The 115,343-nt window shown below is 50.4% G+C and carries 100 protein-coding genes (2 of these 100 cut by a window edge); 66 read left to right on the forward strand and 34 right to left on the reverse strand.

Annotated features, from left to right (window positions below):
- The 4 genes from IE181_RS06360 to IE181_RS06375 all read left to right on the forward strand — a co-directional run.
- Positions 1 to 698 carry the 3' end of an efflux RND transporter permease subunit gene (locus IE181_RS06360; protein WP_191250974.1) on the forward strand. The gene continues 2,446 nt to the left of window position 1, outside the view, so 698 of the gene's 3,144 nt are visible here — the last part of the coding sequence; the start codon falls outside the window, past its left edge; it ends in the stop codon at positions 696 to 698.
- Positions 699 to 749: 51 nt separating this feature from the next.
- Complete coding sequence (locus IE181_RS06365; RefSeq protein ID WP_191250977.1) at positions 750 to 1,820, forward strand: efflux RND transporter periplasmic adaptor subunit; 1,071 nt, start codon at positions 750 to 752, stop codon at positions 1,818 to 1,820.
- Positions 1,821 to 1,999: 179 nt separating this feature from the next.
- Positions 2,000 to 2,563 carry a hypothetical protein gene (locus tag IE181_RS06370; protein WP_191250979.1) on the forward strand — a complete coding sequence of 188 codons (564 nt, stop codon included), beginning with the start codon at positions 2,000 to 2,002 and terminating at the stop codon, positions 2,561 to 2,563.
- 157 nt (positions 2,564 to 2,720) lie between these two features.
- A complete protein-coding gene (locus IE181_RS06375) occupies positions 2,721 to 4,145 on the forward strand; it encodes a pyridoxal phosphate-dependent decarboxylase family protein (RefSeq protein ID WP_229819183.1) in 1,425 nt (474 codons plus the stop codon).
- Positions 4,146 to 4,228: 83 nt separating this feature from the next.
- Here IE181_RS06375 and IE181_RS06380 read toward each other — a convergent pair whose 3' ends face one another.
- A complete protein-coding gene (locus IE181_RS06380; protein ID WP_191250981.1) occupies positions 4,229 to 5,188 on the reverse strand; it encodes a M23 family metallopeptidase in 960 nt (319 codons plus the stop codon).
- A gap of 117 nt (positions 5,189 to 5,305) precedes the next feature.
- Between IE181_RS06380 and IE181_RS06385 the strand changes: the two genes are divergently transcribed.
- From IE181_RS06385 to ccoS, 9 genes are all read left to right on the forward strand, one after another.
- A complete protein-coding gene (locus tag IE181_RS06385) occupies positions 5,306 to 6,589 on the forward strand; it encodes a hypothetical protein (RefSeq protein ID WP_191250983.1) in 1,284 nt (427 codons plus the stop codon).
- A gap of 383 nt (positions 6,590 to 6,972) precedes the next feature.
- The gene (gene ccoN / locus IE181_RS06390; RefSeq protein ID WP_229819186.1) at positions 6,973 to 8,619 is read left to right on the forward strand and encodes a cytochrome-c oxidase, cbb3-type subunit I; all 1,647 of its coding nucleotides are present in this window, start codon (positions 6,973 to 6,975) and stop codon (positions 8,617 to 8,619) included.
- Positions 8,620 to 8,630: 11 nt separating this feature from the next.
- Positions 8,631 to 9,359: a cytochrome-c oxidase, cbb3-type subunit II gene (gene ccoO, locus IE181_RS06395; RefSeq protein WP_191250985.1), complete on the forward strand. Its 729-nt coding sequence runs from the start codon at positions 8,631 to 8,633 to the stop codon at positions 9,357 to 9,359.
- Between the two features lie 11 nt (positions 9,360 to 9,370).
- Positions 9,371 to 9,550, forward strand: a complete 180-nt coding sequence (locus IE181_RS06400; RefSeq protein WP_191250987.1) for a cbb3-type cytochrome c oxidase subunit 3 — start codon at positions 9,371 to 9,373, stop codon at positions 9,548 to 9,550.
- On the forward strand, positions 9,543 to 10,496 hold the full coding sequence (gene ccoP, locus IE181_RS06405) for a cytochrome-c oxidase, cbb3-type subunit III (RefSeq protein ID WP_191250989.1): 954 nt from the start codon (positions 9,543 to 9,545) through the stop codon (positions 10,494 to 10,496). The genes IE181_RS06400 and ccoP overlap by 8 nt, the downstream gene beginning before the upstream one ends.
- A gap of 45 nt (positions 10,497 to 10,541) precedes the next feature.
- On the forward strand, positions 10,542 to 12,083 hold the full coding sequence (gene ccoG / locus IE181_RS06410) for a cytochrome c oxidase accessory protein CcoG (protein ID WP_191250991.1): 1,542 nt from the start codon (positions 10,542 to 10,544) through the stop codon (positions 12,081 to 12,083).
- A gap of 13 nt (positions 12,084 to 12,096) precedes the next feature.
- Entirely contained in the window at positions 12,097 to 12,594 is a 498-nt protein-coding gene (locus IE181_RS06415; RefSeq protein WP_191250993.1) for a FixH family protein, read from the forward strand.
- Positions 12,591 to 14,771 (forward strand): heavy metal translocating P-type ATPase, encoded by a 2,181-nt coding sequence (locus IE181_RS06420; protein WP_191250995.1) that lies wholly within the window; start codon positions 12,591 to 12,593, stop codon positions 14,769 to 14,771. The genes IE181_RS06415 and IE181_RS06420 overlap by 4 nt, the downstream gene beginning before the upstream one ends.
- Entirely contained in the window at positions 14,768 to 14,926 is a 159-nt protein-coding gene (ccoS, locus tag IE181_RS06425) for a cbb3-type cytochrome oxidase assembly protein CcoS (RefSeq protein ID WP_191250998.1), read from the forward strand. The genes IE181_RS06420 and ccoS overlap by 4 nt, the downstream gene beginning before the upstream one ends.
- A gap of 111 nt (positions 14,927 to 15,037) precedes the next feature.
- Here the strand turns inward: ccoS and IE181_RS06430 are convergent, their stop codons facing one another.
- From IE181_RS06430 to IE181_RS06455, 6 genes are all read right to left on the reverse strand, one after another.
- On the reverse strand, positions 15,038 to 16,609 hold the full coding sequence (locus IE181_RS06430) for an AMP-binding protein (RefSeq protein WP_229819188.1): 1,572 nt from the start codon (positions 16,607 to 16,609) through the stop codon (positions 15,038 to 15,040).
- A 169-nt stretch (positions 16,610 to 16,778) separates the two neighbouring features.
- Positions 16,779 to 18,134 carry a metal-dependent hydrolase family protein gene (locus IE181_RS06435; protein WP_191251001.1) on the reverse strand — a complete coding sequence of 452 codons (1,356 nt, stop codon included), beginning with the start codon at positions 18,132 to 18,134 and terminating at the stop codon, positions 16,779 to 16,781.
- Between the two features lie 91 nt (positions 18,135 to 18,225).
- On the reverse strand, positions 18,226 to 19,860 hold the full coding sequence (locus IE181_RS06440) for a M20/M25/M40 family metallo-hydrolase (protein ID WP_191251003.1): 1,635 nt from the start codon (positions 19,858 to 19,860) through the stop codon (positions 18,226 to 18,228).
- Between the two features lie 285 nt (positions 19,861 to 20,145).
- Complete coding sequence (gene amaB / locus IE181_RS06445; RefSeq protein WP_191251005.1) at positions 20,146 to 21,657, reverse strand: L-piperidine-6-carboxylate dehydrogenase; 1,512 nt, start codon at positions 21,655 to 21,657, stop codon at positions 20,146 to 20,148.
- A 105-nt stretch (positions 21,658 to 21,762) separates the two neighbouring features.
- Positions 21,763 to 23,433, reverse strand: coding sequence for a thiamine pyrophosphate-binding protein (locus tag IE181_RS06450; protein WP_191251007.1), 1,671 nt, complete (start codon positions 23,431 to 23,433; stop codon positions 21,763 to 21,765).
- 30 nt (positions 23,434 to 23,463) lie between these two features.
- Positions 23,464 to 24,579 carry a saccharopine dehydrogenase family protein gene (locus tag IE181_RS06455; RefSeq protein WP_191251009.1) on the reverse strand — a complete coding sequence of 372 codons (1,116 nt, stop codon included), beginning with the start codon at positions 24,577 to 24,579 and terminating at the stop codon, positions 23,464 to 23,466.
- Between the two features lie 102 nt (positions 24,580 to 24,681).
- Between IE181_RS06455 and IE181_RS06460 the strand changes: the two genes are divergently transcribed.
- Positions 24,682 to 25,164 (forward strand): Lrp/AsnC family transcriptional regulator, encoded by a 483-nt coding sequence (locus tag IE181_RS06460; protein WP_229819189.1) that lies wholly within the window; start codon positions 24,682 to 24,684, stop codon positions 25,162 to 25,164.
- 41 nt (positions 25,165 to 25,205) lie between these two features.
- Here the strand turns inward: IE181_RS06460 and IE181_RS06465 are convergent, their stop codons facing one another.
- Both IE181_RS06465 and IE181_RS06470 read right to left on the reverse strand, forming a co-directional pair.
- Entirely contained in the window at positions 25,206 to 26,030 is an 825-nt protein-coding gene (locus IE181_RS06465; RefSeq protein ID WP_191251011.1) for a flagellin, read from the reverse strand.
- Between the two features lie 154 nt (positions 26,031 to 26,184).
- On the reverse strand, positions 26,185 to 26,994 hold the full coding sequence (locus tag IE181_RS06470; protein ID WP_191251013.1) for a tyrosine-protein phosphatase: 810 nt from the start codon (positions 26,992 to 26,994) through the stop codon (positions 26,185 to 26,187).
- Between the two features lie 213 nt (positions 26,995 to 27,207).
- On the opposite strand from IE181_RS06470, the gene zapE reads away from it, so the two are divergent.
- From zapE to IE181_RS06485, 3 genes are all read left to right on the forward strand, one after another.
- Positions 27,208 to 28,413 (forward strand): cell division protein ZapE, encoded by a 1,206-nt coding sequence (gene zapE, locus IE181_RS06475; protein WP_191251015.1) that lies wholly within the window; start codon positions 27,208 to 27,210, stop codon positions 28,411 to 28,413.
- Positions 28,414 to 28,497: 84 nt separating this feature from the next.
- The gene (locus tag IE181_RS06480) at positions 28,498 to 29,598 is read left to right on the forward strand and encodes a phosphatase PAP2 family protein (protein ID WP_191251016.1); all 1,101 of its coding nucleotides are present in this window, start codon (positions 28,498 to 28,500) and stop codon (positions 29,596 to 29,598) included.
- A gap of 319 nt (positions 29,599 to 29,917) precedes the next feature.
- The gene (locus IE181_RS06485) at positions 29,918 to 30,760 is read left to right on the forward strand and encodes a phosphatase PAP2 family protein (protein WP_191251017.1); all 843 of its coding nucleotides are present in this window, start codon (positions 29,918 to 29,920) and stop codon (positions 30,758 to 30,760) included.
- On the opposite strand, the gene IE181_RS06490 is transcribed toward IE181_RS06485, so the two are convergent.
- Positions 30,738 to 31,466: a 2OG-Fe(II) oxygenase gene (locus IE181_RS06490; RefSeq protein ID WP_191251018.1), complete on the reverse strand. Its 729-nt coding sequence runs from the start codon at positions 31,464 to 31,466 to the stop codon at positions 30,738 to 30,740. The two genes, IE181_RS06485 and IE181_RS06490, sit on opposite strands and share 23 nt — an antisense overlap.
- Before the next feature lie 419 nt (positions 31,467 to 31,885).
- On the opposite strand from IE181_RS06490, the gene mdh reads away from it, so the two are divergent.
- The 6 genes from mdh (at position 31,886) to lpdA (ending at position 40,600) form a co-directional block, all read left to right on the forward strand.
- Positions 31,886 to 32,848, forward strand: a complete 963-nt coding sequence (gene mdh / locus IE181_RS06495; RefSeq protein WP_191251019.1) for a malate dehydrogenase — start codon at positions 31,886 to 31,888, stop codon at positions 32,846 to 32,848.
- Between the two features lie 56 nt (positions 32,849 to 32,904).
- Entirely contained in the window at positions 32,905 to 34,074 is a 1,170-nt protein-coding gene (sucC, locus tag IE181_RS06500; protein WP_191251020.1) for an ADP-forming succinate--CoA ligase subunit beta, read from the forward strand.
- The gene (sucD, locus tag IE181_RS06505) at positions 34,074 to 34,949 is read left to right on the forward strand and encodes a succinate--CoA ligase subunit alpha (protein ID WP_191251021.1); all 876 of its coding nucleotides are present in this window, start codon (positions 34,074 to 34,076) and stop codon (positions 34,947 to 34,949) included. Before sucC ends, sucD begins: the two co-directional genes overlap by 1 nt.
- A 61-nt stretch (positions 34,950 to 35,010) precedes the next feature.
- A complete protein-coding gene (locus tag IE181_RS06510) occupies positions 35,011 to 37,926 on the forward strand; it encodes a 2-oxoglutarate dehydrogenase E1 component (RefSeq protein ID WP_229819191.1) in 2,916 nt (971 codons plus the stop codon).
- A gap of 11 nt (positions 37,927 to 37,937) precedes the next feature.
- Entirely contained in the window at positions 37,938 to 39,185 is a 1,248-nt protein-coding gene (gene odhB / locus IE181_RS06515; RefSeq protein WP_191251025.1) for a 2-oxoglutarate dehydrogenase complex dihydrolipoyllysine-residue succinyltransferase, read from the forward strand.
- Positions 39,186 to 39,196: 11 nt separating this feature from the next.
- Positions 39,197 to 40,600: a dihydrolipoyl dehydrogenase gene (gene lpdA, locus IE181_RS06520; protein WP_191251027.1), complete on the forward strand. Its 1,404-nt coding sequence runs from the start codon at positions 39,197 to 39,199 to the stop codon at positions 40,598 to 40,600.
- A 151-nt stretch (positions 40,601 to 40,751) separates the two neighbouring features.
- Here the strand turns inward: lpdA and IE181_RS06525 are convergent, their stop codons facing one another.
- The 5 genes from IE181_RS06525 to IE181_RS06545 all read right to left on the reverse strand — a co-directional run bounded on the left by IE181_RS06525 (position 40,752) and on the right by IE181_RS06545 (position 43,858).
- A complete protein-coding gene (locus tag IE181_RS06525; protein ID WP_191251028.1) occupies positions 40,752 to 41,258 on the reverse strand; it encodes a methylated-DNA--[protein]-cysteine S-methyltransferase in 507 nt (168 codons plus the stop codon).
- On the reverse strand, positions 41,245 to 41,805 hold the full coding sequence (locus IE181_RS06530; protein WP_191251029.1) for a bifunctional transcriptional activator/DNA repair enzyme AdaA: 561 nt from the start codon (positions 41,803 to 41,805) through the stop codon (positions 41,245 to 41,247). The genes IE181_RS06525 and IE181_RS06530 overlap by 14 nt, the downstream gene beginning before the upstream one ends.
- A 64-nt stretch (positions 41,806 to 41,869) precedes the next feature.
- Positions 41,870 to 42,172 carry a hypothetical protein gene (locus IE181_RS06535; protein ID WP_191251030.1) on the reverse strand — a complete coding sequence of 101 codons (303 nt, stop codon included), beginning with the start codon at positions 42,170 to 42,172 and terminating at the stop codon, positions 41,870 to 41,872.
- A gap of 4 nt (positions 42,173 to 42,176) precedes the next feature.
- A complete protein-coding gene (locus IE181_RS06540; RefSeq protein WP_191251031.1) occupies positions 42,177 to 43,184 on the reverse strand; it encodes a tyrosine recombinase XerC in 1,008 nt (335 codons plus the stop codon).
- Positions 43,184 to 43,858 (reverse strand): COQ9 family protein, encoded by a 675-nt coding sequence (locus tag IE181_RS06545; protein WP_191251032.1) that lies wholly within the window; start codon positions 43,856 to 43,858, stop codon positions 43,184 to 43,186. Before IE181_RS06545 ends, IE181_RS06540 begins: the two co-directional genes overlap by 1 nt.
- Positions 43,859 to 44,201: 343 nt before the next feature.
- Here IE181_RS06545 and rpsU point away from each other — a divergent pair, with 343 nt between their 5' ends.
- A complete protein-coding gene (gene rpsU, locus IE181_RS06550; RefSeq protein ID WP_191251033.1) occupies positions 44,202 to 44,420 on the forward strand; it encodes a 30S ribosomal protein S21 in 219 nt (72 codons plus the stop codon).
- A 151-nt stretch (positions 44,421 to 44,571) separates the two neighbouring features.
- Here rpsU and IE181_RS06555 read toward each other — a convergent pair whose 3' ends face one another.
- The 5 genes from IE181_RS06555 to IE181_RS06575 form a co-directional block, all read right to left on the reverse strand.
- Entirely contained in the window at positions 44,572 to 45,432 is an 861-nt protein-coding gene (locus tag IE181_RS06555) for a DUF2189 domain-containing protein (protein ID WP_191251035.1), read from the reverse strand.
- A 125-nt stretch (positions 45,433 to 45,557) separates the two neighbouring features.
- Positions 45,558 to 46,808: a signal recognition particle-docking protein FtsY gene (ftsY, locus tag IE181_RS06560; protein WP_191251037.1), complete on the reverse strand. Its 1,251-nt coding sequence runs from the start codon at positions 46,806 to 46,808 to the stop codon at positions 45,558 to 45,560.
- A 27-nt stretch (positions 46,809 to 46,835) separates the two neighbouring features.
- A complete protein-coding gene (gene mtaB / locus IE181_RS06565; protein WP_229819192.1) occupies positions 46,836 to 48,131 on the reverse strand; it encodes a tRNA (N(6)-L-threonylcarbamoyladenosine(37)-C(2))-methylthiotransferase MtaB in 1,296 nt (431 codons plus the stop codon).
- Positions 48,128 to 48,955, reverse strand: a complete 828-nt coding sequence (gene dapF / locus IE181_RS06570) for a diaminopimelate epimerase (protein ID WP_191251041.1) — start codon at positions 48,953 to 48,955, stop codon at positions 48,128 to 48,130. Before dapF ends, mtaB begins: the two co-directional genes overlap by 4 nt.
- A gap of 142 nt (positions 48,956 to 49,097) precedes the next feature.
- Positions 49,098 to 50,579 carry an SLC13 family permease gene (locus IE181_RS06575; protein WP_191251043.1) on the reverse strand — a complete coding sequence of 494 codons (1,482 nt, stop codon included), beginning with the start codon at positions 50,577 to 50,579 and terminating at the stop codon, positions 49,098 to 49,100.
- A 238-nt stretch (positions 50,580 to 50,817) separates the two neighbouring features.
- On the opposite strand from IE181_RS06575, the gene IE181_RS06580 reads away from it, so the two are divergent.
- The 10 genes from IE181_RS06580 to IE181_RS06625 all read left to right on the forward strand — a co-directional run bounded on the left by IE181_RS06580 (position 50,818) and on the right by IE181_RS06625 (position 61,039).
- A complete protein-coding gene (locus tag IE181_RS06580; RefSeq protein ID WP_191251045.1) occupies positions 50,818 to 52,587 on the forward strand; it encodes a response regulator in 1,770 nt (589 codons plus the stop codon).
- A 254-nt stretch (positions 52,588 to 52,841) separates the two neighbouring features.
- Entirely contained in the window at positions 52,842 to 54,275 is a 1,434-nt protein-coding gene (gene ffh / locus IE181_RS06585; protein WP_191251047.1) for a signal recognition particle protein, read from the forward strand.
- Positions 54,276 to 54,328: 53 nt separating this feature from the next.
- Positions 54,329 to 54,751, forward strand: a complete 423-nt coding sequence (gene rpsP / locus IE181_RS14745; protein WP_191251050.1) for a 30S ribosomal protein S16 — start codon at positions 54,329 to 54,331, stop codon at positions 54,749 to 54,751.
- Between the two features lie 39 nt (positions 54,752 to 54,790).
- Positions 54,791 to 55,393 carry a ribosome maturation factor RimM gene (gene rimM, locus IE181_RS06595; RefSeq protein WP_191251052.1) on the forward strand — a complete coding sequence of 201 codons (603 nt, stop codon included), beginning with the start codon at positions 54,791 to 54,793 and terminating at the stop codon, positions 55,391 to 55,393.
- Between the two features lie 3 nt (positions 55,394 to 55,396).
- Positions 55,397 to 56,119 carry a tRNA (guanosine(37)-N1)-methyltransferase TrmD gene (gene trmD, locus IE181_RS06600; protein WP_191251054.1) on the forward strand — a complete coding sequence of 241 codons (723 nt, stop codon included), beginning with the start codon at positions 55,397 to 55,399 and terminating at the stop codon, positions 56,117 to 56,119.
- A gap of 4 nt (positions 56,120 to 56,123) precedes the next feature.
- Positions 56,124 to 56,498, forward strand: a complete 375-nt coding sequence (gene rplS, locus IE181_RS06605) for a 50S ribosomal protein L19 (protein WP_191251056.1) — start codon at positions 56,124 to 56,126, stop codon at positions 56,496 to 56,498.
- A gap of 321 nt (positions 56,499 to 56,819) precedes the next feature.
- Positions 56,820 to 58,220 carry a 3-isopropylmalate dehydratase large subunit gene (gene leuC / locus IE181_RS06610; protein ID WP_191251058.1) on the forward strand — a complete coding sequence of 467 codons (1,401 nt, stop codon included), beginning with the start codon at positions 56,820 to 56,822 and terminating at the stop codon, positions 58,218 to 58,220.
- A gap of 17 nt (positions 58,221 to 58,237) precedes the next feature.
- Positions 58,238 to 58,855 carry a 3-isopropylmalate dehydratase small subunit gene (leuD, locus tag IE181_RS06615; protein WP_191251060.1) on the forward strand — a complete coding sequence of 206 codons (618 nt, stop codon included), beginning with the start codon at positions 58,238 to 58,240 and terminating at the stop codon, positions 58,853 to 58,855.
- A gap of 19 nt (positions 58,856 to 58,874) precedes the next feature.
- Entirely contained in the window at positions 58,875 to 59,960 is a 1,086-nt protein-coding gene (leuB, locus tag IE181_RS06620; RefSeq protein ID WP_191251062.1) for a 3-isopropylmalate dehydrogenase, read from the forward strand.
- A 65-nt stretch (positions 59,961 to 60,025) separates the two neighbouring features.
- Entirely contained in the window at positions 60,026 to 61,039 is a 1,014-nt protein-coding gene (locus tag IE181_RS06625; protein WP_191251072.1) for an aspartate-semialdehyde dehydrogenase, read from the forward strand.
- Positions 61,040 to 61,078: 39 nt separating this feature from the next.
- Here IE181_RS06625 and IE181_RS06630 read toward each other — a convergent pair whose 3' ends face one another.
- From IE181_RS06630 to IE181_RS06640, 3 genes are all read right to left on the reverse strand, one after another.
- Positions 61,079 to 62,308 (reverse strand): sensor histidine kinase, encoded by a 1,230-nt coding sequence (locus IE181_RS06630; protein WP_191251074.1) that lies wholly within the window; start codon positions 62,306 to 62,308, stop codon positions 61,079 to 61,081.
- Between the two features lie 269 nt (positions 62,309 to 62,577).
- Positions 62,578 to 64,548 (reverse strand): S9 family peptidase, encoded by a 1,971-nt coding sequence (locus tag IE181_RS06635; protein WP_191251076.1) that lies wholly within the window; start codon positions 64,546 to 64,548, stop codon positions 62,578 to 62,580.
- 16 nt (positions 64,549 to 64,564) lie between these two features.
- Complete coding sequence (locus IE181_RS06640; protein ID WP_191251079.1) at positions 64,565 to 66,577, reverse strand: alpha/beta hydrolase family protein; 2,013 nt, start codon at positions 66,575 to 66,577, stop codon at positions 64,565 to 64,567.
- A 302-nt stretch (positions 66,578 to 66,879) separates the two neighbouring features.
- Between IE181_RS06640 and sdhC the strand changes: the two genes are divergently transcribed.
- From sdhC to IE181_RS06665, 5 genes are all read left to right on the forward strand, one after another.
- The gene (gene sdhC / locus IE181_RS06645) at positions 66,880 to 67,275 is read left to right on the forward strand and encodes a succinate dehydrogenase, cytochrome b556 subunit (RefSeq protein WP_191251081.1); all 396 of its coding nucleotides are present in this window, start codon (positions 66,880 to 66,882) and stop codon (positions 67,273 to 67,275) included.
- A 3-nt stretch (positions 67,276 to 67,278) separates the two neighbouring features.
- Complete coding sequence (gene sdhD, locus IE181_RS06650; protein ID WP_191251083.1) at positions 67,279 to 67,662, forward strand: succinate dehydrogenase, hydrophobic membrane anchor protein; 384 nt, start codon at positions 67,279 to 67,281, stop codon at positions 67,660 to 67,662.
- Between the two features lie 3 nt (positions 67,663 to 67,665).
- The gene (gene sdhA / locus IE181_RS06655; RefSeq protein ID WP_191251085.1) at positions 67,666 to 69,453 is read left to right on the forward strand and encodes a succinate dehydrogenase flavoprotein subunit; all 1,788 of its coding nucleotides are present in this window, start codon (positions 67,666 to 67,668) and stop codon (positions 69,451 to 69,453) included.
- A 14-nt stretch (positions 69,454 to 69,467) separates the two neighbouring features.
- On the forward strand, positions 69,468 to 70,244 hold the full coding sequence (locus IE181_RS06660; protein ID WP_191251087.1) for a succinate dehydrogenase iron-sulfur subunit: 777 nt from the start codon (positions 69,468 to 69,470) through the stop codon (positions 70,242 to 70,244).
- Between the two features lie 291 nt (positions 70,245 to 70,535).
- Positions 70,536 to 71,294 carry a substrate-binding periplasmic protein gene (locus IE181_RS06665; protein WP_191251089.1) on the forward strand — a complete coding sequence of 253 codons (759 nt, stop codon included), beginning with the start codon at positions 70,536 to 70,538 and terminating at the stop codon, positions 71,292 to 71,294.
- Here IE181_RS06665 and IE181_RS06670 read toward each other — a convergent pair.
- Positions 71,291 to 72,643 carry a sensor histidine kinase gene (locus IE181_RS06670; RefSeq protein ID WP_191251091.1) on the reverse strand — a complete coding sequence of 451 codons (1,353 nt, stop codon included), beginning with the start codon at positions 72,641 to 72,643 and terminating at the stop codon, positions 71,291 to 71,293. The two genes, IE181_RS06665 and IE181_RS06670, sit on opposite strands and share 4 nt — an antisense overlap.
- On the reverse strand, positions 72,633 to 74,054 hold the full coding sequence (locus IE181_RS06675; RefSeq protein ID WP_191251094.1) for a sigma-54-dependent transcriptional regulator: 1,422 nt from the start codon (positions 74,052 to 74,054) through the stop codon (positions 72,633 to 72,635). Before IE181_RS06675 ends, IE181_RS06670 begins: the two co-directional genes overlap by 11 nt.
- Before the next feature lie 262 nt (positions 74,055 to 74,316).
- Between IE181_RS06675 and IE181_RS06680 the strand changes: the two genes are divergently transcribed.
- From IE181_RS06680 to IE181_RS06715, 8 genes are all read left to right on the forward strand, one after another.
- Complete coding sequence (locus IE181_RS06680; protein WP_191251096.1) at positions 74,317 to 75,714, forward strand: efflux RND transporter periplasmic adaptor subunit; 1,398 nt, start codon at positions 74,317 to 74,319, stop codon at positions 75,712 to 75,714.
- Positions 75,715 to 75,805: 91 nt separating this feature from the next.
- Positions 75,806 to 76,489 carry an ABC transporter ATP-binding protein gene (locus IE181_RS06685; RefSeq protein WP_191251098.1) on the forward strand — a complete coding sequence of 228 codons (684 nt, stop codon included), beginning with the start codon at positions 75,806 to 75,808 and terminating at the stop codon, positions 76,487 to 76,489.
- 86 nt (positions 76,490 to 76,575) lie between these two features.
- On the forward strand, positions 76,576 to 79,062 hold the full coding sequence (locus IE181_RS06690) for an ABC transporter permease (RefSeq protein ID WP_191251100.1): 2,487 nt from the start codon (positions 76,576 to 76,578) through the stop codon (positions 79,060 to 79,062).
- Positions 79,063 to 79,158: 96 nt separating this feature from the next.
- Complete coding sequence (locus IE181_RS06695) at positions 79,159 to 81,603, forward strand: ABC transporter permease (protein WP_191251102.1); 2,445 nt, start codon at positions 79,159 to 79,161, stop codon at positions 81,601 to 81,603.
- 70 nt (positions 81,604 to 81,673) lie between these two features.
- A complete protein-coding gene (locus IE181_RS06700) occupies positions 81,674 to 84,106 on the forward strand; it encodes an ABC transporter permease (RefSeq protein WP_191251104.1) in 2,433 nt (810 codons plus the stop codon).
- Between the two features lie 69 nt (positions 84,107 to 84,175).
- The gene (locus IE181_RS06705) at positions 84,176 to 86,620 is read left to right on the forward strand and encodes an ABC transporter permease (RefSeq protein WP_191251106.1); all 2,445 of its coding nucleotides are present in this window, start codon (positions 84,176 to 84,178) and stop codon (positions 86,618 to 86,620) included.
- Positions 86,621 to 86,649: 29 nt separating this feature from the next.
- The gene (locus IE181_RS06710) at positions 86,650 to 89,172 is read left to right on the forward strand and encodes an ABC transporter permease (RefSeq protein ID WP_191251108.1); all 2,523 of its coding nucleotides are present in this window, start codon (positions 86,650 to 86,652) and stop codon (positions 89,170 to 89,172) included.
- Positions 89,173 to 89,390: 218 nt separating this feature from the next.
- On the forward strand, positions 89,391 to 89,891 hold the full coding sequence (locus IE181_RS06715) for an arsenate reductase ArsC (protein WP_191251110.1): 501 nt from the start codon (positions 89,391 to 89,393) through the stop codon (positions 89,889 to 89,891).
- A 125-nt stretch (positions 89,892 to 90,016) separates the two neighbouring features.
- On the opposite strand, the gene IE181_RS06720 is transcribed toward IE181_RS06715, so the two are convergent.
- Complete coding sequence (locus IE181_RS06720) at positions 90,017 to 91,141, reverse strand: M14 family metallopeptidase (protein ID WP_191251112.1); 1,125 nt, start codon at positions 91,139 to 91,141, stop codon at positions 90,017 to 90,019.
- A gap of 436 nt (positions 91,142 to 91,577) precedes the next feature.
- Here IE181_RS06720 and ykgO point away from each other — a divergent pair, with 436 nt between their 5' ends.
- From ykgO to IE181_RS06740, 4 genes are all read left to right on the forward strand, one after another.
- Complete coding sequence (ykgO, locus tag IE181_RS06725; protein WP_191251113.1) at positions 91,578 to 91,703, forward strand: type B 50S ribosomal protein L36; 126 nt, start codon at positions 91,578 to 91,580, stop codon at positions 91,701 to 91,703.
- A 130-nt stretch (positions 91,704 to 91,833) separates the two neighbouring features.
- Complete coding sequence (locus IE181_RS06730) at positions 91,834 to 92,295, forward strand: cupin domain-containing protein (RefSeq protein WP_229819194.1); 462 nt, start codon at positions 91,834 to 91,836, stop codon at positions 92,293 to 92,295.
- Between the two features lie 88 nt (positions 92,296 to 92,383).
- On the forward strand, positions 92,384 to 92,989 hold the full coding sequence (locus tag IE181_RS06735) for an HAD family hydrolase (protein WP_229819195.1): 606 nt from the start codon (positions 92,384 to 92,386) through the stop codon (positions 92,987 to 92,989).
- A gap of 148 nt (positions 92,990 to 93,137) precedes the next feature.
- A complete protein-coding gene (locus IE181_RS06740; RefSeq protein ID WP_191251115.1) occupies positions 93,138 to 94,742 on the forward strand; it encodes a mucoidy inhibitor MuiA family protein in 1,605 nt (534 codons plus the stop codon).
- On the opposite strand, the gene pyk is transcribed toward IE181_RS06740, so the two are convergent.
- The gene (gene pyk, locus IE181_RS06745; protein ID WP_191251117.1) at positions 94,739 to 96,196 is read right to left on the reverse strand and encodes a pyruvate kinase; all 1,458 of its coding nucleotides are present in this window, start codon (positions 96,194 to 96,196) and stop codon (positions 94,739 to 94,741) included. The genes IE181_RS06740 and pyk overlap by 4 nt on opposite strands.
- 215 nt (positions 96,197 to 96,411) lie before the next feature.
- Here pyk and IE181_RS06750 point away from each other — a divergent pair, with 215 nt between their 5' ends.
- From IE181_RS06750 to IE181_RS06760, 3 genes are all read left to right on the forward strand, one after another.
- Positions 96,412 to 97,179, forward strand: coding sequence for an N-formylglutamate amidohydrolase (locus IE181_RS06750; protein WP_191251119.1), 768 nt, complete (start codon positions 96,412 to 96,414; stop codon positions 97,177 to 97,179).
- A gap of 9 nt (positions 97,180 to 97,188) precedes the next feature.
- Entirely contained in the window at positions 97,189 to 97,509 is a 321-nt protein-coding gene (locus tag IE181_RS06755; protein WP_191251121.1) for a DUF1244 domain-containing protein, read from the forward strand.
- 70 nt (positions 97,510 to 97,579) lie between these two features.
- Positions 97,580 to 97,885: a DUF2312 domain-containing protein gene (locus IE181_RS06760; protein WP_191251123.1), complete on the forward strand. Its 306-nt coding sequence runs from the start codon at positions 97,580 to 97,582 to the stop codon at positions 97,883 to 97,885.
- A 67-nt stretch (positions 97,886 to 97,952) separates the two neighbouring features.
- Here IE181_RS06760 and IE181_RS06765 read toward each other — a convergent pair whose 3' ends face one another.
- The 3 genes from IE181_RS06765 to IE181_RS06775 form a co-directional block, all read right to left on the reverse strand.
- Positions 97,953 to 98,399 (reverse strand): ester cyclase, encoded by a 447-nt coding sequence (locus IE181_RS06765; RefSeq protein WP_191251125.1) that lies wholly within the window; start codon positions 98,397 to 98,399, stop codon positions 97,953 to 97,955.
- 220 nt (positions 98,400 to 98,619) lie between these two features.
- Entirely contained in the window at positions 98,620 to 98,934 is a 315-nt protein-coding gene (locus IE181_RS06770) for a cell division protein ZapA (RefSeq protein WP_191251127.1), read from the reverse strand.
- 9 nt (positions 98,935 to 98,943) lie between these two features.
- Positions 98,944 to 99,465, reverse strand: a complete 522-nt coding sequence (locus IE181_RS06775; protein ID WP_191251129.1) for a hypothetical protein — start codon at positions 99,463 to 99,465, stop codon at positions 98,944 to 98,946.
- A gap of 248 nt (positions 99,466 to 99,713) precedes the next feature.
- Between IE181_RS06775 and tkt the strand changes: the two genes are divergently transcribed.
- The 4 genes from tkt to fbaA all read left to right on the forward strand — a co-directional run bounded on the left by tkt (position 99,714) and on the right by fbaA (position 105,281).
- Entirely contained in the window at positions 99,714 to 101,717 is a 2,004-nt protein-coding gene (gene tkt, locus IE181_RS06780) for a transketolase (protein ID WP_191251131.1), read from the forward strand.
- 42 nt (positions 101,718 to 101,759) lie between these two features.
- A complete protein-coding gene (gap, locus tag IE181_RS06785) occupies positions 101,760 to 102,767 on the forward strand; it encodes a type I glyceraldehyde-3-phosphate dehydrogenase (RefSeq protein WP_191251134.1) in 1,008 nt (335 codons plus the stop codon).
- 165 nt (positions 102,768 to 102,932) lie between these two features.
- Positions 102,933 to 104,096, forward strand: coding sequence for a phosphoglycerate kinase (locus tag IE181_RS06790; RefSeq protein WP_191251136.1), 1,164 nt, complete (start codon positions 102,933 to 102,935; stop codon positions 104,094 to 104,096).
- 120 nt (positions 104,097 to 104,216) lie between these two features.
- Positions 104,217 to 105,281, forward strand: a complete 1,065-nt coding sequence (fbaA, locus tag IE181_RS06795) for a class II fructose-bisphosphate aldolase (RefSeq protein WP_191251138.1) — start codon at positions 104,217 to 104,219, stop codon at positions 105,279 to 105,281.
- 86 nt (positions 105,282 to 105,367) lie between these two features.
- On the opposite strand, the gene IE181_RS06800 is transcribed toward fbaA, so the two are convergent.
- Entirely contained in the window at positions 105,368 to 106,216 is an 849-nt protein-coding gene (locus IE181_RS06800) for a LysR family transcriptional regulator (RefSeq protein WP_191251140.1), read from the reverse strand.
- 109 nt (positions 106,217 to 106,325) lie between these two features.
- Here IE181_RS06800 and IE181_RS06805 point away from each other — a divergent pair, with 109 nt between their 5' ends.
- Positions 106,326 to 106,724, forward strand: coding sequence for a hypothetical protein (locus IE181_RS06805; protein WP_191251143.1), 399 nt, complete (start codon positions 106,326 to 106,328; stop codon positions 106,722 to 106,724).
- An 88-nt stretch (positions 106,725 to 106,812) separates the two neighbouring features.
- On the opposite strand, the gene IE181_RS06810 is transcribed toward IE181_RS06805, so the two are convergent.
- Positions 106,813 to 107,388: a peroxiredoxin family protein gene (locus IE181_RS06810; protein ID WP_191251145.1), complete on the reverse strand. Its 576-nt coding sequence runs from the start codon at positions 107,386 to 107,388 to the stop codon at positions 106,813 to 106,815.
- 166 nt (positions 107,389 to 107,554) lie between these two features.
- Between IE181_RS06810 and thiE the strand changes: the two genes are divergently transcribed.
- Positions 107,555 to 108,193: a thiamine phosphate synthase gene (gene thiE, locus IE181_RS06815; protein ID WP_191251147.1), complete on the forward strand. Its 639-nt coding sequence runs from the start codon at positions 107,555 to 107,557 to the stop codon at positions 108,191 to 108,193.
- A 129-nt stretch (positions 108,194 to 108,322) separates the two neighbouring features.
- On the opposite strand, the gene IE181_RS06820 is transcribed toward thiE, so the two are convergent.
- Positions 108,323 to 108,784, reverse strand: coding sequence for a DoxX family protein (locus IE181_RS06820; RefSeq protein WP_191251149.1), 462 nt, complete (start codon positions 108,782 to 108,784; stop codon positions 108,323 to 108,325).
- 300 nt (positions 108,785 to 109,084) lie between these two features.
- On the opposite strand from IE181_RS06820, the gene efp reads away from it, so the two are divergent.
- The 6 genes from efp (at position 109,085) to IE181_RS06850 (ending at position 114,727) form a co-directional block, all read left to right on the forward strand.
- Positions 109,085 to 109,648: an elongation factor P gene (gene efp, locus IE181_RS06825; RefSeq protein WP_191251152.1), complete on the forward strand. Its 564-nt coding sequence runs from the start codon at positions 109,085 to 109,087 to the stop codon at positions 109,646 to 109,648.
- A 33-nt stretch (positions 109,649 to 109,681) separates the two neighbouring features.
- A complete protein-coding gene (locus tag IE181_RS06830; protein WP_191251154.1) occupies positions 109,682 to 110,491 on the forward strand; it encodes an inositol monophosphatase family protein in 810 nt (269 codons plus the stop codon).
- A 214-nt stretch (positions 110,492 to 110,705) separates the two neighbouring features.
- Complete coding sequence (locus IE181_RS06835) at positions 110,706 to 111,935, forward strand: flagellar motor protein MotA (protein WP_191251156.1); 1,230 nt, start codon at positions 110,706 to 110,708, stop codon at positions 111,933 to 111,935.
- Between the two features lie 14 nt (positions 111,936 to 111,949).
- Entirely contained in the window at positions 111,950 to 113,047 is a 1,098-nt protein-coding gene (locus tag IE181_RS06840) for a peptidoglycan -binding protein (protein WP_191251158.1), read from the forward strand.
- Positions 113,048 to 113,090: 43 nt separating this feature from the next.
- Positions 113,091 to 114,128, forward strand: coding sequence for a serine hydrolase domain-containing protein (locus IE181_RS06845; protein WP_191251160.1), 1,038 nt, complete (start codon positions 113,091 to 113,093; stop codon positions 114,126 to 114,128).
- 128 nt (positions 114,129 to 114,256) lie between these two features.
- Positions 114,257 to 114,727 (forward strand): ATP synthase subunit B family protein, encoded by a 471-nt coding sequence (locus tag IE181_RS06850; RefSeq protein ID WP_191251162.1) that lies wholly within the window; start codon positions 114,257 to 114,259, stop codon positions 114,725 to 114,727.
- A gap of 75 nt (positions 114,728 to 114,802) precedes the next feature.
- On the opposite strand, the gene IE181_RS06855 is transcribed toward IE181_RS06850, so the two are convergent.
- Positions 114,803 to 115,343, reverse strand: the final stretch of a protein-coding gene (locus IE181_RS06855; protein WP_191251164.1) for an ABC transporter transmembrane domain-containing protein. The gene runs 1,244 nt beyond the window's last position; only the last 541 of its 1,785 coding nucleotides appear in the window; its start codon lies off the right edge, out of view; the stop codon is at positions 114,803 to 114,805.

Here is a 115,343-nt window from a genome sequence, read left to right on the forward strand (position 1 = left end):
TGATAGCAACGCTGAAACGCGATATCGAACCAGCGATACTGGCGCAGATGCCGCCGGATGCGCAGGTGAAATATGCCGGCAGTGCAGAGGATCTGGAGCGTGCGCTCGGGACCCTTGGTAGCAACTTTTTGCTGGCTTTTGGTTTGCTTATTCTGATTATGGCGGCGCTCTTTCGGTCCATCGTAGCATCATTGATTGTTGCGTTCTCCATCCCCCTTGCTGGTGTTGGCGGCGTGTTGGCTATTCAGGCTGTGAATCTGATCAATTTTCAGCCGCTAGACCTGCTTGGTATGATTGGATTTATCATTCTGCTTGGTTTGGTTGTGAATAATGCCATTCTGCTTGTGGCCCAGACACAAAAAGCAGAAGAGCGCGGATTAAACCGTCACGATGCTGTACATCAGGCTTTGCGCTTACGCTTGCGTCCGATCTTCATGAGCACGCTAACCAGCCTGTTTGGCATGCTGCCGCTCTTGGTTATCCCGGGTGCAGGCAGTGAAATTTACCGAGGCATGGCAGCAGCCATTGTCGGCGGTATGAGCGTTTCTACAATTTTCACCCTGATCATGATCCCAAGCTTGTTGCAGCTTACAGCGTCATTCCGCGGGTCAGGCGGGGCTAAAGCTCTTGCCACCAGTGATGACATAGAGGCTACGCAATCTGATTTGAAATCAAGCCAGGACATAGCGGCGCAGTAACCATGCGACTGTAAGTAACATATTGATATATAATAAAAAGATATTCGCCTTATGAGAAAAAATTTACTAAAAGCTTTTGGGCTTGTTGGTGCCCTTCTATCAGCAGGTACAAGTGTATTGGCCCAGATGGGGCCAGGCGGGCAGATGCCGCCGGCCAGAGTAGAGGTCGTCAAAGCTGTTGAGCGCATGATGGCGCCAACAATGGAGGTGACAGGTACTGTCATAAGCTTGAATGACAGCCGGATATCGTCAGAGGTTGAAGGCGTTCTAAGCTGGATTTCTGAGGTTGGTACGCATGTGAATAAAGGCGATGTTATCGCTGTAATCGACGATCGGTTGCTTGCAGTTAACTATCGCCGGGCTGAGGCATCCCTGAAAAGGCTGGAAGCAGATTTGCCCAGACGCGAAGCCGCTGTAAAGCGTTTCGAAGGTCTTGCGGCGAATGATGTTGCATCGCGTGCACGGCTCGAGGAAGTTGTTTCTGACCGTGACATGTTGGTGCAGGACATAGCAGATGCAAAAGCCCGTCTGGATCAGGCGCGGGGGGATTTGGAGCGTACTAAAATCCGTGCACGTTTCGAAGGTAATGTTGTCGCGCGGTTATCTTCGGTTGGCGAATATATTACCGTTGGGGAAGAAGTGATCCGTCTTGTGGACACGGGTGCCATTGAAATTTCCTTGCCAGCGCCGATTGCTGTTACGCCGTATCTAAACAGCGCAGAAGAACTCCCTGTCCAGACCAGTGAAGGGACGGTACACCGCCTTAAGGTCCGCACAGTGGTGCCGGTTGGTGACAGTGTCTCCCGTCAGGTGGAAGTCAGGCTGCAGGCAAGTCCTGACAGTTTCATGATTGGTGCACCGGTTACAGTTAGTCTCCCGACAAGCGCGCCATCAGTTCGGGTTGCCGTACCGCGTGATACATTGGTGCGGAAGGGATCGAAAATGTATGTATTCCGTGTCAACGCTGATGGTTCAGCCGACCAGCTTGTTGCGGATATTGCAGTTATGGACGGTCTGTGGGTGTCTATTGCCGACCAGAGTTTACGCGCCGGGGATACAATTATTTTGCGGGGTGGGGAACGTCTGCAGCCAGGTCAGAAGGTTGTTTTTGACGCACAATAAATAAGGCTGTGAAAGCCTGCTGTAATACTATTCCTGTAGCTGAAAGCCCGCTCATGACGGGCTTTTATACTTGGTAAGTTTGTTGCTAGTAGGTGTGAGCGGCAGGAAATTTCTTAAAGTATGCTGGTATTCTGAGACGCTCAGTTATATATTATATAAATGTACGACTGGGGACTGATATGCTGAGTTTGCTGAAAAAAGCATTCAAGCCAACTGATTTGGGGCCAAACGCGCAAAAGTTTCTGCGGTATTGGCATAAGGTTGGTGGAAATGCCGCCGGATTTGATGTTGCTTCTTTGCAGTATCAATCTATCAAGGCTTTACATCCATATATGTTTTCCATTGTGCCTGATGGTTCGGGTGGCCTTCACATGCGCGATGTTGGGGAAGCATTGCAGAAAAGGGATGAACTCAGACTGCCGGATGATTTTCTGCAGGTTTTTGTTCGTGCAGAGCAACAGCAGGTGGCTGCCAGATATGATGTATGTGAAGACTATACATGCGGTGTTGCGGGGACGATCGCCCGCCGACCTACCGGTGGAAGACCGGTTATTTTCCGCAGTTTCTTGTCCCTGCCAATTTTGAATGATGACAGAACGCTGGCATATTTTATAAATATTGATGACGACCCCAAACAGCGGTCCCTTAAATACGCAGGCATAGAGTTGCCGTATCTTTCTTCGGGTCTGACAGCTGTGCTGGAATATGAGTTTCTGGATATCGGGCACGGCGCCCCGGAATAAGCACGCTGTTTCCTGCATATGGTTTTGAATGGACGCAGGTTTCAGTATTCTGACGGTCCTTTCATTTTATGTTCAAATATAGATACCCTGCAGCTACGTGTTGATCCTGGGATAAATGTTCCGTAAACAGAAGTGTGTTTGAGTGAAAGGACTTACCGTGGATTCATCTGACTTCCGTAAAAATGCGCATGCACTTGTCGACTGGATTGCCGATTACATGGATACGGTTCGGGCCTATCCCGTACGGTCACAAGTAAACCCCGGCGATATACGGAAGCAGTTAGCCCCCTTACCCCCGCAGGACGGTGAAGATTTCGAGACAATTTTTGATGATTTCAAGTCAATCATCATGCCCGGCATCACGCACTGGCAACATCCGCGCTTTTTTGCGTATTTCCCTGCGAACGGCACCCCGCCCAGTCAACTGGCTGAAATGTTGCTGTCGGCACTAGGTGTGAATGCGATGATATGGGAGACATCCCCAGCTGCGACCGAGTTAGAGGAGCAGATGATTAACTGGCTTCTGACAGCACTGAAACTCCCGTCAGACTGGTCAGGTGTAATTCAGGATACTGCATCGACGGCAGTATTTTGCGCCGTGCTTGTAGCGCGGGAGCGTGTGACGGGCTGGCAAGTGAATGACAAGGGTTTCACAGGTGATGACCGGCTGACGGTATATACAACAGGTGAAACGCACTCCAGCCTGGAGAAAGCAGTCAAGATGGCGGGTCTTGGGCGCGCATCGCTGCGGTTCGTGCCCACTGGGGACGATCATTCCATGGATGTTCTGGCACTGTCAGAAATGATCAAAAAGGATAAGGCCGCAGGTTTCAAGCCTGCGCTGATAGTTGCCAGCGTCGGCGCGACAGGCATTGGTGCCTGCGATGCGCTCAAGGAAATCGGTATTATTGCCCGATCCCAGGATATCTATTTCCATGTGGATGCAGCATGGGCAGGCTCTGCCATGATTTGTGATGAATACCGGCCACTACTGAACGGTGCTGAACTGGCGGATAGTTTTTGTTTCAATCCCCATAAATGGCTGGGTGTTAATTTTGATTGCTCGGTTCATTTTGTGAAGGATAAAGACAGTTTGATCCGTACGCTGACGATCCTGCCGGAGTATTTGAAGACGCGGGAAGGGGACGCGGTTACGGATTACCGTGATTGGGGGCCGCAATTGGGACGCAGAAACCGGGCACTGAAATTATGGTTTGTACTGCGGTCTTACGGTCTTGATGGCTTGCGGAAAATGATCCGTGGGCATGTCCGTATGGCAGAAGACCTTGCAAAAACTATCGGTGCTGCGCCCGATTTTGAAATCGTGACCCGCCCGCGCTTGTCGCTGTTTACGTTCAGAGTCTATCGCCCCGGTGTCGCCCACGGTGCACTTGATGCAGCAACTGAAGCACTTATTACAGCTGTCAATGATGATGGATTTACCTATCTGACACGGACCGTTGTGGACGGCAGACCGGTTATCCGCTGGCAGGTAGGGCAGGTACATACCACTGAACAGGATGTGTCTGAAAGTTGGGACAGGGTTCAGACGCTTGTCAAGCCACTACTGGCGACTCTGTAAATAGGGCCTTTGACCGGTTGAGTAACGATTAAAGGATTCTTTTCCTAAAGCCATTCCCGCAAAGACAGGTGGCATATTGCTGGTTACTTAGTCGCTGACGATACCAAAATTTGGACGGTCTGCGTTTGGCGGTAACCATCCTGTTCAAGTGAGATTGTGCCGGTCCATATGCCGGGCTTAAATCCACCAGCAGGGGCGCGTTTGCCAAAAAACTGGCTGCGAAATTGCTGGGTTTTTTCCGTTGCGACCTGATGTTCAGCGAATAATTTTCCGTCAGGGTCTGTTATCCTAAATGACCAGACGTCCCCGCGGCTGGCGCCAAAAGCACGGCCAGTTAAAATAAGCGCACTGGCATCAGGGGAAATGCTCTCTGCCTGTGCGGCCCATCTGTTTTCCCTGGGCTCTGGTGCTACAGAAAACTTAGGCGGTAAGAGTGTGAACGGGGCATAGTCTGGATGATCACGCCATAAGCTCGTTTCTGAGGACCCTGAGCACGCTTGTTCATAACCGCCACCGTCGAAGGGGTCTAGTAGTGTCCCGTTTTTGCGGATTCCGATATGCAGATGCGGATATTCAGTTTGCCCGCTTAAGCCCATCAATGCGATCTGTTCCCCTGCACGGACCGTATCGCCGATATTTTTGCTCAGGCTCGCATTTTTCAGGTGGCAATATTGACTGGTGTAGCCATTTTCATGCTGAATAACATAAGCATTACCGCAGTCTTCGCCCTTTTTATAAGGGGCGCCATCATCAACACCGTCTCTCATGCGCAGGATTTTTCCCGGGGCGACCGCCAAAATAGGCACGCCCGAGGCAAGTACACCTGTATCGCTGACCATAATGTCCGTACCACGGTGTTTATCCTGACTTCTGTGCTTGCACATATAGTCTGCGACACTCTTGTCTTCGCCGCGGTCCACATATCGTGCAATCCAGCAAGTCTCCCCTAGTGTGCAATCAAGGGGCCAGTCAAATGTGATATCGGCGGCATCTGTAGGCTGTGCACAGCCTGCCATGGCAACCACCGGTATAAGTAAGAGCATTTTTTTAATCATGCGGTAACTTAACCGATCTATTCAGCCGATAAAACGGGTTTTCTTTTCTGTTGGGGTTGGGTAGTGTCATCGTCCGTGCCGCACTCTTATTTCACAGGAATTCGTATGACTGCTTTTAGATCGATTGCACTTGTCAAAAACAAGGAAGCACAGTCCTTGTCCAGCCCGCAAGATGACAGAGTAGCGCTGGTCCCGGCTGATGTCCGCACTTTGGTGGATGACGGTGTTTCGGTGTTGGTGCAGTCTGGTGCGGGTAGTGATGCCGGGTTTTCTGATGATTCTTATGTGCAGGCAGGTGCAGAGTTATGTGAGACTGCAGACGCATGCGCTGAGGCTGATCTTGTTGTGTCGCTTGATACGGCAGTAAAGCTTGCTCCGCTTGGCTCCTCTGTTCTGCTTGCACGCTCTACAGGTCAGATAGAGGCTTTGGAAAATCATGGCGGCGGTACAGTGATTGCACTTGAACGCATTGTTGAAAGCCCCAAGGTGCAGTCGGACCAAGAAATACTTGGCCGTATGGCGATGGCCGAAGCGCTGGCGCCATTTATTGCCACCAAGTCTATGAATGATCTGGAAATCCGTTTCATTGGCTGGTCTGACTTGTTCCCTTACTGTATTCGGAGAAGCTGCAACCGTGCGCCTGCGTCACTAAAGCTTCTGTCTGAAAATGCCGGCATCAGCGACATGGATGTGGTGGGCCTGAATGCGCTTTATGTGTACGACAGTCGTACATGGAGCGATCCGAAAAAGGCAGTAGCCAAGCTGAAGCGCAAGAAGGCTAACCTGTTTGATGTGGCAGTTTTTGTCGCGGAGCAGGGAGAAGAAGCTGTAGCGGATTACCGGGACGACCATGAAATGCACCAGTTTGGCAAGCGCCGCATCACCTGGGACAAGGAAGCCGGCCGAGCCGCCGCTAAGCAAGGTTTATCCCTATATGCAGAACAGGCCGGGGCGAAAAAGACAGCTAAAATTCATGCAGCTGTTTCTGGGTATGGCCCCATGGAACTGGGCGTTATTGAAGAACTTTTAGGGCAGGCAGTGGGATCGGTTGCAGTTCTTACAGACCAGCAGAAAAATTCTTCTGCTTTGAACTCTTCTCTGTCTGACGCTGATCTTGTGTTTGTGGGGGCAGATAGTGATCCTGTGGCACACGCTGTTTCAGCAGAGACAAGCATCACTATTATGCTAACGGCAGATGGTACCGCAGGCGACTCGGAAGGCGGTGGCGCAGGGACAATTCTATCCGCGGATGATTGGGCGCTATATGTTCCTGCCGACGAGATGTCGGCACTGGTATCGTGCCAGATAACCGATATTTTGCTTGGGAAAGAGCGTCTTATAGAGGGGCTTGAGCAATTGGCACCGGGTGTGGCCTGCGCAAGACTGTAGCAATAACAGGGCCTTTCAACTTATTACGACATTTTTTGTCATGATTTTTAAAACAGCTTACTGAAGACCCGCAGAACCCTGCGGGTTTTTTTGTTTTGTGGTTAATAAAGAGCTGCGACGGTGTGTCGCGCCGATAATGATAACAATGTTTTGGTTTTGATAAGTCATTGAAATTTTTAGATAAATATGGCACCCTTCGCGTGGTCCGGTAAAGGGGGCAAGTTGTGCGACAGCGCGTCGCATGGTGTGTCGAGCGGTTTTTGACATTTATCAACTCGCCAATCCCCGAAAAAGGGGAAAAGGACGCATTGTTAACGCGCCTGCATATTTGTCTCCATAGGGGGAGACAAGGAAAAGCGGGCCATAAGACTAGGGGAAAGACCATGGGGTGTGATGGATCAGCCGATATGGCGGTCAAGAAGGGCCTGAGCTTACCAGCCCTTATCACCATGATACTTTTTGCTGTAGGGACGCTCGGGGGCGTGATTGTCTCTGCGGGTGCCTGGGATGCCGTGATGGAATTTCATGCGCTTCTCTTTTCTGCCTTTTTTGTTGGCGGGATCCTTTGGATTGGCAGCAATATCATGTCCGAGCCTGAACAAGGCTATATGGATAAAATTGTTAGATACGGCGTTGTCGCTTCAACCTTCTGGGGTGTTGTGGGCTTTTTAGTCGGCTTTCTTATTGCCGCACAGCTAGCCTTCCCGGAATTAAATTTTGATACATCGTTCTTGAATTTTGGTCGGATGCGTCCACTGCACACTAGTGCGGTTATTTTTGCGTTTGGCGGTAACGTTCTGTTGTGTACCAGCTTTTATGTTGTACAGCGGACCTGTCATGCACGTCTTTGGGGCGGCAATCTGGCGTGGTTTGTATTCTGGGGCTATCAGTTCTTTATCGTTCTGGCAGCAACAGGCTACCTGCTTGGTGTTACTCAGGGTAAAGAATACGCAGAGCCAGAGTGGTATGTTGATTTGTGGCTGACCATTGTGTGGGTTGCGTATCTGCTGGTGTTCCTTGGTACGCTGATCAAGCGTAAAGAACCGCACATTTATGTGGCGAACTGGTTCTATCTTGGTTTCATCGTAACAATTGCGATGCTGCACCTTGGGAATAACATGGCGGTGCCGGTTTCAATCTATTCCAGCCAGTCAATTATTCTTTATTCTGGTGTTCAGGATGCACTGATTCAGTGGTGGTACGGTCACAATGCGGTGGGTTTCTTCCTGACTGCTGGCTTCCTTGCCATTATGTATTACTTCATCCCGAAAGCGGTGAATCGTCCGGTCTATTCTTACCGGTTGTCGATCATCCATTTCTGGGCGCTGATCTTCCTGTATATCTGGGCGGGACCACACCACCTGCACTATACTGCGCTGCCAGACTGGTCGCAGACACTGGGGATGGTCTTCTCCATCATGCTGTGGATGCCGTCCTGGGGTGGTATGATCAACGGTCTGATGACGCTTTCCGGTGCGTGGGACAAGTTGCGTACTGACCCGATCGTGCGGATGCTGGTTGTGTCAGTTGCTTTCTACGGCATGTCCACATTCGAAGGTCCGGTAATGTCTATCAAGGCGGTTAACAGCCTTAGCCACTATACTGACTGGACTGTTGGTCACGTTCACTCCGGTGCGCTTGGCTGGGTAGGTTTTGTCAGCTTCGGTGCGATCTACTGTCTTGCTAAGTGGGCATTTGGCCGTAAGCAGCTTTACTCAAACCGTCTGGTTGAATGGCACTTCTGGGTGTCCACTATCGGTATTGCTATCTATGTCGCATCCATGTGGGTTGCAGGCATCCTGCAGGGTCTGATGTGGCGTGCATATGATAGCCTGGGCTTCCTGCAATACAGCTTTGCTGAAACTGTTGAACAGATGCACATTTACTATGTCATCCGTGCTTTTGGTGGACTGCTGTTTGTTATTGGATCGTTCATCATGGCGTACAACATTTACCGCACTATCAAGGGCGATGTTCGGGAAGGCGAAGAAATGCCTGACGAAGACGTTGTTCCTGTGGCTGCTGAATAAGGAGAGGTTTCATGGCATTTTCACATAAAACCATTGAGAAAAACTCAATCCTGATGCTGGTCCTTGTTCTGGTGGTGGTATCCATCGGTGGCTTGGTCGAAATTGTGCCTTTGTTTTTCATCAAAAGCACGATCGAAAAAGTAGACGGTATGCGTCCTTATACGCCGCTGGAGCTTGCGGGGCGTGAGATTTACATCCGCGAGGGTTGCTATAACTGTCACTCCCAGATGGTTCGTCCACTACGTGCAGAAGTAGAACGCTATGGCCATTACAGCCTGGCTGCGGAAAGCATGTATGACCACCCATTCCAGTGGGGTTCCAAGCGTACTGGTCCTGACCTTGCACGTGTTGGCGGCAAATACAGTGACGAATGGCACCGGCTGCACCTCAACAAGCCAACAGATGTTGTGCCTGAGAGCGTGATGCCAGGCTATCCGTTCCTGAACGAACCGCTGGACTATAAGCATATGGATGCGTTCCTCAGAGCAAATGCAATTGTGGGTGTTCCTTACACAGACGATATGATTGCAAATGCTGTGGCTGACGTTGAGGCGCAGGCAGATCCAGAGAGCGAAGGCTATGATGCGCTTCTGGAGCGGTACGGCGACAATGTGAACATTCGTGACTTTGATGGCCAAGGCAAGCAAGTCACTGAAATGGACGCTGTTATTGCTTACCTGCAGATGCTTGGCACGCTTGTTGACTTCTCAACATATGATGCCAAAGCGAACAATCGCTAGGAGTCGGTGAAATGGATTATTCAAATACGATTTATTTTGCTGAGACCTGGGGACTGGTGATCCTTTGCACCATGTTCGCTGTCGGAGTGGCGTACGCGCTCTGGCCGTCCAACAAAGATAAGTTCGAGCACGCAGCCAGTCTGCCGCTTGAGGAGAATGAAACCTCACATGAAGGAGGTCGTCATGAGTAAAATCGAACGTGACGAACACACCGGTACTGAGACCACTGGCCATGAATGGGACGGCATTAAGGAACTGAATACGCCGCTTCCTAAATGGTGGCTCTACACCTTCTACGCCTGTATTCTGTGGTCTATTGGATACATGGTTGTTTATCCTGCCATTCCGTTTGCCGGAGAGAATGGATATTCAGAAGGTACATTCGGGTATAGTCAGCGTGATGTGGTGGCAGAAGAGGTTGCTCAGGCTAAAGCAGCCCAAAGCCAGTATCTGGACCAGATTGCTGCCAAGGATTTCGAGGAAATCCGTGGGGATCAGGATCTGATGGCCTTCGCGGCTCAGGGTGGTAAAGCTGCATTTGGTGATAACTGTGCACCATGTCACGGCACTGGCGCGCAGGGTTTCACTGGCTTTCCAAACCTGAATGATGATGACTGGATTTGGGGCGGTACGCTTTCTGATATCTATCAGACTATCAAGCACGGTATCCGCTGGGATGAGGATGATGAAACTCGTTTTTCTGAAATGCCGCGTTTCCTGGATGATGGTCTTCTCGAGCGCTCTCAGGTAGAAGACGTGACAGAGTATGTTCTGTCTCTCTCCGGCAATAGTAGTTCACCTGAGAAGGTTGAGCGTGGTGCGGTGATCTTCGCTGAACAGTGTACAGTATGTCACGGTGAAAGCGGCATGGGTGACCGGATGCAGGGTGCACCAAATCTTACAGACGCGATCTGGCTTTATGGTGGCGAGCGTGAGGACGTGTACTCCACTATCGCGCATTCCCGTCGCGGTGTGATGCCTTCATGGGCTGGACGTCTTGACGACGCTACTATCAAGCAGCTGGTACTGTATGTACACGGCCTTGGTGGTGGTGAGCAGACTATCGCAGATGAAGCAGAAGACTTTGCCGAGGAAATGGCAGACGAACCTGTCGAAGATGAGGCTGCGCAGCAGTAAGCGTCAATACTGAAGTATTTGTAACCCCGGTTTAGGGAGACTTTTATGACTGCCGAGAAAAACACTGATCAAGCTGCCGAGACCTATAAAAAGTCTCCTGCTGGAACTAGTGCTGGTGGGTCTGTCCTTGGAACGCCTGATGCGAAACCCGCAATCAATCGTGAAGAAGACAAGGTTCAACTCTATGCAGATCGTGTAAAAGTTTTCCCACGCCGGGTTTACGGTACTTTCAGATCAATCAAATGGATAGTGATGGCTTTGTCGCTATCCATCTACTATTTGACACCGTGGATCAGATTTGATCGTGGTCCTGGTGTGCCTGATCAGGCCGTCCTGATCGATATGCCTGCCCGTAAGGCGTATTTCTTCTGGATCGAAATCTGGGCGCAGGAAGTTTATTATGCGACCGGCCTTTTGATATTGGCGGCAATGATTTTGTTTCTGATGACCTCGCTTGCCGGACGCGTCTGGTGTGGCTATGCCTGCCCCCAAACGGTCTGGACCGATTTGTTCGTGCATATTGAACGCTGGATACAGGGCGACCGCAATCAGCGCATGAAACTTGAAAAAGCGCCGTGGGGTCCGTCGAAGATTTTCAAAAAATTCTTCACGCATATCTGCTTTATGATTGTCTCTATTTTGACGGGCGGGGCATTCGTTTTCTATTTCGGGGACGCACCGACACTTGCCGTACAGCTGGTGACGGGGGATGCGCCGATGACCAGTTATCTGTTCATTGCGATCACGGCTGGATTTACATATTTGCTGGGTGGTATTGCGCGGGAGCAGGTCTGTATTTACATGTGTCCATGGCCCCGTATTCAGGGCGCTTTGGTGGATGAAAACAGCCTGTTGGTGACGTATAATAAAGACCGTGGCGAGGACCGTGGTCCACACAAAAAAGGCGACACATGGGAAGGCCGCGGTGACTGTATTGACTGTAAGCAGTGTGTTGCTGTGTGCCCCATGGGGATTGATATCCGTAATGGTTTTCAACTGGAATGTATCCAGTGTGCGCTGTGTGTTGATGCCTGTAACGGGATCATGGAAAAAATTGACCGGCCAAAGAACCTGATCGGCTATGCACCGACCCACGTTGATATGGCTGGTGGTAAAGTCACGCAGGAAACAAAAATCCTGCGACCACGGATTTTCATTTACATGGGCATGATTGCAATTGTGTGCGGTATTATGCTGACATCTTTGTTCACGCGGTCTGATATTGAACTGAATGTTCTGAAAGACCGTAACCCACTGTTTGTGACCCTTTCCTCTGGGGAAATCCGTAACGGTTACACCGTCAATATTCTGAATAAACAGCATGTGGATCGTCCGGTTTATGTGCGTGTGTCCGGCATTGAAGGTGCGCAAATCAGAACCGCTTTTTCAGAGCCAGCGAAGCAGGTAAAAACCACTGTACCACCAGATGATATGCGCAGTCTGCGTGTGTTTGTGCTGGTAGACGGAAAGATTGCCACAACAGGTGACCTGGCGGACGGTAAAGGCGAGGTAACATTCGAAGTACTGGATGAAAACGGTACGCTTCTTTTGGATCATGACAGCGCCTTCAACAGCGCAGGCAAGTAGGCGGAGTAAGATAGTGTCAGAGAAGAAACCCTTTACCGGTGGTAAGTTCCTCCTGTGGGTGCTTGGTTTTTTTGCCGTAGTGATTTCTGTAAATATTGTGATGGCATATTTCGCTTTGGGGACTTTCTCAGGCGTGGTGACAGACGATGCCTATTCAAAGGGTCGGGATTATAACCAGACACTGGAAGCCGCTAAAGAACAGGCGAAGCTTGGCTGGCAGGCTCAGTTTCAGGCTACAAGCCTGTCTGAGAGCGAATATGCCCTTTCTGTCACGCTGGCGGACAAAGACGGCGTTCCGCTTGATGACCTTACTGTATCGCTTGAACTGCGTCGTCCCGCACGGCAAGACTTGGATCAGACCGTGTCGCTGGCACGTGTCGGTGCGGGGGAGTATCGCGGCGTGGTGTCTTTGCCACTGCAGGGGCGCTGGCTCGTCCATATCACAGCACAGCGCGGCGAGACCACGTTCCTTCTGAACGATGAGTTCATGACAGCAGTTTCCAGCCAATGACCCAGGCTATGACAGCGTCTTCCAAAGACCCGTATGTGCGGCTCCTCTCTGATACGGAAGCCGAGGCAGAGTTGCATGTGCCTACAATGCACTGTGCCGCCTGTATTTCCAAAGTAGAACGCGGCATGCCCGAGTTTGAGGGGGTTAACTATGCGCGTGCGAACCTATCCACGAAACGGGTTAAAGTGCGTTTTAACCCCCAGCTTGTCAGTCTTGATGATGTTATCGCTGATTTTGATCAGGTAGGCTTCAAAGCGAGCCCCTTTAATAGCGAAAAGGCTGATGTAGAGGGGGACAAGACAGCCAAGGAGCTGTTGATCGCACTGGCTGTGGCAGGTTTTGCAAGTGCGAATATCATGCTGTTTTCCGTGTCGGTTTGGTCTGGCGGTGAAATGGCAGAAGAGACGCGCTCTCTGTTTCACTGGATTTCGGCCATCATTGCCATTTTGGCGATTGCCTATTCCGGGCGTCCCTTCTTCCGCAGTGCCTTGACCGCGCTGAAGGCTGGCGGTGTGAATATGGATGTGCCAATCGCGCTTGCGGTTGTGCTGTCGGTTATTGCCAGCATTTATGAAAGCTATCGTGGCGGAGAACTGGTGTATTTCGAAGCCGGGATTATGCTGTTGTTTTTCCTGTTGATCGGACGCTATCTGGATCAGCGCATGCGGTCCAAGGCTTCTGATGCTGCGCAGAATTTGCTGGCACTGAAGGCGGTTCCTGCAACGGTTATCGGCGAAGATGGGTCCCAAACCACTGTACCGTCCGAGCAGGTTGAAACTGGGGCGACGGTTCTGGTTCAGACTGGAATGCGCCTACCTGTGGACGGCGAGATAATTAAGGGCGTCAGTGACATTGATACCTCTTTGGTGACGGGGGAAACGGTGCCGGTCAAAGCCGAGGTTGGCGATAAGGTTTTTGCCGGTACGCTGAATATTTCGGCGCCCCTTCATGTTCGGGTTGAAGGACGCGGCGAAGATACCTTCCTCGCAGAAATCGTCCGCCTGATGGAGGTAGCAGAGCAGGGGCGTTCCGCCTTCGTCAGGCTGGCTGATCGTTTGGCCCGATCTTACGCACCTGTGGTGCATGTTCTGGCGGCTGCGACATTCCTGGGCTGGTGGTGGTACGCTGATGACCCTCATATGGCATTGATGCGGGCGGTGGCTGTTTTGATCATAACCTGCCCATGTGCACTTGGGCTTGCAGTGCCGGTGGTACAGGTTGTTGCGTCTGGGCGTCTGCTGTCTGCGGGTATTCTGGTAAAGTCCGAAGATGGCTTGGAACGCATGGGTAATGTTGATACGGTCGTCTTTGACAAGACGGGCACACTGACCCTTGGCGAAATGACCCTGATTAACGGTGCAGATATTGCGTCGCGTGATCTGTTAATGGCAGCTGCGATTGGTGTTACCAGCAGGCACCCTTTGGCACAGGCTGTCGCAAACGCAGCGGGCAAGCGCCGTATTCCGATGATGGACAGCGTCTCTGAAATTCCAGGAAGCGGTCTGGTCGGCGAGTTAAAGGGCAAGACACTTAAACTGGGTAGCCGGGAACATGTTGGCCATGTTACCCCTGACGCTGCTACAGGGCCGGAATTGTGGTTGCGCATTGATGATGCTGCCCCGATTCAATTTCGGTTTTCTGATCAGTTGCGTCCTGATGCAGCAGACGTTGTCGCGGGGCTGAAGAAATCAGGGAAACGGGTTATTCTTGTGTCTGGTGACCGTAAGGAAACGGTGGAGCGTGTCGCCACAGAGGCTGGCATAGACGAATGGTACGGCGACCGCAGGCCTGATGACAAAATCGAAATTCTGGAAAAGCTGAAGGAAGACGGTGCAACTATTTTGATGGTTGGGGACGGCCTGAATGATGCACCGGCCTTGCGGGCGGCACACGTTTCTTTGTCGCCTTCCTCCGCAACGGATGTTACGCAAACTGCATCCGATTTTGTCTTCCAGGGTAAAAGTCTGACTGCGGTTTCGGAAGTGTTGACCGTCACCCACAAAACGCGCAGACTGGTTCTGGAGAATTTTGCACTGGCACTTGGGTATAATGTGATTGCCGTGCCGTTGGCAGTTCTTGGATTTGTGACCCCGCTTGTTGCGGCGATCGCAATGTCTGCGTCTTCGATTGTTGTGACAGCGAACGCCCTTCGCCTGAAAATGGGAGCAGCAAAATGAATGTTCTTTTAATCCTGATACCTGTGGCCTTGTTTCTGGGGGCAATCGGGCTTGGTGCCTTTGTCTGGTCTTTGAAGTCTGGTCAGTTTGATGACCTTGACGGTGCCGCAGAACGTATCCTGATGGATGATGACGAAGACGAAGTCATTACCTGATATTTCGGATGTCAAAAAGTTTTAGCGCCCCAGACCCGGGGCGCTTATGACTGGCAAGGGTGTCGCCAGACTCAATTTGAAAAGGCCCCTTCGACCCACCTGTCACGCAATTCAAAACGGCGTATTTTGCCTGATCCGGTCAGCGGAAATTCTGACACATAATGCCATTCGGACGGTGTTTTTTGCGGTGATATATGGGCCCTGCAGTGGGCTCAGTTCTTCCGGGGAGATTGCAGTGTCGGTAGAAAGCCTGATAAAGGCACCGACGATTTCGCCCCATTTGTCATCGGGTAAGCCAACAACTGCTATTTCCGCTACTGCGGGATGTTCCAGAAGGCAATTTTCAATCTCTGCCGGGAAAAGATTTTCGCCGCCGCGAATAATCATCTCTTTTACACGGCCGGTAATGCGCAGGTACCCACTTTCGTCCATGGTGCCCAGATCGCCGGTATGCAGCCACCCTTCTGCGTCAATTGTGGCATCTGTAGCATCCGGATTTTCGTGGTAGCCCAACATATTCAGATACCCGCGTGTGCAGATTTCCCCTTGTGTGCCACAAGGCAGTATCGCCCCGGTATCGGTGTCTTTAATCGCCACTTCTATTTGCGGCATGGGTTGGCCAATTGTAGTTGCAATGGTCTCAACACTATCAAGCGGGCGGGTCATGGTAATAAGCGGGGATGTCTCTGTCTGGCCGTACACCGTGATGAATGAACACTCCCATGTATCTATCACGCGGCGCACAAGCTCTGGCGGTACCATAGCCCCGCCGGACCCTGAATGAGACATGGCAGAAAAGTCACGCGGTGTCTGCCTGTAATCTTCAAGAAGTGCAACGAGCATAGTGGGAACACCGAAGACCATGTTGATGCTTTCGCGTTCCACCAGCGCATTCACCGCACTTGGGATAAAGATGGATACAATATAATTGGTAGACCGGGCCAAAACCGAACCAAGTACCGCAAGCCCACAGCCGGAACAGTGAAACATGGGCATCATCGTTATGATCCGTGCCTGTGTGTCCAGCATGTTGAGTATACACTGCTGGTGATAGGCGCTGTTGACCATCCCCTTATGGTGCAGCAGGGCGCCTTTGGGAAAGCCAGTTGTACCCGACGTATACTGTATCTGTGCCGGGTCTCCGGGTGATACATCAGGAAGCGACGGTGCGGCCTGCTCCCCCTTTATCCGGTCAAGGATGCTATCAAGATAGACAAGCTCCTGAAGGTGCGGGATGTCTTTGGCTACTTTTTCCGCGATTTCCCCCATCGGGTTGCCGCGATATTCATGGACCAGAAACAGGGCGACTGAGCCGGACTGCTTCAGCACATAGGAGAGCTCTTTGGGTTGATAGGACGGGTTGACTGTCACGAGAATAAGGCCGGCAAAGCCGCAGGCAAATTCAAATAATACCCATTCTGGTGAATTGGGTGACCAGACAGCGACCCTGTCGCCTTTATTAAATCTTGCGGCAAGCCAGTGCGCCAGCGCAAGACTGTCATCAAGCATCTCTTGATAGGTCCATCGTCTGCCAGTCTCGCCCGTGGGCAGAACATCCACAAGGCCACAGGTATCAGGAACGGCGGTCGCCGCTTCTCGTAATATCTCGCCGACAGTTTTATCAATAACGGCGAAATCTTCCTGTTTTGGAAAATAGGACTCAGACAGTTGAACGCTATACATATACCCTCCCGATAAGCAGAGCCGCCGGAATCCAAGCAGATTGCAGCAGCTTTTGTTACTTCCAGTGCAGTGTATTTTCCCTCCCCAGAGAAAACAGATGCACGGCTAGCATGCCCCAATTATTTCGGTGGCTCAATTCAAATCGGTATCGGGTTGCATAAAGATACTATCAAGGGTCGGCTTTGATGATTTTGCCGCCCTTCATGACAAAGGTTACACGCTCCAATGTTCGGATCTCTTCTAAAGGATTGTCGGCTACCGCTATGATATCGGCGCGCAGGCCAGGCTTTAGCTGTCCCCTGTCGGACACACCCAGCAGGTCTGCAGCATTGATGGTTGCACTTTTCAGGGCGTCAACCTCGGTCATACCGCGTTTGACCATGGCGTAGAATTCGCGGCCCACTTCGCTGTGTCGCATTACGCCGGAATCGGTACCAAGGGCAATGTTCACACCTTCTTTCACGGCCAGACGGAAACTGGCTTCGTGCAAGGGCGTCAGATAATTATTTTTATCCACGGTCCACTGCGGCGTGTTTGGCGGCAGGGGGATGTCATCCAGATACACCGTAGGTACAAGATAGGTGCCGCGTTTCTTCATTTCGCGGACAATCTCGGGCGTTAGTGTGGAGCCGTGCTCAATAGAGGCAACACCGGCCTTGACCGCCGCCATAATACCGTCGCTTCCGTGGGCATGTGCCATTACTTTCAAACCGTGCCGGGTTGCTTCTTCTACGATGACTTTCAGTTCTTCGTCAGAATATTGCTGAGCGCCTGGAGAATCACCTTTTGAGAAGACACCGGCCGTTGCGCAGACTTTGATAACCTTCACGCCGTGCTTGGCCTGATAGCGAACTGCACGCAGGATTTCTGCCTTTCCGTTAGCAATGCCCTGTTCTGGTTTTAATTCCATAATGCCGGGCGCAAAGCCCGTGACATCGCAGTGGCCACCGGTAATGGAAATATAGTGCCCGGCAGGATAAATGCTTGGGCCAACGATACGGCCAGCATCAATGGCGCGCATCAAGGCAACATCGGCAAATCCAGGAAAGGTGCCTGCATCGCGGACCGTGGTAAAGCCTGCATGCAGCATTTCCTGACCGAACTGAACGCCGTGTAGTGCCCAGTCAGCTGGAGTTTCCATGACGGGTGCCGTGGTCCAGTGATCGCCTGTGTAATAATCAAGGGTGACATGACTGTGCATATCCATCAACCCCGGCAGCAGAATCTGATCTTCGAGATCAGTGACAGGCAGGGCAGGGTCAGTGTTGCCAGGGTTGACCGCACTGATCAGCCCGTCTTTGATAACCAGTGTTGCTGGCCTGATGAGCTTGCCCGTTGCTACATCAATCATGCCAGCTGCCTTTATGACCTGATCGGATGCACCCACGGGAGCAAAGGAGACCAGAGACGCCAGAAGCAGTGTTGACAGGGCCAGTCGCAGATTCTTTACCTTTACTACCAGCATCTTTGAAAGTGAGCGGCAGACAATGAACACACTGTCATGATGTAAGGAACGGCAAGTCATCGTTGGCACCTTTTTGATATGTAGCAGGTGGAGAAAAATGACCCAGCTCTTGGGCTGGGTCGTTTTGTTATGTGACGGGCTTTCGGAAGCCTTAGTTCGCGTCTTTCGGTGCGGCTGTGGCCAAGGAGAATAGCATATCAACATATGCTTTCTCGATTTCAGCAAGGCCGGCAACCTTCACGCCTTCCGCCGGTTCAATCAGCAGGAATTCGTTCGGTGCATGGGCGCCTCTGCCGTGACCAAGACCCGCAGGAATAAGCGGCAGTTTCAGACGATCTGTAAACTGGTAGAAAGGCGCACTACCCGCAATCCGTGGGTTGATCGACAGGCCTTCTGTATATTTGTTGTACACAGAAATTACCGTCTGGCTGATGTCAGCAAACGCTGATGTTTGTGCAGCAGGATAGCCGGACATCTGACGCAGTTCGATATCCTGATACCCATTGGCATCCAGATGGGCACGGATTTTGGCTAACATGTCAGCCGGATCCTGACCAAGCGGTAGACGGCTGTCCACCTTCGCTGTTGCAATGTGCGGCAGGATTGTCTTGGTGCCTTCACCCGTATAACCAGACCAGAGACCATCCACATTCAGTGTGGGGTTATACAGAAGGTCAACAAGTGCTTCGCGGCCAGTTTGGTCGTCGATCCAGCGGGATACACCCAACACTTTTTGAATCGCTGCATCATCGCGTGTTTCGATCGTCTTGTTGATTAGAAGCTGTTCTTCTTCTGATGGCGGGATGATGTTGTCATAATATCCCGGTATCAGGATTGTATTGCCGTCTTCTGATGTCATGGAGGCAATTGCCTGAATCAGACGCAGGGTCGGCGAATCTACTATGCCTTTATTGGAACCGTGAATTTCCGCGACACTTGGGCCACCCCAATCGCCGCCTTTTGCTTCGATTTCAAAATACAGGATACCCTTCACGCCCAAAAGCATGTTGGATTTACCGTCTGGACCCTGTGATGTCATCGGAAACAGAACACCGTCCGCGGTTTTCATCCGTTCTTCGTATTTGTCTACAATTTGCGGATAGTGCGGGGAGCCAAGCTCCTCTTCACCCTCTGCTGCGATCATCAGGTTAACCGGCAGTGTACCATTTACGTCAATGATTGATTGAAGCGCATTCAGGAACGCACGCTGCGGGCCTTTCTGGTTAACGGCACCGCGTGCCATCATCACTTTACCAAGTTCATGATCAATGATGTTTGCTTCAAACGGTGGGCTTTGCCAGTCTTCTTCATTCACGGGCTGTACGTCATACATCATGTAGATCAGCAGCGTTTTTTCTGCGCCTGCGTCATAATAGCCCCAAACTCCGGGGTGGCCATCGGTTGGAACCAGTTCCGCTTCCTGAAAACCCATGTTTTCTAGGTCGTCACGCAGCATGTTCGCCATATCAATGACGCCGATATTCTGTGCGCTGACAGATGGCTGACGCATCCAGCGCTGCAGGTTTGCGACGTGGTCATCAAGTGACGCATCAATTCTGTCATAGATTTCCTGATGTGTGCCAGTATAACCGGCAACCGTTGCTGGGTCATACATTTCATCAGTTGAAAATGGATACTTTGGACGGCTGACCTGATCGGCAGCTGCGACGGCTGTCTCTGCCTTGCTGTCGCCGGTGTTGGCAGGTGCGCCAGTGTCACATGCTGCCAGCCCAAGTGCGGCCAGTCCAATAGCGCTAAGTTTTAGTGTGGATTTGATCTGTTTCATAAGTCCCCCTTATACACTGTACAAACAGGAAAACGGCCTCTGTTCCCTGTGTGTCGGATCAAACATATTATACGCCTGCAAAAGGATATATCCTTCGGCCATTTTACTGCGACTATGTTTGTTAGAACGCCTGTACGATACACAGCGAGGGGATATGTGTCCAGTTTGCGACCTGGGACGATGGTATGAAGCAGGTGCGGGCACTGCGGTTAATGGCAAACAGGCATAAGAAAAGCCGGGACAATATGCCCCGGCTGCTCTGGTTCTCTTGAACGTCAGATGGGTTTAATCAAGGTCGAACTTGATACCCTGCGCCAAAGGTAGCTCGCGGCTGTAGTTTACTGTGCTTGTCTGACGTCGCATATAGGCACGCCATGCATCAGAACCACTTTCGCGGCCACCGCCCGTTTCTTTTTCGCCGCCAAAAGCACCGCCGATTTCAGCGCCGGACGTGCCAATATTCACGTTCGCGATACCACAATCCGAGCCGGCAGAGGAAATGAAGCTCTCTGCTTCGCGTACATCTGTTGTGAAGATGGCTGACGACAGACCCTGCGGCACATCATTCTGAATTGCCATGGCTTCATCAAAGTCACTGTATTTTACGATGTAGAGGATAGGCGCAAATGTTTCTTCCCGCATGCTTGCTGTCTGCTCTGGCAGCTCAACAATAGCAGGGTTTACATAGTAGCCGTCTGCATATTTATCTTCAAGTGTACGCTCACCGCCAGTGACAGTGCCGCCTTCACCGCGTGCTGCTTCCAAGGCACGCTGCATGGTGTTGAAGCTGTCTTCGTCGATTAGTGGACCAACAAGCGTACCGGCTTCCAGCGGATCCCCAATACGGATGCTGCCGTATGCTTTTTTCAGCTTGGCAACCAATGTGTCGTAGATGCTTTCGTGCGCGATGATACGGCGTGTAGACGTACAGCGCTGACCGCATGTGCCAACCGCACCAAAGACGATCCCGGGAATAGCCATATCCAAATCAGCAGATGGTGCCACGATGATTGCATTGTTACCGCCCAGTTCCAGAAGGCATTTGCCAAAACGCTGTGCAACGCGCGGTCCTACTTCACGGCCCATACGGGTGGAGCCAGTTGCAGAGATAAGGGCCATACGGTGATCATCAACCATGCGTTCGCCAATGTCGCGCATGCCGATGATAATGTCAGACAGTCCTTCTGGTGCATCAGCGCCAAACTTGGCTGCGGCCCGTTCAAATAGTTTTTGGCAGGCAATGGCAGTCAGCGGCGTTTTCTCAGACGGTTTCCAAAGGATGCTATCGCCACATGCGAGGGCAAGTGCCGCATTCCATGACCAGACTGCAACCGGGAAGTTGAACGCAGAAATGATACCAACCGGACCAAGTGGTTGCCAGTATTCGCGCATGTGGTGGCCGGGGCGCTCAGATGCGATAGTCAGGCCGTGTAACTGACGGGACAGACCAACTGCGAATTCGCAGATGTCGATCATTTCCTGTACTTCGCCTTTGCCTTCTTCAAGAATTTTACCACACTCCGCGGTTACAAGGGCACCGAGTGCATCCTTGTGCGTGCGCAGTTCTTCTCCTAGCAAACGGACAAGTTCACCGCGACGAGGTGCAGGTACAGTGCGCCATTTTTTGAAGGCACCGTCTGCTGCTGTGATTTTCGCATCCACCGTTTCGGCAGTGTCCATCGTTGCTTTACCTAGAAGGCTGCCATCAATCGGGCTAAAGACGTCCAGATTCCCCTGTGAAAAGTCGGCAGGGTCCATATCCATGGATTTCAGAATGTCGACGATACGGTCTTGCATAATAATCTACTCTCTTTCTGGTCCGTGTTGCTCCCCGGTGACCAGGTCAATCCAGGGAGGGTTTATTGTGGTGTTAGCAGGCTATATTGGATGAGGGGCGCCTGCTTATGCCCCTCCTTTCAGGGCCGACAAACTGGTTGTCGGTGAAATGGCTTCCTGATCTACAATAATTTCGATCAGTGCTGGTTTACCTGCTTTGCGTGCCGCTTCCAGTGCGGGTGCAAATGCGTCTGTTGTCTCAACCTTGGTCGCAAAACAGCCAAAACTTTCGGCCAGCGCAACGAAATCAGGATTTGACAAATCTGTCCCGGAAACCCGTCCCGGATATTCGCGTTCCTGATGCATGCGGATCGTGCCAAGATAGCCATTGTTGAACACAAGGAAAATAACGTTGGCACCATAGCGAACAGCGGTGGACAATTCCTGCACGCTCATCATAAAACACCCGTCGCCCGCGCAGGCGATGACTGTTTGATCAGGATTGACAATCTTGGCTGCAATGGCTGCAGGGACACCGTATCCCATGGCGCCGGATGTCGGTGCCAATTGGGTAGGGTAAGCCCGGTACTGATTAAACCGGTGTAGCCATGATGCATAATTGCCGGCACCATTTGTGTAAACGGTGTCTTCGGGCAGGACATCTATCATGTGCCGGTACAGTTCAGCTAATTGGACATTGCCGGGATTTTTAACAGGCTCTTGCCATGCCACATATGCAGCACGGGCGTCAGCACACCAGTCTTTCCAGCGGTCCGCATATTTAAACTGCATACCACACAGCGCACGGGCAAATGTTGTCGGTGTTGCGTTGATAGCCAAATCAGGCTGATATACACGGCCAAGTTCTTCTGCACCCTGATGGATGTGGATAAGCGTTTGTTCCGGAACCGGTACAGACAGACGTTTGTAACCGTCTGTTGTCATTTCGCCAAGACGTGGACCAAGGGCAATGATGACATCCGCATCCTGCAGGCGCTGTATCAGCTTGGGATTGGCGCCAATGCCCATATCTCCCACATAACAGGGGTGGCGGTTGTCCATTCTGTCCTGACAGCGGAAGCTGGCAGATGTGGGGATGTTATTGGCGGCCGCAAAGTCTGATACGTCCTTAACAGCATCAGGTGTCCAGCCGCTACCGCCCAGAAGAAGAAAGGGACGTTCTGCATCTTCAAGGATTTCTTCGAATGCGGACATATCCATTTCGCCCGGGTGGGGTTTCGCCGGTGTGTAGGGCACTGACTTTTGCCGGTGTGTTAGGGCGGTCAGCATATCTTCCGGTAGCGCGAGAGCGACCGGCCCCGGACGGCCAGACGTCGCAACCCTGAAGGCACGGCCAATATATTCGCTAATGCGGTCCGCGGTATTGATTTCCGCAGACCATTTGGTCACTTCACTTAGAAAACGGCGATAGTCCATTTCCTGAAAAGCTTCGCGTTCAACCTGATCACTTGCGACCTGGCCAATCAGCATGATCATGGGGGTGCTGTCCTGAAACGCAGTATGCAGACCAATCGTCGCATGCGTGGCACCAGGCCCCCTCGTGACCATGCAAATACCGGGACGCCCTGTCAGCTTGCCGTAAGCTTCTGCCATATTGGCGGCACCGGCTTCGTGCCGACATGTGATATAGGATATGTCACTGTCTACAAGTGCGTCCAGCACTGCGAGATAGGATTCGCCAGGGACGCCAAACGCAATGTCAGCGCCGTTGGCGGTCAGTGCTTCTACAAGAGCCTGACCACCAGACACAGTGGTGGATGATTGATCCGTCGTCATATTTTCCCCCCTCCAAGGGAGCCGCAGGAATTATTCCGCGGCTGCTACTACTGGCGTAGCTACTTCATGAGAACGGGCATAAGCTGAACCAAAGCGGTTTGCAATGAAATCGTGATAGCTGGTGTCTTCCTGACGGACAAAACCTTTTTGTGGAAGTTTGCCTTCAGCCAGAAGGTCAAGCATCGCGCAGATGCCTGCAGCTGTTGTGATTTGAATGCCTGTATGCATCTTGCCACCAATTTCACGGGCATAAACTTTGTGGCTGTAGGATTCCTGAACGAATCTGCCGTCTTTCATTCCTGATACGGACGCAAAGATCACAATCACATCCTGCATGGTTGTTGGCAGGGAGTGCTCAAAGATTTCACGTAGCAGATCCTGACGCTCATTCAGGCGCAGATCATGCAGAAGTGTTTTTAGAATGTCGCGGTGACCTGGATACCGAATCGTGCGGTAGTTTAGATTCTGTACTTTGCCTTTAAGGGTCTCGCACAGTGTTCCAAGGCCGCCCGATGTGTTCATTGCTTCATATTCAAGGCCATCAATTGTGATGTGCTCCAGTTCCTCAAGCGGGGGTACTTCGCGCAGTTCGCCGCGAACGATTGCTTCGCATGGCTGGCAGAATTCATTGATCATGCCGTCAGTTGACCATGTCAGGTTATATTTCAAGGCATTGGACGGGAATTCCGGTAATGCCCCCACACGCAGATGCACATCTTTAAGCTCATCGAACTTTTTAACAAGCTCGTAGGCTGCAATCGTAATGAAGCCGGGCGCAAGACCACACTGTGGAATGAAGGCGGTCTCTGAGTCTTTCGCCAGGTCTTTCACAAGGCGAGTGGATTTCACGTCTTCGGTCAAATCCAGATAGTGTGCTCCTGCTTTTTTTGCTGCAGGTGCAATTACGTGGGTCATGACGTGACCACATGCCATCAGAACGGCATATTTGCCCGCCGCAGCAGCGTCCATCTGCTCTTGATTTAGGGCATCAACCATCTTGGTTGCGATGTTTGGGTGTTTTGGCATCCGGTCCAGTGCAGCCTGATCTCTGTCGGCAACTGTCACATGGTAACTACCACTTTCCGCAAGCATAATCGCGATCATTTCACCGATTTTACCGGCACCCATAAGTAGAATATTTTTCATGATTTCCCTCACACACTGAATGTATTTCCCTTGGCCGGACCGGCCCATATGTCAGAATTTTATGGTTTTTTTCCGTCGATATGTAGTGCAATAATGTAAAAAATGATGTACTATTTCTGGCAAAATGACGGAGATATCGACAAAATGCATATTGGTCTGGATGAAACCGATCGCAAATTATTTGCCTTGTTGCGGGAAGATGCACGGCGGTCTGTATCAGACCTGGCCCGTACGCTAAAATTATCGCGGTCTACGGTACAGGACAGGATAGCGCGGCTAGAGGACCGGGGGTTTATCAATGGCTACACGGTTCGTGTCGGTGAAGACTATTTGGGCCGCACAGTACTTGCGCATGTAATGTTGAAAATAAAACCCAAGGTGCAGGACGATGTTGTTGCCTTCTGCGCCCGGCAGAAAGTCATCACGTCACTTTATACTATATCCGGTGAATATGATCTGGCAGCTGTCCTGCGTGCGGCAACAACGGCAGAGCTTGACGAAACGCTGGATGCGCTTGGCAAGTTGGACGGTGTGGAGCGCACACAAACAAGTGTTGTTCTAAGCACGAAATTTGAGCGCGGGTAGGCGCCCAAAGTATTCCACGTCGTCAGAAATGGCGATCGGTCTTATCGGAACAGGCTTAGCGCACTGCTTGGCGCCTGATTCGCAATGGATAACGCTTGCAGACCCAGCTGTTGTTTAACTTGCAGAGACTGTAGTGTCGCCGATTCTTTCGCCAGATCTGCATCTACAAGGTTGCCAATGCCAACTTCTATCGCATCGCTTACGGAGGTAATGAATTCATGCTGTAAGCTTAGGCGTTTATGCGTGGCACCAAAGTCAGTCAGCGCGGTATTGATTTCGTCGATAGCATTATCCGCCAGTCCAACAACGCTGGCGGCATTGGATGCATTATTGAAATTTGCAGTGGATAATCCAAACTGGAAATAATCCATCGTCAGATCATGGGCGGTTAATTCGACGGTCGTGGAACCATCCGGGCTGGTGATGACGCTGGTTGAATTCGAATCAAGTAGAACCAGATTGTTGCCGCTAAATTCTGCTGACTTTGAGATTGAGTCTACTTGTAAACCGATCTGAAACGCATCTGCCCATAATTTATCGCGGCTATCCTGATCTAAGCCTTCATCAGCGGCAGCTACAGCTTTTCCGCGCAGGTCAATCATTAAGTCGGAAATGGCTTCGCCCGCTGCGATGGCGACATCAAGTGTTGAAAGCCCACGGTCGATACTGTTTTTAACCGCATTATAGCCGGAAAGGGTAGCCCGCATGCGCTGTGCAATTGCATAGACGGAACTATCATCTTTGGCGCTACTAACGCGTAAACCAGTGTTTATACGGGATTGAGTCGTCTCAAGACTTGCGTTCGTTCTTGAGAGATTTTGAAGCGCGAGCAAAGCCCCGCCATTTGTATTAACGCTAAACGACATTCTGTCATCCTAGATATTCTATCTGCACTTCGCTGGCCATTTTGGCCCCGGGTAGATTCTCTACCATAGTGATTATCTAGTCTGAATATACCAATTGAGTCAACGGATTTCACAACCTCTGAGTGAAGAATAATCAGTTTTTCTGGATTCTGAGCTATTCTGCGAGGTAATTTTCTCGCAGAATCTGAAGGCGTTCGGGTGTTAAGCCCATTGCCTTCTCAAGGTATGCATCCATTGATGAATAGTGCCGGTCAATCGCATCATAGGCTGCTTTTAGAAAATCCTCTTCCACGCCAACCAGCGGGTAAACATGCGAAGGATCAATCGTGCGGTCTGCCTTTACCGAAATATACTCTGCCACCTGCGTAGCCTTTGCTTTAAGGTCGACGGCTGTGTTGGTTAGCAAAAAGTCTTCCATCACCTGTTCTTTGGGGGTGCCCAGGGCAGTTAGTATCAGTGCACCGGCAATCCCGGTTCTGTCTTTGCCGGCGGTGCAGTGAAACAGGGTGCCATTGCCGTGTGCTGAATCGATCAAAATATCAAAAAGTGCCTTCAGACCATTAGCGTTTGCGACCGGTATGGTCTCAAATGCCAGCACAAATTGTGACCGTAGGTCTTCCGCAGGGAAAGGCGACGTGGAAAGACGTTCAAATAGCTCTTTAACCCATGCCGCAGCATTGCCCCCAATCGGCACATCGTGATAATCGGGGGACCACATTGGCGGCCAGTGAACCGGGCGATGCTCTTTTTCCTGGGGTGACCGAAAATCAACCACATTTTCTATATCACGCGCCAGCATTTCAGTGCCGCAGTCTGTTGTCATGTCATGCAGATGGCCTGACCGAAACAGGCGTCCCCATCTGATCTTGCGACCCAAGTGGCCTTCGTATCCGCCCATGTCCCGAAAGTTCTGGACCCCGGTTAGTGGAATTAAGCGATTACAATTAGGATGGGTTGTTGGCATGGATACCTTCTGTTTGCAGTGACTGTTTCATACGGTTTTTGACAAAGCCAATAGATACTGCGCCTGCAAAGCAACAGAGCTATTGATTCATAGAACTATCATGTTACGGTCACATTTCAATGGAATTCGCTTGGAATTCTTGCTGGTATCAGGTTTAAAGCGGTTGCCCCTAGTGGTGTGGTGACGTTGAATTCAGGACCCTGCCTTTATCGTATGACGGAAAATCAGAAAAATCTTGGGCCGCGTGCCGCCTATAATCGGATGGTGGAAGATGGCGAGATCAAACCGGATGCGGAACAGTTGCGTGTGATCGACCAGTTTGAACGCCTGTATAGTGAACTTCTGGACTATCCTGAAGTATCGTCAAAAGGACCCGGACTATCGATTAAAAGCTGGCGTCTGTCGACATTGTTTCGTTGGACTGGTGGGGACCGCAAGCCGCCAAAAGGTCTGTATATTTACGGCGGAGTTGGTCGCGGTAAATCCATGTTGATGGATTTATTTCATGATGTTGCGCCGGTGAAGTCCAAAAAACGCATACATTTTCACGAATTTATGCTGGATGTGCATGCCCGCCTGAAAGAGTGGCGGTCGCTGGATGCCAAAGGTCGGGTGGCACGCGGTGGCCGTGCCTCAGAAGATGATCCGATTCCGCCCGTCGCACATCAGATAGCAACGGAAGCCACGCTCCTGTGTTTTGACGAGATGCAGGTGACAGATATTGCAGATGCAATGGTTTTGTCGCGGTTGTTTAAGGAGTTGTTTGAGCGCGGGGTAGTTGTTGTGACAACATCGAACCGTGTGCCGGATGATCTCTACAAGGACGGACTAAACCGTCAATTGTTCCTGCCTTTCATTGGTATGATCAAGGATACACTTGATATTGTGCCCCTTGATGGGCCGACCGATTACCGTCTTGACCGGTTAAAGGGGGTAACTACTTACCATACGCCTATAAATGCAGAAACCACTGCAAAGCTGTCTGAAGCATTTTTCAGATTGACGGACAGAAACGTTGAAGACCGGGATAAAGTTCCGTCAGAGGAGTTGGAAGTCCAGGGCCGGACGTTGTTTGTTCCCAAATCAGCGCGCGGCGTTGCCGTATTCTCTTTCAAGCGGCTTTGTGCAAATGCTTTGGGGGCTGCTGATTATCTGACCATTGCGCGGCACTATCATACGGTTATTCTGGTTGCTATTCCCCGAATGGGACCACAAAATCGCAACGAGGCAAAACGTTTTGTAACACTGATTGATGCGCTCTATGAGCAAGGGGTGAAGCTTTTATGCTCTGCAGAGGCGGAACCTGCTGATCTCTATACATTTGGGGACGGTGCTTTTGAATTTGAGCGCACCGTGTCACGGTTGATGGAGATGCAGTCGCTGGATTATCTGGCGCGGGGGCATGGCGAAGATGTGTAAAATGATTAAAATGCATCATAATTCTAAAGATGTTGAAAAGGCTTGGTCCTTATAGTTCAGAAAAAAGAAGGACCAGTATCAGGCATGGATACCACTAGTGCTTTACAAAGACCGTCGTTTCGTACGGGTCTTTTGAATGTTTTAAAGCGAGACCGCTATATCTACGCGGTCATATTCCTGTTGTTTGTTGCGACCAGTGCAGTTGGCTACCTATACGGTTTAGAAAACCGGGTGAAATTCTTTGTGTATGCAAAGCTTTTTGCCGGGGCGAGCGTTCTGACCTTTATCGTGATTTTTATTGGCTACTTTTTCGTCCTGGCGAAAAATCAAGTTCCCCGACCTACCCTGACCATTTTGCGCAAGGGACGAGACGTTCTGACGAATTGGCCTGAGGTTATCGGGCTGCTTTTAATGATGAGCGCTCTGACCGTTTTTATGTCCAGTTTTACATCACTGAAGGTGATGATTCCGCTTATAAACCCATATGAGTATGATGTTGCTTTTGCCGATATTGACAGGTTCCTGCATTTTGGGATCGACCCCTGGAAAATCACGCACGCTGTTTTCAACACGCCTTTTCTGACCGGGGTTGTGAACTTCTTCTATAATCTTTGGTTTTTCCTGTTTTGGACAGTTTGGGTTTATTTTCTAGTGCGCCTGAAACCTGAACATGATCGCCAGCAATATCTGATCAGCTTTATTTTAAGCTGGATGATCATTGGCGGTGTTTTTGCGATTTTTCTGTCATCTGCGGGGCCATGCTATTATGCGCACCTGATTGATACCCCAGACCCGTTTGCAGCCCTGATGGACAGGCTGTATGAACAGCGGTTGTGGATCGAGACAAATGACTCTTATCCGCCGCTCTGGGCGCTGGATACCCAAAATATGCTGTGGGATAATTACATGGCCGAGGAAACTGCGGTCGGCAGCGGTATTTCCGCTATGCCCAGTATGCATTTGTCTGTAGCAACAATGATGGCGCTTGGGATGTACCGGATCAGCCGTTTTTGGGGGTATGTGTTCTGGGTGTATGTGGCGATGATACAGATTGGGTCTGTGCATCTTGCCTGGCATTATGCGATTGATGGCTATGTCAGTATTATACTCACTATTATTATATGGAAAATCGTCGGCCGGTTCACGAAACCCGGACAGGGTAAAGTAATAGCGAAAGCCCAATGACAGGGACATTAACCTCTCCTTTGGTACTAGCATTCAAGATAAGGCACGGGAGGTGTTTCAGGGTAGATGGATTATGAAGCAGTTTTTAGCACAGACAAATAATTTGATTTATAGGGACCGATACCTCTACTTGATCGTAGCATTGTTATGTGTTGCGTCGTTTACCATTAATGAGTTTCTGGAAACCGGCGCCAGAATAAACTATTTATTATATTTCTCGACTATTGCCCGAGCGACATTCATTTTGTTTTCTTTTCTTTTGGCGGGTTTTCTGACCCGACTCTTGCTTTCTAGGCACCCCAGCCCTGTGTCGGGTCTGGTGGCCAAAATAAAAGATATTCTGAACAGGCCTGCAGAGATTGCGTCGTTTTTGTTGCTCACACTTGCTATCATTATTTTTAAATCTGCCTTCACTGCGCAAAAAGCCATGATACCAGCCTTACTGCCGTTTTCGCAGGATCGGCAATATGCTCTTTGGGATCAATGGTTGCATTTTGGTTACGCGCCGTGGGAAATAACACATGGCCTTTTTGATCATCCACTGATGACACTTTTTATCAGTCACTCTTACAGTATCTGGTTTATACTTTACTGGGTGATTTTGATGTATTTTACCGTGATCAAAGGCAATGAAAAATTGCGGAAGCAGTATCTGGTAAGCTTTTTTCTGTGCTGGGCCGTTGTCGGGAATATTTTTGCGACATTGATGTCATCCGGCGGGCCTTGCTTCTACAAATATCTTGTGCCGGGCGAAGATGTCTATTCTGGTTTGTTTGCTAGATTACATGAGCAAAATAATTGGATTATTACCAATATCGGGGGCGCAGAGATTTGGGCGCTTAAGCTGCAGGAAATGCTGTGGGACTTCTATACTGAAGATGTAACAGGTCTCGGAAGCGGGATTTCCGCTATGCCCAGTATGCATGTTTCTGTTGCCGTGCTTATGGCGCTGGGAACTGGCGCATTAAATAAATATCTGGGATATGTTTTTTGGCTTTATGCCGTAATAATTCAAATTGGTTCCGTCCATCTTGGATGGCACTATGCTGTTGATGGCTACATTGGTGGTATACTGACTTTTATTATCTGGAAAATGGTTGGAATGATCATTGCAACGTCTACAGATGACAGTGCCGTGATTAGGTCGCCTCAGCTCGATTAAGCCAGCCAAGATAACTGAGGCGCTGGGTACCTGCAAAGGGCGCAACATAGGTAACTGCATGTGGTTGCGGCGTCAGGAAAATATTGAGTGTGTTATAGGCCGGGGCGAAACCTTCCGTGATATTGCCTGTATCGTGATCGTAAAATACCAGGTTGCCGCCCCAGTCAGCCTTCCAGCCACGTGTCATAGATAGCACATAGGCTGCAACTCTATTGTAGGTGTCATGCTTGTCATCATGGTTTGTCAGGAAATGGCCCGGCACATATTTGCTGGCAAAACTGTCGGCATAGGCAATGTCGGCAGCGCCGCAAAGTATTCGCATAAAGTCTAGAAATTCTTGGCTGTTAACAAACGCATGCATCACATGGATGGGATGCCCGGCGTTTTCGCCAGACCGTACCGCATTAGAGATATAATACTGCTGAAAAAAATACTGAAACCCGTCGCGGGCGCCATTGTTTAGGTTTTTCATCAAGATCGCCCGTTCTGGCGCAGACATTTGGGCAAGTTCTGACTGCGGCACTTCAAAATGCAGATCACCTTCATTGTAGGTGCTGTACCAGATTTGGTTTCCTGTCAGAAGTCTTTCCAGGTGAGAGGCCGATTCTGCGGTCAGAAAATTCGCAACCTGTAGCCGGGTTTTTTCTTGGAGACTTCTGCCAAGTATCGCAGGATCTAGCGCAGGATTTATCCGCAGGTCGATCATTTCATATCCTCTTTCACGACGTTAGTTTTTTACCCTAACCATGCAGTACCAGTAAACGCAAGTGTGAAGGCAGGTGGCTTGAGACTCAGGAGAAACAGGGCAATAATCTGTTTGATCCATGCGCTGGAAGAATAATAAAAGTTCCCTTTTAGGGGTAAATTGCGATATTTTATGCGTTTGACGCATGGCTCCTATGCGGTTGGCGAATAGAAGGATGGGCGATTCATAGTGAAAATGCTAAAAATCTTGATTAGGTAACTTTTCCTAAAGATTTAGTGTGAATTGTAACGCTAAGTATCTTGCCTCAGCGGCCCAAACCATATAGGACACTTAGTGTAAATCATATTGGTATAGAGATTGTCCTCAGGAATAACCGCACCACCAGCGGTTCACATAAATTAATATGCTGGAGTATTTTCATGGCACGTAATAAAATTGCACTAATTGGCGGCGGCCAAATTGGCGGTACACTCGCGCACCTAGCTGCTCTTAAAGAAATGGGTGATGTCGTTATTTTCGATATCGTAGAAGGCCTGCCACAGGGTAAGGCACTTGATCTGGCACAAAGTGGCCCGGTCGAAGGCTATAATTCCCGCCTGAAAGGCGCAAACGACTATGCAGACATCGAGGGTGCAGATGTTGTGATCGTAACTGCTGGCGTACCGCGTAAGCCTGGCATGAGCCGCGATGACCTGCTGGGCATTAACCTGAAGGTTATGAAGTCTGTTGGTGAAGGCATCAAGAAATACGCTCCGAACGCTTTTGTGATTTGTATCACAAACCCGCTTGATGCGATGGTTTGGGCGCTGCAGCAGTTTTCTGGTCTGCCGGCGAACATGGTTTGTGGTATGGCTGGTGTTCTGGATAGCAGCCGTTTCAGCACTTTCCTTGCCGAAGAATTTAATGTTTCTGTAGAAGATGTAACGACATTCGTTTTGGGTGGTCACGGTGATACCATGGTGCCGCTGGTTCGTTACTCCACAGTAGCAGGTATTCCGGTGCCTGATCTGATCAAGATGGGCTGGTCTACAGAAGAAAAAATTGCTGAAATCGTTCAGCGTACCCGCGATGGCGGTGCAGAGATCGTTGGTCTTCTGAAAACCGGTTCTGCCTTCTATGCGCCTGCTACAAGTGCTATTGAAATGGCAGAGAGCTATCTGAAAGACAAAAAGCGACTGCTGCCGTGTGCGGCATACCTGAACGGCGAATATGGCCTGGATAACATGTATGTTGGTGTTCCAACTATCATCGGTGCAGGCGGTATTGAAAAGATCGTTGAAATTGATCTTCAAGGTGAAGAAAAGTCAGGCTTTGATCATTCGGTTGATGCAGTGAAAGGCCTGATGGACGCTTGTAAGAATATTGATGGTTCTCTGGCTTAGGTCAGGGAACTTTCTTTTTAAACCACCAGTGTTTAACCTGGGAACGAGGGATCCCGATGAATATACATGAATATCAGGCCAAAGGCCTACTGAAACAATATGGCGCGCCCGTCCTTGACGGTGGTGTTGCCTATACAGCGGCAGAGGCCGTTGATGCAGCAAAGACCCTTGGTGGCCCGGTTTGGGTTGTCAAGGCACAGATCCATGCAGGCGGTCGCGGTAAAGCGGGCGGCGTAAAGGTTGTCAAGTCTCTGGATGATGTGGAAGCAACTGCAAAAGAACTGATCGGCAAGATTCTGGTAACACACCAGACAGGTCCAGAAGGTAAAGAAGTCAAGCGCGTTTATGTTGAAGACGGATGTGCGATCAAAGACGAATTTTACTTCTCTCTGTTGGTTGACCGTGCTTCAAGCCGTGTTGCAATCATTGCCTCTACTGAAGGCGGTATGGACATTGAAGAAGTTGCTGCGGAAACGCCTGAAAAGATCGTTACAATTGCGATTGATCCGGCAACTGGTCTGCAGCCATTCCATTGCCGCCGCGTAGCGTTCGGCCTTGGTCTTGCCGGTGCAGCAGCAAAAGAGTGTCAGAAGGTTGTGGCGTCTCTATACAAAGCATTCATGGACAAGGACGCATCGCTTCTTGAAGTGAACCCGCTGGTTCTGACAGAAGACGACAAGATGGTCGTTCTTGATGCCAAAATGTCCTTCGATGGTAATGCTCTGTTCCGTCACAGTGACGTTCGCGAACTGCGTGACGAATCTGAAGAAGATCCAAAAGAGATCGAAGCATCCAAGTATGACCTGAACTACATCAGCCTTGATGGTAGCATCGGTTGTATGGTGAACGGTGCTGGTCTTGCGATGGCTACAATGGACATCATCAAGCTTAAAGGCGGCGAGCCTGCAAACTTCCTGGATGTTGGTGGCGGAGCGACCAAAGAGCGCGTTACCGAAGCATTCAAGATCATCCTGAGCGATGATAATGTTGAAGGTATTCTGGTTAACATCTTTGGTGGTATCATGCGCTGTGACGTTATTGCGGAAGGCGTTGTTGCTGCAGCTCGTGAAGTTGCGCTGAGCGTGCCGCTGGTTGTGCGTCTTGAAGGTACAAATGTTGATCTGGGTAAACAGATTATGGCGGACAGTGGCCTGCCAATCATTGCAGCGGACGATCTGAATGACGCTGCCGAGAAGGTTGTGAAAGCCGTGAAGGAGGCCGCGTAATGTCAGTTCTCGTTGGTAAAAATACTAAAGTCATCTGTCAGGGCTTCACTGGTGCCCAGGGGACTTTCCACTCAGAACAAGCAATCGCATACGGCACAAACATGGTTGGTGGCGTAACGCCGGGTAAAGGCGGTGCGAAGCATCTTGATCTGCCGATTTTCGATACAGTTGCCGATGCGCGTGAAGCAACAGACTGTAATGCGTCTGTGATTTATGTGCCGCCTCCATTCGCGGCGGACGCAATCCTCGAAGCAATTGATGCTGAAATCGAGCTGGTTGTTTGTATTACAGAAGGTATCCCGGTTCTGGACATGGTGCGCGTCAAGCGTGCGCTGCAGAACTCTGGTACACGCCTGATCGGCCCTAACTGTCCTGGTGTTATTACGCCTGGCGAATGTAAGATTGGTATTATGCCTGGTCACATTCACAAGCCTGGTAAAGTGGGTATCGTATCCCGCTCTGGTACACTGACGTATGAAGCAGTAGCACAGACTACCGCTGCCGGCCTTGGCCAAAGTACGTGTATCGGTATCGGTGGTGACCCTGTAAACGGTACTAACTTCATCGACTGTCTGGACATGTTCCTGGGCGATGATGATACAGACAGCATCATCATGATCGGTGAAATTGGTGGTTCTGCCGAAGAAGAAGCTGCAGAGTTTCTGAAGCAAAGCAAAGTCAAGAAGCCGGTTGCAGGCTTTATTGCTGGGCGTACTGCACCTCCTGGCCGTACAATGGGTCATGCCGGTGCGATCGTATCTGGTGGTAAAGGTGGCGCCGAGGATAAAATCGAAGCCATGCGTAGTGCTGGAATCGTAGTTTCTGACAGCCCTGCTGCTCTGGGAACCACGCTTCTTGAGGCGATGAAAGCCTAAGTAAAGTTAAGAGGGGCGCAGCTGCCAACAATGGCTGCGCCGTTTGCCCATGGGAGCAGATATGGACCGCTTTGAAGCCTTGGAGGGTGTAAGCCCTGCCTTCGTTGAAACACTTTATGAAAATTACTGTGCTGACCCGTCGTCTGTTGATGCAGGTTGGCGTGATTATTTTGCCGGCCTCGAAGGGGGTGTCGCGGCAAACGCAGTATCGGGTCCAAGCTGGGCTCGTTCTGATTGGCCGCTCCGGCCCGATGATGACCGCACGACTGGTCTTGACGGGTCTGACATGTTCATCGAAGACAAGGAAAAACCATCTTCAGGTAAAGGCGCATTAGCCGTTGAAGATGTTCGCGCTGCGACAATCGACAGTATTCGTGCCCTGATGATGGTCCGTACGTACCGCGTGCGGGGTCATTTGATGGCCAACCTAGACCCACTCGGACTTGAAGACCGCCCACAGCACCCGGAGCTGGAGCCTGGAACATACGGCTTTAGCGCAGGGGATCTGGATCGTCCGATCTTTCTTGATGGTGTTCTGGGGCTGGATGTTGCTACGGTTCGTGAAATTCTTGCGATTTTGAAACGGACATACTGTTCCAACCTTGGCGTTGAATTTATGCACATCAATGATCCAGAGGAGAAATCCTGGATCCAGCGTAAAATCGAAGGCCGCGATAAGGAAATCCAGTTTACCGACAAGGGTAAGCTGGCAATTTTGAACAAGCTGGTAGAAGCCGAGCAGTTTGAAAAATTCCTTGGTAGAAAATATACAGGCACCAAGCGTTTTGGCCTTGATGGCGGCGAAAGCATGGTCCCTGCACTTGAAGCAATTATGAAGACCGGCGGTCAGTTCGGTCTGGAAGAAATTGTCATTGGTATGCCGCACCGCGGACGTTTGAACGTTCTTGCGAATGTGATGCAGAAGCCGTACCGCGCGATCTTTAACGAGTTCCATGGCGGTTCGTTTAAGCCTGATGACGTTCAGGGTTCCGGTGATGTGAAATACCACCTTGGTACCAGTTCTGATCGTGATTTTGACGGCAATAAAATTCACTTGTCCCTGACGGCTAACCCGTCTCACCTGGAAGCTGTGAACCCGGTTGTGATCGGTAAAGTTCGTGCCAAACAGGCCCAGCGTGAGGACAAAGACCGGACAAAGGTTCTGTCATTGTTGCTGCACGGTGATGCCGCCTTTGCAGGGCAGGGCATCATTGCAGAATGTTTCGCCATGTCCGGCCTGAACGGCTACAACACTGGCGGGACTATTCATTTTATCGTCAATAACCAGATTGGCTTCACGACCAGTCCACAGTTCTCCCGGTCAAGCCCGTACCCAAGCGATGTCGCGAAGATGGTACAGGCCCCGATATTCCATGTGAATGGAGATGATCCGGAAGCTGTTGTTTATGCTACCAAGCTTGCGACTGAATTCCGTCAGGAGTTCAAGCGTGATGTCGTGATCGACATGATTTGTTACCGCCGCTTTGGTCATAACGAATCTGACGAACCATCTTTCACACAGCCAATTATGTATGCGGCGATCAAGAAGCATCCATTCGTTACCAAGCTGTATAGTGACCGTTTGAAATCAGAAGGCATTCTGACAGATGCGATGGTTGCCCAGATGGAGCAGGACTTTACATCGTACCTTGATGGTGAGTTTGAGGCAGCACGTGACTATAAGGTCAATGAAGCAGACTGGTTTGCGGGTAAATGGCAGGGTATGGGCCTTGCTAGCAGTGACCCGGAAGCACGGCGTGCGGAAACCGGCGTTGCGGAAATTGCCCTGCGTGAAGTCGGGCAGGCACTGACGGCGATCCCGGAGAACTTTAATGTTCACCGGACACTGAAACGTGTGCTGGACCAGAAAGACAAGATGTTCGAAACCAACAAAGGCATCGACTGGGCGACAGCCGAAGCCCTTGCCTTTGGTACGCTGCTGCGCGAAGGCTACGGTGTCCGCTTGTCCGGTCAGGATTGTGGCCGTGGTACATTCAGCCAGCGTCATGCGGTTTTCGTTGATCAGAAAACGGAAGAGCGTTTTATCCCATTGCAGCATGTGAACGACGAAGCACATTTTGAAGTTCTGGATAGTCCGCTAAGTGAGTACGGCGTCCTGGGCTTTGAGTATGGCTATACGCTTGCAGAACCTAAAACACTGACATTGTGGGAAGCTCAGTTCGGTGACTTTGCCAACGGTGCCCAGATCATGATTGATCAGTTTATCTGTTCTGCCGAAGCAAAATGGCTGCGGATGTCTGGTCTAGTGATGCTGTTGCCACATGGCTATGAGGGCCAGGGGCCTGAGCATTCAAGCGCACGTCTTGAACGGTATTTGCAGTTAAGCGCGGAAGATAACTGGCAGGTTGCCAATTGTACCACGCCTGCAAACTACTATCATATTTTGCGCCGTCAGATGCACCGGAAGTTCCGCAAACCACTGATCCTTATGACGCCAAAGTCATTGCTGCGTCACAAGAAATGTACATCAGGCCTTGAAGAGTTCGGTCCAGGATCACAGTTCCACCGCGTTCTTTGGGATGATGCTGAAAAAGGTGGCGGTTCTGATCTGGTTCTGGCCAAAGATAGCGATATCAAGCGCGTTATTGTTTGTTCTGGTAAAGTCTATTTCGACATTCTGGAAGAGCGTGACCGTCTACGCCAGTCAGATACCTACATCCTGCGGATTGAGCAGTTGTTCCCATTCCCGGAGGCAGCGTTTGCCAAGGAAATGTCCCGATTTACAGGTGTTGAAACTGTTGTCTGGTGTCAGGAAGAACCACGCAATCAGGGGTCATGGCATTATATCAATGAATTGATCGAAGACGTTCTTGTCGACTTGAACCTGAAGGCAAATCGTCCCGTTTACGCTGGTCGCAAAGCGAGCGCATCAACGGCTACTGGTCTGGCATCCAAGCATGCAACTGAACAGGCAGCCCTGATCAACGACGCATTAACTATTGAAAGTAAAAGGTAGGAGCACATCACGTGGCTATCGAAGAAATTGTTATCCCACAGCTTGGGGAATCTATCACAGAAGGCTCTATTGGCTCCTGGTTGAAGAATGTTGGTGACGCTGTTGCCGCTGATGAACCGATTGTTGAAGTAGAGACTGACAAGGTGGCTATGGAAGTTCCTAGCCCAGTCGCTGGTGTTTTGGTTGAACAAGTTGTTGCAGAGGGCGACACCGTTGAAATCGGTGCGTTGATTGCAAAAGTTGACACCGAAGGCAAAGCTGCTGCGGCACCTGCGGCTGCTGCACCGGCCGCGGCCCCTGCAGCATCTGCACCGGCACCAGCGCCGGCTGCTGCACCTGCCGCTGCGCCAGCACCGTTCGCGAGCGCGTCATCATCGAATTTGATGCCGATGTCTCCGGCAGTTCGTCGCCTTGTTGAAGATTACAATCTTGATCCTGCGTCTATCACAGGCACGGGCAAAGATGGTCGCCTGACGAAAGGCGATGTCCTGAAAGCGATTGAATCGGGTACAGCGCGTACATTGTCTGCAACTGCAACCGTTGTGGCGGCTGATACCGGACCACGTGAAGAGCGCGTTAAAATGACTCGCCTGCGCAAGGTTATTGCGACACGGCTCAAGGAAGCACAAAATACTGCAGCGATGCTGACAACCTACAACGAGGTTGATATGACCGCCGTTATGGAAGCTCGTGCAAAGTACAAAGATCTGTTCGCGAAAAAGCATAACATCAAACTTGGCTTCATGAGCTTCTTCACGCAGGCATGTTGTCTGGCGCTGAAAGAAATTCCTGCGGTTAATGCGTTCATCGACGGTGATGAAATCGTTTATCACAACTATGCAAACGTTGGTGTTGCAGTATCCAGCCCGAATGGTCTTGTTGTTCCCGTTCTGAAGGATGCGCAGGACATGTCCTTTGCAGAGACTGAGCTGGCGATTGCGAACTACGGCAGAAAAGCCCGCGACGGCAAGCTGACAATGGATGATATGACGGGTGGTACGTTCACTATCTCCAACGGTGGTATCTTTGGCTCCCTGATGTCCAGCCCGATCCTGAATGCACCGCAGTCTGCTATCCTTGGCATGCACAAGATCCAGGATCGTCCGATGGCGATTGGCGGCAATGTCGTCATCCGTCCTATGATGTATCTGGCACTGTCGTATGATCACCGCATCATTGATGGCCGCGAAGCTGTAACATTCCTTGTACGTGTTAAAGAGGCTCTTGAAGACCCAACACGTCTACTTCTGGATATGTAAGGGAACTGACAATGAGTGAATATGATCTGGTAGTTATCGGTTCTGGCCCTGGTGGTTATGTCGCGGCTATTCGTGCAGCACAGCTTGGTCTTAAAACAGCGTGCGTTGAAAAACGCGATACCCTTGGTGGTACCTGTTTGAATGTTGGCTGTATGCCGTCCAAGGCTCTGTTGCATAGCTCGCACATGTATGAAGAAGCCAAGCATGAATTTGAAAAAGTTGGCATCAAGGTAAAGGGCCTTGAAGTTGACCTCAAAAAGATGATGGCAACCAAGGACGAGACTGTGTCTGGTCTGACCGGTGGCATCGAATTCCTGTTTAAAAAGAATAAAGTGGATTGGCTGAAAGGATCTGCTGCATTCACAGGCAAAAATACAATCGAAATTACTGACAAGGACGGTAAAAAGTCCACAGTTACTGCGAAAAACAGCATCATCGCGACGGGTAGTGACGTTTCAAGCCTGCCCGGCGTTGAAATTGATGAGAAGAAAGTGGTGTCTTCCACTGGCGCTCTAAGCCTGCCAAAGGTCCCAAAGAAAATGGTTGTTATTGGCGGCGGCGTTATCGGTCTTGAGCTTGGCTCTGTCTGGTCGCGTCTTGGTGCCGAGGTAACTGTGATCGAGTTTATGGACCAGGTTCTGCCTGGTATGGACATGGAAGTTCGTAAAACTTTTGGCCGTGTTCTGAAGAAGCAGGGCATGACCCTGAAGCTTTCGTCCAAGGTTACCGAAGTGAAAAACACCAAGTCCGGTGTAAGCGTGACGTTTGAGCCAGTTAAAGGCGGTGATGCTACAACGCTTGATGCCGATGTGGTGCTTGTATCTGTTGGTCGCCGTCCGTACACAGATGGTCTTGGCCTTGAAATGGCGGGTGTGGAACTGGACGAACGTGGCCGTATTGCCATCGGGCATGACTTCTCTACGAACGTGCCGGGCATCTACGCAATTGGTGACGTTGTTGAGGGCCCGATGCTGGCGCATAAGGCAGAAGACGAAGGCGTTGCCTGTGCAGAGAATATCGCGGGTCTGACTGGTTATGTGAACCATGATGTTATCCCGGGCGTTGTCTACACATTCCCGGAAGTAGCTGCAGTTGGCAAAACGGAAGAAGAACTGAAAGAAGCAGGCGTTGCCTATAATGTCGGTAAATTCCCATTCACTGCGAACAGCCGTGCAAAGGCAAATTTGCAGACAGAAGGCTTTGTTAAAATTCTTGCTGACAAAGATACAGACCGCATTCTAGGCGTTCACATTATCGGTGCAGATGCCGGCAACATGATTGCTCAGGCGGCAACGGCAATGGAATTTGGTGCTAGCGCGGAAGATATCGCCCTGACATGCCATGCGCACCCAACCGAGACAGAAGCGGTGAAGGAAGCAGCTTTGGCGGTGCATGGTCGCCCCATTCACATGTAGGGATTTGCGCCTTATTGAACCATTGAAAAGGGACCTTTTGTGGTCCCTTTTTTGTTGCATGGGGCGAGGAGTGTAGTTCTAGTGCTTATGTCTCTGGGGCTAGTTCACTGAAACTTGGGGCTGATAAGGCACGGCACGGACAGCATAGCCATCAGAGAAGGGACGGTATCAGCGCTCCTTCGTGTTGCAGTAACCATTCTTTACGGTCCAGGCCGCCAGCGTACCCGGTTAGTGATCCGTCAGCACCAATGACGCGGTGACAGGGATACAGCAGGCAGATCGGATTACGCCCATTTGCACTGCCCACGGCGCGGGCACCTGTGCCGACCTTGTCGGCAAATGTTTTGTAGCTAAGTGTTTTGCCGCTTGGGATAGATTTCAATGCTTGCCATACTGTTTGCTGAAAGGGTGTTCCTCTGGGGGCTGCAGCAATATCACTAAGTGCGTCAGTCTTGCCCCCGCGGTAGGCATCAAAGGCTGCTTCTATAGTATGCGGCAAAGGTACTTCCTGTACGTCATGGTTCTGGAAATATTTGTTCAGATAGGCGCTAATTCGCTCTGTCCTGTCACTGAACTCGCATAAAACTACAAGATCTTCATGAAGTATCAGGGTCAATTCTCCACATGGGAGAGTGGTCTTGGTTTTAAGTAAGGTCATTCTGTTTTCTCCACTGGCTTGGTGAGGTGCCTGTGTGCTGTTTGAAAGCATCATTGAAACGGCGCAGGCTACGGAAACCCGCTGAATAGGCAATGTCACTGATCGGCGCCTGTGAAACGGCTAACATTTCGAGTGCCAGTTCCAGCCGGTTTTGTAGTTGCACTTCTTTGGGGGACTGTCCCAGGTGCTGCACGAACAGGCGTCTTAGGTGCCGGTCTGTTACGCCAAGCTTGTCGGCAAGGGCGGGTATGTCTTCTTCACCTGCGGCCAATAGCCTTAAGGCACGCTGGACAGTTGATTTGGTGCCTTCCCATGCCGGGCTGCCGGGTCTGCTTTCCGGGCGGCACCGTTTACAGGCACGAAAGCCTGCATCCTGTGCTTGGTCGCTTGTGTTGAAATACAGGATATTTTCAGGTTTGGGTTTGTTGGCTGGGCATACTGGTCGGCAGTAGATGCCCGTCGATGTGACGCCGAAATACACTTTGCCGTCGTAATTCTGATCCCGTGTCAAAAGGGCCGTATAGAGTATATGTGTGTCCTCTTTCATGCCTGTAGTATAGCAGGATTATAAGAGAATACGCGCCGTTTTCGGACCTTTATTAAGGACAGGCTTAGGCTGCGAATACGCTGCTGGCCAGATACAGCACAGCCGCAGCGATGGCAAAGGGCATCATGGCCGTAGGAACTTTTTGATCTTTTTTGAAGTACTGGAAGAACTGCCACGCAGTTCGTGCATTAATAATAAACATAACGACACAGCTGAAGGCGAGTCCAAGTACAAGGAGTGACCCTTTACTTTCACTGACGGCTGGCCAGAACTGTAATGTGGCAAAGCCAAGAAGCAGACCTAGCGCCGCGAGTGCAGCATACAGGGCAGCCAGCCCACCAATTCTGATTTTATCATATGATTGCATAGAGTTAAGCTCTCCTGAAGGCTTTCGAGTAAATATCCTGAATTCGTGCTGCGTCCACTTCTGTATAGACCTGAGTGCTGGCAAGGTCAGCGTGTCCCAACAGCTCCTGGATGGTACGCAGATCGCCGCCGCGCCCCAAAAGGTGGGTTGCAAAACTATGGCGCAATGCATGGGGGGTGGCACTATCTGGTAGTCCGAGTTTGCCGCGGATACGTTCCATCAATAATTGAACGGTGCGGGCGTTCATTCTGTTGCCGCGCACACCGATAAAAAGAGGTTGCCCGTGTTCCAGAACATAGGGGCATGCTTTAACGTAAGCGTCTACCGCCTGTCGGACAATAGGGAGTATGGGAACCAGTCTTTCCTTGCGCCGCTTACCAATAATGCGCATCGTATCGCCCTCTGGAATATCACCGACATTCATTCCAAGTGCTTCGCTGATACGCAGACCACAACCGTATAGAAGTGTCAGGATGGCTGCGTCCCTAAGACCGGTCCAGTCTGTGATACTGTCTGCCGTCTTTGCAGCATCCCCGGAATGCGCATCAGGCTTGCCAGCTATCTCTAGGACTTTTTGTGCATCTTTCTCTGACAAGGGGCGCGGGACTTTATGCGGTAACTTTGGGGCTTCTATTGCCGCGATGGCATCGTTGCGGATGCCTTCAGCCCGGTCCAGATACCGGAAAAGATTTCGGACACTGGATAAAGTACGGGCAACAGTTGCGTTAGAAACGCCGTCACGCCTGCGGGCAGCAAGAAAGGATCTGAAGTCACGAATGCCGAGAGACGCAAGATCCGCTATGCGAACAGTGCCCCCCAAATGACTGTGCAGGAACGCAACGAAATATCCAACATCCCGGCTGTAGTTGGAAAGGGTGTGGGGGGACACTCTTTTCTCGCTCGTTAAATAGCGGTGCCAACTGGCTAAGAGCGTTGCTAATTCAGACGTTGCACTGCCGCCCTGGTCTTCTGACAATAGGGACACAGGTGTGATATTCTTGTTTTTCGTCATTAAGGCGCTGGGTAGCGAATACGGTTTAGAAAGCGGCTGATAGAGGGCAAATCCTGACAGCTTTTACGCAGCTCAAACTTTGCTTTTTCAAACTGCATGACATTTTCTATCCGGCGATCAAGAAAGTCCCATGTTGCAGCTAGATCATCACTATCATCATCCATCCAGTAAAGCAGGGTCGTACTGTATACCGCACTTAGGGTCATACGTTTGGTATACCAATTATAATCAGTTGAAGTATCCCCTGCTGCGCGCCAGATAACATCGCAGGTTGCCCAAAGGGCTTTGGTGCCCAGCATGGCATGTTGCGGCATGGACAGGACAGCCAAACCGCGTCTGACAGCTTCCTTGTGGTTTTTTGCCTGCTCAATGCGGGTTTTAACGGCAACCGTGATCCGGTCCCGAATCTTCATGGACGGCAGATCCAATGCTGCAAGCGCGGTCGCCAAGCGCACATCTGCGTCCTGCAGATGGTACTCAAGCACCTCGATCGGTCCTTTGGGGAACGCGAGTTCCGCCATAGGGGCTGTGATGCCAACGTCGCTTGCCGCTGCTGCCATTGCCTTGGCTGACCAGCCGTCAAAGGGAACATGGTCCAGCATCGCATGCATCAGGGGCTCACGGTAATTATCAACAGGGATATCAGATGTCTCGGTATGTTTTTGTGCTGCCATTTTACTTGCTCGTACGCTGTTTGACATAGTCTATCATGACTATTTGGCCGGGTGCAATGGCTGGGGAACAGGTGCGCAATAATTCCTGCATTTTGCAAAATTCCTTCAGTTGTGGTATATAGAATTCAGTTGCCACCCATGCGTATACCTATGGCAAAAAGTATGGGCGGCAAGGGAAACTTAGCAGCATCCGCCTCTGTGTAGCAGGGGTGTCGATATGCTGTTGTCGGGAAAAGTCTTGTATGCGGGGCCTCTGTTTGCTATAGAGCCGCTTCCGGCCCGTGATGTGTGCGCCCGACTTGCCCCATCACAAATTATGCCATTAGAAAGGAGTGAGCAACCTATGCAGGTTGTCGTTCGGGATAATAACGTTGATCAAGCCCTCCGCGCACTGAAGAAAAAACTTCAGCGTGAAGGTGTTTATCGTGAAATGAAACTGCGTCGCTTTTTTGAAAAGCCATCTGAAAAGAAGGCTCGTGACCAAGCCGCAGCTGTACGCCGTGCACGTAAACTGGAGCGCAAGCGTCTAGAGCGTGATGGTGCATTTCAGAATCGTCGCTAATCGCGCGTTTTGATCGCTAAACGTTAAAACCCTCTGGAGCCTATGCTCTCGAGGGTTTTTTTATGTCTGGCTGCTAATCGCAAGAATTTGGAGGTCAGTAGTTATTTTTTGTAAGGTGCAGTACTAGCCCGCACCTGTTCACTTTACCAGATTATTTTGTATCTGTTTCCAGCGGCAGTGGCTCTGGCTGCGGCACGATTGCTCTGTAGGCATGCCAGGACGCATGGCCCACCAGCGGGAAGATAATAACCATGCCGGCAAACAGGGTCATCAGACCGAAGGCAGAGAATAGCACAATCAACCATGCCCAGATTAACATTGGATATAGATTGTCTACAAAAGCCCTTAAAGACAGCAGACACGCTGACACAAAATCAGTGTTTCGGTGATAGAGAAGCGGAATACCGATCACTGATACCGCAAACACTACAAGGGCAATCGCACCACCAATCAGAGTTCCAATAGCAAGCATCCAGGCGCCTTGTGCGCTAAACAGCAGGTTTGGTAGGAATTCTTCCAGCGGCGGAAACGCCTCCATGCCGAAGAAGATTGCATAAAGCAGGGAAGCAATACGGGCCCATGCGATATAAAATATCATGAACACAACCCCCATATAGGCCAATTGCAGCGGAGAATGTGTCCGCACAAACATCATAGAGCGGGTCGTGACTTTCTCTCCGCGTTCAACGCGGCGGCTAAGCTCGTAAAGACCAACGGCAAAAAGGGGCCCAAGCAGCATAAAGCCAGATGCCAGCACAACAATCATGCCGGTCATTTCAAGTTGCATCAGACCAAAGAAGATGAGAACAGCAAGACCACTGAAAATAGCACCGTAACCAAGGCTATGAGCGGGGTGCTTCCAGATGTCGGTCCAACCTTTTGCCAGCCATCGCCACGGGTCCTCTGCCGAGATGCTATTCAGCTTCAGATCCAGAATGCTTTCTGGTAAGGAACCAGCCTGTTTTTGGGCTTTTTTTGTTGGTTCTGCTTTTTTTGGTGTGGTTGTGGCCAATGTTTTTCTCCCCTCAACAAAACAGTCGGTTACCGTACCCTGTTATATCAGGGTGTCTGTCCTGCTATTTTGATCATAGTCAATTCTATACCAAAGCGGTAGAAAAAATTCGTGTGGGAAGCAGTTTACTCAATGCCAACAAGGGCTTTGGCAAAGTCCCTTGCATCGAAGGGCTGTAGATCTTCAATAGCTTCACCAACGCCAATGGCATGTACAGGCATGCCAAACTTCTCGGCACAGGCAACCAGAACACCACCGCGGGCAGAGCCGTCCAGCTTGGTCATGACAATGCCGCTGATATTTGCAATGCGGGAGAAGACTTCCACCTGGTGAACCGCGTTTTGACCGGTCGTTGCGTCAAGGACGATAACAGTGTCGTGCGGTGCGCCGTCCAGTTTTTTATTGATGACGCGCACAACTTTGGCAAGCTCTGCCATAAGCTCATCGCGGTTTTGCAGACGCCCTGCCGTATCAATAAGGAGAACGTCTGTACCGTCATTGATGGCTCTTTCCATGGCTTCATAGGCAAGAGCAGCAGCATCAGATCCGATTTCCTTGGTAATCACAGGAACTCCGACCCGTTCGCCCCAAACTGTCAGCTGTTCAACGGCGGCTGCACGGAATGTATCCCCGGCGGCCAGCATGACAGACTTGCCTTCGTCGCGAAATTTTTTAGCGAGCTTGCCAATCGTAGTGGTCTTGCCGGCACCGTTTACGCCTGCCATCAGAATAACATGAGGTTTGTTGGCTGGATCGATCACCAGTGGTTTTGCAACTGGCTTCAGAATGGCTTCGATCTCTTCGGCCAGTACCGCTTTTACTTCTTCGCCAGAAATTTCCTTATTATACCGTCCTTGGGACAGGGCCGCCGTCAACTTCGATGCAACACCAACCCCAAGATCGGACGTGATCAGAAGGTCTTCCAGTTCTTCGAGCGTATCATCATCCAGTTTGGCTGTGGTGAAAATACCGGTTATGCCGTCCGAGATGGCACTGGTGGATTTCTTCAGGCCTTTTTTCAGACGCTGGAACCAGCTTTCTTTGGCAGCGGGTTCTTCTACAGTGTCCTTGGGACTGTCTTCTTCTGTTAAAGGCGTGTCCAAATCAGGCTCTGGCGTGTCTGGATGGCTGTCCGGTGCGGCAGTCTCTTCTGCTTCTGTATCGGCGGCAGGCTCAACAGTCTCTGCTATAGCTTCTGCTATCTTTGGTTCTGGCTCTGGTGTGCTTTCCCGCGGGGGTGCGGGTGGCGCAGCATCTTCAGCCGGCAGGTTGTCATCAGATGCGTTAAGGGGATCTTCCGACGGTATTTCTGATACGTCCGCTGCTTTTTTGCCGCGCAAGCGATCGAACCAGCTGATTTTATTCTTGTCTGACATAAGAAGATCCGTTGTTGAAACCTGAAGCTACGATTGAAGAGTTGCGGTCATGACCCCGCCGTCTACTGTAGATAGTGTGACCGGGACGATGGTTCCAGCCTTTAACTGGCCGGATAGTTTAACCGGAATGAATTGTTCCGTGTGGCCGGTTGCTGTGCCGTCATCTGCGACTTTCTCGACGAGCACTTGTGCAGACTTGCCGAGTGCGCCAGTGAACAGGCGACTGACTTGCTGTTCCCCCAGTGCCCGCAGGCGCGCAGCCCGTTCTTTGCGAATAGCTTTGGCGACTGGCGGCATCTTGGCCGCTGGGGTGCCCTCGCGTTCGCTGTATGGGAAGACATGCAGCCACGTCAGATCGCATTCTTCGACCAGTCGCAGACTGTTTTCGAACATTTCCTCTGTCTCGGTTGGGAAACCTGCGATAATGTCTGCGCCGTAAACCATCTCGGGTCTGGCCTTCTTGACTCGCTGGCAAAATTCAATGGCCTGTTCACGTAGATGTCTGCGTTTCATTCTTTTCAAGATCATGTTATCTCCGGCCTGCAGGCTTAGGTGCAGGTGCGGCATAACACGTTTTTCACCGATGATGGCATCATACAGTGGTTCATCCACTTCAATGCTGTCGATACTGGAAATTCTAAGGCGGGGCAGGTCGGGCACCAGTTTCAGGATTTTCTGTACCAGTGTTCCCACGGTTGGTGTGCCGGGCAGGTCCTCGCCGTAGCTGGTAATGTCGACACCTGTGAAAACCACCTCATTATAACCTTCATCAACCAACCGTTTGATCTGGTTAACAACTTCGCCCATTGGGACGGAGCGACTGTTACCCCGGCCGTACGGTATAATGCAAAACGTACAGCGGTGATTGCAGCCGTTTTGAATTTGGACGAAAGCACGGGCCCGGTCGCCAAAGCCGTCGATCAAATGTCCCGCGGTTTCCGTGACAGAGAAAATGTCATTCACCGCAACGCGTTCCAGCCCCCCTGTAGATAAGGATGCGAAGGATTTTGCTTCGAGTTTTTCCCGATTACCAATGACACTGCCGACTTCTTCCATGGCAGCGAATTCTTCAGGGTTAATCTGGGCAGCACACCCGGTCACAATGATGTTTTTTGCAGGGTTTTCCCGCTTTATTCTGCGGATGCTTTGGCGTGCCTGCCGAGTGGCTTCGGAGGTCACAGCGCAGGTGTTGATGATGACAGTATCTTTCAAGCCCGCGGCATCGGCGTGACGTTTCATTACTTCAGACTCGTAGGCGTTAAGCCTGCATCCGAAGGTGACAACATCAATACCTATAGGGCCTGTATCCTGTTTCTCGCTCAAACTGCGACCTCTCCACCGAAGGCGAGTGTAGCCGGTCCTGCCATTTCGACCGTGCCGTCTTCGAGCCATGTGATCTGAAGGTCGCCGCCATCCAGTTTCACTGTTGCTTTATTCTCGTTATCTATCAGGCCGCGACGCATGGCTGCGACAGCAGCAGCGCAGGCGGCAGTACCGCACGCTTCGGTGATACCCGCGCCGCGTTCAAATACACGTAGGCGAATTGATGTGCCCTCAACTGTGGCGACAGATACATTTACCCCTTCCGGGAACATTTTATGTGTCTCTATTTTGGGGCCGATACTGGCAAGGTCAACGGCCTCTGCATCAGGCACAAAAAACACGGCGTGGGGGTTGCCCATGTTCACGCAAACGGGTTCTTTCAGATCACCCATATGGAAATCGGTATGCAGGGTATCACAGTCATGCTCTAGCGGAATTTCAGACCATTCCGTACGCGCAGGGCCCATATTAACGCTGACGCCGTAGTCGGATGCCTCGGCCGTTAGAATGCCTGTATCTGTTTCAAGTGTTACAACACTTTCGCCCAGTTGCTGCATCAGAAGCAAACCCACGCACCGTGACGCATTACCACAGGCGCCAACACGGCTGCCGTTGGCGTTGCGTATTTCCATGAAAGCCGTGGCATCGTCGCTCTCGCGAATGATAATAAGCTGGTCGCAGCCGATGCTACGCTTTCTATTCGAAAGGCGCTGCACCTGGGCATCTGTCAGGTCAAGGGCATGCCGACGGGCGTCGAAGATGATGAAGTCGTTTCCAAGTCCATGCATCTTTAAAAAAGGTACGATATGTGTGTCCTGTGTCATGTCGCCGCTTATAGTAGTCTCGCTGGCATGAGTCTACAGCATTTAATGACGTATGCCCACGCCGGAATGTAGGGATAAGGGCAGGGTAGGTATGAAAAGGGGGCAGAATATCCGCCCCCGTTACATTGTATTACAGGCCGATTTACAGACCGAAAACGATCGGGACCATCATATAGCAGATAAAGGTCACGACAAAAACGCCGAGTATATTCAGCCACAAGCCTGAACGCACCATGTCTGGCACATTGATATGACCGGTCGAGAAAATCACAGCATTTGGTCCCGTTGCAACCGGCAACATGAAGGCACAGCTTGCCGCCATTGCTGTTGGTGCCGCAAGCATAATGGGATCGTAGCCAGAGGATGTCGCCAGTGCCGCCAGTACTGGCACAAGGGCCGCTGTTGTCGCTGTGTTGCTGGTTAATTCCGTCAGGAAAATTACCATGGCCACGATCGACATGATGATGAAAAGCATCGGTATGCTGCCGAGTGCGGCCATTTCCTGACCGAGCCAGATAGCCAGGCCGGTTGACTGAATAGCTGCCGCAAGGCTAAGGCCGCCACCGAACAGCAGGATTACGCCCCACGGCAGTTGAACGGCGCTTTCCCAGTCCAAAAGAGCATGGGGAGTTTTTCTGTCGCGACAACCACTTGGAACAAGGAACATTGCCAATCCGCCACCCACGGCGATATGCATGTCTGATAGATTTTTGATAAATGGCATCAATGAGGTAAGCCATTCAATATCCACAATAACCTGACGGAAGCTCCACATCAGTGCCATTGTCCCCATGATCAGGGCAACCCGTTTTTCGGGCACCGTCATAGGGCCCATTTGGGCAAGCTGTTGTTCAATAACGTCTGAGCCGCCTTGTACGTCGTCCCTTTTGAATGGGAAGCAGATGCGGGTCAGCACAAGCCACGCCGTTGGTACCATTACAAGAACAACAGGAACTGCAAACATCATCCATTCAATGAACAGGATTTCCCTGCCGGTGCTATCTTCGATAAAACCTTTCACAAACAGATTGGGCGGGGTGCCAATATAGGTTCCAAGACCACCAATGGATGCAGCCCATGCACAGCCGATCAACAGCGCAATGGTAAACCGGTGGCGCGGCGCACGGTCGCCAAGAATTGTTTCTGCAACCGTCATGGCAATAGGGATAATCATCAGCGTTGTGGCAGTATTGGAAATCCACATGGACAGTATCGCGGCTGCCGCCATAAATCCGGCGATCAGTGCCGTTGGGCTATCACCAACCCTTGCCAGAATATTCAGGGCTATGCGTCGGTGTAGATGCCATTTTTGCATGGCCATGGCGGCGATAAAGCCACCAAGCAGCAGATAAATGACAGTGCTTGAGTAAGGAAGGGACGCCTCTTTGCTTGTAGTGGCGCCAAGAAGGGGCAATAGTATCAGGGGGATCAAACTGGTGGCCGGCACAGGAATTGCCTCGGTTGCCCACCATGTTGCCATTAGAAGTGCGACCGCTACAACACTCCAGCCAGTCTCAGTAATACCAGTTGGCGCAGGTATAGATAGTATGATTGCAAAAATAATTGGTCCAAGCACCAGACCGACTTTTTGATACGTTGCACGGCCCGCAGATGTCGATGACATGAGGTTCCCCTTGATAATCTTAACAGTATAGTTCCCGATATGGAAAAAGTCCCACATTCTTCCCACTTTGACTTGTGCCAAACTTCCCGCATACAGTCCAGAAGATATGGACAGCATTAGGGAGAAAGAGCACTCGTCAATTTAGCAGCGTCCTTGCATAATTTTGAATTGTTGACAATACTTACCGAAGTTTCAGAGCAGAAAAATTCTTTTGGAACGGGTGTAGGGTATGAGTGTAATGTTAGCAATACCACCTGAAATTCAGCCAAGGCTGAACCAGCTATATGCTCAGCGGTTCTCTGTGATTATGCTGTTGATTGCTGGATTGCATGCGCTGATGCTGTTTGTGTCTCTTGCATACACACCCTTAGGGTTTATGCCGCTTGTGCTGTCACTGAATGTTTTGGGCGGTGTGATCGCGGGCGCTTTGTATCTTTACCCACGCAGTCCGAAAGACAGGGCGCGCTATGCCGCATATCTATTAGTTTTGCCAGCGCTCATGGTGGTCGCGTCCATTTATTTGCAGCTGTTTATCATTGCGGATCAGATACTGCTGACTTTTTGTCTGCTTCTAATGCTGGGGACAGCCTTCACAACCCATGCCCGGTCAGTATTCTTGAGCGTGTTGAGTGTGCAAGCCGTGCTGTTTGTGACGGCTTTGTTGTTGTTGGAAGGCACGAATGTCCAACTATTTCTGCCAGCCTTGGTATGTGCGGGTGCTTTGTCGTTCTGGGCCTTTGTTGAGAGACGGTTGGCTATGGTGCAGTCTTTGCTGGCGCAGGCACGGTTAGATCAGACGCAGCAGCTTTTGGCAGAACGGGGACAGGAGCTTAGAGAAAAGGTTGCGGTTGCTGAAGATGCCAGCAAGATGAAAAGTGAATTTATCGCCAGTACCAGTCACGAGATTAAAACAGCGTTGTCGGGGATTATCAGTGCGATGGATGCACTGAGTGCCACCGAGATATCAGATGAGCAAAAAGTTCTGACAAATACGGCGCATTACAGTGCGAAGGCGTTACAGCGTGTGCTGGATGATATTATGGATACCACCAAGCTGGAGGGCGGAGAGCTGGAAATCCTTGCGGAGCCATTCTCGCCGGCAGCGCTTGTTACTATCGCTACATCGCTGCGGATGCCGGAAGCGCGGAAAAAAGGGCTGCACCTGACCAGCCATGTCCAGAAGAAGCATGAAAATATCAATTTGTTCGGCGACGGCACACGGCTTGCGCAGGTGCTGCAAAATCTTCTTGGAAATGCGATCAGATACACAGAGACCGGAAACGTTGCAGTTCTCCTGGAGATCTCGGGACGGGGTGGCAATCGAACACTCCGTATCGCAGTGCAGGATACGGGTGCAGGCATGACGCCGGATGAGATGTCTGAGATTTTCAAGCTTAAAAAAGATGTTAGCCAGCTCCTATATCGCGGGCATGCTGGGGGTGGATTGGGCCTATCCATTTCTCAGGAATTGATGAACATAATGGGCGGTAAGCTTTATGCGGAAAGTGAGAAGGGAACGGGGTCTGTTTTCTATATGGAAATCAGCTTGCCGCTGGTGAAGGCTGTCCCTTCCGAAAAATCAGAATCAGTGGATGACAGTGCCCAGGCAGTAAAAAAGCTACCGAAAACAGCAGCGCACATTCTGATCGCAGAAGATAATGAGATAAATCGTCTATTGATCCGAAGCATGCTGGCAACAGAGAATTACGAGCTTGAGTTCGTATCAGACGGCTTGCAGGCGCTCGAGGTGGTTAGTAGTGAATCGTTAATCCCGGATCTTATCCTGATGGATATTCAGATGCCGATTATGGACGGACGGGAAGCAACGCGGGCAATCCGGGCTTTGGATGATATGGACCGGGCTAGTGTTCCAATCGTTGCACTGACGGCCAATGTCGATAAAAGCGGTTTCAATATCTATGCAGAAGACGGTATAGATGAGGTGGTTCCAAAGCCAATTGATCAGGGGCAGCTGCTGAAAACTATCCGGCAGGTGCTTTATTGTTGATAAAGATGCCGGTGTAGGGTGCTTGCGGTGCTATTATGGCGGTTAAGACTTGACTCTGTCCCTTCGATCACGTATCACGCACGCGCTTCCCTGAGGCATTGACATAGTATTTGTGTCCTGATTGGCCCCGTTATTCGGAGAGGGCCGGGATACCCACCAGTTAGCGAGTTTCGCCCACTGGTGCGATAATGCTTTGTGCAGGCCATGGACGGAATGCAGGAATTTTAACCGGTTGGACCAAAGGACCAGGACACATGTTTGATAGCCTTTCGGATCGCCTTGGCGGCATATTTGACGGACTTAAGCGTAAGGGTGCACTGAAAGAAGCGCACGTTACCGAAGCGCTGAGAGAAGTGCGTGTTGCCTTGCTGGAGGCTGATGTTGCCCTTCCGGTTGTTAAGGACTTTGTCGCAAAGGTAAAAGAAAAGGCGATTGGTCAGGAAGTCCTGAAGTCTGTTACCCCGGGCCAGCAGGTTATCAAGATTGTTAATGACGAACTGGTTGCCATGCTGGGCGCAGAACAGTCCGGTCTGAACCTGCTTGGAGTGCCGCCGGTTGCCGTTTTGATGGTGGGCTTGCAAGGGTCTGGTAAAACTACCTCTACTGCTAAGATCGCAAAACGCCTGACTGAAAAAGACGGTAAAAAAGTCCTGATGGCATCGTTGGACGTTAGACGCCCGGCAGCGCAGGAACAGCTTAAAATACTTGGCGAGCAGACAGGTGTGAAAACACTGCCGATCATCGCAGGCCAGCAACCGGTTGAAATCGCCAAGCGCGCTATGGAAGCAGGGCGTCTGCAGGGTTTTGATGTTGTGATGCTGGATACGGCGGGTCGTCTGCATGTTGATGCATCCCTTATGGCCGAAGTCATCGCAGTGCGCGATGCCACCAGCCCGCTTGAGACGATATTGGTGGCCGATAGCCTGACAGGTCAGGACGCAGTAAATGTCGCCAAGGAATTTGATGCGCAGGTAGGTATCACAGGGGTTGCCCTGACCCGTATGGACGGTGATGGCCGCGGTGGTGCTGCGCTTTCCATGCGTGCGGTGACAGGCAAGCCAATTAAGTTTGCGGGTACTGGCGAGAAGATGGAAGCGCTTGAGGATTTCCATCCTGAGCGCGTTGCAAGTCGTATTCTTGGCATGGGTGACGTTGTCAGCCTGGTTGAAAAAGCGGCTGAAAGCTTTGAAAAAGATGAAGCGGAGAAAATGGCGAAGAAGATGTCCAAGGGTCAGTTTGACCTGGATGATCTGCGCGCCCAGCTTCAGCAAATGTCCAAACTTGGCGGCATGAAAGGCATACTTGGCATGTTGCCGGGAATGGGCAAGATAAAGCAGGCCATCAATCAAAGCGATATGGACGACAAGATTTTCAAGCGGCAGGAAGCTATCATTACGTCAATGACGAAAGAAGAGCGCGCCAAACCGCAACTCCTGAACGCATCCCGCAAGAAACGGGTTGCCGCAGGGTCGGGCACATCGGTGCAGGAAGTGAACAAGCTTCTGAAAATGCATCAACAGATGGCCAAGATGATGAAAAAAATGACCAAGGGGAAAGGCGGTATGCCGAACCTCGGAAGTTTGATGGGTGGCGGAATGCCCGGACCAAAAGGCATGGGCGGTATGCCCGGTCAGATGCCTGGTGGTTTGGGGGATTTGCCTCCCGGATTTGATAAATTGCTGAAGTAAGACTTCAGGCACGGAATTAACCAGAATACAGAGTTTGTTGAAAGGAAAATACAATGGCTGTTTCTATTCGTCTCGCACGTGGTGGTGCAAAAAAGCGTCCTTACTACCGTATCGTTGTTGCCGATGTTCGCGCACCTCGTGATGGTCGTTACATCGAAAAAATTGGTACGTATAACCCAATGTTGGCAAAAGACGCTGAAGACCGCGTTAAGTTCGACGCAGACCGCGTAAAGCATTGGCTGGGTCAGGGCGCGAAGCCGACTGATCGTGTTGCTCGTTTCCTCGAGGCTGCTGGCCTTGTTGAAGCCAAGACACGTAACAACCCGAACAAAGCTAAGCCGGGCCAGAAAGCTCTCGACCTGATCGAAGAGAAAAAAGAAAAAGCTGAAGCTGCTGCGGAAGCAGCCCGTGAAGCAGAAGAAGCAGCAAAAGCTGCTGCAGCTGCTCCTGCTGAAGAAGCTGCTGCAGAAGAGTAAGCCTGACCGCTTACATCTTTCTGTATTTTTCCTTGCGTCATGGCGAAAGCTGGACACACCGAACGCCTGCATCAGGGCGTTGACGGAGACTGGATTTCCGTGGGTGCCTTTGGTGCGGCCCACGGTGTCCGGGGCGATGTCCGGCTGAAAAGCTATACAGACACACCGGCGGATATTTTTTCTTATAAAGATGTCCGTCTTGGTGCGGGCGGCAAGGAAATATCCCTGCAGAAAGTCAGAACAGGCAAGGACGGTTTTGTCGTCCGTGTCAGCGGTATTTCTAGCCGCGAGGATGCCGAGGCCGTTAAGGGCAAGCAGTTGTATATTGCCCGTGAGGCCCTTGGCGACAGTCTGGACGAGGATGAATATTTCCTGGCGGATTTGATCGGTCTGGAAGTACGCAGTGAAAAGGGCGAGAAGATCGGCCTTGTTCGTGCATTTGAAAATTTCGGTGCAGAAGACCTTCTCGAGGTTCTGTTTGATGAGCCGGTAAAAGGGATCGGCAGATACGGATATTTTCCGTTTCGCAAGGCGTTGGTGCCGGATGTGAAAATCGCAGAAGGCTACGTGTCAGTTGCCCTTGAAATGTGGCTGGAAAGCCAGATCGCGGGTGAGCCGGAAACCAGCGAAGACAAAGGATAAACCGTGTCGTCGCAGTTCACAGCGCAGGTACTGACCATCTTTCCAGATATGTTTCCCGGCACGCTTGGGCAATCACTGGCTGGAAAAGGCTTGAAGGACGGTGTTTGGTCGCTAAAAACGCTGGACATTCGCGATTTTTCGAGCGATAAGCACCGCTCTGTGGATGATACACCTGCGGGTGGTGGTCCCGGAATGGTGATGCGGGCAGATATTCTTGGCAAGGCCATAGATGCAGCACGCGAAACCGCAGCGCCGGAATGGCCGCTTGTTTACCTTAGCCCTCGTGGCCGCCGCTTTACGCAGGCAGAGGCACAGAGATGGCAAAAAGCAGGCGGCGTTACTATGCTGTGTGGCCGGTTTGAGGGCGTTGATGAACGCGTTCTGGAGGCCCGGCAGGTTGAAGAGATTAGCTTGGGGGATTTTATCCTTTCTGGCGGGGAACCAGCAGCCCTTGTTATGCTGGACAGTGTGGTCAGGCTTCTGCCCGGTATCATGGGCAAGCAGGAAACACTGGATGAAGAAAGTTTTGAGAGCGGACTACTTGAATATCCGCACTATACCCGACCACAAGTGTGGGAGGGGCACGAAATTCCTGAGGTTCTCACAAGTGGGCACCACGGAAAAATCGCCGAATGGCGACGCTTAAAAGCTGAAGAAATTACCCGGTTACGCCGGCCGGACCTCTGGTCGACCTATGAACGGGACAAAAACAAAGTAAAGGACTAAAGCGATGAATATTATTCAGAAGCTCGAAGCCGAGCAAATCGCAAAGCAAACTGAAGGCAAGACCATCCCTGATTTTCAGGCTGGTGACACTCTGCGCGTTGACGTGAAAATTCGCGAAGGCGAGCGTGAGCGTATCCAGGCGTTTGAAGGCGTATGTATTGCTCGTGCTAACAAAGGTATCTCTTCTAACTTTACCGTTCGTAAACTGTCTTACGGTGAAGGCGTTGAGCGTGTGTTCCCACTTTATGGTCCAGCTGTAGACAACATCACTGTTGTTCGCCGTGGTAAGGTTCGCCGTGCGAAACTTTATTACCTGCGTGGCCGTACTGGTAAGGCTGCTCGTATCGCAGAAAAGAAAGACTGGCACCGCAAGAAATAAGCCGGTCTGTACCAAGACTTCCGAAAGCCGGGCCAGTTTGGTCCGGCTTTTTTGTTTTGTACGCACGCATATTGCCGATTAGCAGTCTGTGTTACGTGATCGACCATGCAGAAGTAATTTCCTTGCGCGTGAAACAATATTTTAAAATCGGTCGTATTAGTAATATTTTGTTGCACTGCACCCTGTGACACGGTAAACCTCCCGAACCGCTGGATTTCGGTAGCTTTCAGTGGTATTTCATGCGCGTTAGCTGATGTTTTGAATGCGCTCCAGACTAGCTGTCCGGAGCAGGTGGAAATATGATTATATAAGGGTCCAGATATGGCGAAGACACTGTATGATAAATTATGGGATATGCACCTTGTGGAAGACCGCGGGGATGATGTTGGCCTGATTTACATTGATCGCCATCTGGTCCATGAGGTCACAAGCCCACAAGGGTTTGAGGGGCTGAAAATGGCTGGCCGCAAATTGCGCCGCCGGGATGCCATTATGGCAGTGCCGGACCATAATATTCCGACCAAAGATACCGACAAGCCAAACCCAGACCCCATGTCTGCTATGCAGCTTGCGGAACTGGAGAAAAACGCGAAAGAGCACGATCTGGAGTATTTCCCAATGGGCGATTCCCGGCAGGGTATTGTTCATGTGATCGGGCCGGAGCAGGGTTTTACCCTTCCTGGCGTTACCATCGTTTGCGGTGATAGTCACAGTGCGACCCACGGTGCGTTTGGCGCGTGGGGTTTTGGTATTGGATCAAGTGAGGTCGAGCATGTAATGGCGACCCAGACACTTGTTCTGAAAAAAGCAAAGAATATGCGGGTAACGGTAGAGGGCGAAATGCCGGTTGGCTGCAGCGCGAAAGACATCGTCCTGGCAATTATTGGCAAGATCGGTATGGGTGGCGGTACCGGTCATGTGATCGAGTTTGACGGACCGGCGATCAAGGCGCTGTCGATGGAAGGTCGTATGACCGTTTGTAACATGGCGATCGAAGGCGGGGCGCGTGCGGGACTTATTGCACCGGACGAAACGACGTTTGAGTATGTCAAAGGACGCTATTTGGCGCCGAAGGGTGCCGAATGGGATATGGCGGTAGCCCAGTGGCGCACGCTTCATAGCGATGAAGATGCCGTTTTCGACAAAGAAGTCGTCCTTGATGCATCTGAGATTGTACCGCAGATCACCTGGGGTACAAGCCCCGAGGATGTGGTGCCGATCACAGGACAGGTGCCAAGCCCGGATAGTTTTAAAGACCCGAATAAGCGTGAATCTGCTGTCAAAGCGCTTGATTATATGGCGCTGCATGCCGGGCAGGACATGCTTGGTCTGAAGATTGACCGTGTTTTCGTCGGATCCTGCACCAATAGCCGGATTGAAGATTTGCGCGAAGCAGCAAGCGTGATTAAGGGCCGTAAGGTTGCGGACACTGTGATCGAGGCGATTATTGTCCCAGGTTCCGGTCTTGTGAAAGAACAGGCGGAAGCAGAGGGGCTTGATAAAATATTCATCGAGGCTGGTTTCGATTGGCGGGAGCCAGGGTGCTCTATGTGTCTTGGTATGAACCCTGATATAGCGGGACCCGGTGAACGGGTCGCGTCTACCAGTAACCGAAACTTTGTCGGCCGTCAGGGGCCGGGGTCACGAACCCACCTTGTCAGCCCGGCAATGGCAGCTGCTGCCGGTATTGCAGGGGCGTTTGTGGACGTTCGGAACTTTTAGAGCGCGGGAGAGAGAGCATGGAAAAATTCACACATATGACATCGACCGCAATCGCACTTGAGCAAAGCAATATCGACACCGATATTATTATGCCGAGCGATTATCTGAAAACCATCAAGCGGACGGGGCTTGGCAAGCATGCGTTTGAAAGTCTTCGCTATACCAAGGACGGAACGCTTAGAAACGATAGTCCGTTTGACTTTGGTGCTGGGAAAACGTCAAAAATTCTGGTTGTGGGGGACAATTTTGGTTGCGGCTCCAGCCGGGAACATGCGCCGTGGGGTATTGCTGACCTGGGTATTCGGTGTCTGATTGGAACCAGTTTTGCGGATATTTTTGCCTCGAACTGCGTCAAGAACGGTATCCTTACTATAACGTTGCCGGAAGAGGATGTGGCCGCGCTGATGCGGGACGCTAAGGCCGGTAAAAAGATTACGGTTGATCTGGAAGCGCAAACAGTCAGCGTAGACGGCAGTGATGACCGGGGGTTTGAGTATAACCCACAACATAAATATATGATGGTCAATGGTCTTGATGAGATTGGCCAGACCTTGCTGGTAGAAGATAAGATCACGGCATTTGAAGAACAGCAGCGGCTGCAGTCGCCGTGGCTGTACCGCGAACTGCCACAGTAACGATAAAATGGAAAAGACTATGTCCAAGAAAATTCTGGTATTGCCGGGTGACGGCATTGGCCCTGAAATCATTACCGAAGCACACCGTATACTTGATTGGGTGATCGCAGACAGCGGTGTTGCAATCGAGGTTGAAGAAGGACTTGTTGGCGGTATTTCCTATGATGTGCACGGCGAACCTTTGACGGCTGAAACACTGAAGGCTGCGCAGGCATCGGATGCCGTGTTGTTTGGCGCGATTGGTGGCCCGAAATGGGACGGCACTGTTGCCTATGACAAGCGCCCGGAGCAAGGGCTGCTTGATCTTCGTAAGGGTATGAATGCCTTTGCCAACTTACGCTCTGCCGTGTGTTTTCCTGCGCTTGCGGATGCATCATCGCTCAAGCGTGAGTTTATCGAAGGACTGGACATCCTGTTCGTACGCGAACTGATGGGCGGTGTATATTTCGGCGAGCCGCGCGGTATTGAAACACTTGAGGACGGCACCCGTGTTGGTCTGAATACGCAGCGGTATGCTGATTGGGAGATCGAGCGGGTGGCCCGTGTGGCATTTGAGATGGCCCGTAAGCGCGGTAGCCACGTCACAAGCGTTGAAAAAGCCAATGTGATGGAATCTGGTGTTCTGTGGCGTGAAGTTGTCACAAAAATGGGCGCAGATGAGTATCCCGATGTGAAACTGGATCATATGTATGCGGATAACTGTGCCATGCAGCTTGTCAAAAATCCGAAGCAGTTTGATGTGATTGTCACGGATAACCTGTTTGGGGATTTGCTTTCTGACGCTGCGGCGATGCTGACGGGTTCCCTTGGAATGCTACCGTCTGCCAGCTTGTCCGATGAAGGTCCAGGGCTATACGAGCCTATCCATGGTTCTGCACCTGATATTGCAGGGCAGGGCATTGCCAATCCAATCGCTGCTATTCTGTCGCTTGCTATGGCACTGCGCTACTCCCTTGATATGGGGGGCTATGCCGAGAAGATAGAAGCCGCGGTTGCGAATGTTCTGGAAAGCGGTACCCGTACAGTGGATATCATGGCAGATGGTTGCACAAAGGTGGGTACTACTGGCATGGGTGATGCCATTCTGGCAGAGCTGTCGAAATAGAAAATTATAGAGTTTGTTAACCCCATGGCCTGATTGCGCATCAGGTCACCATTTGGAGAAATATCATGGGTTTGCGTGTCGCTGTCGTTGGTGCGACCGGTAATGTTGGTCGCGAAATGTTGAATATTCTGGCGGAGAAAAAGTTCCCTGCTACAGAAATTATTGCAATTGCCTCTAGAAAATCAATGGGGCAAAAGGTCGGGTACGGTGATAAGGAACTGACCATTGTTGCGCTTGACACGTTTGACTTTACAGGCACTGACATTGCGCTGTTTGCAATTGGCTCTTCTGCGACCAAGGAATATGGTCCGAAGGCAGCCGCAGCCGGGGCGATTGTGATCGACAACTCCAGCCTGTACCGGATGGACCCTGATGTACCGCTGATTATTCCAGAAGTGAACCCAGGTGCGATCAAGGGTTTCAAGAAGAAAAACATCATTGCAAACCCAAACTGTTCAACAGCTCAGATGCTGGTAGCGTTGAAGCCTTTGCATGATGTGGCGGGTATCAAGCGTGTTGTTGTGTCCACGTACCAGTCTGTCTCCGGTGCGGGTGCTGCTGCTATGGACGAGCTGTTTCACCAAACAAAGGCAACCTTTGTGAACGACCCGGTTGAACCAGATGTTTTCACCAAGCAGATCGCTTATAATGTGATCCCGCACATTGATGTGTTTATGGATGACGGCTACACCAAAGAAGAATGGAAAATGGTAGCTGAAACCCACAAGATCATGGACCCTGACGTTGAATTAACAGCAACGGCTGTGCGTGTTCCTGTTTTTGTTGGCCATGCAGAAGCGATCAATCTGGAGTTTAAGAAACCTTTGTCAGACGAAGAAGCACGGGAAATCCTGCGGGAAGCTCCAGGTATTCTGGTTGTGGATAAGCGCGAAGATGGTGGCTATATCACACCGGTGGAATGCGTGGGTGATTATGCGACATATGTATCTCGTATTCGCGGTGATAAAACTGTCAAGAACGGTCTGAATATGTGGGTTGTTTCTGACAATCTGCGCAAAGGCGCGGCCTTGAATGCTGTTCAGATCGCAGAAGAACTGGTGAAGCAAAAGCTGGTTTAAGAACCTGTGCTACGTCTATTTGGGTGACTTCATAGTCGGTTAGATGAAGTCATCCTCTTCTACTGGCAGGACAAGACTAGCAGGGAACAGGAACTGTACGGTGGTTCCTTTCCCCAGTTCTGATTGTAGGTCAAAGCCAACATTCTGTTTGGACAGGATCAGGCGGGTAAGCGGGATACCAAGGCCTGTGCCGTCTTTGTGGGCTTCGTAAGTGTCGCCAATCTTGTCGATAGGCTCCATGGCTTTTTTGTAAACTTCAGCTGACATACCATTACCATTGTCGGCAATGGTGATGACAGCATCACCATTTTCCTGGCGTTCAGCCGACAGTGTGATTTTGCCGCGCCCCATATATTTAACGCAGTTCATAAGGATATTCAGAAGTGCCCGTTTGGTGACGGCAGCGTCCCCAAGAACCCGAATAGGCTCAGGCGCCTCTATTGGGGCGATATCAATGCCTTTGGTCACAGCAGAACCAAGCATCGTCAGCTTAACGGATTTCAAGAGCGCAATGATATCATAAGGGGCACAGAGAAGTTCCCCGCCTGACAGGTCCAGCGAGGATAAGGAGCTAAGATCATTCAACTGGGCCAGCATTTCCTCTGCCATGACGGTAATTTCTGCTGCCGCTGACTGAATCTCTTTCATCGGCATTTTTGTGCCGCGAATAAGTTCGCTAAACCCGCGGATGGCTTCCAGTGGCTCTCGCATTTCTCGGGCCGCATTGGACAGGAAAATAGTCTTGGTCAGATTGGACCGTTCAGTTTGCTGCAGAGACAGTTCGAGTTTGTCCTGTCGGATAATTTCTTCCAGTTCTGCTGCCAGACGGTTAGCAACCAGATGCACGTGAGAAAGAAGATTATCATCATAGTTGATCTTCTGGCGACTAAGGCCGACAAATATTCCGATGACTTTCCCAGTTTTGGATCTTAAAGGGTATCCTGCGTAACCTTCGATCTTCATTTCCTTGAGCAAAAGGTCATCGGGAAATTTTTCAGCAATTTTTTCCGGGAAAACACAGTAGCCCCCTTCCAGGACATTTTCACAGGGGCTGTCGGCCAGATCATAGGTGAAATTCGCAATTTTTTTACCTGCCTCAAAGGCGCAAAATGTCGTTACCTGGGTGCCATCAGGGGATAAAATGCCTACGAAGACGATATCCAGTGCTGTTTCTCTTGCGAGGCGCTCTGTAAAAAGTTCAACAAACTGTCTACCCGCGAGATCTGAAAAAAGATCATCAGCCAAATAGGTTAAATCTTTTATTGCCACTGGACCCTCATGGATACTTTATGTTTTATAAATACTGCTTATGATTGACACGTCGCCGTATTCTGATCACGAAATCACTAAATCAGATGGATATAGTACGACAATTCGTTCAAGGGTTGTAGTAAAATTGTATTCAATTTTCTACCGTTGTTTTTGCCTGTATGGCATAGCTATTTGACTATCAGTGCGCCATGGACAAGGGTGACGCAAAAACAAAAGCGGCAGTCTATCTAGACCGCCGCTCAGCAAGTACTAAAAAACTTTCTGATTTACTTCAGATGTTTGGCCAGAAACTTTTCCATTTCCTTCAGCTTTATTAGGCGTGAGGCAGCAGTCACCATATTATGACCGCCATCGTCAATCTCTACATAGGTGCTTTTCTTTTTCTTTTTCTTCAGTTCCTTGTGCATGGCTTCACTTAGTTTGTACTGCACACGGGCATCATCTTTGGATGCCATCAGAAGTACAGGCGCTGCAGTTTTCCCCGCCAGATGATAGGGTGAGATGTCTTTATCGTCGGCCCCTTCCAGTACCATTGACTGGGTCCAGGAGCTACCGCCGATGAAACGTTTATCTTTATTCTTCATTGACGGAATGTTGGTGACACCGTTAACCGATACAGCACAGGCATACAGGCCAGGTTCCTGTATAACCCCCATCAATGCAGAGTATCCACCGTAGGATGCGCCTGCGATACAGACTTTCTGTTGGTCAGATATGCCTTCTTCAATCAGCCACTTGGTTGCGTCAGTGACATCCTGTTGCATTATGCCACCCCACTGTTTGTAGCCTTTGGCAAAATAGGCCTGACCAAACCCGGTTGAACCACGGAAATTCGGACGCAGAACCGCATAGCCGCGGTTGGCTAAAAACTGTGTCCAGTAATCCCAGTCCATATCATCGCGGGCTCTTGGTCCGCCGTGTACCAGAACGACAGTTGGCAAAGCATCTGTTTTGGATTTACCTGCAGGCAACGTCAGATAACTTACTATCGTCTCCCCGTCGCGGGTTGGTATTTCCACCCGTTCTGTTTGCCCCATATGGGCGGGATCAATATCGTTATGGTGCAGTGCAATTTGATTAAGCTTTTTTGCTGTGCGGTCATAGAAGAAATACACACCTGGATCCGTTGGTGTTGTTGACAGGATTATATAAATCTCTTTATCGCGTGCTTTGTTGATGATGCGGTTCACACGTCCTTTCAAGGCGCTGTCAATTGTTCGCTGGACTTTCGCAAGCTCTGGATCAAAATATTTGTAACGGAAATGATCATCCGTATAGGAAACACCAGCCGCAATGCCAGTACTTGGATGCTCAATGACAGTATAAGCGTCATATTGTTCATCATCGAATAATGTTTCGATTACCTGACCTGTGCCAACATTGATCTTAACCAGTGCTTCCCTGCCGTGCTCGCCAGGACCGGTTGCATAGATCACATCATCTTCAATTGTTAGCCCTTCGACATTATAATATTGATACCAGTCTTGGGTTTCCAGGTCTAAATAGTCGCCATTAGCTTGCTTGAAATAGACCTTATAGTCATTCAGACGATTATAGCCGGTGCCCAATTTCACTTCGTGGTTGGCATCTGCGTACCAGCGCTGAACACCGTCGCGACCATCATTCTGCTCTCTGAAAGAGCCATCCCGGATATCAATATATCGGATTTCTGCTCTACCATTTAAATCGGAATCAATGGAAAGTAAAATATGGTTTGGTTCATCTGGAAGCAGGTCAATTATATTATCCTGTATTTGACCAATGAGTCCTGTGTCTCGGGAGATTCTATCTTTTCCAGCTTTGGAACGAGGGCGTGGTTTGACAATCCAGGCAAAATTTTGACCGTCTTTATCAATCGCAGCAAGCCTAGTCATATCAAGCTGTGTTGTGATGCCTCTGGCACGGTCCGTTAGTCGGTAAACAATAAGAAGCCTATCAGCATTCGCCCACATAACCCGGTTGATATCAGCGTTATCGATAGGGGGGATGATGAATGCTTCAGACCCATCAAGTGACTGCACCCGAATATGGCGTCTGCCTTTTACATCCATTGAAAATGCTAGAAACGTCCCATCAGGTGAAAGCTTAGGGCTTTCAAAATCGGGAAGCTGTGCGAATTCTTCCACTGGGATTAATGGAATAGCATCCTGTGCAACAACAGAGGGTGAGGCAAAGTTTGCAGCCAATGCAGAGGCAAGTAAACTGTGTTTAAGCAATTTTAAAAAAGTCCGCTTCATGGGCTTTCTCCAGAGATTATTTTATGAGTTGTTCGGTCAGGAAGGCTTCCAGCGCCTCAAGCGTAGCAAGGCGGGATTCTTCATTGTCCAGGAAGTGATCAGCATGATCGAAGGTGATCAGCTTATTTTGTGGGTTCTGATCTCTGAGCCTCTTGTAGATTTCATCGCTGTGGATATAAGGCACAACAGGGTCATCCTTCGCATGGATTAACAGCACAGGTGCCTTGATTTTATCTGCCTGATGGTAGGGCGATACGTCTTCCGCATCCATTCCGTCGGGGATAATTGTTTCGCGGTAAGACTTGCCGCCAATAAATTTCCTGGCGTTCCTGATCATGCGCTCAAGATTTGCCACACCGTTAATGGAAACAGCGCAGGCATATAGGTCAGGCTCCTGCGCAGCGCCCATCAAGGCAGCATAACCGCCGTAGGAGGCACCAACGATACATATGCGATCAGGGTCGGCGTAACCATTGTCAATCATCCAGCGGGTTGCGTCGGTAACGTCCTGCTGCATTTTTCTGCCCCACTCGTTTTTACCCATGTTTTCATAGGCTGCACCGTAGCCAGAAGACCCGCGGAAATTGGGCTGTAATACTGCAAACCCGCGGTTGGCAAGAAACTGAACCCAGTAATCATAGTCCATGGTGTCGCGTGCATGGGGGCCGCCATGCGGCATAATCACCGTTGGCAGGTTTTTGTCGCCGTATCCTTTTGGCAGGGTTAGATAGGAAGGCATGACCAGCCCGTCCCGTGCTGCTATGTCAACGCGCTGAACGTCGGATAAGACTGAACGGTTTACACGGGTCGCCGTGCCAATGGATGTCAGGCCCTTGGTTTTCATATCCAGAACATAATATTCACCTTCTTCCTGCGGTGAACTGAACCGGAACAGGTAAATCTGTTTTTCCTGATTATAGTCAACAAGGGTGATGTCGCCCCCGGGCAATAAAGAATAGACTTTCTTGATCAGGGCATTCAGGAATTTGTTGGTCATGACACGGCGGTACACATCATCCGTGTAGACATATGCTTTAATTTCATTGTTGTTGTCGAACTGCACATTTGCCAGATCAACATCTTCAAGGAAAAAGACTTCTTCTGTTATTTCAGCTTTGCGAATGTCATATTTCACCAGCCCCATGCGGCCTTCAGAGTTTGGGGCAAGGGCATAGGCCAGGCGTGGGTCGTTCGTGAAACGGAGGAACTGAAAGTTACTGGCTTCCAGATAAGAGGTGTCTTCAATATTATCCCAGTCATCTGTGTCTGGGTCTTTGTAGATATAACGCCTAGTTTTATTATCATCCCTGTAGCCCCATCCCATGCGTGGTTCTTTTTGGGCATCCAGCCACCAATGTTGGATCGCCCCTCTTGATGCCTGATAGCGCTTGAATTTCCCGTTCCGGACATTGACTTTGCGTATTTCTGCGTCGCCGTCCCGGTCACTGTCGATCTGTTGAAGAATATGGTCCGGGTCATCTCGCAGGTGGCTTAGGACTCTATCTTTGAACTGGGCAGGAGACGTTGTATAACCTCTCTTGCGCTGCTCCCTGTCTGGCTTTGCCATGTCGACCCATTCTTTGCCGTCTTTGGACACGCTAAACATGGCTGTTCTGACGTATTTCACAAATGGATCATCGCTGGTAAAGCGATAGGAAATAAGAAGTTGGTCATTATTTGCCCAGGTAAACCAGGCGATATCGGCATCCCTGATAGGCGGTATCACGACAAGGTTATCGACAGTAGCCACACCGCGTGGGTGGATGAAGAGATGTTTGCGCCCTTCGTGCGGCGTAATGTAGGAAATATGCTCTGCGTCCGGCGACATTTCTATCTGTTGAAGAGACGGCAGTTCGGCAAAAAGTTTTGCCGGGATTTTTGGTGGTTTGGCTTCTGCGGAAACTGCGGTTTCGTCCGCATAAGCAGTACCGGACGGTAGTGCCACTTCAGGAAGCGGTAGCATGCTACACGCTACAGTTAAAGTTACAGTGTATAGAATACGAAATGAATGCCGTATGTGCATCGACATCAGACCCCCCAATCAAATGTGCAAAACATATGGGAAAGCCATCCGAGTCGAGTCGTATATCCTATCCCCAAAGTTTATTGGTAGCACCGGGTAGGTGGTTTTGCAACCCACGCTAATATTTTATCGCGTAGAGGCTGGGGAAAAGTGTGCAGGTGCAAAAAAAAATATAAGATCTGCCTTGCTCTACAGACACGTAGCAGTATAAAAGTGGCAATTATACATGCCGGTATACCCGCATAGATTAGGTCAACATGTTGTGGGTGTACGGGTTAACTTTAAACTTTCTGTTCAGGGGAATGTTCATGGCACAGGCTAATCGCCCGCTATCTCCACACCTGCAGGTCTATCGCTGGGGCGCGCACATGATGGCGTCCATTATGCACCGGGCAACCGGTATGGCGCTAGCTGTAGGGAGTATCATCCTGACATGGTGGCTATTTGCGCTCGCTTCCGGGCCAGAATATTTTGCCGTTGTTCAGGCTTGTTTGTCTTCACTTTTTGGTCGTTTGGTTCTTTTTGGTATTACGTTTGCGCTGATGCAGCATCTTGCATCCGGTATCCGCCATCTTTTCATGGACGCAGGTAAGCTGTACGACCTGAAAATCAATTCGCTGACGGCACGTCTGACATTTGTATTTTCCATTCTGGCGACAATCGGTATCTGGGTTGCGGCCTATAAAATTTTGGGAGGTCTATAGATCATGTCTGATTTAAGAACACCCCTTGCGAAAGTACGTGGCCTCGGTTCTGCCAAAGGCGGCACACACCACTGGATGATGCAGAAAGTAACGGCACTGGCGAACATTCCGCTCGTTCTGTTTGTTGTTGTGTCCTTTGTCGGCAATGTTGGCAAATCACATGCTGACTGGGTTGCGTGGTTCAAACAGCCACTGGCTGCTGTGATTATGATCCTGTTCGTCCTGAACACGATGCACCATTTGCGTCTTGGTCTTCAGGTTGCGGTCGAGGATTATGTACCAAGTCACGGTAACAGAACGCTCGTTATCACACTTATTAATTTTGTCGTTGCGATCCTCGCGGTTCTCAGCGTCTTTTCTATTTTACGCATAGCATTTGGGGGATAAAATATGTCCAAGAGTTATCCCGTTACAGAACATACTTATGACGCGGTTGTCGTCGGTGCCGGTGGTTCCGGCCTGCGCGCGACAATGGGCCTTGCTGAAGCTGGCCTGAAGACAGCGTGTATTACAAAAGTTTTCCCAACCCGGTCCCATACCGTTGCAGCGCAGGGCGGTATTGCCGCGTCGCTTGGTAATATGGGCAAGGATACCTGGCAGTGGCACATGTTTGACACGGTCAAGGGGTCTGACTGGTTGGGCGATCAGGACGCGATTGAATATATGGTGCGCGAAGCCCCTGCGGCTGTGTACGAGTTGGAACATTACGGTGTTCCATTCTCCCGTACTGAAGAAGGCAAGATTTATCAGCGCGCCTTCGGCGGCATGACGACCGAGTTTGGGGAAGGCCCTGCGGCTCAGCGTACCTGTGCTGCTGCTGACCGTACCGGACACGCAATGCTGCACGCGCTCTATCAGCAGTCTTTGAAGTACGAAAGTGACTTCTACATCGAGTATTTCGCTATCGACCTGATTATGGAAGACGGCGAATGTCGCGGTGTGATTGCCATGAATATGGAAGACGGCTCCATCCATGCTTTCCGCAGTCAGGCAACGGTACTGGCAACGGGCGGTTATGGTCGCGCCTATTTCTCTGCAACATCTGCGCATACCTGTACAGGTGATGGTGGCGGCATGGTTCTGCGTGCCGGTCTGTCCCTGCAGGATCTGGAATTTGTTCAGTTCCACCCAACGGGTATTTACGGTGCGGGTGTTCTGATTACAGAGGGTGCACGCGGCGAAGGCGGCTATCTTCTGAATTCAGAAGGTGAGCGTTTCATGGAGCGGTATGCACCGTCGGCAAAAGACCTGGCATCCCGTGATGTGGTATCCCGCTCGATCAGTAACGAAATTCGTGAAGGTCGCGGCGTTGGCCCTAACAAGGACCATATGTATCTGCATCTGGATCACCTTGATCCTGCAGTACTGGCGGAACGGTTACCTGGTATTTCTGAATCTGCGAAAATTTTCGCGGGTGTTGACGTGACCAAGCAGCCAATTCCGATTATTCCAACGGTCCACTATAATATGGGCGGTATTCCAACCAACTATCACGGCGAAGTAATCAATCCAACGCCGGACAATCAGGATAATACTGTCCCTGGTCTGTTCGCGGTCGGTGAAGCGGCGTGCGTATCTGTTCACGGTGCAAACCGGTTGGGTAGTAACTCCTTGATTGACCTTGTTGTGTTTGGTCGTGCGATCGGTAAACGTGTGCCAGAACTTGTTAAAGCGGGTGCGACACAGAAACCACTGCCCTCCGGCTATGCTGACATGGCGCTTGGTCGTCTTGATGCGGCACGCTATGCTGATGGTGCAATCTCTACAGCTGATCTGCGTCTTGAAATGCAGCGTACGATGCAGGGCAAATGTGCGGTATTCCGTACTGATGAGCTTCTAGATGAAGGCGTTAAAGAGATTGATGCGGTTGCTGCCAAGCTAGGCGATGTCAAGACATCAGATCGTGGCCTTGTCTGGAACAGTGACCTGATCGAAACTCTCGAGCTGGATAACCTGATGGGGCAGGCTGTATTGACGATGCATGCAGCGTCTAACCGTAAGGAAAGCCGCGGTGCACACATGCACGAGGATTATCCGGATCGTGATGACAAAAACTGGATGAAACATACAGTGCAGTGGTTTGATGGCAAGAATGTCAAAATCGGCTATCGGGAGGTGCATAATTATACGCTGACCGAAGAAGTCGAATACATCAAACCTAAAGCGCGTGTGTACTAGGAAGGATTGGACGAATGGCTGAATTTACACTTCCTAAAAATTCAAAAATCGGCAAAGGCAAAACTGTCAAGGCCGATGGTGCATCCAACGTTAAGAAGTTTAGCGTTTACCGTTGGAACCCGGACGATGGTCAGAACCCGCGCATGGATACTTTCGAAGTGGACATGGACAATTGCGGGCCAATGGTTCTGGACGCGCTGATCAAAATCAAGAACGAGATGGATAGCACACTGACTTTCCGGCGCTCTTGTCGTGAGGGTATTTGCGGTAGCTGTGCCATGAATATTGATGGCACTAACACGCTTGCATGTACGAAGGCGATTGACGATGTGAAAGGCGAGGTCAAGATCACACCTCTGCCGCACCGAGAGGTTGTGAAGGATCTGGTTCCTGATCTGAATGATTTCTATGCACAGTATGCGTCGATCAAGCCGTGGATGGAAACACAAAGTACAACACCTGAGAAAGAGCGTCTGCAGTCTGTTGAAGACCGCGCCAAGCTTGATGGTTTGTACGAATGTATTCTGTGTGCCTGTTGTTCTACCAGTTGCCCAAGTTACTGGTGGAATGGGGACAAATACCTCGGGCCGGCTATTCTTCTGCAGGCGTATCGCTGGCTTATTGACAGCCGTGATGAGAATACGGGCGAGCGTCTTGACGACCTTGAAGATCCGTTCCGCCTGTATCGCTGTCACACGATCATGAACTGTGCGAACGCATGTCCGAAGGGCCTTAACCCTGCGAAAGCGATTGCAGAGATCAAGATTATGATGGCAGAACGCCACGGATAAACAGCTCCCAGTTTTTGGTATGCCTGTTAAATTTTTTGAGAAGCCGGGTTACCCCCGGCTTTTTTCATGGCTTGCGTCCGAAGGCAGTATTTTCGCCTGATTCGTGTGGTGCATGCTGATTTGATTGGTTGTATAAAATACAATCCGTGAAGATTTCAGAAATGTTTCCAACCGGTTATCAATGTGAGCGTGCTTCCCCTTTTTTTGTTTACCATTCTTGTTTATACAGCCGCCCTTGTTGCCGAGTATATGGTCTGGTTTCGTTGTGGTTTTTGCGCTGAAGGATAGATTTTGATCAAAATATGCTGCCAGAGACTAAAGTTCGGCTTCTGTCATATTTTACTGGTCCTGCTTTTCACTTCATTTGAGTCTACTTCGCTGTTTGCAGAAGATAAGATTCGTGTTGGGGAGAGTTATTCAAATCTATACAGCCATGTTTGGACGCGCGTGCTGGATGAGGCAGAGATCAATGCAGAATTCGTCCTTCCGCCCCATACGCGTAAACGTCGTATGTTTGTTGCTGGCGACCTGATCCTTGATTGTTGTTCTGCGCCGGTTTGGCGTATCGAGCCGGAAGAGGTGGAAACTCAATTACATACTATTCCGCTGCTTAATCTTCAGGAAGTCTATGTTTTTCGTAAAGGTGGCGTGCGTCCGATAACGATGAAATCATTTGAATTGCTGCGTATAGCGATCGTGCGTGGTTTTTCTTACGAGCAGGACGAGGTTTTTACCAACGTAATTCAGGGTGGCACCAAGCGGGATGCACTTGAACTGGTAGCAGCCGGACGCGCTGATTTTACCATTATGGATGAACGGGAATTTAAAGCCTATATGGACGTGTCTCCCTTACCTCTTGAAATAGGTGGTGTGCATTCATCCTTACCTTTGACTGCACGGGTACACAAATCACGACCAGATCTGTTGCCCCGGCTGAACGCGGCGATCAAGCGATTGCAAGACAGAGGGGAAATTGCTGCAATCGTCGCAGATATTGAGAAGAAGGCGGCTGCGGTTGCCGCCGAGCGCATTGATGGGGCGAGCCCCTAGAATGTCAGGGTGAATTTAGCCCCGCCTTTCTCTGCTGTGGTGACTGTGACAGTTCCGCCGTGGGAAATCATGACCTGCCTTGTTAACGCTAGCCCGACACCCGACCCGTCTCGTTTCGTCGTGAAAAATGGGACGAATATTTTTCTGGCCAGATCAGCAGGAATGCCAGGGCCATTATCGGATATTTCAATACAGACATGACCCCGCTTGTTCAGGCGCCCACCAAGGGTAACAATTGCACCTTCTCGACCGGTTAAGGCTTGTTCAGCATTTTGAAGGATATTGATCAATACCTGTTCCAGCATGTTCCGGTCGGCAATGATATCCAGTTCTGATGGTGCAATCTGTATAGAAAGGGCGATACCTTTTTGCTCCCAGTCACGGGTGACCAGGTTTGCAACATGCCCAAACAGGTCAGACAAAAGAATGGCGCTTTTCTCGGGGGCAGGCAGACGTGTCAGACGGCGATAGCTTTGAACAAAGTTCATCAGCGCGTCTGATCTGCGTGCAACGGTTTTAACCGCATCATGAACATCGTCCAGGTCTTCCACCAGATCAGGGTGGTTGGTGATTTTAGCGCGGACATCATCCACCAGGTCGGCGGATGTCTTGGCAAGCGAAGCCACCGGGGTAATACTATTCATGATCTCGTGGGTCAGAACGCGCACCAGATCCTGCCATGCCTGCAACTGGGCTACATCCAGTTCACTTCGGATATCCAGCAAGCTTATAAGCCGCTCGGCATGGCCACCAATGATGATCTGTGTGGCTGAAATGGTCAGGTTCTGTGCCATGCCATCAACTTCAAAGTCCACGAGCCTGCGTTCGCCGGCCTTGATAACAGTGACATTTTTTGCAAAGTCTTCGCCGAACTGACCTAGGTCTGGAACTTTGGTGACATGGACGGTTCCAAACAGGCGGCGGGCTGAATTGTTCCATACTGTTATACTACCGTTTGCATGAAGAGAAATTAGCGGCACGGGCACATGCTCGATCAAGGCTTTCAGGTGGCGCAGTTCTTCTTCATGGCTTGTACGCTCATCTCTGAAACGGTCCAGAATGGCGGTGAATGTTTCACCAAGGTCATCAAAACCGGCGCCAAGGCTTTTCATGTTAAACCGTTGACCAAAGTCAGCGTACCGTGCCGCATCAAGAAAGCGGTTCACCTCCGCATTTGTTTTGCTGATGAACCGGTATGTTTCCATCGTCAGGCTGATGACGATGATCAGGACCAGCAGGGTCGCAGCGTGATAGCCTGGCAGGGAAATCAAAAAAACGAGCGCAGCCAGCCCCGCGATGATGAAAGCCTGACGAATAACCAGCAGAAGGCTAAATCTTTTAAAGCCCATGTTTTTCCATCCTTCTATATAAGGCGGCGCGTGTCAGCCCCAGTTCTTTTGCCGCATGGGATATATTAAAGCGATTTTTTTTCAGTGCCTGTTCGATGGCTCTGCGTTCCAGTCTTTCCAGGTTCAGATCATTTGTATCTATGCTTTCAGTCTCGGCCGGGGCAGAGGGCGCAGATAGCCCAACCACAGTACCTGGCTGGTTGGGCTGTGCTTCAAGGACAAAGTCTTGCGGTTCAAAGCTGTCTGTTTCCGACAGGATAACTGCCCGTTCCAGCGCATGGCGCAGGGCGCGAATATTGCCCGGCCAGCCATAGGACTTTAGCGCGTCCATTGCCTGTGCGGAGAATGGTTTCACGTCTTTGCCGTACTTGCGACAGTAGAATGCTGCATAATGCTTGGCTAGCGCCGGGATGTCGGCTGCACGGTCACGCAGGGGCGGCAGTTTGACTTCAACAGTATTTAGCCTGAACAACAAATCCTGCCTGAAGGTGCCTTCATCCAATAATTTCTCTTTCGGTAGGTTGGTTGCAGCAATTACCCGGATGTCCAGGGGTATTTTCTTGTGAGACCCAACGGGAGAGACTTCCCGCTGTTCCAGTACTGTCAGTAGTTTTGCCTGCAGGTGAAGGGGCAAATTGCCAATTTCATCAAGAAAAAGGGTGCCACCATTCGCAGCTTCCAGCTTCCCGACACGGTCTTCGTGCGCATCGGTGAAGGAACCTTTCTTGTGGCCAAACAGTTCACTTTCAAACAGGTTCTCTGTCACTGCCCCAAGGTCGACGGTCATCATAACATTGTTTGACCGTTTTGACTGGGCATGCAGTTCCCGTGCGATCAATTCTTTACCGGTTCCGTTCTCGCCCAGGATCAGGACATTGGCATCGGTGGGCGCCGCCCTCTTGACGACAGACATGACGTCTTTCATGGCTTTTGACGATCCAATGATCGGTTGGCTGGCCTTGGTCGCAGCCTCAGCCAGCACACGATTGGTCTTCTTGAGGGTTTCTGCTTCTGACCGTGATTGGCGTAATTTGACAACAGTAGAAAGGGTCGCAACCAGCTTTTCGTTTTGCCAGGGTTTGGCGACAAAGTCGGTTGCCCCTTTTTTCATAGCCTCTACCGCAACACCGACGCCGCCATGGGCGGTGATCATCACCACGATGGCATTGGGGTCGAGTTCCAGAATACGTCCAAGCCAGAAGAAACCCTGCTGGCCAGAGGATTCGCCAGGGCCAAAGTTCATATCCAGCAAAATGGCATCAAAGGTTTGTTCCGCCATCAGATCCGGGATTAATTCCGGTTTGTTGCAGGTGATGACGTGGCCATAGTGCCTTTTCAGCAAAAGTTTGCCGGCGGTTAAGATGTCTTCATCGTCATCAACAATCAGAATTTTCCCTTTGGGTTCCGACATAACTGGCACTTTCCTTTATATGCTGCGCTTGATGTTTTTAAAACTGTTCAGAAGCGTACAGCGCGTGTTCGATATCGTACAGAAAAAACTGTTCAAAAATGAACACTTTATAATTTTTCTATATATTACAGCGCTTTATTAAATGGCATGAAGCTTGCTGTAATAGGGGTAGGTTGAAGCAAGCGAGATAAAAAGAGCCAGCAAGGCCATACTCAACCACACGATAGCAACGGTAGACAATAAAATGGGTACAGTAACAAAAATGACAGATACAGCAGCGGGTAAAGATAATAAGCCCAAAAAAACCATTGTTATGCCAGGGAGCAAGACAAAAAGTGGCGGTAAAGAGCCCAAGTCACCACAAGCGAGTAATCAGTCGAATACCAGAACCCCTGGGGGGGCGGTAACTGGTGCAGGGATGGACCGAAAAATTGAGGTCAAAAAAAATCCGCTTAAAACTTATGGGGTGCCTGCGGCTGCGGTCGTGGCACTTCTATTCGTTGGATACATGTTCTTGGGTGGTCCGGGTGGCCGTTCCCTGAAGGTAACCAGCGACCGTATTAGTATTTCAGAAGTAACTAGCGGCGTCTTTGAGGACTTTATCCCGGTGCGAGGACGGGTGGAGCCATTGAAGACGGTTTATCTTGATGCGGTTCAGGGAGGCCGTGTTGAGGAAATTCTGGTTGAAGATGGTACTATGCTTCGTGCCGGGCAGCCACTTGTGCGCCTGTCCAATTCCGATTTGCAGCTTAATGTTATGGGGAATGAAAGCCGGGTCATGGAGCAGTTAAATCAGATGCGTGATCAGGAACTGCGGCTTGAACAGAACCGTTTGGGCCATAAGCGCAATCTGATTGAACTGAACTACCGGATTGGCGTTCTAGAGCGCGATATCCGACGCCAGGAAGAGCTGGTTGCGCAGGGTTTTACCGCCGCTCGTGATTTCGATGAAAAGAAGCAGGAGCTGGAATATCTGCGACAGCGCCGCGATATTACCATGGAAAGCCAGGAGTCTGACGAACGGATGATGGTTAGCCAGCTTGCCTTCTTCCGGGATAAGTCGGAGCAGCTTGAAGATAACCTGAATTTCGCACGAAAAAGTCTGGATGATCTGAATGTGAAGGCGCCTACGTCTGGCAAGCTTTCTGGATTTGATCTGGAAATTGGTCAAAGCATCAGCCGCGGCGAACGGATTGGTCAGATTGATGACCCTGACCGCTTTAAACTTACGGCCCTGATTGATGAATTTTATCTGGGGCGCGTTGGTATCGGGCAGGTGGCTGTGTATGAAGGATACGAGCTGGCTATTTCCAAGATTTATCCTGACGTTGAAAACGGCCAGTTTGAAGTGGATATGCAGTTTGCTGAGGGCACAATGCCAACGGACATTCGCCGCGGTCAGACAATTCAGACAAAACTAACACTGGGAGATAGCTCGGAAGCCGTGCTGATCCCGAACGGTGCCTTTTTCCAGGATACTGGTGGAAACTGGATTTTTGTTGTGACAGCTGATGGCACCGAGGCCGTTAAACGTAATGTGCGCATGGGCCGCCGGAATACCCGCTATATTGAAGTACTTGAAGGGTTAGAGGTTGGTGAGCGCGTAGTGACATCACCGTACACCAGTTTCAGGGATATGGACCGCCTGAAGCTGAATTAATAATAATTCAGGTCCGAGTTAACGACAGCGGCATCGGGATGATTGGGGGCAAACCCGCCCGGGCTCAGATAAGCGAGAAAAGGAAACAAACATGTTGAAACTACATAATTTGTCCAAAGTATACCGTTCTGATGAGGTTGAAACGGTCGCCTTGAACAGTATTAATATTGAGATTGAGCAAGGGGAATTTGTTGCAATCATGGGGCCGTCAGGGTGCGGTAAATCTACCCTTCTGAATATCGTCGGGATGCTTGATAGCCCATCAAGCGGTGAATATATTTTCATGGACGAGGATGTAGCTGGATACTCAGAAGCCCAGCTTAGCGAAATCCGTAAACACAATATCGGCTTCATTTTCCAGAGCTTTAACCTGATTGATGAATTGACAGTCGAAGAGAATATCGAGCTGGCCCTTCTATACCACAATATCCCTGCCTCAGAGCGCAAGGCACGGGTAGCAAAGGTGATGGACAAGGTCGGTATCGCACACCGGGCAAGTCATATGCCTAGCCAGCTTTCCGGTGGTCAGCAGCAGCGTGTCGCAGTGGCGCGGGCGGTGGTCGGCGACCAGGCAATGATCCTGGCGGATGAGCCAACAGGTAACCTTGATAGTGCGCACGGGCAGGAAGTGATGGAAATGCTTCAGAGCCTGAACGAGGAGGGCACAACTATTGTGATGGTTACCCATTCACCAGCACATGCTGATTATGCACGCCGCACCATCAATCTGTTCGATGGTCACGTGGTGACAGAAAACCTCCGTGCTGCGGAGTAATTGCTGCTGACAAAGCGACTTTGCGGTGAGGGCACCCATAAAAAAATAATCGCCCTCCCGCACTACAACAAATGGCGAGGATTATCATGTTTCAGAACTATGTGAATATTGCATTCCGGAATCTGTTCAAGCACAAATTGTACAGCCTGATTAACATACTGGGTCTTGGTGTGGGACTGGCTGCCTGTATCCTGATCACGATGTTTGTTCGGGATGAGTTGAATTACGATACATTCTGGTCAAATGCTGACAGTATCCAGCGCATGCATACAACGTTCAATGTACCGGGTCGGGAGCCATTTGTAACCGTTGTGGCAATGGGGCCTGCCAAAGAGGCAATCACCACATATTTTGATGAAGAAATCGAATATTCAACCCGTTTTAACGGGCTGCGCCCCATTGTGAAAATTGGTGACAAGTCGTTTGACGAAAATGTCCACTGGACAGATCCAGAGACGGCTGAAATTTTTGATTTTGACATGATAAGCGGTGATATGCGCGAGACACTGCGCGATACCTCGTCCATCGCCATTAACGAAACTATGGCTAAAAAATACTTTGGCGACCAGGACCCGATGGGCAAAGTGATGACCCTGACGGTATATGGCCTGCAGCGGGACTATCGGGTTACAGCAGTCTTCAGGGACCTTCCCCATAATACGGTTCTGGACTTTCAGGCGCTGGTGAAAATTGTCGAAAGTGATTTTGAGGAAAACTTTTCGTTTCTCTTTAGCCAGTGGTTTTCAGTCAATAACAACCTCTTCTTTAAATTGCGGGACGGTGTGAACCCGGAGCGTGTCACTGCGCGCTGGGATGAGTTCGCAGATAACGGTGTGGCACTACCGCTCCAAAGCCTTAGAGAGGGGACGAAGCCATCAGACTTTATCAAGTTTTCCAGCATGCCGATCAAAGATATTCAGTTGAACGCCGTTGGTGGCGGTGAGATGAAGCCAACAGGCAGTATGATGAATGTAATCATCTTCTCTTCCATTGCTGCCTTGATCCTTGTGATCGCCTCTATCAACTTTATGAATTTGGCAACGGCAAAATCGACCCAGCGTGCGCGCGAAGTCGCCCTGCGAAAGGTGCTGGGTGCCAGCAGAGTACAGTTGTTGTTCCAGTTCCTTGGTGAAAGTATCCTTCTGGCGCTGTGTGGTCTTGTGCTTGGCTTGGTACTGGTAGAGCTTACCTCGCCTTTGTATTCTGACTTTATCGGCAAGGATCTGGTTTTCAGCTATGTTGACCCTTTCAACCTGTCTATAATTGTTGGTCTTGTCCTGACGGTTGGTATTGTCGGCGGGATATACCCGGCTGCGGTAATCTCCGGCTTCCGTCCTGCACAAGTGTTAAAGGCCAATAAATCTGCAGAAACATCGGGGTCAGCTGCGCTTCGCAGTGGGTTGGTTATTTTCCAGTTTGCCATTTCTATCGCCCTGATCATTGCGGCCGCAGCCGTTTATGGCCAGCAGAAATATGCGACAAATATTGATCCCGGGTTTAATCGGGAAAATCTGATTGCGATCCCCGGCGTTAGCCGTCGTGGAATGGTGGAGAACCAGCAGGCCTTCAAGGAAGAGGTGCTGCGTTTGCCGGGTGTTGTCTCTGCTGCGTACAGCTTTGACCGGCCGTCTACAGGGAACGAAAGCAATGTTTCAGTGACGATCCCGGGCGCAGAAACAGACCAGAGCATTCTGATAGGACGGCAGGATATCGATTTTGATTTCGTTAGCACGTATCAGATTAAATTGCTTGCAGGTCGTCTGTACGACCGAAATGTCGCCCGCGATTCCTGGCCGTCAACAGAAGGCGTGGAAGCAGGACAGATATTGGAAGCCAATATTCTGGTCAATAAAACGGCCCTTGCAAAACTGGGTTTTGGTACACCAGAGGAAGCAATCGGCCGCGTTATTCGGATTGGACGCGGAGAGCAACGTCAACAGGACATGACAATCATCGGCGTTCTGGACGATACCAAGTTTCAGTCGGTACGTCGTCAGATGCGCCCGGAACTTTATCCGCTAAGTGACAGCAGCTATCTGAATCTGACAGTGCGCTACAGCGGTGACGGTGCAGCGATGGCTGATCAAATACGGGCAATATGGGAGCGCATTGCGCCGGATGTGCCGTTTAACTTTGAATTTGTGACGGAGTCTGTCCTGCAGGAATTCACAGAGGAAGAGCGGACAGCAACCTTGCTGGCGGTTTTCTCAGGCCTGGCGGTTCTGGTGGCATGCCTTGGCCTTTACGGACTGGCAAGCTTTACAGCAGAGCGCCGAACCAAGGAAATTGGCGTGCGAAAGGTCATGGGGGCGACTGTTCTGGATATTGTGCGTCTTCTGTTGTGGCAGTTCTCGCGTCCGGTGTTGATTGCCAATCTTATTGCATGGCCGGTGGCACTTTGGGGTCTATCCAGCTGGCTGGAAGAGTTTCCATACCGGATGGACTTTTGGATGTTGCTGCCAATGTGTGCAGGCGCTGGGGCTATTGCTCTGATTATTGCCTGGGGCACTGTTGGCGGTAATGCGGCCAAGGTGGCACGGCGAAACCCAATCACAGCCCTGCGCTACGAATAAAATGATCCCCGGTAAAGGGGGCTGACAACAAGAAAGAAAGGACCATGGTCCTTTCGACATAATAAAGAAAAAATACAAAAAGCGAGGAAAGAGGAAATGTTTTTAAACTACGTAAAAATTGCCCTCAGAAATATTCTGAAGAATAAGCTGTATGCAGCGATTAATATTCTGGGGCTCGCCATTGGTCTGACCGTCTATTTGTTTGGCGGTATTGTGGCTGAGTATGAGTATAATCATGACACCATGTTTCCGAAACATGAGCGTACTTTTACCATCGGGTCAATATTGTCGCCGACTGCGAATATCGGCGTTAACGAGTTAAACAATACCTACACTGCGATGGGGCCGCTGATCAAAGCGGATGTGGAAAGTGTGGAAGAGGTGGCTCGGACTGTGCGCCGTGGCTATCTGGTGACGAATGGTGACAAGCACTTCTACAAGGATATCCAGTTCGCAGATAAGGAACTGACCTCTATCTTCGACTTTACCTATATTCACGGTGATGCTTCTGCACTTTCTGACCCGCGCGGCATGATTATCACGGCATCAGCTGCCACGCAGATATTTGGTACAACTGATGTTGTTGGGGAAACTATCCTCCTTAATCATGAAGAGGATCTTCGTGTACGGGCGGTTGTCGAGGACCTTCCGCAAAATTCACACTTCAACAGCTTCTTTATCATTGACCAAAAAGTTGAGTTTTTCGTGCCGCTTGAAGCGCTGAACCGTATGGCAGAATGGGACCTGAACGGTAACTGGAATAATTTGTCAGGTGGCAACTATGTGTATGTCCTGATGAAGGACAAGACACCTGTAGCTGAGGTGACGCGTCTTGTTGATGAAGTCTATAAAAATCATGCTGATCAGGAAATGCAGGAAACCTTCATTACCGGCATGAAAGCAAGGGCACTGAAAGAGACGAATACTGCTGTTTGGGATATGATCGGTATGCCTGCCATTGAGACAGTTCAGTTACTGGGTGTGTTGGTTCTGGTTATTGCGATTGTGAATTACACCAACCTGGCAACTGCACAAAGCATGGGCCGTGTCCGCGAAGTTGGAATGCGCAAGACGCTTGGCGCCTCACGCAAGCAACTGTTGCTGCAGTTTCTGATTGAAAGCGTAACTATTGCGACTGTGGCGATGGTAGTGGCGATTGTTTGTCTTGAACTACTTGTGCCACTTTTCAATGATGCCACGGGCAAGGTAGTTAGTTTTAATTACCTGCAAACCTTACCGTGGCTGGTGACAACAACACTCGTGGTCGGTTTCTTTGCCGGGCTATACCCCAGTTATCTGATCACAAAGGTATCACCGATTGATGCCTTGAAAGAAATGACCCTGAAAGGTGGCAGGGGGAGCTGGTTCCGGTCCTTGATGATTGGTACACAGTTTATGTTGTCCATCTTCATGCTGGCCGTTGTATTGATCGTGTTTTTCCAAAACAAGAAAGTGGAGGAAAGCAGCAATATTTACCCCAAAGAAGAAGTGCTGGTACTGAAGCGTCTGAATGTTGAAAGCATACGGGAGCGGGAAGAAACCCTGCGTCAGGAACTGTTGAATATTCCAGAAGTGGAATCCGTCTCATTCGCTACACAGGTACCATTCGAACAGTCTAACAGTACTTTCTCTGTAACGCCTACCAAAGGGGATGAAGCCGCGAAGTTTCAGGTGAACCAGCTTGATACTGATCATGACTTCATGAAAACCTTTGATGTTCCATTTGTTGCTGGCCGTGACTTTGACCGGGCTATTAGCGCAGATGTTCGCACTAGCACAGATGTACGCCGGTCGAATGTAATCATCAACGAAATGGCTGCACGGAATCTTGGATATGCACGTGCTGCTGATGCCGTTGGACAGACATTCTGGGGGCTGCAGTCAGAGGAAGAAGACGCACCAGCCGCCATGCAGTTTGATATTATTGGTGTAGTGGAAGATCAAAATATTCTTGGTCTCCATAATGATATGAAAGCCTGGATTTTCGCGATTGACCCTGTTCGCCACTTCTATGCAGCAGTGCGGATCAATCGTACGGCTGATGCTTCGGTTATCCTGAAGGTTGAAGACGTCTGGAAGCAGGTTATCCCTGAGTACCCAATCGAGCATGACTTCCTAGTTGGTATGTTCAATGACGTTTATCAGATCTATAAAGCCATGAATTCTGTTCTTGCCGGGTTTGCTTTTATGGCCCTGTTGTTGGCGCTGATTGGTTTGTTTGGTCTAGCAGCTTTCATGGCACGTGGCCGGACCAAGGAATTGGGCATCAGAAAAGTCCTGGGTGCATCAATCCCGCAGTTGGTGAAGCTTTTGATCTGGCAGTTCTCTAAACCAGTTATGTGGGCAATTTTGGTGGCCTTGCCACTCGCCTACTTCGCATCAGATATGTATCTGAACTTCTTCGCAGACAGGATTAACACACAGATTGTCCTTATTCTGGTTGCGGGTGCTGTTGCGGTTTCCATGTCATGGGGGGTGATCGGGCTGCATGCGATTAAAGTGGCACGCGGTAATCCAATTACGGCACTGCGGTACGAATAAACCAGACGCTTGATCTGGAAATATTATAAGGGAGAGGGCTAACCTCTCCCGTTAACGAGACGAGGAAAAAATGCTGCAAAGTTATATAAAAATCGCCATCAGAAATCTCTTTAAAAACAGGCTGTATGCCGCGATTAATATCATTGGGCTTTCGATTGGGCTTGCAGTGTTTTTACTAAGCACGATCATTGTCGACTATGAACGTAATCATGATCATATGTTCGCCAATCGTGATCAGATTTTTACCGTAAGCACTGTTTATGACCCCAGTGCAAACCAAGGTAGCGCTGAGAGTAGAGGCGTGCATTTGGCGATGAAACCGCTGGCTGAGGCGCAGATGCCTGAGCTGACAGGTGTTTCCCGGCGGATGATGTTTGAAACATTGATGCGGATTGAGGATGCATCCTTTTATCAGGATATTCATTTTGTCGATCCAGACTTTACTAAAATGTTTGATTTCTCATACATTTACGGCACAGCAGAAAGTCTGACAGGTCCTTCTCAGATTGTTGTGACCGATGAAATGGCAGAGAAATATTTTGGCCGCGTAGACGTTGTCGGGGAAACAATCAGGCTAGTTTCGCAGTCTTCTGAAAATCCTATGCAGATTGTTGCTGTGATCGAAAGCCTGCCTGCTGATACGCATTTCAACTCCGTTATTGGATCAGATGAAAGATTGGGTATTTTTGCGCTGGTCGATACGATTGACCTGATTACAGACACGCTAAATCCGAATGAGAATTGGAGCCATTTGTCATCTGATTTTATGCTCTATGTCATGACGGACGGGACTGTTTCACAGGACAAGCTTGATCGCGATTTGACCATGGTTTTCAATGAAAATGCACCGGTTTCTGAAAATGAGTTTGTCGCAAGCCTGAAAGCACGTCCACTGAAAGATGCCAACCTTTCCGTATGGTACACAACAGGAGTTCCTGTAGTGGAGACAATGGAAATCCTGGGCATTGTGGTGCTGGCAATCGCCATAATAAATTATGCCAATCTGGCAACTGCGCAAAATATGGGCCGGTTTCGCGAAGTGGGTATGCGTAAAGCGCTTGGTGCCTCTCGCCGTCAATTGCTTATTCAGTTTTTTCTGGAGTGTCAGAGCATCGTCGTACTTGCGATGATTGTATCCCTGGCCATCATTGAGATGGTTATCCCGTTTTTCAATGAAAGTCTGGGGCGGGTAGTTGCCGTTGATTACGTAACAATCCTGCCGCTTTTGATTGGGACCACTGTGGGTGTGGGGCTGCTTGCCGGGGTCTATCCAGCGATATTGATCACCCGGGCGACCCCATCCGATGCACTGCGCAATTTGATGCAGATGGGTAATCGCGGTGCATTGTTCCGGACAATCATGATCGGGACACAGTTTACCTTGTCGATTATCATGATGGCGCTGGTTCTGGTTGTCTATATCCAGAACGGTAAGGTACTGAAAGACAGTGAGATTTTCCCGAAATCCCAAGTCGTGAACATTCAGCGTATTGATAATGATGCGATTATGGAGCGGATGGATACCTTCATGACCGAGGTCGAGAAGTTGCCCGATGTTGAGTATGTTGCGCTGTCATCGCAGGTGCCATATCGCCAGCAGAACTGGACATGGGATGTCACCAGTGTGAAGGGCGACATGGAAAACAAAATTGGCGTGAATTCTATGAATGTGTCGCATGATTTCATGACGCTGTATCAGATCCCCATTGTCGCAGGCCGTGACTTTTCCCGCGACGTAAGTGCGGACGAAACAAAAGCAGGCGCCACGGGGGCAAACGTTCTGATTAATGAAATGGCCGCGCAGAACCTGGGCTATGCAACGCCCGAAGACGCCATCGGTCAGACCTTTTATTCTGCTAATGATGATTCCTATATGTTGCGTATCATCGGGGTGACTGAAAACCGGAACATACTGGGCTTACAAAACCATCTGAAACCTTTTGTCTTCCGCATTCGCAATCTGGGATACCGACATGTGTCTGTCCGGCTGCGTGAAGGTGCAAACGCGTCCACACTGAATGATCTGGAAGACATATGGCGCGAAATCAATCCTGACTTCCCGTATGTTTGGGACTTTCTGGATGCGGAATTTGAAGACAATTTCAGCATGATGCGCAGCGTTAATATGGCGATTGCAGGGTTTGCAGCGGTTGCTGTGTCGCTGGCATTGTTCGGTCTGTTTGGTCTAGCCGCTTTCCAGGCTGAGCAGCGCACGCGCGAGATTGGCATCCGTAAAGTACTTGGAGCAGGACTGAAAAATATTGTTCCCATGTTGCTGATCCAATTCTCCAAGCCTGCAATGTGGGCTGCACTTGTTGCCGTTCCGGCGGCTTATTATGCCTCTGATCAATATCTGGCGTATTTCGCGGACCGTATTGCAGGTGTTGTGCCGCTGATCATGGGCGCGGGGTTTGTGGCTGTTCTGCTGGCCTGGGTTACCATTGCGGTACACGCCTTTAAAGTGGCCAGACAAAACCCGATCAAAGCACTGCGCTATGAATAACGATAGGCAAAGACGTATTTAGGTGCTGTTGAGCAGCATAAATGGTCAAGAAGTTGAAAGGGAAACAGGATGATTAGGCATTATCTTAAAATTGCTGGGCGTGCGATGGCACGCAACAAGCTGTTTTCCTTTTTGAATATGGCTGGGCTGGCTATTGGACTGGCTGCTTTTATCCTGATTACGCTTTTTGTACATAATGAGTTTTCGTGGGACGACCACTGGCAGCGGTCTGAAGATATCTACCGGGTTGAGGGAACAATTACCTTTCCTGTTCGGGAAGACCGTCCCACACCGAATGCACCGGGACCGGTCAAAGACCTGTTGGAGCAATCCTTCTCAGGGGTCGAGGCGATTGCGCGCCATATTGTTTATCCAACCACTGTGAAGGTCGGGGAAACACTGTATGCACAGCAGGTCATCCATGCTGACAATGGTTTTATGGACTTCTGGAACGTACCATTGCTGGCAGGAGATAGCGGTCAGGCACTCTCTGACCCTTCTGGTGTTATTATCAGCGAACGCCTGGCACGTACCTACTTTACAAACACAGTGGCTCTGACGGATGTCTTAGGCAGCACGATTTCGGTCAATATCCAGGGGCAGATGAAGATGTTCCGCATCACTGGTGTGGCGAAAAACCCTGCCGATACCACGCATGCGCCTATGGATATGATTGTGCGGTTCAATCGTCAAAATTTTGACGGCGCTCGCTGGTTCAGTGATGGCTGGCGGTCAAACCCCTGGAAGACCTATATTCGGGTTGCGCCGGACGTGGATGTTGCCGCGATGGAGGCAGAATTGCCAAAATTGCTGGAGGCTGCCATGCCGCCAGCTGCAGCCGATCAGGACCCAGCACGGCGCAGGGGGCTGGTGCTGGATTTGCGTGCGGTTGGGGATATCCATCTTTACGGCAACGATTCTTCTGCGGATGTATCATCATTATACGGCATGTTGGCGATTGCCTTTTTGATCCTGCTGATCGCGGTGATAAATTTCCTGAATTTGTCGATGGCGCGGGTGGCCTACAGATCGCGTGAGGTCGCAGTACGAAAAGTCGTGGGTGCAGGTAATACACAGATTATGCAGCAGTTCCTGGGGGAATCTGTTTTGTTCGCCTTTGTCTCTCTTCTGCTCGCACTGGTCATGGTTGAAGTCAGTTTGCCGTATTATAATGCCTTTCTGAATGCTGTGATTGAAATTGACTTTTTGGCAGAGCCACTAGTCTTAGTGCTTATTCTGTTGCTTGGACTGGGCGTCGGGCTGAGTGCTGGTAGTTTCCATGCCTTGTATTTCGCATATCTGAAGCCAGGTGAGGTGCTTTATAACAATAGCAGTGATAACCCAGGAGGCAGTTTCTTCAGAAAGGTGCTGGTTGTGGGCCAGTTCACGATCGCCATTGCCCTGATGACGGTTGCTGTGTTTGTAAACAGGCAAATCGAATATGCCAGTCGTGTTGACCTTGGGTTTGATGACCAAAACCTGCTGGTGGTCAGCGGAGTAACGGCTGATGTGTCTGATACTTTTAAGCAGACACTGCTATCAAGTCCCTTCATTTCAGCGGTTGGGCGGTCGTCGGATGTGCCAACAGAGGGCAGTGAAGATCGACTTCAGATTTTGCCGAACGCAGGGGGCGAGAAGGTCACCTTGGATGGTCTTCCAATCGGTCCGGACTTTTTCAGCGTTTATAATATTCCGCTTGCTGCAGGTCGGTACCTGACCAACGCAGAGCCAGATATTCTGCGCAGTCGTCTAGAAGAGGGTGAATACCGCGGCGCTGCAAATATCCTGATTAATGCTGCGGGTGCCAAGGTGCTGGGATTTGATACGCCTGAGGCAGCGGTGGGCTACGTTGGTCAGGTTAATCTATCGACCTCCCTGGCATTTGAAGGGCGTATTGTCGGTATTGTCCAGGATTTTCACTTTGATAGTCTACGCAGTGCGATCCGGCCTGGCGTCTATTATGTAGATCAGATGCGCATACCTGACATGACACTGCGCATTGACAGCAAAAACAGAGACGCCGCTATCAGCGTCCTTGAGGAAGCGTGGCGTGAATTTTTCCCAAGTGACTTACTGGCATACCGTGAGATGACCCAGATGGTGGAAGACCAGTATCAGCTTGATATGCGTCTTGGGACAATGCTGACCGGTTTTACAATTCTGGCATTTGTAATTTCCTGTCTTGGGCTTTATGGCCTGGCAGCCTTCATGATTGAACGCCGGACCAGGGAAATAGGCATAAGGAAAGTTTTGGGCGCTGCGGTGCCGGATATTATGGGACTGCTTCTGTGGCAGTTCTCAAAGCCAATTTTAATAGCCATTCTGATTGCAGGACCGTTTGCCTTTCTGTTTCTGCAGGACTGGCTGCAGGCATTTGCCTACCGCATTGATCTGACACTGCTGCCGTTCATCGGGGTATGTTCGGCGACGCTGATGATAGGCTGGGTAACGGTATTTGGTCATGTTCTTGCGGTATCAAGAAAGCCGCCGATCACTGCCATACGATACGAATAATAAAACGACGAAGCGAGAAGGACATCATCATGTGGGGTAATTATTTTTTAACTGCACTGCGACACATCCAAAAAAACAGACTGTTTTCAGCCATTAATATTTTTGGTCTGGGCCTGGGGTTGATGTGCTGCATTCTGATCATGCTCTTTGTGCGTGCAGAATCCGGGTATGATACATGGCTCAAGGACAGTGACCGTTTGGTGCGCATGCACTCTGGGTATTATCCGTCCGCCCGACCACCGTTTGAAACCGTAAACTCGGCTGGACGCTTGATGGAGGCCATTCGGGATTATGCAGTTGCAGAAGTGGAAACCGGTGTCCGGTTTGTCCGGAATGATATGACTATTCAGCATGAAGGTAATGCCTTTTCCGAAAGTCTTGTCATGGCAGATGGCAGCTTCTTTGATCTGTTTGATTTGCCTTTTGTGCAAGGTTCTGCCGCCGCATCTTATAATAAGCCTTTTGATATGGTGATCACAGAAGAAGTCGCAGACCGCTATTTCGGCCGCAGTGATGTTATCGGTGAAACCCTGACTATTTGCTGCGTTGGGCCAGAGAATGAAGTGCGGGACGTAACAATCACCGGTGTTATTAAGGACTTGCCGTCGAATACACATCTGAACATTGACATGCTTGTCTATATGGATCCTGCGGTTTTCGCAAATGCCCCGAATATTCTTGAGACATGGAACAGTTTGAATGTGATGACATATTTTAAAATGCGTCCGGGTGTAACACTGGAACAGCTGCAGGAACGCATTGATTACTGGACTAATAATGAAAGTCCCTATGTCGAAATGTTTAAAAATATGGGTGATCAGGTGCCTGCGGGATCCAAGATTACGGATACTCTTCGCAACAGGGTTATGAGCGTACCAGATTTGCACCTGCGTGCCCGTGAACATGCGGGTAATTTGGGGGATATGACCCCAATGGGCGACCGGAATATGTTGGTGACCTTTATGGGGGTCGCACTTCTGGTCCTGTTGATTGCCTGTATCAATTTCATGAATTTGTCTACTGCGCGTGCCAGCCAGCGTGCACGGGAAGTTGCCCTGCGTAAGGTGCTGGGTGCCAGCCGCGCGCAGGTAGCTATTCAGTTTCTGGGGGAAGCTGTTGGGCTTGTCCTTGTTGCAATGGTCGTGGCTGTCGCTGGTGTGGAGGCTGTTCTTCCTCTCTATAACGATGTTTTGGGGACGGAAATTGATATGCAGATATTCAGTGACCCTCAGCTAATGGCTGCGCTTGTTGCCATTGTTGTTGTCGTTGGTGGTTTTGCTGGAATGTATCCGGCGCTGTATTTGTCACGCTTTAAACCCGCGCGTATTCTGAAGGCTAATAAAAGTGCGGATGCGCAAGGTACGACAAGCCTGCGCACCCTGTTGGTTGTTTTCCAGTTTGCGATTTCGATCACGCTTGTTGTTTCAACTGCTGTTGTTTACGGGCAGACGCTTTTTGTTACCCAGATGGATGTGGGGTACGAAAGTAACGACAAGCTGATTCTGAATGTACGGGCAGCACGCGGCCAGCTTGAAGGACTGAAGCAAGAATTGCTGCGCCTGCCAGAGATTAAAACAGTGGCTTATTCTTCTGAGGTTCCAACTCAGGATAATGAAAATAACACCGCCTTTCTTCTACTGGAGCAGTTGGAAGAGGGCATCGCCAATGAATATAAAGTCCTGAACTATCATCATTTCGGGTACGACTTTTTCGAAACATACGGGATCAAGCCAGTCGCAGGCCGTGTCTTCAGTGATCAATATGGTTCTGACCAGATCATCAGTGCCGGCGAGGGAGAGACAGGCAAGGCGTCTATTGTGTTGAATGAAACCGCTGTACGCCAGTTGGGTATAGCCACCCCCGAAGAGGCGATTGGCAAAACACTGCGTGCAGAAGTGTTCCGGGCAGGGATGCAGGAAGTACAGATCATCGGTGTTGTTCCTGATTTTTATTTCCGGTCTTTGCGGTACGGTGTGCGTGCGTCGGGATACATGATGGACCCGAACCGGTTTACGATGGCGTCCATGACATTTGAGACCGATGATGTCAGTGCGTTGGTTGAAAAGGTTGAGGATGTTTGGCGTAAACAGGTGCCATTGCAGCCGGTCACGATTGATTTTCTCAGTGAAATGATGTTGGCCCAGTATCAGGATGAACAGGCGCAGGCGACACTATTTGCGGCATTTGCCGGGCTTGCTATCATCATTGCCTGTTTGGGCTTGTACGGCCTTGCTGCCTTTACCGCAGAACGCCGGACAAAGGAAATCGGTATCCGCAAAGTGTTGGGTGCCCGGGTACGGGATATCGTCCGACTCCTTGTCTGGCAATTCTCAAAGCCTGTGGTGGTGGCGAATATCATTGCCTGGCCAGTAGCCTTTTATTTCATGAGCGACTGGCTAACCGGTTTCGAATACCGGATCGGGAATGATTATATTGTGGTTGTGTCTGTTGTTGCGGGAGTAGTCGCCTTGCTAATTGCGTGGGCAACCGTGGCAAGCAGGGCATTTAAAGTTGCCCGGTCCAATCCCATCACAGCCCTACGGTATGAATAAATATCAGGATGTTTTGACCCTCCTTCAAGAGTTTGGGTCAGTACACAAAGTATAGAAGTTCTGAGGCTTCTCGCTTTGCCTCAACTTCTCACCTAGGGGGAGGGAATACCTCCCCCCTTTTTCATGCGACATTGTCTGATTTTTTTGCCCTTGTAATAAAACTAAAATCAGTCTCTGGTTTTTCTAGGGATATCGAAAGTTTTAAGGACGAGGTCTTCATGTTTCAGGAATATAATGTTCTTGTTCTCTGTACAGGCAACAGCGCACGGTCCATCCTTGGCGAGGCAATCATCAATGAACTCGGCGAAGGGCGTGTCAAGGCTTACAGCGCAGGTAGTCGGCCTGTTGGTAGGGTAAATCCTTTTGCGATCAAGCTCCTGAAGAAAAAGGGGTACGAGACAGCCGGGCTTTATTCAAAAAGCTGGGATGAATTTACATCCCCTGGGGCACCTGATATTGATCTGGTTATTACCGTTTGCGATAATGCAGCAGGCGAGGAATGTCCGGTGTTTATGGGGGCGCCGAACAAGCTTCATCTGGGTTTCCCTGATCCGGCAGCCTTCGACGGCAGTGAAGAGGATAAAATGGCGCTGTTTGAGCATGTTTATGGCCGAATGTATCCGGTACTGTCATATCTGATCGAAAGCGACCCGCTGCATATGTGTGCAGCAGACCTGCGGCAGCAACTGATCCAGTATAAAGAGGAACGCGCTTACTAGGCTTCTGGCCCGCGTCTGGAGGCCAAGTAGGCTTGGAAGCTGGTCTGGGCCGTCTGGCGTCGTCAGGGGGGCGTCATGACAGTCAGGGGCAGTATCTGCCCCTGTTGCGCATTGTAGGCGTGTCTTTAAAGTTCTTCAACAATCTGAGCCAGGCTGCGCAGGCAGTCTTGCGCCAGATGGCGACACCGCTCCGGTGACCAGCCGAATAGTTCGTCGGGCAGGTTCGCATTGTCTTTAAATGGCATTTCCAGTGTCATGGACACACATCCAAATTCATGGGCAAGAAAATCTGTACATTTTTTCAGGTCAGAACTGCCGGGCTCGCCTTTTGGGTAGCCAAATTCGCGCTGGAAGTCCGGGGACTGAAGACAAAGCAGAGCTTCGAAATCCTCATAAAGTTTTTGCTGGCTTTCTTTGAGGTTTGGAATGCTCTCAAAGCCTGCAAGGAAGTTATAGGGAAGTGCCTCGTCACCGTGAACGTCCATTTGGAAGTCAACACCTGTTTCGCGCATTTTTTCGACAACCAGATAGACTTCCGGGCTTGTTTCCATGCTTGGATTGTTCCAGACGCGGTTCAGGTTTACCCCCGCCGCATTTGTCCGAAGGTGGCCGCGTTTTGATCCGTCCGGGTTCATGTTTGGCACAATGTAGAAATGTGCTTTATCCAGAAGGGTGCGGGCAACGGGGTTGTCACCGTCCAGAAGGAAGTCAAACACGCCTTCCATCCACCACTCTGCCATTGATTCGCCCGGGTGCTGCCGCGCGCATAACCAGATCTTTTTGCGGCCTTCTGCGCCGTATCCTACCTCGACAAGGTCCATGTCCTGACCGTCCAGCGTTTGACCCAGAACAGACGTCATCACAAGTGGGCTCGTAGCGACGTCGGCGATCAAGTCTGCATGACGCTCCATTGTGTAAGGAGCGAAATAGGCAAAATACATGCTGTCCTGCTCTGGCTCTACATCAAAGGACAGGATGCCATTTTCATATGTTGTTGGAATACGGAACCATGTGTCCCGGTCGTAGGACGCACAAACAGAATAATCATTCCAGCCATCCGCATAGGCCGCACCGCCAGCATTCATAATTCTTAAGGTGCACAGGGTATCCAGCGCGCCCGACATGCGGAAATAAAACCACTGATAAAAATCGGATTGATTATCCTTGTGTATCTCCAGCTGAATGTCTTCCGGATTGTCTGCCGCCAGTACTTTGATATTGCCGCCATCAAAGGCGCTAGAAATAAACATGTGTATGTCCCTTGGGTGTGATTTGGTTATGGTCTGTACCTATCATTCTTCAGCACCCTTGAAAAGGTGCATTCACACTGGTGGGTTGGGCTGAAAATTCTTTACAAAAAAGTACAGTATCGGTACTATGTATGGGTCGGCAGTAAGTCTGTCGGCATAATTATCCCCGCTATCTAACGGGGTGAGATTGAGGCGTTCCATCCATTTTGGGGGGCGCCTCTGATCGTTTGCAGAGGCTGCATGTCGGAGGCTTTGTTGGTGTTTGACATCACCATCAACCATGCCGGGTGGCAAAGTATCATTGTCCTACTTGACAGGTGCCCGCTTCACCAGTATGTTCCGCGCCCAATGGATTCGAGTGGTCCAGATGATTCTTGGATCACGCAAGCCTCGCTCGACGGGGAAAGTTTAACAGATTTATATAGAGAGACGAGCCATGAAAGTTCGCAACAGCCTCAAGTCGCTAAAAAGTCGCCACCGCGACTGTCGTGTTATTCGCCGCAAAGGCCGTACGTATGTGATTAACAAAACGCAGCGTCGCTTTAAGGCACGTCAAGGCTAAGGTTTACACCTTACCTTGTCTCTATCTGATTGTTAGCCGTGCACCCAAATGGGTTGCGCGGCTAAATCATTTGAGGCAAGGTGCGCCGGAATATGCCTTTGTGGCAGTTTTTTAAATTTCAGGGGGAATTATGAAGACGCAAATACGTTCATTAGTGTGTGCCGCAACCATTCTGGGTATGGCCGGGACAGTGTCAGCCTTGTCAGATGTTGTGAAGCCGGTCCCAATGACCAAGGATCAGATCGCGGGTAACATTTTCAAAGACTACACGCCGGTGGTTACGGAGCGCGAAACAGCAAAAGGCAAGTCAACGGCCTATGACGTGGAGACTTTTCTATCGTCTGATAAGCAGTTTGACACGGGTATGTATAAGGCCGGACCTGCGCGCTGGGAAATTGACGAACCATACGGTGTAGACGAGTTCATGTATTTCCTGGAGGGGAGTGTCACACTGACATCCAGTGATGGGTCTGTTATGACAATCAATGCAGGTGACGCGGTGACTATACCCCGGGAATGGACAGGTGTCTGGGAAACGGATGGGTATGTAAAAATCTATGTGATTTATAATTCAGAAGGGCCGATTGAATAAGGGCTTTCTGACTGGAGTTGATTTCCAGAAGGGGGCGATTATCGTCCCCTGTTTTTTACGGCCCAGATTTTTAAGGTAATGAGTTTGCATGATGGTTGATACGGTACTCTTTGATATTGGCAATGTGTTTGTCCGGTGGGATCCACGATATCTGTATGAAAAGCTGATCGAGGATAAAGAGGAACTGGATTTCTTTCTAAAGAATGTGGTGACACTGGAGTGGCACACACACCATGATCGCGGGCGCACATTTGCCGACGGCGTTGCAATCCTGTCAGAGCAGTTTCCTCAATATGCAGACCTGATCGAACTATATGATACCCGCTGGACAGAGACTATCGGCGATATCATTGGTGGCACAGTGGATGTATTAAACGAGTTGGCGGACAGAGGCGTGCCGGTTTATGCGCTAACCAACTTTTCGGCAGAGAAATGGCCGGATTTTGAACGGGATAATGCCTTTGCCCGCAGGTTCCACGGTGTGCTGGTGTCTGGTGCTGAAAAGCTGGTTAAACCGGATCCTGCAATATTTGCACTAACGGTGGAGCGGTTTGGCCTGACACCAGAAAAAACCCTGTTCATTGATGATCGGGATGAAAATGTGGTGGCGGCCAAAGCACTTGGAATGCAAGGGCACCAGTTTACAGACCCGCTACTTCTGCGCCGCGAACTGGAGGCACTTAGCCTTTTGTAGGCTTGCCGTCAGACTGTCTTGAAAACCAGATAACAGGAACGTGAAGCGTGTGCCCTTTGTGCGCACAGTTTCTGCACATTCTAACCATAATCTTTGTCGACAGTTCAGGTTCATGTTAGTTTTAACCCACACTTTAGGGGGATTGTCTATGTCATTACGTTCCACACTTGTTGCGTCAGCGGCTGTTATTGCATTAACGGCGGCGGTGACGGCTGACGATTTTACGGTTCAGGCGCCTATAAAGTCAGTAACACTTTATCAGAACGGCGCTGGTGCAACGGTGCACCGTACAGGTCAGATCAATCTACCTGCTGGTACGCATACCATCACGGTGGATGGTCTTTTGTCAGACTTTGACATGATGCCCGGCCTGCTTGGTTCTGGTTTGACCCTGATCGCAGAAGAACGGGAAGTCTACTATAAAGAACCGTCTGCGGATAATGAGGCTGCCAGATCACTGGATGCAGCAATCAAAGCTAAGAAACAGGAAATCGCGGTAATCGCAGATGCGATTGCGGCGGCTGACATGCAGCTTCAGTATATTGGATCTCTCTCTGCGCCGGGTAAGGAAGGTAGCGCCCCCGCTACGGCAGAAAATATGCAGGCAATTTTGGCATTGATTGGGACGGGCGCGAAATCCGTGCAGGCGGAGAAGCGCGACCTGCTTGCCAGTAAGGAAAAGCGGGATGCCGAATTGAAAGTCCTGATGCAGTCACGTGATAAATATTCCCTGGAAGAGCAAGAATTCCAGAAGGTCATTATGACCGCCCATGCCGCGCAGCCAACTACGGCAACAGTGAATGTCGCGTATGAGGTGCGTGATGCAGGGTGGACACAGCAGGTTCATGCACGGCTTGATACAAATACGGGCAAGATAGTGTTTGATGTCTGGGGTGCACTGGAACAGGACACCGAGGAAGATTGGATGTCGGTTGATCTGTCCCTCAACTCTCGTCGCCCTGATAGCCGTGGTCAGATTTATTTACCGCCGCCAAGCTATGTATCAATTGGTACAGCTGAGGAGATGCTGCGCCGGGCAGAAATGAAATATAGTTCTGCGCCTGCGGCAGACCTGGAAGAGGCAATGGCCATAGTTCCCCCCATTGCTGTTATGCAGTCTGACTTTGGCACGTCTTTGACGTTTCCGGACAAGTTTACACTGCGATCAAGCATAGAAGACAGTCAGCTTAAACGCCTGATGCAATTCGAGGAAGAGGCAGAATTGGTAATTCAGTCTGCACCGGAAATGCAGGGCAGGGCGTTTGTTACTGCCCGATTAGTGTTTGGGCAGGACACAACGTTTAGCGCCGGACAGGCGCGGGTTATTCGGGACGGTACAAGCCTTGGATCGTTCCGCTGGCCAGCCCTTGTCAAAGGCGAAGAAGTGGAGCTGCCAGTTGGCGGGATTGACACAATCCAGATCAAATCCATTCAGGAACAGGAAGACGACGGCACGTCCGGTATCTTCTCCCGATCGGGAGTGAATGAATTCAAGAAACGGTTTGAGGTCAGAAATACCGGCCAGCAGGCGCGCGTTGTTGAAATATTCGCGTCTGTTCCGACCGCAAGGAACGAAGATATTTCAGTGAAGCCGCTTCGTTCTGCGACAGACGCTTCCGACACTAATTTTAAAGGCCAGCCAGGTCTGTATATGTGGCGGAAATCCGTCGCGCCGGGGGAAACCTGGGTGATTAATCACCATTATCAGGTTTCAGCCCCTAAAGACGCACGACTAGAGTATTCTAGAAATTAAGCTTCGGTTTCCTTGCCGTCCAGCTCATCCCCTGCCACCCATGCAATATGCAGAACATTGGTGGCGCCGGGGGTACCAAACGGGAACCCCGCGGTGATAACGACCCGGTCACCTGCGGAAGCCAGTCCGTGCCGTAACGCCATGCGTTTTGATTTGCCGATCATTTCTTCGAACGTGTTGATGTCACGTGTTTTGACAGTATGCAAACCCCAGACAATCGCCAGGCGGCGTGCTATCCGGAAACTTGGTGTCAGTGTCAGGATAGGGACACCCGGCCGTTCCCGGGCGGCGCGCAGGGCAGTCGCCCCGGACGAAGTAAAGGATACAATCGACTTGGCGCCTACATTATGGGCGACCTGGCGTGCAGCCTGTGTGATTGCATCCTCTGATGTGTTCTTGCGCGACATCCGGCGTTCCATACCAAAGGACAGATAATTTGGTTCATTCTCCACACGGCGGGCAACTCGGTCCATAACCTGCACGGCCTCGACACTAAAATCGCCAACTGCTGATTCCGCAGACAGCATTACAGCGTCAGCGCCGTCGCCCACTGCGGTTGCCACATCCGAGACTTCGGCGCGGGTAGGGACAGGCGCGTGGATCATGGATTCGAGCATCTGTGTGGCAACGACAACCGGCTTGCCTGCTTCGCGCGCTTTGGCGACGATCATTTTCTGAATGCCGGGCACATTTTCCAGCGGTTCTTCAACCCCCAGGTCACCGCGGGCAACCATAACACCGTCCGCCAGTTCAATGATTTCATCAAGTCCGCTAACGGCGGCAGGCTTTTCAATTTTAGCCATCACAGCAGCCCGGCCGCGGATTATTTTCTTCGCTTGTGCCACGTCATCAGCACGCTGGACAAAGGACAGGGCAACCCAGTCCACTTTGACTTCAAGCGCGAACGTCAGGTCTTTAACGTCTTTGTCGGTCATGGCGGCAAGGGGCAGGATCGCATTCGGCACATTCACACCCTTGCGGTCCGAGAGTTTACCGCCGACGATAACCCGACACCGTGCTTCGGAGCCTTCGATAGTGGTGACTTCCAGCCTGATTTTACCGTCATCCAAAAGGATGTTGGTGCCAGGCTCCAGTGCCGCGAAGATTTCCTTGTGGGGCAACATTACCCGTTTATCTGTCCCAAGGTCGCTACAGCGGTCGAGCGTAAATATCTGCCCTTCTTCAAGTATGACAGAGCCATTTTCAAATGTGCTGATCCGCAGCTTTGGCCCCTGCAGATCGGCCAGAATGGCAATAGGACGGTCGGTTTCTTTTTCTACCGTACGAATGGCATCAACCAGCTTCTTTTTATCAGCATGGTCACCGTGGCTCATATTCAGGCGAAAGACATCAACGCCCGCTGCAAACAGGGCACGAATTTGTTCTAGACTACTGCTGGCTGGACCCAGAGTGGCAACGATACGGGTTTTACGTTCCCGGCGAAAAATTGTCATTTATATTCCTCTGTCAGACCCGGATGCGGTGTATTGATGTTGCTGGTGATTATGTCCGAGTAAGTGGAGAATCACTGAAACTTCCTGCGCCCAAGCCTTATAATATGCATATTTTACTGTAATGTAACGAAGGATACTGTATTTGTGAATCCCATTTATTGCGCCGGATCAAACTGGCGGTCGAATGTTTTATTATTTTTGATGACTGAGTGTAGATGAATATTATCCCTCTTGCCCCCGAAGTGATTAACAAGGATGCCCGCACAGGACTTATTCTGGTATGCGATCATGCCAGTAATTTTGTGCCAGAGAATCTGAACGGCTTGGGGCTCGACCCCAAACATCTGGAGGATCATATCGCGATTGATATCGGTTGTGCCGAGATGACCCGCAAGATGGCTGAGATGATGGGGGTTGCGGCTGTGTTGGCGCCGGTTTCGCGGCTGGTGATTGATTGTAACCGCGATCCGCTGTCTACAACAATGGTTCCAACGGTCAGTGACGGGATAATCATACCGGGTAATCACGGGCTGGATAGTATTGATATCGCTATCCGTAAACGCGCTTACTATGATCCATTCCACAGCACGATAGAGGAACTGATTGCGGCGCATCTTGCAGCCGGTCAGATACCTATCGTAGCAGCACTTCATAGTTTCACACCCGAAATGAATGGGCAGGAACGCCCGTGGGGCGCTGGGCTGCTTTGGAACCGTGATCCGCGTTTGGCGCAGGCGCTTATTGGCCTGCTGGAGCGTGAAACGGATCTGGTGATTGGGGATAATGAACCCTATTCCGGGCAGGATCTATATTACACCATGCAGCGCCACGGTGCTGATCACGGTTTGCCACAGGCAACTATTGAAATCCGGCAGGATTTGCTGTCGAATGATGCACAGATAACAGAGTGGTCTGCCCTGATGGCGGATTTGCTTGACGAATGCATGGCACGAGAAGACATCGTGCAGATCAAACATTACTGAGGGGATACTATGGACAAGACGACACAAGACAGTATCGAGGCAGCCGTATTCAGACGCCTGATTGATCATCTGGATATGCGTAAGGATGCGCAGAATATTGATTTGATGGGGCTGGCAGGGTTTTGCCGTAATTGTTTGTCTGACTGGTATCAGGAAGCCGCAGCAGACGCAGGCGTTGATGTCTCGAAGGATGCTGCGCGGGAACGTATTTACGGCATGCCGTATGGAGACTATAAAGCAAAATATCAGGGGCCGGCGACCGACGCACAGCTTGACCGTATGAATGAAAGTGTTGCGCTGAATAAAAAGCTGCGGGCAGAACGCACATAACCGTTGAAATCAGAGGGCTGCTTTTGTAGTGTCTGCCCTCATTTTTAGAATTTGATGTTGGAGACAGAACATGGTGCAAGCAGGTGGTGTAGCAGGCGATCAGCTTCGTAGCTTTATCGAGCGAATTGAGCGACTGGAAGAAGAAAAGAAGGGCATCGCCGAAGACATCAAGGAAGTCTATGCAGGTGCGAAGGCAGTTGGGTTTGACCCGAAAATCATGCGCAAGGTAATATCCATCCGCAAGATGGACCGTGCGGACCGGCAGGAACAGGAAGCGTTGCTTGATGTCTATCTGCACGCCATCGAAGGCGGCGATATTCCGCAGCCATCTCCAATCCCGGCACAAGCAGCAGAAACATCAGAAGCGGCTGAGTAAGCAGTTTCGGCATATAAGCAAAAGGGCAGGAAATATCCTGCCCTTTTTTGTTGAAGATGCCTGCCTATTACTTACCTGGCTGCAGGTGTTCTGCATTGGCTTGCAGTTGTTGGTACACGCCTAAACGGTTTACCATCTGCCAGTGGCCGCATACTTTGCCGTCTTTGAAACTATAGATTGTCAGCCCGGACATTTTTACAGGCTTTTTGCTTGCTGGAAAACCCGGGAAATCTGCCATGTGTGTTGCCTGCCATGTCCAGGACGTTGCTACTTTGTCTCCCTCGCCGATCATATCGACCACGGTGAACGCCTGATCAGGGAAAGGGTGCCGCGAGGTGATAAGCCGGTGTTTGTAGCCGTCCAGATCCAGAGTTTGCCCGTCGAATGGGTCGCCGGGGTCATGGAAAATGGTATAGGTCGGGTGAACATAGCGGTCCACGGATGCTACATCACCTTTTGACCAGATATTATCCAGAACAGCGGCTAGAGTTTTTTTGTTTTCTGTGATTGTCATTGCCTGTCTTTCCTACTGCGCAGTTGGTCTATGGACCATTTGGGAAGACGGGTGTTCGCGTTGCCGATTACCTGCGCTTATTGGTAATACAGACTTTCTTACACAGGGTTTCACCACTGTCGGCAGACATGCGAACGGCAGGCACCTGAAGCCCTGCCGTACTTGGTGCCGAACATTTTCTTATGTGTCAAGGGGAACGGGGATAATCGCCCCACACAACCTATTCCTGAATGCGGTCGGCGATGCCTTCAACTTCTGACGCAACTTCATGCAGTATCATGGCAAGGTCTTCGCCTGAGTAGCCACCAAGAATGCCGTCTGCCCCGGCCCCTTCCAGGGCGTCCTGCAGTTCGTCGGCAATCAGGATCGCAGCCATTAACAAGAGGCGTGTTTCGGCAACATGGCCAAGCTTTGCGGACAGGTCTGTCATTTTATTGTCGACATATTCCGCAAGCGTTCTAAGGCGTTCTTCTTCCCCCGCTGCGCAGGCAAGAGGATAAGTTTTTCCGTTCACTGTAACCTGGATTTGTGCCATTTCCCGCCCCTAGCTTCCGAGTAATTCTTCAAGTTTTGCGATGGATGCATCAAGCCGTTCCTTGATGCCGTCTTTCTCTGCCCTCAGTGCCTGCACTTCCTGTTGCAGAGCTTCATTGTCTGCTTCCAGTGCCTCGATCGCACGGGTATCAGCGCCGTGGGTGGTTTTTTGTTCGTTCCCGCTGTCCGCATTCGCGGCATCAAGCTGATCCTGCAAGCTCATATACTGTTTCTTCAAGAGCATATAATTTTGCTCAATTGCAGCTTTTTCCTGCTTAAGCGTTTCGAATGCACCGTCATTTGCGGCTTTGGGTGATTGCAGGTTCAGGGTCGCAACTTCTTCCTGCAGGGCAAGATTGTCTTGTTCCAGCTCGGCGATGCGAACGGTCAGATCCGCTTTCTCTGCTGCCATCTCGCGTGCTGACTTCAGAGCCTTTTTTGAACTTGCCACACCTGAAGCAAGTTTGGACAAAGCTGCCTCGAGTCGCGCCCGGGCTTTCTCAAGATTATCGTCTTCAACTGTGTTTGCCACGGAATTCCCCCGACTCTGCCTTACACTTATGCCTGTGTATGATTTTGATACTGAAAACCTGTTAACGCCATAGAAGATAGGCTTTTGGACGGATGGGCGTCAATCATTGTCATACAAGAATCATCAATATTCGTTAATTATGCGGACTTTGTGGCCTTTCAACTGTTGACTAAGCCTCGCAACATCGCCATTTTGTGCCAAATTCTTTGCCAGCACACCTTGCGATTTTAATAAGGTTTACACTGATTATGTCTGATACTGTTTCCCTGCCTGAAAACGTAACCCACAACAATATGGCCAATGCAATTCGCGCCTTGTCCATGGATGCCATCCAGAAAGCAAATTCCGGTCACCCGGGTATGCCGATGGGCATGGCCGATGTCGCCACTGTTTTGTTCCGCGATTTTATGCGGTTTGACCCCAAGAACCCTACATGGGCAAACCGTGACCGGTTTGTTCTGTCTGCGGGACACGGGTCCATGCTGATTTACAGCCTGCTGCACCTGACAGGTTATGACCGCCCGACAATGGACGATATTAAAAACTTCCGTCAACTTCACAGCCCAACTGCAGGCCATCCAGAATTTGGTGAATGCCCGGGTGTGGAGACAACGACGGGTCCACTGGGGCAGGGGCTTGCAACATCTGTGGGTATGGCGCTTGGTGAAAGACTGGCGAACGCAGAATTTGGTGGTGATATTATTGATCACTATACCTATGTCATCGCTGGCGATGGCTGCCTGATGGAAGGTGTTAGCCAGGAAGCAATCTCCCTTGCCGGGCACCTGAAACTGTCCAAGCTGATTGTGCTTTGGGATGATAACTCTATCTCTATCGACGGCGGCATTGATCTATCGTCTTCTGAGGATATGGTTGGCCGTTTCGAAGCTGCAGGCTGGCATGTTCAGCGTGTCGATGGTCACGACGAAGAGGCAATTGAAAGTGCCATCCGTCTGGCGCAGGAAAGTGATCAGCCATCCATGATCGCTTGCAAAACCACGATTGGGTACGGCGCTCCAAACAAACAGGGCACATCCGCAACACACGGTGCCCCTCTTGGTGATGACGAGATTAAAGCAGCACGTGAATTCCTTGGATGGGATGCCGAGCCGTTTGTGATCCCTGACGATGTTTTGAATGACTGGCGCGCAGTGGGTGCCAAAGGCGCAGATACTTTTGCTGCCTGGTCTGCCAAGTTCGCACAGTTGGATAGTGCCGTGCAGGCAGACTTCCTGCGCCGTCAGGCTGGTGATCTGCCAGAAGGTTTCGAAGCCGCTATCAATGACTACAAGGCCAAACTTGTTGCCGAGCCAGTGAAGGTGGCAACCCGCAAGGCAAGTCAAATGGCGCTTGAAGTCATCAACCCGATCGTCAAAGAAACAATTGGTGGCTCTGCTGACCTGACAGGATCAAACCTAACTAAAACAGCGGGTCTGGAGCCAGTGACGGCGGACGATTTCTCTGGTCGTTACATGTATTATGGTATCCGCGAATTTGAAATGGCTGCGGCGATGAATGGCTTGGCTCTATACGGTAGTCACATCCCATACGGTGGTACCTTCATGGTGTTTACCGACTATTGCCGTCCGGCTATTCGTCTGAGTGCCTTGATGAAGCAGCGTGTGGTTTATGTAATGACGCACGATAGTATTGGTTTGGGTGAAGACGGCCCAACCCACCAGCCGGTTGAGCATTTGGCGAGCCTGCGTGCCATGCCGAACCTGAATGTATTCCGTCCGTGTGACGCGGTTGAAACGGCTGAGTGCTGGGCATTGTCGCTGCAAGCGAAGGATACGCCAAGCATTCTGTCGCTATCCCGTCAGGGTGTTGCACAGCTGCGTACCGAGCACACAGAAGAAAACCTATGTGCCAAAGGCGGGTATATTCTGAAGGAAGCAACGGGCGGTGCGCCAAAGGCGATTATCCTTTCAAGTGGTACCGAAGTTGAAATCGCCGTGGCTGCAGCCAAGGAACTGGAAGCCGCAGGCACACCAGTCCGTGTTGTATCCATGCCGTCTACAGATTTGTTTGACCAGCAGGACAGTGCTTATAAAGCATCTGTACTTCCGGCAGATGTTCTGAAAGTTTCCATTGAAGCAGGCAGCACGTATGGCTGGGAACGCTATACAGGTCTGGACGGTGTCACGATTGGTATGACAACGTTTGGTGCGTCTGCACCAGCAGAGGATCTTTACGAACATTTCGGCATTACAGCAAACGCTGTAGTTGCAGCAGTGAACGAAAAATTATAAAACCAACCCCAGATTACAAACATATATACCGGAGGAATTTCCATGACTGTTCGGGTTTCTATTAACGGATTTGGCCGCATTGGCCGCAATGTGCTGCGCGCGATCTATGAGAGTGGCCGTGATGACATTCGCGTTGTTGCGATCAACGACCTTGGCGATGTGGACATGAACGCCTACCTGTTGAAGCGTGACAGCGTACACGGCCCATTCCCGGGTGACGTGAAAGTTGAAGGCGACAGCATCATTGTGAACGGCGACAGAATCCGTGTAACAGCAATCCGTAACCCGGAAGAACTGCCATGGGGTGAAGAAAACGTTGACGTTGCCATGGAATGTACTGGTATCTTTACCAAGCGTGACGCGGCTGCCAAGCACCTTACTGCGGGCGCAAAGAAAGTTCTGATTTCTGCGCCAGGTACAGACTGTGACAACACTGTTGTTTACGGTGTGAACCATGACACACTGACAGCTGATCATAAAATCGTTTCCAACGCATCCTGCACGACAAACTGTCTTGCGCCGGTTGCCAAGGTTCTGAACGATCTGGTTGGTATCAAGCACGGTTATATGATAACTGTACACGCTTACACGGGTGATCAGCCGGTTCTGGATACACTGCATAGCGATCCACGCCGTGCACGCGCTGCTGCTCTGAGCATGATCCCAACATCAACGGGTGCTGCGAAAGCAGTTGGTCTGGTTCTGCCAGAGCTTGCTGGCAAGCTTGATGGTTCTGCGGTTCGTGTGCCTACGCCAAATGTTTCCATGGTTGATCTGAAGTTTGTTGCAGGCCGTGACACAACAGCAGAAGAAATCAATGAAGCAATCAAAGCGGCGTCTGAAGGTGCACTGAAGGGCGTTCTTGGCTATGAAGATATGCCAGCGGTTTCTATCGACTTTAACCACAATCAGAACAGCTCAACTTTTGATTCCAGCCAGACCAAGGTTATCGAAGGCAACTTCGTACGTATCCTAAGCTGGTACGATAACGAGTGGGGCTTCTCTAACCGTATGTCTGACACTGCGGTTCTGATGGCGAAACTGGGCTAAGTCCAGCCATCAACCTGCACAGTCGCCTGTGCGACAGTATCCGGTGGTGGCAATTCCTGGGGAGTTGCCGCCACTTCTTATATCCGGATCGTGTTTCTGGCCCATGAAGTGGCTGCGCCACGATCTATCTTTTAACGGCATGATGTATGTTCAAGGGTAAAAGACATGACATTCAAAACCATTGCGGACCTTGGTGATCTAAGCGGTAAACGCGCTGTCGTCCGGGTCGATATTAATGTTCCTATGCAAGACGGCAAGGTAACAGACGATACACGTCTGCAGGCGGTAAAACCAACCGTGGACGCAATTGCTGCGGCGGGGGGCCGGTCCGTTCTATTAGCGCATTTTGGTCGTCCAAAGGGGCAGGTTGTGCCAGAAATGTCCCTGAAGCCTGTTGTAGGGGCACTGGCTGAGGTTCTTGGACGTTCTGTCGGTTTTGCAGAACTTGGTGATGTCCTGCCGGACGAGGACGTGGTTTTGATGGAAAATACCCGTTTCTTCCCCGGCGAGGAAAAGAATGATCCTGAACTTGCAAAACGCTTTGCGGCACTTGGGGACGTGTATGTCTCTGATGCCTTCAGCTGTTCGCACCGCGCGCATGCCTCTACTGAGGCACTGGCGCATCTTCTGCCAGCTGCAGCAGGTGTAACAATGGGGGCAGAACTAAAAGCCCTTCAGGATGCCCTGGGCACACCAAAACGCCCTGTGGCAGCGGTTGTTGGTGGCGCGAAAGTGTCGTCGAAGCTGGCGGTGCTGGAAAATCTGGTGGAGAAAGTAGACCACCTGATTATTGGGGGCGGTATGGCTAATACTTTCCTGTTTGCGCAGGGGTACAGCGTGGGCGCGTCCTTGTGTGAGAAAGATCTGAAGGACACGGCGCTTATCATTCTTGCGAAGGCAAAAGAAGCAGGCTGCACCGTGCATCTGCCTGTTGATGTTGTCTGTGCCAAGGAGTTTAAAGCCCATGCCGACAACCGGACAACAGGTGTTGATGACGTGCAGGCTGATGAGATGATTTTGGATGCCGGTACGGCGACCACAGACGGCTTGGCCACTGTGCTGAAGGACTGTAAGACGCTTGTGTGGAATGGCCCTATGGGCGCGTTCGAGATGGAGCCGTTTGATGCTGCTACTGTGGCGCTTGCCAAGGCGGCTGCAAGCCTGTCTGACAGCGGGAATCTCTTGACCGTTGCAGGTGGTGGCGATACGGTCGCAGCATTGGCGCATGCAGGGGTGAAAGACAGTTTTACCCATATTTCCACAGCCGGCGGAGCTTTCCTTGAATGGATGGAAGGCAAAACGCTGCCAGGAGTTGCTGCCCTTCAGTAATATCGGGCTCATGGGGGTGCCCTCTGGTCCACACTTTTGAATTATTTAACTAATGTTCCTTTTGGATTTGTGTGCATCAGGTGAATGCCGAAACCGATCGGGACGATACGGAGAGAAACGATGAAACCAGGTGTCGTATTTGGTGACGACTATGCCAAGCTTGTACAAAATGCCAAGGATGGTGGCTTTGCCCTTCCTGCGGTCAATGTGGTTGGCACTAATTCAATTAACGCAGTGATGGAAGCTGCGGCGAAAAACCGCTCTGACATTATTATCCAGTTTTCCAACAGTGGTGCTCAGTTCTATGCAGGAAAAGGCATCGAAGACAGTTTCGGTGCCAAGGTTCTAGGGGCAGTTTCTGCGGCGCGTCACGTTCATCTGTTGGCGAAACATTACGGTATTTGTGCGGTGCTGCACACGGACCATGCGAACCGTAAGCTTGTTCCGTGGGTAGAAGCCCTGATCGAAGAAAGTCGTAAAGAAATCAAGAAAGAGGGCGTGCCGCTATATTCAAGCCACATGCTTGACCTTTCCGAAGAAGATATCGACGATAACCTGGAAACATGTGCCCGCGTCCTGAAAGAGATGACGCCACTTGGTCAAAGCCTGGAAATTGAACTTGGTGTAACCGGTGGTGAAGAAGACGGTGTTGGCTCTGACGTCGGTGACGACTTTGAAAACCCTGCGCTTTATACACAGCCGGAAGATGTTCTGAAGGCCTATGACCTGTTGACGCCGCTTGGACATTTCTCTGTCGCTGCGTCCTTTGGTAATGTGCACGGTGTATATAAGCCAGGTAACGTGAAACTGCGTCCTGAAATTCTTAAAAACTCTCAGGATCTGGTAATCGCAGAGCGCGGTACGTCGGCAAACCCACTGAACTTTGTGTTCCATGGCGGCTCTGGTTCCGAGAAGGCAAAGATTGAAGAAGCACTGCGGTACGGTGTGTTCAAAATGAACATTGATACAGATACGCAGTTTGCCTTTGCCGAGGCAGTTGGTGCGTATGTTAACGAACACCCTGATGCATTTGCCTATCAGGTACATCCTGAAACAGGCCAGCCATACAAAAAACAGTATGATCCACGTGTTTGGCTGCGCAAGGGCGAAGAAAATATGATTGCTCGCTTGAATGAAGCCTTTGTTGACCTGAAGTCACAAGGCAAAACAGCAGCAGAAGGCTAAGTTAAATAGTCTGATAATAGTTGCGAAGCCGGGGTTTGTGCCCCGGCTTTTTTATGTGCCAGTATTTTTGTACAAAAGATACGGTGCTATTTGAATGCTGAACATTTGGAAATCAGGCTATCCCGGATTATTTTTAACTGGTCCTCTGGTATCAGTTCTGAATAGACCATGAAAACCGGCAGACTTATCTCCGGGGCATCTTCAACTTCGAACAACAGTCCTTCTGCCAATGATTTTTCGATCGTTCTGCGCGGCAGGTATCCTTTCATCCCGGCTTTCACGATTAATTTTTCGGCTAAGGCGCCCAGGTCGGCAGATAGTTTGCTAAGTGTGTAATCGGGATAGTGCAATTTGTGTTTACGGACAAATTCACTGCCCCAATGTACATAGGCATAGGTTTCGTCCAGTTCGGCATGTATACCGCGCTGGCTGGAGACCATAATAAACTTTTCATCAAACAATCGGTGAACACGAAGTCCCTGATTGGAATAGGGCGCATATACCAGACAAATATCCATGGTGCCGTTATGCATTTTCTGGATCAGGGAACTGGGAGTGCCGATGCGGGCATTAATCACAGACCCCGGCATCATGCTGCGCAGGTCCAGAAGCCAATCAAGTAGCAAGGGTTCCCACAAGCCGTACCGTGCACCAATGGTCAAAGACGCATTGATATCGTCCGTCATCGCGACTTCTTTCTTTGCATGGTCCCATAATTGAACGATTGACTGGGCGTGACGCTCAAAACGTACTGCCGCATCTGTCAAGGTAACCCCAGCCTTGTTACGAATGAAAAGTTTGCAATCAAGCTGTTCTTCCAGGCTTTTGACACGGGCACTAATTGTGGACTGTGTAACGAATAATTTTTCCGCGGCTTGTTTAAAGTTTCGTACTTCAACAATCGTCAAAAATGTTTTGGCTTGAACTATGTCCACGGCACTACCTTTGATGCAAAATTTTCGATATTATTATCAAATTTAATTCGCTTTTCAAAACTTATTTCTTCGGTAAGGTCAAAGTGTACCAACCATGAAGGATACGCGAATGCACTATGACGCAGAAAGCTTTAAGACAGCGAACGAGACAATTATACGGGAAAGTTCCCGCAGTGATCTTGAGGCGCGGCTGGAACTGAAGATCAATAAAATCAGGAAAGAGTTTGCGCAGGTTGAGAAGTTAATCACTTCCTATGATCCATCGCTGCTAGCCAGCATGGTATCGCTGTTTGATATGAGCAAACCAGTCATTGCCAGAGAAATTCTTGATGCTAGAAATCTGCTACTGGAGGCTCAGATTGCACTAGGCGCTGGGTCAAGCAGCATATCACGGCTGGACCAACAATTTGAAATGCAGTACCTGAACGCACTTGCGCAGGAGTTGGAAAAATATCAGGCGCTACTGTTGGGTCAGAATAGTTTCATCCCCCAGAAACCGGTTGCCTAACTGGTTTCCTTGGCGTGCAGTGTCCAGTCATAGCGTGGATAGCTGCACGCCCCCCTGTCTTCTCTTGCTTGTTCGAGGACCTGTTAGTTTATTCTAGGCCTGAGACGGTTTTTAGAATCAGGTCTGTTGGTGGGCGCTGGCGGTAACTTTCTTCATACAGTTTTGCCAGAATTTTTCCCTTTGTGTCTGTGACAAAAATGACGGGATGCGGGACGCCGTGCGCAAAGTGCCCTTCCTCATAGTCTTCATTGCGAATGCCGAACGCGTCAATGGCTTTTGAACCAGTGTCTGCAAGAAGGCTATACTCAATGTTCCATTTCTTCGCGAATGTCGCCAGGTCATCCACAGAATCATAACTCACCGCAATCAGGGGATAGCCTTTTTCCTTCAGGGCAGAGGCAGCGTGCAGATTTAAGTCAATAAGCTGGATTTGACAGTAAGGGCACCATTTAGCCGACCGGTAAAAGGCAATCACAGCCCCTTTTTGTCCGGTCAGGCTATCAAACGACTGTGACGCATTATTCTGGTCTTTTAGCTGCAGGGTATGCGGAATTGTCTGGCCGATCGCGGGGCCAAGGTCTTTGCTATCTTCTGCAGATGTAATTGCGGTCGCTATAAATAGTAGGCTTAGCCCTGCCGCAAGACTTAGGAAGAAACGTGTCATGCTGTATCCTCTCGGAAATGGTTCTGTATTGTGTTTGTTTGGACTGTAATCGCAGCACGGATTGAATCTAAATCAAATAATTGTCATATAAGGATTAATGATCCATTGGATTTTCAGCGCGGTTTTTGCAATAGCTACCGGCAGCCTAGAAGGACGAGAGAAAACTATGACAACATCTGATCAACCGTGCCGACTGTATCTGATAAGCCAAAGTGAAATTGCGGATGCTGACGCTTTTGCTGCCACGCTTGATGGCGTGTTTAAGGCAGGCGATGTCGCGTGCTTCCAGCTTCGGCTGAAGGGTGCGTCGGATGATGCCGTGGTAGCGACTGCAAAAACATTGATGCCGGTATGCGAGGCCCATGACGTTGCGCTTCTGATTAATGACCGGGCTGATCTTGCGCATGAAGCGGATGTGGACGGTGTCCATCTGGGGCAGGGTGACGGTAGTGTGAAGAAAGCAAAAGAGCTGCTGGGCCTTGACCGTATTGTCGGGGTTACCTGCCATAATAGTCTGCATTTGGCTTTCGCGGCTGGCGAACAGGGGGCAGACTATGTTGCGTTCGGTGCCTTCTATCCCACAGAAACAAAGAAAACCGAGTATCATGCTGAGAAGGATATTCTGACACGGTGGGATGAAATTGTGGAAATTCCCAGCGTGGCAATCGGCGGCATAACGACCGATACCGCGGCAGAATTGAAAGAAGCAGGCGCGCACTTTATTGCCGTTTGCAGTGCCGTTTGGCAGCATGCTGATGGACCCGCAGCAGCGGTTCGTGCTTTCAATCAGATACTTGCTGATTAAAAAAAGACCCGGCACAAAATTGTACCGGGGATAGGTAGGGGAAAGTCAGAGTGGTTTGGAGGTTCGGGGGCATAACGCCCCCGCTTTAGTCCGGCGTCCTGCTGTTTTTTGGGTGCAAATAGCCGGTGCTTAAAATCTGATGCCAAAGGCTTTATCAAGACTGAAGTCCCCGCCACCCTTAGTGACAAAGCTCAGCGCCAGGATTGCCCACAGGATGGGATATTCCCAGCCACCTTCTGTCCAGAAGAATCCAGCACCAAAATGGACACTGCTTGCTACAAACAACATCACGGTAATGGCAGCAGCACTAAACCGGGTGAACAGACCAAGAGCCAGTGTAAGGCCAAGGAAGAACTCAACGGAGCCGGCACCAAGGGCGGCCAGATAGCCGTTTGAAAACCCTAGCTGGCTTTCAAAAAACTGACCTGTGGCTTCAAGGCCGTACCCGCCAAACATGCCAAATAGTTTCTGGGCGCCGTGCGGCATAAGGAACAGACCCGTGGCAATGCGCAGGGCTGCTGTTGTAAGGTTGTCAAACTTCGATGCATTGTCTGCAAGCGCGGTCAGTGTGGATGTGATAGGTGCGGTCATGTCTATTCTCCTGAATAAGATATCTGGTTTCTGCGTACCCACTCGCCATCCTGGTGGGTATCAGGTGCTTCTCATGACTGGGAGAATATGTGTTTCAAATATTGTTATATAGACAGTTTAAATGGATTTCCGTGTTGCATTATTTCGAACAATAAATAAAGCACACCTCCATACTTCAGGCGTTTAATTGGCTTTACGGGGCTGGGAAATTCTGGTACACCCCGCACCGATTATCCCGGCGGCTATAGGTGCCCGGGTTTGTTCTTTGACCGTATATAGAGACTATGAAGGGGTACACCCATGAAGATTGATGGAAACTCGATCCGTCCAGGTAATGTGATCGAACATAATGGCGGCCTGTGGCGCGCTGTACGAATTGCCCACACTCAGCCTGGTAAAGGCGGGGCGTACCTGCAGGTGGAACTGAAAAACCTGCGTGATGGTAGTAAACTGAACGAGCGGTTCCGGTCTTCTGAGAAAGTTGAGCGTGTAGTTCTTGAGCAGAAAGACTATCAATTCCTCTATATCGACGGTGACATGTATAATTTCATGGACCAGGGCACATACGAACAGATTTCGCTGAGCGCGGAAGATGTTGGTGATGATGCTGTGTTCCTGCAGGACGGCATGACTGTATCGATCGAATTCCACGGCGATAGCCCACTTGGTGTAAGCCTGCCCGATAAGGTAACACTTGAAGTTGTTGAAACAGAGCCAGTGATCAAAGGTCAGACGGCTTCTTCTTCCTATAAGCCTGCTACACTCGATAACGGATTGCGGATTGGGGTACCGCCATTTGTATCTGCAGGTGACAGGGTTGTTGTCGCAACGGAAACACGCGAATACGTCAGCCGCGCTGATTAAGCCGTTTAACCAAAAACAATAAGGAGAGACAGCATGTCTCGTCGTTCCCCCCTACTGAATGTGATGGTTAAAACTGTCATGAAAGCTGCGCGCGGACTGCGCCGTGACTTTGGTGAAGTTGAGCAGCTTCAGGTTTCTAAAAAAGGCCCCGCTGACTTTGTGTCTGCTGCTGACAAACGGACTGAAAAGCTGCTTGTTGAAGAATTGATGCTTGCCCGCCCGGATTATGGTTTCCTTCTGGAGGAACATGGTGAAATCGAGGGCAAGGACCCGAAGAAACGTTTCATCATTGACCCGCTCGACGGCACGACAAATTTCCTGCACGGTATACCGCATTTTGCCATTTCTGTTGCAGCAGAAGAGAATGGCGAAGTTGTCGCAGGCGTTATCTATAATCCAATTATGGACGAATTATACTGGGCTGAAAAAGGCAATGGCGCATTCCTGAATGATGCGCGGTTGCGTGTATCAGGCCGGAACAAAATGGAAGATTCATTGCTTGCAACGGGTATTCCATTTCTGGGCCGCGAGGGCGGTGACACATTTAAAGCTGAACTGTCTGCGATCATGGGGCAGGTTGCCGGTATTCGCCGGTTCGGTGCAGCTTCCCTTGATCTCGCGTATGTTGCTGCGGGCCGGTATGACGGCTTCTGGGAATCTGGGTTGCAACCATGGGACCTGGCCGCGGGGATTATCATTGTACGCGAAGCAGGTGGATTTGTAACAGACATCACAGGCGGCGATAAAATTCTCGATCGCGGGGATGTTATTGCTGCGAACGACCGTCTGCATATCCGGCTTGAGCGTGCTATCAAGAATGCCCGTAAGGGGATGGCTGGATAATCAGCTGTTTTCTGCTAGTATTTCAAAGGCCCTGCAATCGCGGGGCCTTTTCTGTTGGTTGGGGTCGTTTATGCCGTTACCAGTTTACGGCGTCTGCGCATGGCGATGTCTGCCATGCCAAACCCAGAGATCATCATCAGCCATATTTCTGCCTATAAAATAGGATTTAAGGTGTTATAAGTACGTATGTTTAAGTGGTAGGAGTGGACTGCGGATGCAAAAGCCGAAAAAATTTGTCATTCGGATGAGCCTGTTTCTGGTGGCTGTAATTGCCATCGCGGCTGTGTTGAGCGATCAGATGATGGACGCCTTTATGGCGAATGTAGCGCTTAATGGGGTTATTATTGCAACGCTTGTCATCGGTATTGTCTTTGCCTATCGCCGCGTCTTTGACCTGACCGGTGAAATAGACTGGATAACCAGTTTCAAACGGCATGATAGTTCGGCTTCCACAGCATCTACACCAAAGTTGATGGCCCCTGCTGCCGCTCTTCTTGCTGAACAGGCAGAGGGCAATATGCGCCTTAGTGCCCTGTCCATGCGGTCGGTCCTCGATGGTATTGCTTCGAGACTTGAAGAAAGCCGTGAAATAAGCCGTTATTTTACCGGGCTTCTTATTTTTCTAGGTCTTCTGGGTACTTTCTGGGGGCTTTTGGGAACTATTGGGGCGATTGGTGGCACGATCAAAACGCTGTCGGTTGACGGCAGTGACATGGCCCTGATGTTTGATGAATTGAAAGCAGGGCTGGAAGCGCCGCTGTCTGGTATGGGGACCGCTTTTTCCTCCTCTTTATTCGGTCTGGCGGGTTCCCTTGTCCTTGGGTTCCTTGATTTGCAGGCATCGCAGGCCCAGACACGGTTTTATAATCATGTCGAGGACTGGCTTGCGTCTGTTACCAAATTAAGCCGCGGTGAAATTGCAGACGGTAGCCCGGCGTCGCCTGATGCTTATATGCATGCTTTGATGGAACAAACGTCTGAAAGCATTACTAAATTGCACCGTAGCATGAACAGGGAAGCAGATGAAAAACACCAGATGCAGGTGGGGTTGACCGCGCTTGCAGAATCCCTGTCTGCCATCAGTGACCGGCTGGATGCACAAACGCAGTCGGTGCAACTCGTACAGAAAGAGACGCAGGAAACCAGTTCAAAGTTATTGCGTGCCATCGAAGCCATGGCAGCTAAAGAACCCGTTGAGGCTGAACCCGCCCTGGATGAAGCATCACGTCAGCATATTCGTAACCTTGATCTGGGAATGAAACGCCTGCTTGAAGAGCAGACACGCAATTCAGAATTTGTTGTGGACGGTTTGCGCAGTGAACTAAAACTTCTATCACGCACACTGGCGGCGGGTATGTCAGCCCGCGCAGAAGCAGACCGGGCGGCGAAACTTGGTGGTGTAACCCGGGATGAAGACGGGAAGCCCTGGACCGATGCGGAATAAGGAGTGCACCTGATATGATTGGGGCACGCAAACGCATAGGGGGATCAGGCGGTAGCGATAACAGCTGGCCTGGTTTTGTGGACGCATTATCGACCTTGCTGTTGGTCATTATTTTCCTTTTATCCATGTTCGTTCTGGCCCAGTTCTTTCTGGGGCAGGCACTGACCGGGCGTGAGCAGGCACTTGCTGAGCTACGGGGGCAGGTTGCAGAGCTGGGCAATCTTTTGAAAATGGAGCGGCAGGCGAACACAAGCCTGCGTGACAGTATGGCAGAATTGTCAGCTAGTCTGACTGCAGCAAATGCTGATCGGGACCGATTGACCGCAGAACTTGAAGGGACAAAAGCTGCGCTTGAGGGTTCCAGCTCCCGCCTGTCAGAGCTCTCTGAAACTTATGAAGCGCTGGAAGCAGAGGCGCAGACGTTACGGACCCAGAATAAAATTTCAGCGGAAGCTTTGTCAGAAGAACAGGTGATATCGGCCCGTGCACGGGCAGAGGTCGCGCGGTTGCAGCGTGATATTTCTGCACTGCGCGAACAGCTTGCGCGTCTGGAGACGGCGCTGGAGACCAGCGAAGAACGCGACCGTCGCAATCAGGCGGTTATCGTTGATTTGGGCCGCAGGCTGAACCGGGCACTTGCAAGCAAGGTTGAGGAACTGGCTGGATACAGATCAGAATTTTTTGGCAGGCTGAAAGAGGTCTTGTCAACGCGCCCAGAAATACGGATCGAGGGCGACCGTTTTGTCTTCGCAAGCGAGCTGTTGTTTGCCTCGGCAAGTGCGGAACTTGGCCCGGAAGGGCGCGCAGAACTGAGGAAGTTTGCCGAAACGCTGATGGCTATTTCAAAGGAAATACCGCCGGAGCTAAACTGGATACTGCGTATTGATGGCCACACAGATAATAGGCCAATCTCGAATTATCAGTTTAAAAATAACTGGGAGCTGTCCTCGGCTCGCGCCATTTCTGTTGTTCAGTTTCTAATATCAGCGGGTGTTCCTGCTAATCGTTTGGCAGCCGCAGGGTTTGGCGAACACCAGCCGATTGACCCCGGAGAAGATGCATTTGCACTGTCCCGTAACAGACGCATAGAGATGCGACTGACACAGCGATGATGAGGTCCTGATAAATACCGGCGAGACTTGAGGAGGGTATCACGTGAGCAGATATTTACTATCGCTAGTCTTCCTGGCAGGAGTGCTGTCTGGCCCGGGTGCTGGCACGGAAGATGATCAAACGGTATCGCCGATCAATTCAGTCGTCAGTAAACTTGAACGCGGCGACTATGAAGGTGTGAATGGTATGATGATCACGCATGGTGGTCGTACCTGGGTAGCCTATAGCCCCAAAGGAAACCCGGTCAGAAAACAGGATATTCGCTCCGCTACCAAGAGCATCACGGCGATACTCGTGGGAGAACTTTTGGAAGACAAGCGCCTAAAAAGCGTGAAGGTGAGGGTTGCAGATATTCTGCCGGAAGAATTCGCTCATATGGAAAAGGATGATCCCAGACGCAGCATACAGGTTCGTGATTTGCTGACCATGCAGTCTGGCCTTGCTTGCGATGACTGGGTGCCATCTTCGGTCGGGCAGGAAGATAAAATGTACAAGACCAACGACTGGGCCGCTTTCATCCTGTCGCAGCCTGTGGCCTATGAACGCGGTCAGCATTTTAGTTATTGTACGGGCGGTGTTGTCCTGCTTGGGCGCCTCTTGGAGAAACTATCGGGCCAGCCAGTGCCGGAGTTCGCACGTGAAAGATTGTTTGCCCCGCTCGGGATTAACGGTGAGAAGTGGGATAAAACGCCCAAAGGATTTACCGACACAGGCGGACATTTGCGTATAACGCTTGCCGACTTGCACAAGATTGGTCTGTTGGTGCAGCAGGGCGGCGTTTGGGAGGGTGTTCAGCTTATCGAACCTGATTGGTTGTCAGAGATGACCAGCAAGCATGCGTCCGTGCCAGGACGGAGAGAGACTTACGGCTATTTATGGTGGCGCATGATGTTCCCGGCAGGCGAGGGTAAAGAGGTGTTGGCACTTTACGCCCACGGTAATGGCGGCAACTTTACCTTCTTCTTTCCTGATCTTGATTTGGTGGCAACTTTTACGGCAACGAATTATGGAAGCCGAAAGCAGTTTATTCCCATGAGAATATTGATGCAGGAGATATTGCCTGCCCTGACAGCAAGGTAGAGAATTTTTACTTTGTCACAAAGTTGGCGAATTTTATCAGTAGGGTGTCAGCCTCAGGGTAAGATGAGGTCTTGAACCTTATAAAATAATTCCTACTTAATAATCAGGCATTTCAAGGGAGAGAAACAATGCGCACACCATATTTACGTTCAATGTCAGTACTGGGGCTTGCCGCTTTGGGGCTGGTTGCATGTGGTGACAATTCATCCGATACTAATTCTGCACCAGCACAGGAAGCGGAGCAGGTTGCCAATCAAACAGCTGATGACAGCAAGTCCATGATGGATACTGCCAAGGATATGGCGAAAGAAACTGTCGAAAAAGTTGCTGAGTCTGTCAAGCTGGATACATCCAGTGTTGAAGCGTTCAAAGCAAGCCTTGCCAATATGAAGGCGCAGCTTTCTGACGCTGATCAGGGTAAGTTGACGGAAGCAGTCGCAGCACTTGGCAAGAAGGCTGTTGCCGAAAACAAAGATGGTTTGATGGGCGCAGCGAAAGACATGGTTTCTGGCGGTGCTGAGGATAGCATCTTGAAGAAATTCGGTGACCAGTTGGACGGTATGACGTTCGACGAGCTTCTGGCATTCGCCAATACATAAGCTGCACATTCAAACAGCTTCTGAATTTAGAAAAGCCCCGATCAATGTCGGGGCTTTTTATGTTAGCAGAGCTATTTAATGCATACTGCCGAATTGTAGATCTGCCAGGCGTTTATAAAGACCGTCTTTTCGAGACAATTCATCGTGCGTGCCTTCGGCAACAATCCGGCCTTCATCCATGACGATAATGCGGTCTGCCTTTTTGACAGTTGCAAGTCGGTGGGCGATTACGATGGTGGTCCGACCCTCCATCAGATGTTCCAGTGCTTCCTGAACTTTCAGTTCTGATTCTGCATCAAGGGCACTTGTAGCTTCGTCCAGTAGAAGAACAGGTGCATCCCGCAGGATGGCCCGGGCGATCGCCAGCCTTTGACGCTGGCCCCCGGACAGGCGGGCTCCCCGTTCACCAAGCACGGTGTCAAAACCATTCTCGGAGGCTTCAATAAATTCAAGGGCGGCGGCGGCTTTTGCTGCTGCCCGCACTTCTTCGTCAGTGGCTTCCAGTCGACCATAGCGAATATTCTCTGCAATTGTGTCAGCAAAGATGATCGTCTCCTGGGGGACGAAAGACAGATGAGAGCGAAAGTCCTCTGGTGACGTGCTGGCAATATTAACG

Source organism: Kordiimonas sediminis, assembly GCF_014656395.1.
Classification (GTDB): domain Bacteria; phylum Pseudomonadota; class Alphaproteobacteria; order Sphingomonadales; family Kordiimonadaceae; genus Kordiimonas_A; species Kordiimonas_A sediminis.

Bases quoted from the DNA above. Each gene is read 5' to 3' on its own strand.
- IE181_RS06365 (WP_191250977.1), top strand. From the start codon at position 750: ATGAGAAAAAATTTACTAAAAGCTTTTGGGCTTGTTGGTGCCCTTCTA.
- IE181_RS06370 (WP_191250979.1), top strand. From the start codon at position 2,000: ATGCTGAGTTTGCTGAAAAAAGCATTCAAGCCAACTGATTTGGGGCCA.
- IE181_RS06380 (WP_191250981.1), bottom strand. From the start codon at position 5,188: ATGCTCTTACTTATACCGGTGGTTGCCATGGCAGGCTGTGCACAGCCT.
- IE181_RS06385 (WP_191250983.1), top strand. From the start codon at position 5,306: ATGACTGCTTTTAGATCGATTGCACTTGTCAAAAACAAGGAAGCACAG.
- ccoN (WP_229819186.1), top strand. From the start codon at position 6,973: ATGGGGTGTGATGGATCAGCCGATATGGCGGTCAAGAAGGGCCTGAGC.
- ccoO (WP_191250985.1), top strand. From the start codon at position 8,631: ATGGCATTTTCACATAAAACCATTGAGAAAAACTCAATCCTGATGCTG.
- IE181_RS06400 (WP_191250987.1), top strand. From the start codon at position 9,371: ATGGATTATTCAAATACGATTTATTTTGCTGAGACCTGGGGACTGGTG.
- ccoP (WP_191250989.1), top strand. From the start codon at position 9,543: ATGAGTAAAATCGAACGTGACGAACACACCGGTACTGAGACCACTGGC.
- ccoG (WP_191250991.1), top strand. From the start codon at position 10,542: ATGACTGCCGAGAAAAACACTGATCAAGCTGCCGAGACCTATAAAAAG.
- IE181_RS06420 (WP_191250995.1), top strand. From the start codon at position 12,591: ATGACCCAGGCTATGACAGCGTCTTCCAAAGACCCGTATGTGCGGCTC.
- ccoS (WP_191250998.1), top strand. From the start codon at position 14,768: ATGAATGTTCTTTTAATCCTGATACCTGTGGCCTTGTTTCTGGGGGCA.
- IE181_RS06430 (WP_229819188.1), bottom strand. From the start codon at position 16,609: ATGTATAGCGTTCAACTGTCTGAGTCCTATTTTCCAAAACAGGAAGAT.
- IE181_RS06435 (WP_191251001.1), bottom strand. From the start codon at position 18,134: ATGACTTGCCGTTCCTTACATCATGACAGTGTGTTCATTGTCTGCCGC.
- IE181_RS06440 (WP_191251003.1), bottom strand. From the start codon at position 19,860: ATGAAACAGATCAAATCCACACTAAAACTTAGCGCTATTGGACTGGCC.
- amaB (WP_191251005.1), bottom strand. From the start codon at position 21,657: ATGCAAGACCGTATCGTCGACATTCTGAAATCCATGGATATGGACCCT.
- IE181_RS06450 (WP_191251007.1), bottom strand. From the start codon at position 23,433: ATGACGACGGATCAATCATCCACCACTGTGTCTGGTGGTCAGGCTCTT.
- IE181_RS06455 (WP_191251009.1), bottom strand. From the start codon at position 24,579: ATGAAAAATATTCTACTTATGGGTGCCGGTAAAATCGGTGAAATGATC.
- IE181_RS06460 (WP_229819189.1), top strand. From the start codon at position 24,682: ATGATGTACTATTTCTGGCAAAATGACGGAGATATCGACAAAATGCAT.
- IE181_RS06465 (WP_191251011.1), bottom strand. From the start codon at position 26,030: ATGTCGTTTAGCGTTAATACAAATGGCGGGGCTTTGCTCGCGCTTCAA.
- IE181_RS06470 (WP_191251013.1), bottom strand. From the start codon at position 26,994: ATGCCAACAACCCATCCTAATTGTAATCGCTTAATTCCACTAACCGGG.
- zapE (WP_191251015.1), top strand. From the start codon at position 27,208: ATGACGGAAAATCAGAAAAATCTTGGGCCGCGTGCCGCCTATAATCGG.
- IE181_RS06480 (WP_191251016.1), top strand. From the start codon at position 28,498: ATGGATACCACTAGTGCTTTACAAAGACCGTCGTTTCGTACGGGTCTT.
- IE181_RS06490 (WP_191251018.1), bottom strand. From the start codon at position 31,466: ATGATCGACCTGCGGATAAATCCTGCGCTAGATCCTGCGATACTTGGC.
- mdh (WP_191251019.1), top strand. From the start codon at position 31,886: ATGGCACGTAATAAAATTGCACTAATTGGCGGCGGCCAAATTGGCGGT.
- sucC (WP_191251020.1), top strand. From the start codon at position 32,905: ATGAATATACATGAATATCAGGCCAAAGGCCTACTGAAACAATATGGC.
- sucD (WP_191251021.1), top strand. From the start codon at position 34,074: ATGTCAGTTCTCGTTGGTAAAAATACTAAAGTCATCTGTCAGGGCTTC.
- IE181_RS06510 (WP_229819191.1), top strand. From the start codon at position 35,011: ATGGACCGCTTTGAAGCCTTGGAGGGTGTAAGCCCTGCCTTCGTTGAA.
- lpdA (WP_191251027.1), top strand. From the start codon at position 39,197: ATGAGTGAATATGATCTGGTAGTTATCGGTTCTGGCCCTGGTGGTTAT.
- IE181_RS06525 (WP_191251028.1), bottom strand. From the start codon at position 41,258: ATGACCTTACTTAAAACCAAGACCACTCTCCCATGTGGAGAATTGACC.
- IE181_RS06530 (WP_191251029.1), bottom strand. From the start codon at position 41,805: ATGAAAGAGGACACACATATACTCTATACGGCCCTTTTGACACGGGAT.
- IE181_RS06535 (WP_191251030.1), bottom strand. From the start codon at position 42,172: ATGCAATCATATGATAAAATCAGAATTGGTGGGCTGGCTGCCCTGTAT.
- IE181_RS06540 (WP_191251031.1), bottom strand. From the start codon at position 43,184: ATGACGAAAAACAAGAATATCACACCTGTGTCCCTATTGTCAGAAGAC.
- IE181_RS06545 (WP_191251032.1), bottom strand. From the start codon at position 43,858: ATGGCAGCACAAAAACATACCGAGACATCTGATATCCCTGTTGATAAT.
- rpsU (WP_191251033.1), top strand. From the start codon at position 44,202: ATGCAGGTTGTCGTTCGGGATAATAACGTTGATCAAGCCCTCCGCGCA.
- ftsY (WP_191251037.1), bottom strand. From the start codon at position 46,808: ATGTCAGACAAGAATAAAATCAGCTGGTTCGATCGCTTGCGCGGCAAA.
- dapF (WP_191251041.1), bottom strand. From the start codon at position 48,955: ATGACACAGGACACACATATCGTACCTTTTTTAAAGATGCATGGACTT.
- IE181_RS06575 (WP_191251043.1), bottom strand. From the start codon at position 50,579: ATGTCATCGACATCTGCGGGCCGTGCAACGTATCAAAAAGTCGGTCTG.
- IE181_RS06580 (WP_191251045.1), top strand. From the start codon at position 50,818: ATGTTAGCAATACCACCTGAAATTCAGCCAAGGCTGAACCAGCTATAT.
- ffh (WP_191251047.1), top strand. From the start codon at position 52,842: ATGTTTGATAGCCTTTCGGATCGCCTTGGCGGCATATTTGACGGACTT.
- rpsP (WP_191251050.1), top strand. From the start codon at position 54,329: ATGGCTGTTTCTATTCGTCTCGCACGTGGTGGTGCAAAAAAGCGTCCT.
- rimM (WP_191251052.1), top strand. From the start codon at position 54,791: ATGGCGAAAGCTGGACACACCGAACGCCTGCATCAGGGCGTTGACGGA.
- rplS (WP_191251056.1), top strand. From the start codon at position 56,124: ATGAATATTATTCAGAAGCTCGAAGCCGAGCAAATCGCAAAGCAAACT.
- leuC (WP_191251058.1), top strand. From the start codon at position 56,820: ATGGCGAAGACACTGTATGATAAATTATGGGATATGCACCTTGTGGAA.
- leuD (WP_191251060.1), top strand. From the start codon at position 58,238: ATGGAAAAATTCACACATATGACATCGACCGCAATCGCACTTGAGCAA.
- leuB (WP_191251062.1), top strand. From the start codon at position 58,875: ATGTCCAAGAAAATTCTGGTATTGCCGGGTGACGGCATTGGCCCTGAA.
- IE181_RS06625 (WP_191251072.1), top strand. From the start codon at position 60,026: ATGGGTTTGCGTGTCGCTGTCGTTGGTGCGACCGGTAATGTTGGTCGC.
- IE181_RS06635 (WP_191251076.1), bottom strand. From the start codon at position 64,548: ATGAAGCGGACTTTTTTAAAATTGCTTAAACACAGTTTACTTGCCTCT.
- IE181_RS06640 (WP_191251079.1), bottom strand. From the start codon at position 66,577: ATGTCGATGCACATACGGCATTCATTTCGTATTCTATACACTGTAACT.
- sdhC (WP_191251081.1), top strand. From the start codon at position 66,880: ATGGCACAGGCTAATCGCCCGCTATCTCCACACCTGCAGGTCTATCGC.
- sdhD (WP_191251083.1), top strand. From the start codon at position 67,279: ATGTCTGATTTAAGAACACCCCTTGCGAAAGTACGTGGCCTCGGTTCT.
- sdhA (WP_191251085.1), top strand. From the start codon at position 67,666: ATGTCCAAGAGTTATCCCGTTACAGAACATACTTATGACGCGGTTGTC.
- IE181_RS06660 (WP_191251087.1), top strand. From the start codon at position 69,468: ATGGCTGAATTTACACTTCCTAAAAATTCAAAAATCGGCAAAGGCAAA.
- IE181_RS06670 (WP_191251091.1), bottom strand. From the start codon at position 72,643: ATGGGCTTTAAAAGATTTAGCCTTCTGCTGGTTATTCGTCAGGCTTTC.
- IE181_RS06675 (WP_191251094.1), bottom strand. From the start codon at position 74,054: ATGTCGGAACCCAAAGGGAAAATTCTGATTGTTGATGACGATGAAGAC.
- IE181_RS06680 (WP_191251096.1), top strand. From the start codon at position 74,317: ATGACAGATACAGCAGCGGGTAAAGATAATAAGCCCAAAAAAACCATT.
- IE181_RS06685 (WP_191251098.1), top strand. From the start codon at position 75,806: ATGTTGAAACTACATAATTTGTCCAAAGTATACCGTTCTGATGAGGTT.
- IE181_RS06690 (WP_191251100.1), top strand. From the start codon at position 76,576: ATGTTTCAGAACTATGTGAATATTGCATTCCGGAATCTGTTCAAGCAC.
- IE181_RS06695 (WP_191251102.1), top strand. From the start codon at position 79,159: ATGTTTTTAAACTACGTAAAAATTGCCCTCAGAAATATTCTGAAGAAT.
- IE181_RS06700 (WP_191251104.1), top strand. From the start codon at position 81,674: ATGCTGCAAAGTTATATAAAAATCGCCATCAGAAATCTCTTTAAAAAC.
- IE181_RS06705 (WP_191251106.1), top strand. From the start codon at position 84,176: ATGATTAGGCATTATCTTAAAATTGCTGGGCGTGCGATGGCACGCAAC.
- IE181_RS06710 (WP_191251108.1), top strand. From the start codon at position 86,650: ATGTGGGGTAATTATTTTTTAACTGCACTGCGACACATCCAAAAAAAC.
- IE181_RS06715 (WP_191251110.1), top strand. From the start codon at position 89,391: ATGTTTCAGGAATATAATGTTCTTGTTCTCTGTACAGGCAACAGCGCA.
- IE181_RS06720 (WP_191251112.1), bottom strand. From the start codon at position 91,141: ATGTTTATTTCTAGCGCCTTTGATGGCGGCAATATCAAAGTACTGGCG.
- ykgO (WP_191251113.1), top strand. From the start codon at position 91,578: ATGAAAGTTCGCAACAGCCTCAAGTCGCTAAAAAGTCGCCACCGCGAC.
- IE181_RS06730 (WP_229819194.1), top strand. From the start codon at position 91,834: ATGAAGACGCAAATACGTTCATTAGTGTGTGCCGCAACCATTCTGGGT.
- IE181_RS06735 (WP_229819195.1), top strand. From the start codon at position 92,384: ATGATGGTTGATACGGTACTCTTTGATATTGGCAATGTGTTTGTCCGG.
- IE181_RS06740 (WP_191251115.1), top strand. From the start codon at position 93,138: ATGTCATTACGTTCCACACTTGTTGCGTCAGCGGCTGTTATTGCATTA.
- pyk (WP_191251117.1), bottom strand. From the start codon at position 96,196: ATGACAATTTTTCGCCGGGAACGTAAAACCCGTATCGTTGCCACTCTG.
- IE181_RS06750 (WP_191251119.1), top strand. From the start codon at position 96,412: ATGAATATTATCCCTCTTGCCCCCGAAGTGATTAACAAGGATGCCCGC.
- IE181_RS06755 (WP_191251121.1), top strand. From the start codon at position 97,189: ATGGACAAGACGACACAAGACAGTATCGAGGCAGCCGTATTCAGACGC.
- IE181_RS06760 (WP_191251123.1), top strand. From the start codon at position 97,580: ATGGTGCAAGCAGGTGGTGTAGCAGGCGATCAGCTTCGTAGCTTTATC.
- IE181_RS06765 (WP_191251125.1), bottom strand. From the start codon at position 98,399: ATGACAATCACAGAAAACAAAAAAACTCTAGCCGCTGTTCTGGATAAT.
- IE181_RS06770 (WP_191251127.1), bottom strand. From the start codon at position 98,934: ATGGCACAAATCCAGGTTACAGTGAACGGAAAAACTTATCCTCTTGCC.
- tkt (WP_191251131.1), top strand. From the start codon at position 99,714: ATGTCTGATACTGTTTCCCTGCCTGAAAACGTAACCCACAACAATATG.
- gap (WP_191251134.1), top strand. From the start codon at position 101,760: ATGACTGTTCGGGTTTCTATTAACGGATTTGGCCGCATTGGCCGCAAT.
- IE181_RS06790 (WP_191251136.1), top strand. From the start codon at position 102,933: ATGACATTCAAAACCATTGCGGACCTTGGTGATCTAAGCGGTAAACGC.
- fbaA (WP_191251138.1), top strand. From the start codon at position 104,217: ATGAAACCAGGTGTCGTATTTGGTGACGACTATGCCAAGCTTGTACAA.
- IE181_RS06805 (WP_191251143.1), top strand. From the start codon at position 106,326: ATGCACTATGACGCAGAAAGCTTTAAGACAGCGAACGAGACAATTATA.
- IE181_RS06810 (WP_191251145.1), bottom strand. From the start codon at position 107,388: ATGACACGTTTCTTCCTAAGTCTTGCGGCAGGGCTAAGCCTACTATTT.
- thiE (WP_191251147.1), top strand. From the start codon at position 107,555: ATGACAACATCTGATCAACCGTGCCGACTGTATCTGATAAGCCAAAGT.
- IE181_RS06820 (WP_191251149.1), bottom strand. From the start codon at position 108,784: ATGACCGCACCTATCACATCCACACTGACCGCGCTTGCAGACAATGCA.
- efp (WP_191251152.1), top strand. From the start codon at position 109,085: ATGAAGATTGATGGAAACTCGATCCGTCCAGGTAATGTGATCGAACAT.
- IE181_RS06830 (WP_191251154.1), top strand. From the start codon at position 109,682: ATGTCTCGTCGTTCCCCCCTACTGAATGTGATGGTTAAAACTGTCATG.
- IE181_RS06835 (WP_191251156.1), top strand. From the start codon at position 110,706: ATGCAAAAGCCGAAAAAATTTGTCATTCGGATGAGCCTGTTTCTGGTG.
- IE181_RS06840 (WP_191251158.1), top strand. From the start codon at position 111,950: ATGATTGGGGCACGCAAACGCATAGGGGGATCAGGCGGTAGCGATAAC.
- IE181_RS06850 (WP_191251162.1), top strand. From the start codon at position 114,257: ATGCGCACACCATATTTACGTTCAATGTCAGTACTGGGGCTTGCCGCT.